The following is a 115,343-nucleotide window of genomic DNA, read 5'->3' on the forward strand; positions in this document are numbered from 1 at the left end:
AGCAGGAAGTCGACGTCGGCCTCGTTGTGCCCGACCTCCTCGGCTGCCGCGGCGATCCGCTCCTCTGAGGCGGGAGTGGGGGAGTCGCCCGGCGCGCCGGGGTCCAGTGCGGGCGGGCCGTCGGACCCGCCGCCGTCCCCGGAGCAGGCAGCCGCCCCCGCGAGTACCACGGCGGCACCCGCCGCCAGTATCCAACTCCGCACGGACGGCTCCATTCTCTCCTCGGTGCCGGGGGCGCGGCCGCCGGCGGTCGTCCTGCCTGTCGGGCGGCCGCAGCCGCCGTCCCGGTGTTTCTACTCGCCCGCGGGGCGATTTGTCCAGTATCTGGACGGTTGGCCACAGGTAACGGCGAAGGGGGTCTTACACCGGTCAAGGGTGGCAAATCGTCCAGACTTCGTAATGCGACACGGCGAGTCTGTACAACATGCCGGAGATGTATGTAGTTTTCTATCGTTTCGGCGTGCATCGGAAGAAGGAGTCCAGATGCCCACATCCCCCACACTGTCCAAGAGAAGACGCGTCGGGCCACGAACCGGACACCGTCTCCTCACCTTCGTCGGCGCCGCGTCCCTGGTCCTGGGCACGGCCGTCGCTCCAGCGGCAGCGGACAGCCCCGCCGACGACGTCGTCACCAGCGACAACGTGACCCACGTGGCCAACGTCCCCAAGCCGTCCCCGGTCACCAACACCAACTCCGACCTCGCGTTCACCGGCGACTACGCGATCTCCGGAAACTACGACGGCTTCGTCATCTACGACATCTCCACCCCCGAATCCCCCCAGATCGTCAGCAAGGTCCTGTGCGAGGGCGGCCAGGGCGATGTCACCGTCAGCGGCGACCTGCTGTACTTCTCGGTCGACTACCCGCGGAGGAGTGAGGAGTGCGGCGCCGCGTCCAGCACGCCGGCGGACCCGACGGCCTTCGAGGGCATCCGCATCTTCGACATCTCCGACAAGACGGCGCCTCGGTACGTCGCGGCCATCCGGACCGACTGCGGATCGCACACCAACACCCTGGTCCCCGGTAAGGACGGCCGGACGGACTACATCTACGTCTCGTCCTACGCTCCCTCCGAACGGTTCCCGAACTGCCAGCCGCCGCACGACAAGATCTCGATCATCGAGGTCGATACGCACGACCCCGCCTCGGCCAAGGTCGTGGCCGAGCCCGTGCTGTTCCCGGACGGCGGCAACCACGACCAGCCCGGTCTGCTGCGTCCGACCGAGGGCTGCCACGACATCACCGCCTACCCGGAGAAGGACATCGCGGCGGGCGCCTGCATGGGCGACGGCATCCTGATGGACATCAGCGACCCGGTCAACCCCGTGGTGACCGAGCAGGTGCGCGACACCAACTTCGCGTTCTGGCACTCGGCGACCTTCAGCAACGACGCCAAGACCGTCCTGTTCACCGACGAACTCGGCGGCGGCGGAGCGGCCACCTGCAACGAGCGGATCGGCCCGGAGCGCGGCGCCAACGCCATCTACACCCTCAAGAACGGAAAGCTCGATTTCGAGGGCTACTACAAGCTGCCCCGGCACCAGTCCGCGACCGAGAACTGCGTGGCGCACAACGGCTCGCTGATCCCGGTGCCCGGCCAGGACTTCTTCGTCCAGGCCTGGTACCAGGGCGGTGTCTCGATCATCGACCTCAACGACCCGGCGAACGCCAGGGAGATCGGCTACTTCGACCGCGGCCCGATCGACGAGAACCGGCTCGTGGGCGGTGGCAGCTGGTCGGCCTACTACTACAACGGCTACATCTACTCCAACGACATGACCCGGGGGTTCGACGTCCTGAAGGTGGACGACCGGCGGCTCAGGCCGGCCGAGAAGGTCACCTATGACGAGTTCAACCCGCAGAGCCAGCCGCGCTACAAGCCCGGCCGGTAGAGGCCGACCTACGGCCCGACGGACGAGCGGCCCGCGCCCGGGCAGGGGCGCGGGCCGCCGCGTGTCCGCGCCTCCCTCAGGCGGTGAACAGCCGTTCCGTCTCCGCGTCGATCACGTCCAGGGCCCGTCCGGTGAAGTACACCGTCCCCAGCACCAGCACGTGCTCGCCCATGCCCGCGATGTCCGCGGGTGCCAGGTCCTCGGCTTCCACCACCCGCCACGCGGCCGGGATCTCGTGTTCGAAGCGCAGGTGCTCGTCGGGCAGGCGTGCGAAGGTCACCGGAATGTCGCCGAGCTCCGCGATCGCGCCGTCGACATCCTTGTGGTCGGGGAAGCAGATCAGCGCGTGGTCGACACGCGGCCAGATCCCCCGGGCGTGCTCCAGCGCCACCCGGATCCCGGCCCGGTTGATCGCCGAGTCGATCAGCACCTCGGTCCCGCCCACCGTGTGCCGCGACAGCCGTGCGGGCAGCCGCAGCGAGGACAGCACCCGGTGCAGCCGCTCGGGGGAGGCGGGCGCGCGGCCCAGTACCGCCAGCATCCGGTGCGCCGCCGCGCACCCCAGCTCCGCCGAAGCCGCGGACAGCCCCGGCGGGAGCACGTCCGGCGACGGCCCCCGCCCCGACCCGGGGTGCACCACCTCGGGTCGGACCCGGTCCGCGGTCACCTCGGCCACGGTGGCGTCGACCACCTCCGCCACCTCGCCGGTCTGTGTCAGCCGGACGAACGCCACCGTACGCTCCCCGGCCACCCGCGCCTTCTCCCGGGCGATCTCGGCCACGGTGTCACCGATCAGGCCGACGTGCTCGGCGAACACCTTGGCCATCGCGACCACGGCCGGCTCCAGCAGCCGCAGCTCATCCCGGTAGCCGCCGATCCCCGCCTCCACCACGCAGACGTCGGCGCCGCGTCGCTCCGCCTCCAGCAGGCCGGCGGTCATGAACAGCGTGTTCGGCGAGAGGTAGCCGTCGTCCGACGGAGGACCGATCCGCTCCCGGGCCTTCTCGATGCGCGCGGCGATCTCCGCCAGCCCCGCCTCGTCGATCGCGACCCCGTTGAACCGGACCCGCTCACGATGGCTCCGGAAACTAGGGCCCGTGACCGTCACCACGTTCAACCCCGCCGCGGCCAGGCACGCCGACGCGTAGGTGGCGGTCGTCCCCTTGCCCTTGGACCCGACGACCCCCAGCACCGGCGGTTCCGCGATGTCCAGCTCCCGCCGCAGGTCCAGGGCGCGGGACAGGCTGCGGCGGTAGCCCGGGCGCTTCAGGCGCCACTCGGCGAAGAAGGTCTCGAAACTCGACATGCCCCCAGTACTACATCACCCGGCGGGTCCGCCCGACCGCAGCGCACCGGCCCCCACCAGCGCCGGGGCCGCGTGGTGCCGGTACCCGACCGGGTCCGCGGATGAGTAGGCTGAAGGACGTGCATACCCCGACCCATCTCCCGTCGTGAGTGACAAGGGCGCCCACGAGCGCTACACCCAGGTCGTCGCCGAGATCACCGCCCGCCGGGTCGAGACCGACATCGACCCGTCGACCGACCGCGTCCGGGCCCTCCTCGACCTCCTCGGCGAGCCCCAGCGCGCCTACCGCTCGATCCACCTGACGGGGACCAACGGCAAGACGTCCACCGCGCGGATGATCGACGCGCTGCTGCGCGAGCGCCAGCTTCGGGTCGGCCGCTACACCAGCCCGCACCTGCGCACGATGCGGGAGCGGATCGTCATCGACGGGGAGCCCGTCTCCGAGGAGCGGTTCGTCGCCGCCTATGACGACATCCGCCCCTACGTCGACATGGTCGACGCGGGCTCCGACGTGCCGCTGTCCTTCTTCGAGGTGCTGACCGCCATGGCCTACGCCGTGTTCGCGGACACCCCGGTGGACGTGGCCGTCGTCGAGGTCGGCATGGGAGGCAGCTGGGACGCCACCAACGTGATCGACGCCGACGTGGCCGTGGTCACCCCCATCGCCATCGACCACACCGAGTATCTTCCCGACAGCGTCGAGGGCATCGCCGAGGAGAAGGCCGGCATCATCAAGCCCGGCTCGGTCGTGGTCCTGGCGCAGCAGCAGCTTCCGGCCGCCGAGGTCCTGCTGCGCCGCGCGGCCGAAACCGGTGCCCAGGTGGCCCGCGAAGGCATGGAGTTCGGCGTCCTGCACCGCGAGATCGCGGTCGGCGGCCAGCAGCTCTCGGTCAAGGGGCTGCGCGGCGGCTACGAGGGCGTGTTCCTGCCGCTGTTCGGCTCCTTCCAGGCGGGGAACGCCGCCACGGCCATCGCGGCCGTCGAGGCGTTCGCCGCGCCCGGCGAGGGCGACGACGGCCTGGATCCGGAACTGGTCGCCACCGCGCTTGCCGGGGTCGACTCCCCGGGGCGCCTGGAGATCGTGCGGACCAGCCCCACCGTGCTGGTGGACGCCGCGCACAACCCCGCGGGGATGGCGGCGTCGGCGGCCACCCTGGAGGAGGCCTTCGGCTTCAGTCGGCTCGTGGGCGTCGTGGCGATCATGGCGGACAAAGACGTCGAAGGCATCCTGGAGCCGCTGGAGCCGCTGCTCGCGGAGGTCGTGGTCACCCGGAACTCCTCGCCGCGCAGCCTGAGCCCCGATCGGCTCCGGGAGATCGCGGAGCCGATCTTCGGTGCGGAGCGGGTGCATGTGGCCCAGCGGCTGGACGACGCCATCGACATGGGGGTCACGCTGGCGGAGGAGACCGGGGAGTTCGGCGGTACCGGTGTCCTGGTCACCGGCTCCGTGGTCACCGCCGGGGACGCCATTCACCTGGTCAAGGGGGGACAGTAGGACATGCGGACGATCTGCTCGGTCGTGCTCGCCTTCGAGGTCATCGTCATCGGCCTGGCCATCCCGGTGGCCATCAACCTCGGCGGGTACCCCCCGGCGCTGGCCGGCGGCGTGTGGGGCGGTCTGGCCGCCGCGGCGCTGGTACTCGCCGCCCTGCAGCGGTTCCGCTGGGGGTTCTACGCGGCCTGCGTGCTCCAGGCGGCCTTCCTCGCCAGCGGTTTCCTCGTTCCGGGGCTCGCCGTTCTGGGCGTCATCTTCGTGGGACTGTGGATCGCAGGCGTGATCCTCGGTAGGAAGACCGACGCGATGGCGTTCGAGCGAGCGGAGGCGCCGATGCCGGTGCCGGAGGCCGAGTAGTTTCGGCGGTGGAGTGAGTGAGGAGCCGGAGCGCGGGTGGGGGTGCCGTCGCGATGGCGTTCGAGCGAGCGGAGGCGCCGATGCCGGTGCCGGAGGCCGAGTAGTTTCGGCGGTGGAGTGAGTGAGGAGCCGGAGCGCGGGTGGGGGTGCCGACGCGATGGCGTTCGAGCGAGCGGAGGCGCCGATGCCGGTGCCGGAGGCCGAGTGGTTTCGGCGGTGGAGTGAGTGAGGAGCCGGAGCGCGGGTGGGGGTGCCGACGCGATGGCGTTCGAGCGAGCGGAGGCGCCGATGCCGGTGCCGGAGGCCGAGTGGTTTCGGCGGTGGAGTGAGTGAGGAGCCGGAGCGCGGGTGGGGGTGCCGTCGCGATGGCGTTCGAGCGAGCGGAGGCGCCGCCACCGCGAACGGGTGGGGATGATCCCATCACCCGGCATGCCGTCGATGTGCTCTCCTCCGAATCCCTGGCACCCTCTGCGGTTCCGCCTCGGATTGGGTTGCTGAGGCGATAGGGTTACGGATGGCCGGGTCGGCGGTCACCGCTGCTCTTCCCCCAGGTTCCGGGCGCGTCGTGTTCCGCCGCCGAACCCCGCCGATCATCAGCTAGCAGTCGAGGAGAGTGGCACCGTGGAGCGCACCCTAGTCCTGATCAAGCCCGATGGTGTGCGTCGCAACATCATCGGCGAGGTCATCAGCCGCATCGAGCGCCGTGGCCTCAGGATCATCGCGATGGACCTGCGCACACTGACGCCCGACATCGCCAAGACGCACTACGAGGAGCACGCGGAGCGCCCCTTCTTCGACTCCCTCGTCGAGTTCATCACCGGCGGCCCGCTCGTCGCCATGGTGGTGGAGGGCGAACGCGCGGTGGAGGCCTTCCGCGCGCTGGCCGGTGCCACCGACCCCGTCGCGGCGGGCCCCGGCACCATCCGCGGCGACTTCGCGCTGGAGGTGCAGCAGAACATCGTGCACGGATCCGACTCCACCTACTCGGCCGAGCGCGAGATCAAGCTGTTCTTCCCCGACCTGGCCGCCTGATCGTTTCCGACGGCGGGGAACCGCGCGCCGGGCGCAGCCCGGCGCTTTTGCCTCTTGCCGGGCTGTGGCCAGGCATTTTCTGTCCTCGACAGCCCCTTGATTTCGGTGTGTTTACGTAACCATCGAAGTGCCGAGCGTTACGATACGGGTACTGAATCCGCTTCCGCGAGGAACGAGACCGTATTGACCGCCCCATGGGTGCAGCACCTGTTTTGGTGCCGCTGAGGACGATTCATGACCAACAATCTCGCCTTTCTCGGCCGTGACATGGCGGTCGACCTCGGGACCGCGAACACCCTGGTGTACGTGCGCGGACGAGGCATCGTGCTGAACGAGCCCTCGGTCGTCGCGCTGAACACCTCGACGGGGAAGATCGTCGCGGTCGGCATCGAGGCGAAACAGATGATCGGCCGGACACCCAGTAACATCACGGCGGTCCGGCCGCTGAAGGACGGCGTCATTGCCGACTTCGAGATCACCGAGCGCATGCTGCGCTATTTCATTCAGAAGATCCACCGCAGACGGCATTTCGCCAAGCCGCGCGTGATTGTGGCCGTGCCGAGCGGGATCACCTCAGTGGAGCACCGGGCCGTCAAGGAGGCCGGTTACCAGGCCGGTGCGCGCCGCGTGTACATCATCGAGGAGCCCATGGCCGCCGCCATCGGCGCGGGGCTACCCGTACACGAGCCGACCGGAAACATGGTGGTCGACATCGGCGGCGGCACCACCGAGGTCGCGGTCATCTCCATGGGCGGCATCGTGACCTCGCAGTCGATCCGCGTCGGCGGCGACGAGCTGGACGAGGCCATCATGACCTTCGTCAAGAAGGAGCACTCCCTGATGATCGGGGAGCGCACGGCCGAGGAGATCAAGCTCGCCATCGGATCGGCCTACCCGACCGGGACCGAGGAGTTGCATGCCGAGGTCCGCGGCCGCGACCTCATCAGCGGGCTGCCCAAGACCGTGGTGCTCTCGGCCGCCGAGATCCGCCAGGCCATCGAGGAGCCGGTGACCTCGATCATCGACGCGGTGCGTACCTCACTCGACAAGTGCCCGCCCGAGCTGTCCGGCGACATCATGGACCGCGGGATCGCCGTGGCCGGGGGCGGTGCACTGCTGCGGGGGCTGGACGACCGTCTGCGGCACGAGACCGGGATGCCCATCCACCTCGCGGAGAACGCCCTCGACTCCGTGGCCATCGGCTCGGGCACCTGCGTGGAGAACTACGAGCGCCTCAACCAGGTGCTCGTTCCGGAACGGCGGCGGTAAGGGTGGGACGCGGCACCTCACGGTCGCGGCTTGCCCTCCTCCTCGCCATCGCCCTCGCCCTGATCATCCTGGACTCCAAGAACAGCGACAATCCCGTCACGGCGGCGGCCCGCGCTGCGGGCGACGCCGCCTTCTCGCCCGTCGCCGCCGGCGTCTCCGCCGTCGCTCGACCGGTCAAGGGGGCCTACGCCGCGCTCACCGCCGCGCCGGGTGCCCGAGAACGGATCGCCGAACTGGAGGCGGAGAACAGGGAGCTGGCGGCCGCACTGGAGGACCGGAGCCGGGACGAGGGCCGCGCCGGGGAACTGGAGCGACTGCTCGGCCTGTCCGGTCTGGGCGGGTACGAGATCGTCCCCGCCCAGGCGGTGACCCGCGTGACGTCGCGCGGCCTGTCCTCCACGGTCACCATCGACGCCGGAACCCGCGACGGCGTCCACGCCGACATGACCGTGCTCAACGGTGACGGGCTGGTCGGCCGGGTCACCCGCGCCGAAGCGGACACCGCGACGGTCCTGCTGATCACCGACGCCTCCTCGGCCGTCGGCGCCCGGTTGGAGGGATCGGAACGGATCGGTGTGGCCGAGGGCGGATCGCGGACCATCGGGGACAGCGTTCCGCTGAGATTCGAGCTGATGGACGCCGACGCGCAGGTCCGGGAGGGGGACAGGATCGTGACCCTGGGCTCGCACGACGGCATGCCGTTCGTCCCGGGTGTGCCCATCGGGACGGTCGCCAAAGTGCGCGACACCCCCGGTGCGCTCAGCCGGGTGGCCGAGGTCGACCCGGCCGCGGACATCGGCGCCTTGGACATCGTCGGGGTGGTGGTCGCCGGCCCGGAGCGGGACCCCCGCGACTCGGTGCTGCCGCCGGCGCCGGAGCAGCGGCGCGTCACCGACGCACGAGCCGGCCGGGCGGCGCGGGTCCCGGGGGCGGTCGGATCGGGGGAGGTGCGATGAAACCGGTGGTGACGACGGTTCTACTGGTGACGGCGGTGCTGGCGCAGGCCGCGGTGGTGAACCGGCTGCCGCTGCCCTGGGGGGTGGGGCCGGACCTGGTGGTACTGACCGTGACCGCGGTCGCGCTCGCCTCCACCCCGATGACCGGCGCGTTCGTCGGGTTCACGGCGGGCCTGGCGATGGACGTGCTGCCACCGGCCGACCACGAGGTGGGCCGCTACGCGCTGGTCCTGTGCCTGGCCGGGTACCTGGCCGGATGGGCGCCGACCTTCGGGATGCGCTCCTACTCGGTGGCCGCACTGGCGGCTTTCGGGGTGGCCACGGGGTTCGCGCTCATCGGGCTCGTGATCGGCGACCCCCGCTTCTCGCTCGGCGGCGCCTCCTGGACCATCCTGCTCAGCGTGGTGGTGACCATGCTGGTGAGCCCGCTGGTGCTCCACCCGGTGGGGAAGATCATGCGCTACCTGTCCCGTGACGACTTCGGCTCCGTGGCGGGCGCACCGTGGGCGGCGGGGAGTCTGCGCCGATGAGACGACGCTGGAAGCCGTGGAAGTGGGAGCCCCCGTCGGGGCTCGGGCACCGGCGCCCGCCCGGCCGGATCCCGCTGCTCCTCGCCCAGCTGCTCGTCTACACCCTGTTCGCGGTGCTGGCCGGGCGGATGTGGTACCTGCAGGTGCCGATGAACGCCCACTACCGCGACCTCGCGGTGGCCAACCACGCCCAGCAGCTCATCGTCCCCGCCACCCGCGGTCAGATCCTGGACGCCGCGGGGCGCTCCCTGGTGCGCAACCGGACCGAGCTCGTCGTCTCCGCCGACTATCACGCCGTGATGGCCCAGGACGACAACGGCGAGGGCGTGCTGCGCAAGGTCGCCCGGGTACTCGGGGTGCCGGAGGACGAGGTGCTGCAGCGCATCCGGCTGTGCGGCCCCGAGGTGAGTCGGCCCTGCTGGCCCGGGTCGCCCTACCAGCCGGTGACGCTGGTCGAGGACGTCGACCCGAAGAAGGCGCTGCAGATCCTGGAGCGCCAGGAGGACTTCCCCGGCATCTCGGCGCAGCAGCACGCCGTCCGCGAGTACCCCAACGGGGAGCGCGCCTCCCAGACGCTCGGCTACCTGCAGCCGGTCACCCAGGAGGAGCTTGAGGCGCGCGAGGAGCTGCGCGTCCAGTTCAGCGGTATCGACCATGTGGGCCGCGACGGCCTGGAGGCGATGTACGACGACCGGCTGCGCGGCACCGCGGGGGTCCGCACGCTCGGCGTCAACAACAAGGGCCAGGTCATCGGTGTGCTGGAGGAGAAGGCGCCCGAGCCCGGCATGCACCTGGTGACGCATCTGGACGAGCGCGTCCAGGCCATCACGGAGAAGGCACTGGAGCGGGGGATGAAGCGCGCTCGCGGCCTCGGCAAAGGCTATGTGGCCGATTCCGCTGCGGCCGTGGTGCTCGACGTCCGCACCGGTGGGGTGATCGCCATGGCGAGCGTGCCCACCTACGACCCCGAGGTGTGGAACGGCGGCATCGACCAGGAGACCTACGACGAGATGCTCAGCAAGGACGCGGGGGAGCCGCTGATCTCGCGGGCGCTGCAGGGGCAGTACCCGCCCGGCTCGACCTTCAAGGTTTCCTCGCTGGCCGCCGCGGTGAAGAACGGGTCGCCGCTGAACGGAACGTATGCCTGCCCGGGCTCCATCAACGTGGGCAACAGGTCCTTCCAGAACTACGAGGGCGCCGGCCACGGCAGCGTCAGCCTGCACAAGGCCATCGTGGTCTCCTGCAACACCGTCTTCTACAAGTTCGGCTACGACATGTGGCGGGAGGACGGAGGCAAGAACCCGTCCAAGAACCCCCAGGAGGTCATGTCGAACATGGCCAAGAGCTTCGGGTTCGGCGCGCCCACCGGGATCGACCTGCCCAACGAGAGCAGCGGCCGCATTCCCGACCGGCAGTGGAAGCGCGAGTTCTGGGAGTCCACCCGGGAGCAGAACTGCAAGCGGGCCGAGAAGGGATACCCGGAGGTCGAGGACGGCTCGCACCGTGCCTACCTGGAGAAGCTCGCCCGGGAGCACTGCGAGACCGGCTTCGAGTGGAACGCGGGCGAGGCGGTGAACTTCTCCATCGGCCAGGGCGACGTGCTGGTCACCCCGCTGCAGCTGGCCAATGCCTATGCCGCCATCGCCAACGGCGGCACCCTGTACGAGCCGCGGGTGGGCAAGGCGTTCGTCTCCGCCGACGGCAAGCAGGTCGAGGAGATCCCGCCGAAGGAGCTGGGCAAGCTCGACTTGGACGACGAGACCCTGGCCTACCTGCAAAAGGCGCTCACCCAGGTGCCCAAGGAGGGCACGGGGCGCGGTGCCTTCGACGGATTCCCGCAGGGCCAGGTGTCCATCGCGGGCAAGACCGGTTCGGCCACCATCGTCGGCAAGAAGACGTCGTCGTGGTTCGCCTCCTATGCGCCTGCCGACGACCCGCGGTTCGCGGTGGCGGTCCTCGTCTCCCAGGGCGGCACCGGCGGCACCACGTCCGCCCCCATCGTCCGGGAGATCTACGAGGGTATCTACGGCTTCGTCCCCTCGGACGACGCCGCGGAACCGGGGGAGGAAGGCGAGGAGGACGTGAAGCCGGTCGACCCCGCGCTGCCCGGCGGCAAACCCCCGTCGGACCTGCCCGAGATCCGTCCCGACGGCACCGTCGTCGCCGCGGGCGAGTAGGCGGCCGGGGAGAGATGGGCGGGCGGCCGCGCAGGGCGGAGGAACCGGAGGGGGAGCGGATGATCGGCGCACGAGCAGGGGTGTCCGCCATCGGCCGGGAGCGGGGTGAGGCGCGATGATGCCCTACACCAGCCCCCACCTGCCCCGCACCACACTGGGCGAACGGGTCGGCGGCCTCATCGCCGCGGGTCGGCCGCGGCGCTTCGACTGGGTCCTGCTGGCGGCCGTGCTGGGGCTGTCCGCGCTCGGCGTGGTCCTGGTCGGCGCGTCGACCTACGACCCGCGCGACCCGTCGGGGGCGTTGGGCTACGTCGAGCGCCAACTCGTCCACCTGGCCGTGGGAACGGTGCTGTGCCTGCTGGTGGCCGCGGTCGACTACCGGGCGCCGCGCGCGTACGCGCCGATCGCCTACGTGTGCTCGCTGATCGGCCTGCTGGTGGTCCTCACCCCGCTGGGCCAGACCATCAACGGTTCCCGGGGGTGGATCGTCGTCGCCGGGGTCCAGGCCCAGCCCAGCGAGCTGGCCAAGGTGGGGCTGATCCTCGCCCTGGCCATGCTGCTCGGCGAGCCCCGCGACGGAGAGCACGCCCCCACCACCCGCGACGTGCTCTTCAGCCTGGTCGCGCTGGCCATTCCCATGGCCCTCATCACGCTCCAGCCCGACCTGGGAACCGGGCTGGTCATGGGGGCCATTTTCCTGGGCATGCTCACGGTGTCGGGGGCACCGCTGCGCTGGGTCGTGGGGATGCTGGGGTGCGGCACGCTGGCCGCGTTCAGCGTGTGGTGGTTCGAGCTGCTCCAGCCCTACCAGCTGGACCGGGTGGCCACCATGATCGATCCCAGCGCCGACCCGCAGGGCGCCGGGTACAACTCCAACCAGGCGATGATCGCCATCGGATCCGGCGGGTTCAACGGCACCGGGCTGTTCCAGGGTGAGCAGACCAGCGGTCGGTTCGTGCCCGAGCAGCACACCGACTTCATCTTCACGGTGGCCGCCGAGGAGCTCGGGTTCATCGGCGGGCTGACGATCATCGGGCTGCTGGCGCTGATCATCCAGCGCATCCTGCGGATCGCCGCAGGGTGCTCCCATCCCTACGGGCGGCTCGTCTGCGTCGGTGTGGCCACCTGGTTCGCCTTCCAGAGCTTCGTCAACATCGGGATGACCCTCGGGGTCGCGCCGGTGACCGGCCTGCCGCTGCCCTTCGTGTCCTACGGCGGTACCGCCACCGTCGCCCACCTCATCGCGATCGGGCTGGTGGTCAGCATCCACGCGCGCAACCGCGGCTTCGACTAGCCGCGGCCCGGTCGGATCTTGGGCCGCGGCCGGGACCGGCACGCCGGTCCCGGCGCCGCGATGCGGTGCGGCCTCGGCTCCTACTTCACGACCGGGACGCCGATCGGGTAGGTGTACCACTCGCCCTTGTTCGCGGCCACGGCCGCCATGATGCCCAGGACGACCGCGGCGATCCACATCGCGAAGAAGGTGAGGACGCCGATGAAGACGAGCGTCAGCACCCACGAGACCACGTAGACGATGAGCACCAGGATCTGGAAGTTGAGTGCCTGGGCCGCGTGGTGCCGGACGAACGGCGATTCGTCCTTCTTCACCAGGTAGAGCACCAGCGGCACGAGGAAGCTGAGGAACAGCCCGCCGAGGTGTGCGAGCAGCGCCATGGTGCGGTCGTCCGGCGTGGAGCCGTAGGGCTGCTGCGGGTAGCCGTAGGGCTGCTGGTAGTGGCCCTGCTGCTGGTAGGCGCCGGGCTGGGGGTACGGCTGCTGGGGGTAGGGCTGCGGGCCCATGCCCGGCGGCATGCCCGGGGCGCTCTGCGGACCGTGGCCGGGGTCGGCACCGGGCGGGGGGGAGTACCCGCCGGGGTGGTTGTAGGGGGTGTTCTGCCCGTCGTGCGGTGGGCCGGGCGGATACGGGTTGCTCATGATCTCCTCGATTTGCTGCCGACCACACCGGTCGATGGAACACGTTCGCTGGTGCCACCGTAGCGGCGTCTCGGACGTGCGGGAACGGGGTGTGGAGGTGCATCGTCGATGAGACGCGGGGGTCGGCGCCGGGGTTCCTCGGCGCCGACCCCCGTGATCGCCACCGCCTACTTCACCATCCGGATGGCGAAGGGGTACCGGTGCAAGGTGCCCTTGTTCGCGCCGAGCGCCCCCATGGCGCCGAGCACGATGGCCACCGCCCAGAAGACCGCGATCAGCACGGAGCCGATCCAGGACGTGTCGGGGGAGAAGACGCCGAGGCCGAGGAAGACGATCCAGGCCAGCGCGTAGGGGATGAGCATCGTCAGCTGGAAGTTGAGCGCCTCACCCGCGTGGTGCCGGACGAACGCCGAGTGGTTCTTCTTCACCTGGAAGACGATCAGCGCCGGGATCCAGCCGAGGCAGGACATGATGAGGCCGGACAGGTGCGCGATCATCGCCCACGTGGTGTCGTCCGCGGCGCCCTGCTGGCCGTACCCCTGCTGCGGGTCGTAGCCCTGCGGTCCGAACGGCTGCTGCTCGTAACCGACACCGGGCTGCTGCGGGTACGGCGGAGCCTGGGGCGGCTGCCCGTAGGCGGCCTGCTGCGGCTGCTGGGGGTATCCGGGCTGGGGCGGCTCGAAGCCCTGGGGCGGTTGCTGTCCGCCGCTCGGCTGGGCGTACCCCGGCTGCTGCTCGTAACCGACACCGGGCTGCTGCGGGTACGGCGGAGCCTGGGGCGGCTGCCCGTAGGCGGCCTGCTGCGGCTGCTGGGGGTATCCGGGCTGGGGCGGCCCGTAGCCCTGGGGCGGTTGCTGTCCGCCGCCCGGCTGGGCGTACCCCGGCTGCTGCTCATAACCCTGCTGCGGGTACGGCGGGGCGAACCCGGGTTGCTGGGGGTGGGGGTGCGGGCCGTACCCGGGCTGCCCACCGGTCCCCGCCTGACCCGGGCCCGGCTGCGCGTCGGGAGGGGTGGGGCCGGGCGCCGGCTGGCCGTCTGCGGGCCGGTCCTGGGGCTGTGGTCCGTTGGGCGGGGTCTCGCTCATCATGTCCCTTGGGTATGCCGCTTGTGGTGGGGGCGATCGTCTCGTCCGACCTCCCGCGAGGGGGTGACCGCGGGGCGTGCCCGCGGTCGGCTCTCGGGCGAGACTAGTCTTCCACCACGTAGGGGGCGGTAACGAAATCGATCAGTTCCTCGACGCGGCCGAGGAGTTCGGGTTCCAGGTCGGCATATGACCGTACCGAGGCCAGGATGCGCCGCCAGGCCTCCCCCGGTTCCTCGCGGCTCCCCAGCGCGCGCAGCACCCCCTCCTTCCACGGGACGCCGCGCGGGACCTCGGGCCAGGCCTCGATACCCAGTGCCGACGGTTTCACCGCCTGCCATACGTCCACGAAGGGGTGGCCGGTCACCAGGACGTGCGGTGAGCGGACCCGTTCGGCGATGCGGCTCTCCTTGGAACCCGGCACGAGGTGGTCCACCAGCACGCCGAGCCGCCGCTGCGGCCCGGGTTCGAAATCGCGCACGATCTCGGGCAGGTGGTCGACGCCCTCCAGGTACTCCACCACGACGCCCTCGACGCGCAGGTCGTGGCCCCACACCCGCTCCACCAGCTCGGCGTCGTGCACACCCTCCACATAGATCCGGCTCTCCTTGGCGATCTGCGAGCGCGCCCCCCGGACCGCGATGGAGCCGGAGGCGCTGCGCAGCGGTCCCCGCGGCGCGGCGGTCGGGCGGACCAGCGTGGCCGGTTCACCGTCGATGAGGAACGCGGCGGGCGTGAGGTCGAACACGCGCCGGGCGCCGTGGCGGTCCTCCAGGGTGACGGTGGTCTTGTCCCAGTCGACGACGGCGCCGCAGAAGCGCCCGTCGGCCGACTCCGCGACCAGGTCCGGTTCGATGGTGACCTCCGGGACCCGCCCCTTCTCGGGGCGGCGCGGGCCGCCCGCCAGAACGTCGCCGCCGTAGCGGTCGGCGTAGCGCCGGTCGCCGGAGCCGGTCCCTCTGCCCTTGCCTGAGTCGCTGTGCACGGCCCTGGATTGTAGTGGCGGACCGGGACGACGGTGTGGTCAGGTCGCCGCCGAGGGGGAGCGGGGGTACGGCGCGCCCCGGGCCGCCGGGCCGCTCCCCCGGGCGACCTTGCGGCGGACATTAGAATTGGCAGTCAAGACCACGGAGTGCCAGGAGGTGAGCGCGTGCTCGACGACCGGAAACTCGCGGTTCTGCGTGCCATCGTCGAGGACTACGTGTCCACGAAGGAGCCCGTGGGATCGAAGGCCCTGGCGGAGCGGCACAGCCTCGGTGTCTCACCGGCGACCATCCGCAACGAAATGGTGGCTCTCGAAGAAGAGGGGTACATCACCCAGCCGCACACCAGCGCCGGCAGGATCCCCACGGACAAGGGCTACCGCCTGTTCGTCGACCGCCTGTCCACGGTCAAGCCCCTGTCCTCGGCGGAGCGCAGGGCGATCGAGACGTTCCTCGGCGGAGCGATCGACCTCGACGAGATCGTCGCCCGCACGGTGCGCCTGCTCGCCCAGCTCACCCGCCAGGTCGCGATCGTGCAGTACCCGTCGCTGACCCGCTCGGCCGTGCAGCACGTGGAACTCGTGCCGCTGGGCCCGAGGCGCGTGATGATGGTGCTGATCACCGACACCGGGCGGGTGGAGCAGCGGGTCATCGACCACCTCGACTGGGTCGACGACAGCAGCGTGGAGAGCCTGCGGACCCTGCTCAACCGGCTGCTGGTGGGCAAGGGGCTGAGCGACGTTCCCCCCGCGGTCGCCGACGTGCCCGCACTGGTGCCCCCGGACGACCGGCGGATGGCCGCCTCGGTGCTGTCGGTCCTTCTGGAGAGTCTCGTGGAGCGCAGCGAGGAGAAGATCGTCCTGGCGGGGACGGCGAATCTCGCGGCGATGGATTTCTCGGCTAGCCTTCGGGAGGTACTCGAAGCGCTCGAAGAGAACGTGGTCCTCATCCGCCTGCTCGGTGAGGCGGGGGACCCCTCCTCGCTCACCGTCCGCATCGGTGAGGAGAACTCCCACGAGGGCCTGAGATCGGCCTCGATCGTCTCCGCTGGTTACGGCATCGGTGATCACTCACTGGCCAAGCTCGGCGTGGTCGGTCCGACACGCATGGATTACCCCGGAACGATGGGAGCGGTACGCGCTGTGGCTCGGTACGTAGGCACGATTTTGGCGGGACAGTAAGTGGCGAACGACTATTACGAGATCCTCGGTGTGCGCCGGGACGCGTCCAAAGACGAGATCAAGAAGGCCTATCGTCGACTCGCCCGCGAGCTGCACCCGGACGTCAACCCCGACCCGGCCACCCAGGAGCGCTTCAAGGAAGTGACGCAGGCCTACGAGGTCCTCTCCGACGACAACAAGCGCCGCATGTTCGACATGGGCGCCGACCCCTTCGCACCCGGCGGCGGCGCCGGCGCCGGCGGTTTCGGGGCGACGGGCTTCCCGTTCGACGACATCATGAACGCCTTCTTCGGCGGCGGCCAGCCGGGCGGCGGTCGGGGACCGCGCGACCGGGTGCGCCGCGGCCGCAGCATCAAGGTGCGCGTGGAGCTGGACCTCGCCGAGGCGGCCTTCGGCGTCACCAAGGACGTCACCTTCCCCACCGCCGTCCTGTGCGACACCTGCCAGGGCGAGGGGACCGCCAAGGGCACCCACCGCCGCACCTGCGACATGTGTCAGGGGCGGGGAGAGGTCTCCCAGGTGGCGCGCTCGTTCTTGGGCCAGGTCATGACCACCCGCCCGTGCCCGCAGTGCTCGGGCCAGGGCAGCGTGATCACCGACCCCTGCGCCGACTGCTCCGGCGAGGGGCGGGTTCGCGAGAAGGTCACCCGCAAGGTGCAGATCCCCGCCGGTGTCGAGGACGGCACCCAGATCCAGCTGGCCGGAGAGGGCGAGGTCGGCCCCAACGGCGGCCCGCGCGGCGACATCTTCCTGGAGATCGTGCAGCGCCCGCACCCGATCTTCGAGCGGCGCGGCGACGACCTGCACTGCACCATCACCGTGCCGATGACGGCGGCGGCGCTGGGTGCGTCGTTCACCTTCGAGACGCTGGACGGTACCGAGGAGATCGACCTGCGGCCCGGCACCAACTCCGGGCACGTCATCACGCTCAACGGGCGCGGCAGCAAGCGCCTCGACGGCGGCGGCCGCGGTGACCTGATGATCCAGGTCAACGTGGAGACACCGGCGAAGCTGGACGAGGAGCAGGAGCACCTGCTGCGCAAGTTCGCCGAACTGCGCGGTGAGGACCAGCCTCCGGGCAGGTTCAGCCCCGGGCACAGCGGGCTGTTCTCCAAGCTGCGCGACGCGTTCGGCGCCAGGTAGCACAAGCCCGGGCGAAAAGGGGACGTGAACCAGTGACACCTCCGGTTTTCCTGGCCGGGGCGGGGGAGCTCGACCAGGACCGCGTGCTGCTGTCCGGACCCGAGGGGCGCCACGCGGCCGTGGTGCGCCGGATCACCGTCGGCGAGACCGTCGATCTCGTCGACGGTGCCGGGACCAGGGCCCGCTGCGTCGTGACCGACGTCGCCAAGGACGCGGTGGTCTGCGAAGTGCGGGAGCGCTGCGTCGATCCGGCGCCCAGCCCGCCCATCACGGTCGTGCAGGCCCTGCCCAAGGGCGACCGCGGCGAGCTGGCCGTCGAGGTGATGACCGAGGCCGGGGTGGACGTGATCGTGCCGTGGGCCGCCGAGCGCTGCGTGACCCGGTGGAAGCCCGAGCGGGCGGCCAAGGCGCTGGGCAAGTGGCGTGCCACCGCCCGTGAGGCGGCCAAGCAGGCCCGGCGCAGCCGCGTCCCCGAGGTCGCCGGGTTGGCGGCGACGCGCGAGGTCGCAGCACTGCTCGCCGGGGCCGGGCTGGGCATCGTGCTGCACGAGGACACCGAGGAGCGGCTCTCGGCGCTGACGCTGCCCGAGGGCGGCGGCACCGACCCCGCGACGGGCATCGTCGTCGTGGTCGGCCCCGAGGGCGGGTTCGCCGACGCGGAGCTGGCGGCCTTCGATGAGGCCGGTGCCGTACGCGCGCTCCTCGGCCCGACGGTGCTGCGGACCTCTACGGCGGGCGTGGCCGCGCTCGCCGTCCTCCAGGCCCGCTGCGGCCGCTGGTAGCCCGCCCCGCGGGCGAACGTCTCCCCGCCCTCTCCGCCGCCAGGTCCCGCGGACGCGGGTGTACACCGGTGGGTGCCGCACCCGTATCCCCCATCCCCGCGACCCGCGGAGAACGGGGCCGCGGGGCGCGGTCAGACCTCGGGGGTGCCGGCCGTGGTCGTCGGTGTCGTCTCCCCGGCCGCGTCGTTCTCGCCCGTCCCGGCTCCCGAACCGGAGTCGGGTGACGGCGAACCGCCGTTGGTGTCGTCGCTCCCGCCGGAGCCGCCCTCGCCGGTCCCGGCCCCGCCGTCGCCGTTCCCGCCGCCGTTCCCGCCGTTGTCGGAGCCACCGCCCCGGTTGTCCCCCGGCTGGTCGGACCCGCCGGCCGGCACGCAGTCGGCCCGGTTCCGCTCCGCCTCCTGCCGGTCGTCGCGGGTGGCGCCGTCGCGGGGTGTGCTGGACGCGGGCGTGCGGCCGGGCGGGCAGGACGTGGTGGCGGCCGACCCGCCACCCGCCGTGCCGTCGTCCTCGCCGTCGCTCCCGGCCTCAGGGCCGGTCGGCGTCGGGTCGCCCGACGGTTCTCGGGAGGACTCCCCGGAGTCCTCCGGCTGGGGCGGTGTGATCCGATCGGCGGCCTGCCCGGGCCCGTTCGGCTCACCGGGCGCGCCGGTGTCGCCCGTCGGCGAGGTCAGCGCCGACGGCAGCAGCTGGTCGCGCACCTGAGGCGTTCCCACCAGTACCGAGCCGGCGATGAGCACCGCGGCCCCCACGGCCAGCACCGGGCGGATCCAGGGCAGACCGAAGGTCCACAGCGCCCTCCGCTGCTCGGTTCGGGCGCGGATCTTCTCCAGCCCTTCGGGTGAGGGCGTCACGGAATCGGCCTCGGCGCGCAGGACCGCGCGCAGGCGCTCTTCGAAGCCCTCGTCGTGTGGATCGGTCATGTCGTCTGCTCCAGAACCGTGCGGAGCGCGGCGATGCCCCGCGCGGTATGGCTCTTCACCGCGCCCCGGCTGATACCCATGGCGTCGGCGATCTGCGCTTCGGACAGATCACCGTAGTACCTCAGCACGATCGCTTCGCGCTGCCGGGTGGGCAGTCGGCGCAGGGCCTCGATCACAGCGGCGCGCTCCAGTTCGCCGAGCGCACCGTGCTCGGCGCTGGGGGCGTCGGGGAGCGCCTTGGGCGCGTGCTTCTCCACCACGGCCCGGTGCCGCAGGACCGAGCGGGCGCGGTTGACCACGGACTGGCGCAGGTAGGACAGCGCCTTGCCCGGGTCCCGCAACCGGCGCCAGGCGCCGTGCATGGCGACGAACGCGTCCTGGACGACTTCCTCGGCGGTCGCGTAATCGCGGACGAGCAGGGCGGCCAGCCGCACCAGGGGCCGGTAGTGCTCGCTGTACAGCTGAGTCACTGCTTGGTCGGCATCCCATCCGACCCTGGTCACCGCTGCGGTGGAGGCTCCCGCGACCATCGTTTCTGTCACGTCCGTTGGACGCGTGCCCTTGTCGCCGGGTTTACGAAAGGGCATGCCGGTTCTTCTCACCTGACTGTGTCGTCCGACCCTGGTGTGTGCCGGGAGGGGTCATCGGTTCCCTTCAGGCGTGGCTGTTCGCTGCGCCGTTACGGTCCGTAAGCGAAGCGACCATAGCAAAACCGGTGCGGCGTGGGCGAAGTCACGCGAAGCAACAGAATAGCCGTCTTCTCGGTGCCCCGGGGGCCGTAGCGGGCACCGCGTCCGGAGCCGCCCGTGCCCGTTCCGGCGGGCGACCCGCGCACACGCGGCCGTATCCCCGCGGAACGCCGGAGGGGAGGGACACGTCGGTCGCCGGAAATCGCTAGAGTTCGGAGTGGAGAAAACGCTCAGCCGTACGGGAGACGCCCAGGGAGGGCCGGTGGCCAGGACCGCATCCGACTGCCTGTTCTGCAAGATCGTCGCGGGCGAGGTGCCCGCCGAGATCGTGCGGAGCACGGAGCGCACGATCGCCATCCGCGACATCAACCCGCAGGCCCCCACCCACGTGCTGATGATCCCCCGCGACCACTACCCCGACGCGGGCGCGGTCGGCCGTGCCGACGCCGGGCTGATGGACGAGATGGCCCGGGAGGCGCACGAGGTCGCCGTCGCCGAGGGCGTCGCCGACACCGGCTACCGCCTGGTGTTCAACACGGGTGCGGGGGCCGGGCAGACCGTCTTCCACGTGCACGGCCACGTGCTGGGCGGGCGCGGCCTGGAGTGGCCGCCCGGGTAGTTCCTCCGCGCGGGTCGGCAGGGGCTCCGTTGATAGACTTCAACCGACGACAGCCTTCGCTGGGGCCTCTGCGATCACGCCACTGCGGCGCACCGGTCGCATCCCGACTCTCAGCCGGGGCACCCAGGCACCATGCAGCCCAACGGACGCGAGAGGTAGGGGCGAGACGGCCGCTAAGGCCACACCATGGTCGAATCAACACAACACAGCACCCAGGTCAAGATCGTGGTGCCCGAAGAGCACACGATGGTCAGCCTGCTGGGGTCGGGCGATGAGGTCCTGCGGGCGGTGGAGCGCTCCATCGACAGCGACGTCCACGTCCGCGGCGACGAGATCACCATCAGCGGGGGCCCCGAGGAGACGGCGGCGGCCGTGCGTCTGATCGAGGAGCTCATCGAGCTCGCCAAGAACGGCGCCCACCTCACCCCCGACGCCGTGGAGCGGACCCTGTCCATGCTCCGCTCCACGAGCGCGGAGCGCCCCGCCGACGTTCTCACGACGAACATCCTGTCCGCGCGCGGGCGCACCATCCGGCCCAAGACGCTCAACCAGAAGCGCTACGTCGACGCCATCGACAAGCACACGATCGTGTTCGGTATCGGCCCGGCCGGTACCGGAAAGACGTACCTGGCCATGGCCAAGGCGGTCAAGGCGCTGCAGAACAAGCAGGTCAACCGGATCATCCTGACCCGGCCCGCGGTCGAGGCGGGGGAGCGGCTGGGCTTCCTGCCCGGTACCCTCTACGACAAGATCGACCCGTACCTGCGTCCTCTCTACGACGCGCTGCACGACATGATCGACCCGGACTCCATCCCCAAGCTGATGGACGCCGGGACGATCGAGGTGGCGCCGCTGGCGTACATGCGCGGCCGGACCCTGAACGACTCCTTCATCATCCTCGACGAGGCGCAGAACACCTCGCCCGAGCAGATGAAGATGTTCTTGACCCGGCTGGGCTTCGGTTCCAAGATCGTGGTCACCGGCGATGTCACCCAGGTCGACCTGCCCAACGGGCAGTCCAGCGGCCTGCGCACCATCGAGCGGATCCTCGATGGCATCAACGACATCGACTTCTGCTGGCTGAACAGCAACGATGTCGTGCGGCACAAGCTCGTCAGCGCGATCGTCGACGCCTACGGGCGGTATGACCATGAACAGCGGAACCAGCAGGGCACGCAGCAGGCCACCACCCACCGCAGGGGCCGCTCCGGCGGCCGCCCGGGCTCCGCGCCCGCGCACGGCCGGTCCGCGGCGGGCGGCACCGACGGCGCCGCCGACGCCGGCTGACGCCGGCTGACGCCGGCGGTCGATCCGCACGAAGAAGAGCACAGATAAGGCGCGCTGAGTAGATGAGTATCGACGTCGCGAACGAATCCGGCGTCCCCGCGGATGAGGCGCGGCTGGCCCGGCTGGCCCGCTACGCCCTCGACGCGATGCGGATCCACCCGCTCGCGGAGCTGTCCGTCGTCCTGGTCGACGAGGAGCCCATGACCGAGCTCCACGTCCGCTGGATGGACGAGCCCGGGCCGACCGACGTGCTGTCGTTTCCCATGGACGAGCTTCGGCCCGGCAGCGGGGAGCGCACCTCCGAGCCGGGGATCCTCGGCGATGTGATCATCTGCCCGCAGGTGGCCGCGAAGCAGGCCGCCAAGGCCGGGCACGCCACCCAGGACGAGATCGACCTGCTGTGCACGCACGGCATCCTGCACCTGCTGGGCTACGACCACGCCGAGCCCGAGGAGCACCGGGAGATGTTCGGCCTGCAGGGGGAGATCCTGGCGGGCTGGCGCGGCCTGCTCGCGGCCGAGGCCGCCGGTACTCCGCCCGAGGAGAAGACGGACAGGGAAGACACGGACCGATGAGCGGAACCGGCTCCGCCGGCTTAGGGGACCTCCTCCTGGCGGTCGCCCCGCAGTCGGCCGGACCGGCGATCGCGGCCCAGGCCGCGATCCCGCCGGTCGGGGCGTTCACGGCCGCCGCCGTGTTCACCGTGCTCGCGGCGTTCTTCGTGAGCGCGGAGGTCGCGGTCACCCGTACCGCCCGGATGGGGGTCGGCCACCTCGTCGAGGCGGGGCGCATCGGCGCCCGGCGCCTGGAGGGCATCGCGGCCGACCCGGTGCGCCACCTCAACCTGGTGCTGCTGCTCCGGGTGGTCTGCGAGGTCCTGGCGGGGCTGGCACTGGCGGTCGGGTTCATCGGCAGGTTCGGCCTGGGCTGGACCGCCGTCGGGCTGACCGCTGTGGTGATGGTGCTGGTCGACTACGTCCTCATCGGGGTCACCCCGCGCATCCTGGGCCGCCAGTTCGCCGATTCCATCGCGCTGGCCAGCGCGGCCCTGGTGGCGCCCGCCGGCGTCCTGGTGGGCCCGCTGGAGCGTGTCCTGGTCCGGGTCGGCCGCGCGCTGACCCCGCGTGGCAAGGGCGACCGCGGGGGGCCGTTCAGCAGCGAGGACGAGCTGCGCCGGATGGTCGACCTGGCCGAGCGGGGGCACGTCATCGACGCCGAGGAGCGGCAGATGATCCACTCGGTGTTCAAGCTCGACGACACGTCGGTCCGCGAGGTCATGGTCCCGCGGACCGACATCCTGTTCGTCGACCGCGACGCCGTGCTGGACGACTGCCTCAGCCTCGCGCTGCGCAGCGGGTTCTCCCGCATCCCGGTGATCGGCGAGGACGAGGACGATGTCGTCGGCATGCTCTACCTGAAGGACGTGGCCGCGCGGATGCGTGAGCTGTGGGCCGACCAGGGTGCCGCCGCTGCGGTCGGGAAGCTCACCGCGGGCGACGTCATGCGCCCCGGCTACTACGTGCCGGACTCCAAGCCCATCGACGGTCTGCTGCGTGAGATGCAGCAGAAGCGCACGCACGTCGCCGTGGTGATCGACGAGTACGGCGGAACGGCCGGGCTGGTCACGATCGAGGACATCGTCGAGGAGATCGTCGGGGAGATCACCGACGAGTACGACGACGAGATCCCGCCGATCGAGCGGCTGGGCGAGGACCGGGCGCGCGTCACCGCGCGGCTGCCCCTGGGCGAGCTGGCCGAGCTGTTCGACGTGGAGCTGGACGCAGCCGATGTCGAGACGGTCGGCGGGCTGCTGGCCTACGCTCTGGGGCGAGTGCCGATCAGCGGTTCCCAGGCGGACTACGCTGGACTGCGGCTGACCGCCGAGGAGGCGGTGGGCCGCCGCAACCGGACCGCGACGGTTCTGGTGGAGAAGATCCCGGAGGAGGCGGCGCGGACGGACCGCGCGGACGGCTCCGTCCCCCACTGACGCCCCGCCAGGGTCCCGACCGCCCGACGGGTCCGCACGCACGACGAACGCCCGTTCCCACCGGTGACCGAAGGAGAAGCCGACCCGTGACCGACACCGCCCCCCCGGCACTCGACCCCGAGGACGAGAAACTGATCACGCTGGCCCGCGCCTCCCGTGCCCGCAGCGGGGCACGCGAGGGTGCGGCGGTGCGCGACGAGACCGGCCGCACGTACGTGGCCACCACCGTCGCCCTGCCCTCCCTGAAGCTGTCGGCGCTGCAGGCGGCCGTCGCGGCGGCGGTCTCCAGCGAGGCCGCGGCGCTGGAGGCGGCCGCCGTGGTCACCGACGCGGCCGAGCTCCCCGAGGCCGACACCGCGGCGGCCGCGGATCTGAAGACGGCGCTGCTGCTGCTGGCCGGCCCGGACGGCGTCCCACGGAGTATCACGCGCTCATGACGCCCGTCCGCCCGGGCGCCGCCCCTCGCCGAGGCGGGCGTGCGGCGCCCCGGGCGCGCCCGCGGTCCGAGCGCACCCCACGACAGGCGACACTGGAACCATGAACGACCTCGACCTTGAGAAGCTGCGCGTCCCGCTGGCCATGCCCGCCCACCCGGAGGGCTTCCGCAGCGGGTTCGCCTGCTTCGTCGGCCGACCCAACGTCGGCAAGTCGACACTGATGAACGCGCTGGTCGGGCAGAAGGTCGCGATCACCAGCAACCGGCCCCAGACCACCCGGCGCACGGTGCGCGGCATCGTGCACCGCGACGACGCGCAGCTGATCATCGTGGACACCCCCGGGCTGCACAAGCCGCGCACGCTGCTGGGCGAGCGGCTGGACAGCCTGGTGCGTTCGACGCTGGTCGAGGTCGACGTAATCGTGTTCTGCATCCCGGCCGACGAGCCGATCGGCCGCGGGGACACCTACATCGCCGGAGAGCTCGCCGCCCAGCGCGACACCCCGGTGGTGGCGGTGGTGACCAAGACCGACCTGGCCGACAGATCGCAGGTCGGCGAGCAGCTGATGGCGGTGGACCGGCTGGGGGAGTGGGCGGACATCGTCCCGGTCTCGGCCGACGGCGGCTTCCAGCTCGACACACTCACCGACGTGCTGTGCGGCCACCTGCCGGAGGGGCCGCCGCTCTACCCGGACGGCGACCTCACCGACGAGCCCGATGAGATGCTGGTCGCCGAGCTCATCCGGGAGGCCTCGCTGGAGGGGGTCCGCGACGAGCTGCCGCACTCGATCGCGGTGGTGGTGGACGAGATGGCGCCCCGCCCCGACACCGCGCCGGGCAGGGAACTCGTCGACATCTACGCCTCGCTGTATGTGGAGCGCCCGAGCCAGAAGGCCATCGTCATCGGAGCCAAGGGCGCACGGCTGCGCGAGGTCGGCACCACGGCGCGCAAGCAGATCGAGGCGCTTCTGGGCAGCAGGGTCTTCTTGGACCTGCGTGTGCGCGTCGCCAAGGACTGGCAGCGCGACCCCAAGCAGCTGCGCAGGCTCGGCTTCGACCAGCAGACCTGACCCCGGGGCGCCGCCGCGCCCGCCACCGTTCTTCCGCCCCACCCGGCCTCGTCGCCGGGTGGGGCGCGGCGCGTCCGCGCCGCCCGGGCGGTTCAGTTCTGGTGGTTGAGGTCGGCGGCCAGCGCACCTGCGGTGCGCTGCACGATCGGCGCGGCCTTCTCGACGAAGTCCCAGCTCACCCGGGATTCGGGGCCGGAGATGGAGACGGCCATCATGGCCGGGCCCCCCTGCACCCCGACGGCCAGGCAGCGTACGCCGATCTCCTGTTCGCCGTCGTCGATGGCGTAGCCGCGTCCGCGGATCTCGGCGAGCTCGGTGGCGAACGCCTCTGGGGTGGTGATGGTGCGGTCGGTGGCGGCCGGCATGCCGGTGCGCCGCACGGTCGCCAGGGCCTCGGCCTCGGGCAGCTGGGCCAGCAGGGCCTTGCCCACCCCGGCGGAGTGCGGCAGCACGCGCCGCCCCACCTCGGTGAACATGCGCATGGCGTGCGGGGAGGGAACCTGGGCCACGTAGACGACTTTGTCGCCGTCGAGCATCGCCAGGTTCGCGGTCTCCCCGAGGTCCTCGACGAGCTGGGAGAGGTGGGGCCGGGCCCAGGTGCCGAGCATGCGGGAGGCGCTCTCGCCCAGGCCGATGAGGCGGGGGCCCAGGGCGTAGCGCCGCGACGGCAGTTGGCGGACGTAACCGTTGCCGACCAGGGTGCGGATGATCCGGTGGATGGTGGGCAGGGGCAGGCCGGAGGCATCGGCGAGCTCGCTCAGCGAGGTCTCCCCGCCCGCGTCGGCCATGATCTCCAGCAGCGCGAAGGCCCGGTCCAGCGACTGGACCCCGCCTGCGCGCGTACGGGGGCCGGACGCCAGGGCGTCCGGGGCGGTGCTGTCGGCGGCCTCGGTGCCGCCGGCCGCGGTCTGTGACGTTGCCAAGGGTCTCCAGCTCCCAACACGTGGCCGCTCCGGCCGGTCGCCGTACCGGGCGGTCACACTCTTCGGAGTTCTCATTCTGCGATACGGAAGCAGTGGAGGGTACCCGTCCGGGGGTCCCCGGAGCCGCACGGAGCCGCACGGTGGTGCCGACGGTGCCGGTGGTGGCCCCGGTACATCACTGTCTCCGCTGCTTGCTCTTGTTCTTCCGAATTGTAGAAGTTAGTGTCCGCTATATAGAAGCACTCGGATCGGGATTCTGTAGGGGCAGCCCGGCCGTGACCAACCGGACTGACCGACGGAAAGGGTCATCAGCAGTGGGTACGCAGGGTTCTCCGCACCGCGGTGCGGACCTGGCCGGTATCGGCCTGGCCGATCTGAACGCCGCCCTTGACAGGCGGCTCGCCGACGCCGACGCGCGGCTGCTCCGGGACTACCCCGGAGACCGGGGGCGGCGCCAGCCGGTCCACACCGTCTACATCCCCGCCGACCGCATCCGCCCCGGAATCGCGCCGACCTGGGGCGAGGCGGCCGCCCAGGTCCTCCGCGAGACCGCCCCCGACGCCGCGGAACTCGCCGCCGCCACCGGCCTGGCCCCGGAGATGGTGGCCGACTGCCTCCCCCGCGTCCTGGACAAGCTGCGCACCGAACCCGTGGAGGACCTCAGGATCGACCTGGAGGACGGCTACGGCACCCGTTCGGACGCCGAGGAGGACCGCCACGTCCGGGAGTCCGCCGCGGCGCTCTGCGCCGACCTGGAGTCGGGCGCGGCCCCGCCCTACGTCGGCATCCGGATGAAGGGCATGGAGGCCGCGGGGCGGCACCGCGGAATGCGCACACTGGCCATGTTCATCGCCGAGGTGCTGGAGCGCGCCGGCGACCTGCCCGACGGCTTCGCCCTCACCCTGCCCAAGATCACCGCGGTCGAGCAGGTCGAGGCGATGGCGTGGGTGGCCGAACAGCTCGAACCGCGGTTCGGCCTCGACGAGGGGCGGCTCCGCTTCGAGCTGCAGATCGAGACGCCGCAGTCGGTCCTCTCCGCGGACGGCGCCGCGGCCGTGGCCCGGATGGTGCACGCGGGCGCCGGGCGCGTCAGCGCCCTGCACTACGGGACCTACGACTACAGCGCCGCGTGCGGGGTGGCCGCCGCCCACCAGAGCATGGCCCACCCGGTGGCCGACCACGCCAAGGCGGTCATGCAGCTGGCCGCCGCCGGAACCGGGGTGTGGCTGTCCGACGGCTCCACCAACGTGCTGCCCGTGGGCGCCCCCGAGGAGATCCGTGCGGCCTGGAAGCTGCACGCCTCGCTGGTCCGCCGCTCCCTGGAGCGCGCCTTCTACCAGGGGTGGGACCTGCACCCGCACCAGCTCCCCACGCGCTACCTGGCCACCTACGCCTTCTACCGGGAGGCCTTCGCCCCGGCCGCCGACCGCCTGCGCGCCTACCTCGGCTCCCAGGGCGGGGGCGTCCTCGACGAACCGGCGACGGCCCAGGCCCTGGCCGGCACCCTGGCCCGCGGGCTGAACTGCGGCGCCCTGGACACCGCCGAGGTGGAGAAGGCCACCGGCGCGAGCGCCGCGGCCCTGCTCTCCCTCGCCCGCCGCCGCGTCGGCTAGCCGACCCCCTGGACTCACCCCCCTCCGTTGATCTCGGAGATATCGGGGCCTTACCGGCGAGTATCACCCCGATATCTCCGAGATCAACGGAGGGCCATGGACTGAGGAGTGGAATCACCGGAGATGACCGGACGACACGACTACGACCTGGTGATCCGCGCGCGGCGCGCGATCACCGAGACCGGCACCGCCACTGACACCGCCACTGACACCGCCGCGGCCGAGCGCCCCGCGGCCGTCGGGGTGCGCGACGGGCGGATCGCCGCCGTCGCGGAGTACGGCGCGGCGATGAGCGCCGAGCACATCGCCGAGCTCGCCGACGACGAGGTACTGCTCCCCGGCCTCGTCGACAGCCACGTGCACGTCAACGAACCCGGTCGGACCGAGTGGGAGGGCTTCGCCACCGCCACGCGTGCCGCCGCGGCCGGGGGCGTGACCACGATCGTGGACATGCCGCTGAACAGCGTCCCGCCCACCACCACGGTCGCGGGCCTGGACGCCAAGCGCGCGGCCGCCGACGGCCAGGTGGCCGTCGACGTCGGATTCTGGGGCGGCGCCGTCCCCGAGAACACCGGCCCGGACACCTCCGCGGAGCTGCGTGCCCTCCACGAACAGGGCGTCTACGGATTCAAGTCCTTCCTGTCGCCCTCCGGCGTGGAGGAGTTCGGCCACCTGAGCCCCGAGGAGTACCGCAGCGCCGTCGCCGCGATCGGCGCGCTCGGGGGGACGATCATCGTGCACGCCGAGGACCCCGGCGTGCTCGACGCCGCCCCGCAGGCCCGGGGCCGGGAGTACGCCTCCTTCCTCGCCTCCCGCCCCGACGAGGCCGAGCACGCGGCGATCCGGCTGGTCATCGACACGGCGCGGGCCACCGGCACCCGCTCGCACATCCTGCACCTGTCCACCGCGACGGCGCTGCCGCTGATCCGGGAGGCCAGGGAGGACGGGGTCCCGCTGACCGTCGAGACCTGCCCGCACTACCTCACCATCGCCGCCGAGGAGGTGCCGGCCGGGGCGACCCAGTTCAAGTGCTGTCCGCCCATCCGCGGCGCCGCCAACCGCGACGCCCTGTGGCGGGCGCTGGCCGACGGCCTGATCGACTGCGTGGTCAGCGACCACTCGCCGAGCACGCCCGACCTCAAGCACCTGGGCACCGGCGACTTCGGCACGGCGTGGGGCGGGGTGTCGGGCCTGCAGGTGGGGTTCGCGGCCGTGTGGACCGAGGCGTCGGCGCGCGGCTTCTCCCTGGCCGACGTGGTGCGGTGGATGGCGCGGAGCCCCGCCGAGATCGCGGGTGTGGCCGGGAAGGGCCGCTTGGCGGTGGGGTACGACGCCGACTTCGCCGTGGTCGCCCCCGAGGAGCTCACCCGCATCGACGCGGCGACCCTGCAGCACCGGAACCCGATCAGCGCCTATGACGGCCGCGAGCTCAAGGGCGTGGTCCGCCGGACGTGGCTGCGCGGCGCACCTGTCGACCCGGACGCGCCGCGCGGGCGGCTGCTGCGCCGTTAGCCGGCGCAGCCGTCGGGCACGGCACACGGCCCCGGACGCTCGCGTCCGGGGCCGCAGAGTGATCATGGGGTTATCGGGTCAGGGTGTCAGCCGCAGTACTCCGCCTCCTTGCCGATGACGCGCTGCGGGCAGTCGGCGTACTCCAGGAACTGCAGGACCGCCTCGCGGTTGCGGGCGGTCTCCCGGGGGATCACCGAGGCCGGCGGGTAGAAGCCGCCCCCGGCCGCGCTGCGCGGGTACATCTCGAAGGTGTAGTTGAAGATCCGCTGCTCACCCCAGAGCCAGTCGTTGATGGTCCCGTCGGTGATGTAGAGGTCGCTGGACTGCTGCGGGGTGTAGCCGTTGGTCCGGGCCATGAGGCGGCCGAGCTCGGCGTGGGTGTCGTACTCGTCCCGGGACATGCCGGGCTCGACCTCGTTGTAGGTGTAGCCGTAGGGCCACAGGATCAGTTCGCCGTAGGTGTGCCAGTCGATGGCGGTCGTGATCCGCTGCTCGCCGTCGACCACCCGGCTGCGCACGAAGTCGGCGACGGCCTTGACCTCGGGCGCCGACTCCGGGGCGGAGCCGCGGTAGACGATGGAGGAGGGCAAGCCCGACGAGCCGCGGCAGCAGCCCCAGTTGTAGTCCCAGTTGCGGTTCATGTCGGTGCCGATGGCGGTGGTGCGCGGGTTGGGCTGGCGGTTCTTGCGCCAGTGCCGGTAGCTGCCCGTGGCGATGTCGTACTCGCTGCCGTCGGGGTTGACGTTGGGCAGGATCCAGATCACCCGGCTGTCGAGGAGCCCGGTGATGCGCGGGTCGCTGCCGTAGCCCTCGGTGAACAGGTCGAGGAGGTAGACCGCCATCTCGACGGTGAGATGCTCCCGGGCGTGCTGGGAGTGGGTGAACAGGACCTCGGGCTTGTCCTCGTCGGCCTTGACGTCGGAGCTGATCCTGACGGCCATGAGGTCGCGGCCGCGGTAGGAGGAGCCGATCACGGACTTCGTCGCGATGTCGGGGTGCTCGGCGACCGTCCGGTCGACGACCTCGGTCAGCTCGGTGAAGTTGTGGTAGTCGGAGTCCTCCGGCGGGAAGTCCTGGAGGCCCGGGGCGTCCGAGGGGCTCGGGTCGGGGAGCTCGACGAGGTCGTAGCCGAGGTCCGAGACGGCGTCGGCCCCGGCCGGGTCGGCGGTGATGTGTACCGAGTCCGCGCCGACCTGGTCGATGGCGACCCCGGTCGCGGCGACCTCGGTGCGCTCCTGCGGGGTCGAGGGGCCGTGGACCGCGTAGCGCTGGGGCGGGCCGTCCGCGGCGGACTCGGCGGCGCCGACGGTGGGAACGGCGGTGCTGATCACGAGGGGGATGAGAGCGGCGGGGATGAACAGTTTGCTCCGTCGCACAGTGCCTCCTGTGGGGGAAGAGGGGGAGGTGAGGCGCTGAACTGCACTGCCCATTGGAGGGAGGCGGGAGGGAATCGTCAATACGTGGACAAGTCGGATGTGCCGGGGGTGGGTGCGGTCACATCCGGCCTTCGGCAGGTAGGACCTGTCACGGCGGGCGACGGCGCGACCACACCGTGGCCACATCCGGCCAGATCGGCGGTGAGGGGTTGCCAACCCGCCCACCGCCGACGCGGTCTCCTGCGGCTATGCCGTCCTGGACGGCTGAGCGGCTGTGCCGTCCCTTGCCTCGTCCCCTGGCGGCCGAGTGGCGCGGCGCCGCCCGCCGATGATGTGGAAGCACAGGTTCAGCACGATCGCGCTGAGTGCGGCGGCGACGATGCCCGAGTGCAGGACCAGCGCGATGGTGGGCGGGAACCCCTCGTAGAAGCCCGGCGCCGCGAGGGGGATGAGCCCGAAGCCCAGCGATGTGGCCACGATGATCAGGTTGAGGCTGTCGGAGTAGTCGACCCGGCCCAGAGCCCGGATCCCGCTGGCCGCCACGGTGCCGAACAGCACCAGCCCGGCGCCGCCCAGCACCGGCATCGGGATGGCCGCCACCACCCGGCCGAGGACCGGGAACAGCCCGAGCGTCAGCAGGATGCCGCCGCCCGCGGCGACGACGTAGCGGCTCCTGATCCCGGTGAGCGCGAGCAGCCCGATGTTCTGCGTGAACGAGCTGCCCGGGGTCGCGTTGAAGATCGGGCCGATCAGCGAGGCGCTGACGTCGGCCCGCAGCCCGGCCGCGATGCGCTTCGCGTCGAGCCTGATGCCGGTGACCTCGCCGGCGGCGATGAGGTCGGAGACGCCCTCGGTGAGCACCACCAGCATGATGACGCACATGGTGAGGATGGCCGCCATCTGGAACTCCGGCGGCCCGAAGTGGAACGGCGACCCCGGCGAGAACACGGTGCCCTCGCCGACCCGGCTGAAGTCCACCCGTCCGAGGGCCGCCGCGACGAGCGTCCCGCCGAGGATACCCAGCAGCACGGCGGTCCGGCCGAAGATGCCCGGCAGCACCCGGGAGAACAGCAGCACCAGGGCGAGCGTCACCGCGGCCAGGGCGAGGTCGCCCATGGCGGGGACGGGCGTCTCCTCCCCGCTGACGATCGCGGTGTTGCCGTCGATGATCCAGCCCACCGCGACGGGCATCAGGGACAGCCCGATGACGGTGATGATGGTGCCGGTCACCACGGGCGGGAAGAACCGGACCAGCTGCCCGAAGAACGGGGTGAGGCAGAGCGCGAAGACGCCCCCGGCCAGCGAGGCGCCGAACACCGCGGGCAGACCCGCGTCGGCGGCGATGCCGGTCATCGCGCCCACCGGAACGAAGGAGGCGGCGACCACGATCGGCATCTGCGCGCCGATGGTCCGGTGGCCCAGCGTCTGGATGAGGGTGGCGATGCCCGCCATGATCAGCGCGCCGCTGACCAGGACGCCCATGCCGACGGTATCGACTCCGGCGGCGCCGCCGAGGATCAGCGCGGGGGCGACCGCTCCCGCGTACATGGTGATGATGTGCTGCAGCCCGTAGACGAGCGTCTGCCGGGCGGGCAGCTTCTCGTCCTCGGGTCGGGGGGGGCGCGGGTCCGTCCGCGGACGGGTGATCGGGTGACCCGGGCTCCGGGTCGTTCGCGGTGGCGATTGTTTCGGCCGAGTCGTCCTTGCCGGACTTCGAGAATCTCATGCCGGTTTCCAGCCCCTTGCGCTCGGTGCTGCCCGGTCCCGATCACCGGTGGGGGACCTCGGCCGGTGGGGGATCGGGCCGTTCGGTTGGTCGGGCACTGCGGGGGCACCGAGGCGGAAGTACCGGTGGGAGCCGGCGCTCGGCGCCCGTCGTCGCGAGCGTGCGAACTCACGGGAGGTGGACGTGCGGGATCGGAGACGCCGGGTGACGTCTGCGGGGGTGGGGGAGAAGGGAGTCGGAGGCGGGTGCGACGGCGGACGGCAGGGGCCGGGGCGAGGCCTGCCCCTGCTGAAGGGGGCCCGGGCCGGGGCCGCCGTCCGCCGCGGCGGCTACACGAAGCCGGGGACCGTTTCCCAGGCGCGGCCGGCGTCGGGGGCGTCGTCGCGCTCGACGGCGGCCTCGATCTTTCCGTAGGGGCGGTCGGCCGCGTAGAACACCTCGTTCGGGTTGTCCAGCCCGAAGGGGGAGAGGTCGACGAGGAAGTGGTGGTTGTTCGGCATCGAGAACCGGATCTCGGCGATCTCCGGGTGTGCCTCCAGCACCGCCTTGCCCATCTCGTACAGCGTCTGCTGCAGGGCGAGGCTGTGCGTGGTCGCGAACGCCTCCAGCAGGATCGCCCGGACCGACGCGTAGGTCGTGTCCCAGTCGACGGCGGTGCCGATGTAGCGCCAGCGGGCGGTGACGTCGGTGGCCAGGATCCGGTCGGTGGTCTCCCGCAGTGTCGTGTACTTCGTCTTGGGGTAGCCGTGGAACTCCGAGCCGGTGGACTTCAGCACGGTCAGGCCGTGCAGGCCGGAGACGACCCACTCCTCGGCGCCGTCCTTGGTGACGACCGTCGTGCGGGTTTCGCCCCCGGAACGGACGAAGGAGTGGTCGTGCGGGCCGTCGGCGGTGTCGATGCGGTCCCAGCCGTACTCCTCGATCTCCTCGCGGGCGCCGCGGACGCAGTCGTGTTCGTCGACGAAGTGCCGGGCGAGCAGGAGGGCGAAGTCCTCGATGGCGCCGACGCCGCCGTTCTCCTTGGCGAAGGCGTAGACGGTGTTCTTCTGCGTGTCGGTGGGCAGGCAGTTGGCGTTGTCGCCCTCGACGTGCACGGCCTCGAAGTCGCCGCGCAGCTGTGAGGTGACGCTGATGTCCTTGACGCGGTGGACGTCGGTGCCGCGGTCGATGTGGACCAGGCGTACCTCGGCCTTGCCGTACTGGTTGTCTCCGAGTCGGATTCCCACGTGGGGTCAGCTCCATTCGGTGTGAGTGAAGTCAGTACCTGGTGCGCCCGAGGGAGGACCGCTGGTCATGCGGAAGGACCTGTCACGCACTCGAAGAGGAAGAGGGCCGGGGCCGTGGGTCGTCTAGCTCCCCCTGTAGGTCGAGAAGGCGAACGGGCTCAGCAGCAGCGGCACGTGGTAGTGCGCGCCGGCGTCGCTGAGGTCGAAGACCACGCTGACCTCGGGGTAGAACCCGCGCTGCCCGGTGCGGTCGAAGTAGTTCGCGGTGTCGAAGGTGACCCGGTAGATCCCGGCGGGCAGCTGCTCGGGGCCGAAGTCGGGGATGCGGCCGTCGTCATCGGTCGCGCCGGTGGCGACGGGTGTCCAGGAGGTGCGCTCCGCGTCGGCGGCCGCCTCCAGCCGTACCGGCACCCCGGCCGCGGGGCGGCCCAGCGCGGCGTCCAGGACGTGTGTGGTCACGTGGCTCATGATCCGTCCACTACCTTTCCGACGCGCACGAGCGCGATCTTGCGGAACTCGTCGGCGACGACGCGGGTCTCGGCGGCCGGGTCGTTGTCCATGCGGCGCTTGAGGTCGTCGAGCAGCTCCTGGCTGGAGCGGCCGCTGGCGCAGACGAGGTAGATGTGGCCGAACCGGGCCTCGTACGCGGCGTTGGCGGCCCGGAACGCGGCCTCGGCGTCGGCGCCGGCCGCGGTGACGGCGGACTGCTCGCCGCGCGACCACCGCGACTCGGTGTCGGTCCCCTGGGCGCGCTCGCCGATGCGGGGGTGCCGGGCGATCGCGGTGCGGACCTCGTCGTCGGTCATGCCCCGGGCGTGGGTGTCGGCGGCGGCGAGCAGCGCCTCGCGCGAGGCGAAGGGGCGCTCGGCCGCCAGGGCGCGAACCCAGCGGTCGACGTCGAGGCAGCGCGCGAACTCGGTGTGGAACTCCGCGGGGGGCAGCGCGTTGACGCGCGCCAGTCCGGGGTCGCTCACCGCCTCTCCGGGGGTGCTGTCAGGCATGTACGTCTCCAGTGGGAGGTGGCGGCGGCCACCTCCGTGTTTCGGTCAGATTTCGTAGTGCAGAAACTTCCTTCTACATGTCGGACTGTAGCTCTGATCACAGTGCTGTTGTCAAGATTCCGCCGCGTCCGATTCCGGCGCCGCCCGCCCGCCGCCGACGGGGAGCCGGGCGGGTGGTTGACAAAGCCCGCGGCGGCGGCGCACACTCAAATCATTCCTTCAAGTGAAAACTAGTTTCCGCATAATGAAATAAACGATCTGGTTCGCATCTGATCCCAGCCCCCGTCAAGGAGACGACACATGAGCCACGCACGGCGCCCCGCACCGGGCGGCGCACCGGGGCACACGCTGCGCTACACCGTGAACTGCTCGCTGCTGTTCACCGAGCTGCCGCTGCTGGAGCGCCCGGCCGCGGCGCGCGCGGCGGGGTTCGACGCCGTCGAGTTCTGGTGGCCGTTCGAGAGCGCGGTGCCCGCGGACAAGGACGTCGAGGCCTTCATCGCGGCCCTCGACGACGCCGGCGTCCACCTCACCGGCCTCAACTTCTTCGCCGGGGCGCTGCCCGGCCCCGACCGCGGGGTCCTCTCCCGACCCGACCGGGTCGGCGAGTTCCGCGACAACATCGACGTCGTCCTCGGCATCGCCGAACGCACCGGAACCCGGGCCTTCAACGCGCTCTACGGCCTGCGCCAGGAGGGCGTCGACCCGGCCGAGCAGGACCGCCTCGCCCTGGAGAGCGTGCTCGCCGCCGCCGCGGCCGTCGCGGCCGTCGACGGGACCGTCCTCATCGAGCCGATCAGCGGCGCACCGGACTACCCGCTCACGACCGCCGCGGACGGGCTGGCCTTCGTGGCCAGGGCACGCGCCGCCGGTGCGCGCAACGTCGCCCTCCTCGCCGACTTCTTCCACCTCGCGGTCAACGGCGACGACGTCGCCTCGGTCGTCCGCGACCACGCCGCGGATTTCGGGCACATCCAGATCGCCGACGCCCCCGGCCGCGGCGAACCCGGTACCGGAGAGCTTCCGATCCACGCCCTCCTGGCCGCGGCCCAGGCCGGCGGCTACGGCGGCCACGTCGGCCTGGAGTACAAGCCGACCGTCCCCAGCTCCGACAGCTTCGGCTGGCTGCGCGCCTGACCGGCCGACCGACCCGCGCCGCACCGGCCACGCCCCCACATCCCCAGCGAAAGGACACCGCACGACATGTCCGCGACACACGACCCGTCCCAGGGCGGCGACGTCCTCGCCCCCGACAGCGGCACCGGCGACCGCATCGCGTTCATCGGCCTGGGCATCATGGGCCTGCCCATGGCGCTCAACCTCGTCAATGCCGGGTACCGCGTCACCGGCTACAACCTCGACCCGGCCAAGACCGAGAAGCTCGCCGGACAGGGCGGCCACGCCGCGCTGTCCATCGCCGAGGCGGTCGCCGACGCCGACACCGTCATCACGATGGTCCCCGACTCCCCGGACGTCGAGTCCGTCCTCCGCGGCGAGGACGGCGTGTTCGCCAACGCGGCGCCCGGGGCCCTCCTCATCGACATGAGCACCATCCGCCCCGACGTCTCCCGCGCGCTGGCGGCCGAGGGCACCGAGCGCGGCTTCCGCGTCCTGGACGCCCCCGTCAGCGGCGGCGAGGCCGGCGCCATCGAGGCCCAGCTCTCCATCATGGTCGGCGGCGCCCAGGCCGACTTCGACGCCGCCCGGCCGGTGTTCGACGTGCTCGGCACCACCCCCGTGCTGGTCGGGCCCTCGGGCGCCGGGCAGACGGTCAAGGCCGCCAACCAGCTCATCGTCGCCGGCAACATCCAGCTCGTGGCCGAGGCCCTGGTCTTCCTGGAGGCACACGGCGTCGACACCGACGCCGGGCTGCGCGTGCTCAACGGCGGACTCGCCGGTAGCACGGTGATGACCCGCAAGGGCGCCCAGATGCGCGACCGCGACTTCGACCCGGGCTTCCGGATCGCCCTGCACGACAAGGACATGAAGATCGTGACGACCGCCGCCCGCGAGGCCGGCGTGGCGATCCCGCTCGGCGCCCTCGTGGCGCAGTTCGTGGGCGCCCTCAAGGCACAGGGGCACGGCGGGCTGGACCACTCCGCCCTGCTCAAGATCGTCGAGCAGCTGTCCGCGCCGACCGAGGCGTGACCGGTCCGTCCGGAGCCGGGTCGGCCCCACGCACGCGGGTGCCGCGGCTGGGACGGACGGCCCGGCCGGGCGACCGGAAAGACGGGCTCCGCCGGCGGTTCTGGCCGTCCGGACTCGCGACTTATATCTGTGCTCCGCGCGAGAACCGGCAGCCGGGGTGTTGGCCGCACCCCAGGGACCGCCGGCGGACCCCCTAAAACCCCCTAGCACGTGAAGGGTTCATGAAGATGGTACAGATGCCCGCGATGAACGCCGTCGTCGAGGTCCTGAAATCCGAAGGCGTCGACACGGCCTTCGGCTGCCCCGGGGCCGCGATCCTCCCCCTGTACAAGGCGCTGGAGGAGGTCGGCGGGATCGAACACCTGGTCGTTCGCCACGAGGAGGGCGCGACCCACATGGCCGACGGCTGGGCCCGGACCAACGGCAAGGTCGGCGTGGCCATCGGCACGTCCGGCCCCGCCGGAACCAACATGATCACCGGCCTCTACACCGCACTCGCGGACTCGATTCCCATCGTGTGCATCACCGGCCAGGCGGTCTCCACCCGACTGCACCAGGAAGCCTTCCAGGCGGTGGAGATCGTCGACATCGCCAAGCCCGTCACCAAGTGGGCGGTGCAGATCAAGGAGGCCGGCCAGGCGCCGTGGATCTTCCGCGAGGCGTTCCGGATCGCCCGCGAGGGGCGGCCCGGCCCCGTTCTCATCGACATTCCGCTCGACATCGCCCAGCAGGTCATCTCCTATGACCCGGAGATCGACGCACCGCTGGCCGTAAGCACCGTGGCCCCGCACCTGCCGCGCGTGGAGCGGGCACTGGACATGCTGCTGGCCGCCGAGCGTCCGCTGATCCTCGCCGGGGGCGGGGTCATCATCGCGGAGGCGGCGGACGAGCTGCGCCGCGTCGCCGAGTACCTGAACATCCCCGTGCAGGTCACCCTCATGGGCAAGGGCGCCGTCGATGAGGACGGCCCGCTGTACGCCGGGATGACCGGTGTGCAGACCTCCCAGCGCTACGGCAACGCCTCCTTCCTGGAGTCCGACCTGGTGCTGGCGGTCGGCGCCCGCTTCGGCGACCGGCACACCGGACAGCTGGACGTCTACCGGGGCGGGCGCAGGTTCATCCACGTCGACATCGAGCCCACTCAGATCGGCAAGGTCTTCGAGCCGGACCTGGGCGTCGTCTCCGACGCACGGCTGTTCCTCCGCGCGCTGCTGGACGCCGCGCGGCGGCGCGGCGCCGCGCGCGATCCGGGGGCCTGGGTGGAGCGGGTCGGCGAGCTCAAGCGCACGCTGCGCCGCCGGGAGGACTTCGACGCCGCACCGATCAAGGCGCCGCGCGTCTACAAGGAGATCAACGACGTCTTCGACGCCGACACCTACTTCGTCACCGCCATCGGCCTCTACCAGATCTGGGGCGGCCAGCACCAGAAGGCCTACAAGCCCCGGCACTACCAGATCTGCGGCCAGGCCGGTCCGCTCGGCTGGGAGATCCCGGCGGCCATCGGCGTCAAGAAGGCGCTGGCGGCCACCGAGCCCGATGCCGAGGTCGTCGGCATCGTCGGCGACTACGGCTTCCAGTACATGGTGGAGGAACTGGCCGTCGGCGCCCAGTACGACGTCCCGTTCGTGCTCATCATGATCAACAACGAGTACCTGGGGCTGATCCGCCAGGCGGAGATCCCCTACGACATGAACTACCAGGTCGACATCCACTACGACGAGTACGGCACGGACAACGTCAAGATCATGGAGGCCTACGGCTGCTCCGGGCGGCGGGTCCTGGAGCCGGGGGAGATCCGCGACTCCCTGGAATGGGCCCGCAAGGAGGCGCGCCGCACCTCCCGGCCGGTGCTGGTGGAGGTCATGATCGAGCGCGAGGCCAACACTCCGCACGGCCCGTCCATCGACGCCGTCAAGGAGTTCGAGCCGGAACCCGCCTGACCGGAACCGGCCGTTCGAACCAGGGCGCCACGGTGGCCACTCGGCCGGGTCACCGCGGCGCCCTTCACCGTCGCCCCTGCCCGGTGGCGCGGCGGTGGGCGGCGGTTCCGTGCGGGGCGTGCCGCCGCTCGCCGTGACCTTTGCGGGGTCTGGTACTGTGATCAGCGTTATGCTGCGCGAGCTGCTCCTCCTTAGCGGCCGCGGCGCGGGTCGGTAGCACGAGGTCGACTCCCACGCCGCGGGGCTTTGCCATGGTCTGGTCGGCCACGACACCGCGAGCACACCTCAGGAGCACCCGAAATGGTTCCGCAGCAGCAACCCAGTGGTATGCCCTTCCAGCGCTACCGCCCCTTTCCCGCGGTCGATCTGCCCGACCGCACCTGGCCCGCGAAAACGATCACCCAGGCCCCCCGCTGGCTCTCCACCGACCTGCGCGACGGCAACCAGGCCCTGATCGAGCCGATGGACCCCGAGCGCAAACGCGAGATCTTCGACCTGCTGGTCCGCATGGGCTACAAGGAGATCGAGGTCGGCTTCCCCGCCGCCAGCCAGACCGACTTCGACTTCGTGCGCTCCCTGATCGAGGGCGGCCGCATCCCTGAGGACGTGCAGATCTCGGTGCTCACCCAGGCCCGCGAAGACCTGATCGAGCGCACCGTGCAGAGCCTGGCCGGCGCCAGACGCTCCACCGTCCACCTGTACAACGCCACCGCGCCGGAGTTCCGCCGGGTGGTCTTCGGCGTGGACCGGCAGGCCTGCAAGGCCATCGCGGTGGAGGGCACCCGCCACGTCATGCGCTTCGCCGAACAGTACCTGGCCGACTCCGCCCTGGCCGAGGGCGGCTACTTCGGCTATGAGTACTCGCCCGAGATCTTCATCGACACCGAGCTGGACTTCGCCCTGGAGGTCTGCGAGGCCGTCATGGACGTCTGGCAGCCCGGACCGGGCCGCGAGATCATCCTCAACCTGCCGGCCACCGTCGAGCGCGCCACCCCCAACGTGTACGCCGACCAGATCGAGTGGATGAGCCGCAACCTGACCCGGCGCGAGCACGTGTGCCTGTCGGTGCACCCGCACAACGACCGCGGCACCGGCATCGCCGCCGCCGAGCTGGGTGTGATGGCCGGGGCCGACCGGGTGGAGGGCTGCCTGTTCGGGCACGGCGAGCGCACCGGCAACGTCGACCTCATCACCCTGGGGCTGAACCTGTTCTCCCAGGGCGTGGACCCGATGATCGACTTCTCGAACATCGACGAGGTCCGCCGCACGGTGGAGTACTGCACCCAGCTGCCGGTGGCCCCCCGCCACCCGTATGGCGGCGACCTGGTCTACACGGCGTTCTCCGGATCCCACCAGGACGCGATCAAGAAGGGCTTCGCCGCGCTGGAGCGCGACGCCGAGCAGGCCGGGGTGCCGGTGGCCGATTACCCCTGGCACGTGCCCTACCTGCCCATCGACCCCAAGGAGGTCGGCCGCGACTACGAGGCCGTCATCCGGGTCAACAGCCAGTCCGGCAAGGGCGGCGTCTCCTACATCCTGCACCGCGACCACGCCCTGGACCTGCCCCGCCGCCTGCAGATCGAGTTCTCGCACATGGTGCAGGAGCACACCGACACCGAGGGCGGCGAGTTCAACGGCGAGCGCATCTGGGAGATCTTCGAGCAGACCTACCTGGCCGAGGACGGCCCCGTGGCGGTGCTGGCGCACCGGTCGGTGCACGGCAGCGGCGACGGCGCCGACTACCGCATCAGCGCCGACGTGCGGGTCAACGGCGAGATCCGGGAGATCACCGGCACCGGGCAGGGCCCGCTGTCGGCGTTCTGCGACGCGCTGGCCGGGATCGACGTCAAGGTGCGGGTGGTCGACTACGTCGAGCACTCGCTGAGCGAGGGCACCGACGCGCGCGCCGCCGCCTACGTCGAGGCCGAGGTCGACGGCCGGGTCGTGTGGGGTGTGGGCATCAACCACAACATCACCACGGCGTCGCTGAAGGCCGTGTGCAGCGCGGTCGGCCAGGCCGCGCGCCGCGGCCTCGACCGGCCATAGGGCGTGTTCGGCGGGTCGTTCCCGGATCGCGGCCACCGGGATGACGCTCGCGGTGCCGCTCCACTCGCCGAGCCGACCTGGATCGACTTCGCGAAGCGGCTTGTGAGCGCCGCCACGCACGGCCGCTCGCTCACCGGAAGGAATCCGCCCTAGAGCGAGAGTGACGGTGGCCGGTGCCCTCGGAGGGCACCGGCCACCGGTGTGCGCGGGGGCGGGCTACTCCCAGCCGAAGTTCTGCGTCCAGCGGCCGTCGGCCTCGCCGACGCCGATCGCCTTGAAGTCGCAGTTGAGGATGTTCGCGCGGTGGCCGTCGCTGTTCATCCAGGCGTCCATCACCTCGTCGGCCGACCGCTGGCCCGCGGCGACGTTCTCGCCGGACCAGGCGTCGTAGCCGGCCTCCGTGGCGCGCTGGGCCGGGGTCGTGCCCTCGGGGGTGTCGTGCGCCATGTAGTCGCGGGCGGCCATGTCCTCGCTGTGCTTCTGGGAGGCGGTGGTGAGCCGCTCGTCGACCCGCAGCGGTTCGCAGCCTGCGGCTGCGCGCTCGGAGTTGGCGAGCGTGACCACATCGGCCGTCCGACCGGATCCGCCGCCGGAGGAGCCGCCGGGCGAGCCCGAGCCCCCTGAGGAGCCCGCGTTCGCCGAGCCGCCTGAGGAACCCGAGCCGCCCGGAGCGGAGGCGTCACCGCCCGCGGAGGAGCCGGAGCCGCCCTCCGGGGACTCGGAGGCCTTCACCTCGCCCTCGGCGGTCGCGGCGGCCTCACGCCGCCCCTCGCCGTCGGCGGAGTCGGACGATCCGCCGTCCGCGTCGCCGGAGTCCGGGAAGAAGTCGTCGTCGGAGACGGCCGGCGGCAGGCCGTCGTCGGGGAATGCGTTGCTCACGTCCGATCCGGCCTGAGCCGGGCCGTGCCCCTGGGGCAGTTGGGCGAGGACGAGGCCGGCGGCCACTCCGAGGCCGACGGGAACGGCGACCAATGCCCCGATAAGCGGCCGTTTCCACCGGTCGCGCGCCGTGGACGACCTGGTGGACGGCTTGGGTCTCTGCCGGGCCCCGGGCGACTCGTCCCGGTTCCTCGACACTCGGCGGCGTCCGCGTGCCATGAAAGCCAGCCCCCGTTCGGTAGGGAATGTCGGTGCTCGCGCGATCGTAGACCACATCAGGCTCTTAAGGGACCTTGGGGACGAATGTGGAGGGAAGCCGCAGGTCTGCGGGCCGAGGCGGGCCGCGCGGTGCGGTGGGCGCCGCTCGTGCGCACGTCCGCCCTGCGCATCCGCGACAATGGAGGTGTGAGCCTTTACCGTGACGAGGGGGTCGTCCTCCGCACCCAGAAGCTGGGGGAGGCCGACCGCATCGTGACGCTGCTGACCCGGCGGACCGGCCTGGTCCGGGCCGTCGGCAAGGGGGTGCGGCGCACCAAGTCGCGCTTCGGCGCCCGGCTGGAGCCGTTCAGCCACATCGACGTGCAGCTGTACACCGGCCGCACGCTCGACGTCATCACCCAGGCCGAATCGGTGCGGGCCTACGGCGAGTCCATCGTGTCCGACTACCCGTGCTACACGGCCGCCACCGCCATGCTGGAGACGGCCGAGAAGATCGTGGCCGTCGAGAAGGACCCGGCCCTGCGCCAGTTCCTGCTGCTCATCGGCGCGCTGCGGACGCTCGGCGAGGGGGCGCACGACCCCCGCCTGGTGCTCGACGCCTACCTACTGCGCTCTCTCGCGGTCGCCGGCTACTCGCCCGCGCTGGAGGAGTGCGCGCGGTGCGGAACGCGCGGGGAGCACCGCGCCTTCGCGGTCCACGCCGGCGGGACGGTGTGCACACCCTGTCGGCCGCACGGCAGCACCCATCCCGCGCCGGAGTCGACCCGCCTGATGTCGGCGCTGCTCAGCGGTGACTGGCCGAAGGCCGACGCCAGCCAGGAGCGGCACCGCAACGAGTGCAGTGGACTCGTCGCCGCCTACCTGCAGTGGCACCTCGAAAACGGAATCCGATCTCTGCGCCTTGTGGAGCGTTCTTGAGCCTGTTCAACTCCTCACCATCGAAGACCCCCGCCCAGGGGTACACGCCGCCCTCCCCGCACCCCAGCGGGGCGCGCCCGCCCGGCCTGCCCAAGGAGCTGGTCCCGCGGCACGTCGCCATCGTCATGGACGGCAACGGCCGGTGGGCCAAGGAGCGGGGCCTGGCCCGCACCGAGGGGCACAAGGCCGGAGAGGGCTCGCTGTTCGACGTCATCGAGGGCGCACTGGAGCTCGGCATCCCCGCCCTGTCCGCCTACGCCTTCTCGACCGAGAACTGGAAGCGATCGCCGGAGGAGGTGCGCTTCCTCATGGGCTTCAACCGGGACGTGATCCGGCGGCGCCGTGACGAGCTGCACGCCATGGGGGTGCGGGTGCGCTGGGCCGGCCGCCGGGGGCGGCTGTGGAAGAGCGTCATCTCCGAGCTGGAGGAAGCAGAGGAGATGACCCGGCACAACACCGCGCTCACCCTGCAGTTCTGCGTGAACTACGGGGGTCGTGCCGAGATCACCGACGCGGCCAAGGCCATCGCACGCGCGGCGGCCGAGGGACGGCTCGACCCGGACAAGATCACCGAGTCCTCCTTCGCCCGCTACCTGGACGAGCCCGACATCCCCGATGTCGACCTGTTCCTCCGCTCCTCGGGCGAGCAGCGCACCTCCAACTTCCTGCTCTGGCAGTCGGCCTACGCCGAGTTCGTCTTCCTCGACACGCTGTGGCCCGACTTCGACCGCCGCCACCTGTGGCACGCCTGCGAGATCTTCGCCAGCCGGGACCGCCGCTACGGCGGCGCGGTGCCCAACCCGGTCCCGGAGGCGCCCGCCGCCGGGCCGTCCGCCTGAGGCCGAGCGCGTGCCAGCGGGGTGGGTGCGGCCTGGTCGGCCTCCACCCCGCCCCGCCGCCCCGTGCGGAGCGCGACCGCGGGCCGGTCCTGCTGATACCGGAAGTGCGGACAGATGGTGAAACCCGTTACAAAGCGCCGCAATTCAGTAACCTACTATCGCGTAACCCTGGTGTCACGAGGCATCATCGATTACTATGCGCGGCTTTGAGTTGGACCCGGACCTGGGTCAGAACGGCATCATCTCCTACGTCGCCCTGGGTGACAGCTTCACCGAGGGACTGGACGACCCCTACCCGGACAGCGGCGACACGCCGAACGGCCGGTACCGGGGCTGGGCCGACCGCCTGGCCGAACACCTCGCCGACAACGTCGCCGAGGTCCGCTACGCCAACCTCGCCGTCCGGGGCAAGCTCATCCGGCAGATCGCGGCCGACCAGGTGCCGCGGGCCATCGAGCTGCGGCCGGACCTGATCACCATCTGCGCCGGCGGCAACGACATCATCCGCCCCGGCACCGACCCCGACGAGATCGCGGAGATCTTCCGCCGCACCATCGCCGCGCTCAGCGAGACCGGCGCGACGATCGTGATCTTCACCGGCATGGATACCGGCTTCCAACCGGTCATGCGCCATCTGCGGGGGAAGGTCGCCACCTACAACATGCACCTGCGCGCCATCGCCGACGAGTACGGCTGCCCGGTCGTGGACCTGTGGAGTATGAAGCCGTTGCAGGACCACCGTGCCTGGAGCTGGGACCGGCTGCACCTGTCCCCGGAGGGCCATCGCCGCCTGGCGCTGCGGGCCTGCGAGGTGCTGGGGCTGCCGGTCGACGCCGACTGGCGCGAGCCGTGGCCGCCGGAGGCCCCCAAGGACTGGCGCATGGCCCGCCAGGACGACCTGCACTGGGCCAGGGAGTTCCTGGTCCCCTGGATCCACCGCCGCCTGACCGGGCGTTCCTCCGGAGACGGCCTGGCCCCCAAGCGGCCCAACCTGGAACGACTGCGCTGACCTCGGCGGACACGGCCGACCCAGGCGGAAAGGCGCGCCCCGGTCCGCGGACCGGGGCGCGCCTTTCCGCGTTCCTCCGTCGATCTCGGAGACGTCGGGGGTGTCACGCGCGATGTTCGCCCGCGATCTCCGAGACCGACGGAGGATGGACAGGCCGCCGGTGAGAGGCCGCTAGTTCTCCGACTGCGCCGCCGCGGTGCACGGCGCGCATGTCCCGAACACCTCGACGGTGTGCGTGACATCGCTGAACCCGTGCTGTGCGCCGATGCTCTCGGCCCATCTCTCCACGGCCGGCCCCTCGACCTCCACGGCCTTGCCGCACTCGCGGCAGACCAGGTGATGGTGGTGGGTGTCGGTGATGCAGGCGCGGTAGACGGCCTCGCCATCGCTGGTGCGCAGCACGTCGACCTCGCCGGAATCACTCAGCGCCTGCAGCGCCCGGTAGACGGTCGTGAGCCCGATCTTCGAGCCCTCGGAGCGAAGGTCCGCATACAGGTCCTGGGCGCTGCGAAAACCGCTGCTCTCGCTCAGTGCCTGCCGGACGGCCTCGCGACGTGTACTCATGTGGATACGCTCCCCCGATCGGTCTGGGGCATCGTACCGACCGTAGCGGCCGCATCCTCCTCACGGGGGGTGTGGGGCACACCACGCCGACCGCGCGTCGCCCGACCGATGACCACTGCCACCGCGAACACCACGAGTGTGAGCAGGACGATCGCCCCGCCCGGTGCCACCTCCACATAGTAGGTCGTGGACAGACCGCCCACGGCGCAGATCACCCCGATGACCACGGCCAGTGCGACGGTCACCCGGAAACTGCGGGTGAGCTGCTGGGCAGCGGCGACGGGGACCACCATCAGAGCGCTCACCAGCAGGACACCCACCACCCGCATGGCCAGCACCACGGTCAGCGCGGCGGTGACCGCGATGACCAGGCTGAGCAGGCGGACCGGCAGTCCGTGCGCGCGGGCGACCTCCTCGTCCTGGCAGAGCACGAACAGCTCGCGGCCGAAGTAGCCGATGACCGCGATCACCACGACGGCCAGTGCGGAGATCACCCAGACGTCCTCCTGGCTGACGCTGCTCACCGAGCCGAACAGGAAGGCGGTCAGCGTCGCGGTGTTGGCCCCCGGGGTCAGGCCGATGAGCAGCAGGCCGCCGGCGATGCCGCCGTAGAAGAGCAGGGCCAGGGCGACGTCGCCGCTCGCGCGGGCGCGCACGCGGATCAGCTCGATGAGGACGGCGGCGCCCCCGGCCACCAGCAGCGCGACGATGACCGGGGAGTTGCCGGTCAGGTATCCCAGGGCGACGCCGGTGAGCGCGACGTGCCCGATGCCGTCGCCGAGCAGGGCGAGGCGGCGCTGCACCAGGAAGGTGCCGATGACCGGCGCGATGAGGCCGACGAGTACGGCGACGATGAGCGCCCGCTGCATGAAGTCGTACTCCAGCAGGTCGAGCAGGGGCAGGTCAGGCACGGCGGGGTACCTCGATGTCGGGCACGGCGGCCGCCGGCGCGGGGGTTTCGCCGACGTGCGGGTGGACGTGGTCGTGGCCCGGGCGTGCACACGCGCCGGTGGGCCGGGGCGGAAGGCCGTCGTGTGCGATCCGTCCCTCGGACAGCACCAGGCTGCGCTCGATGAGCGGTTCCAGCGGGCCGAGCTCGTGCAGCACCACCACGACGGTGGCGCCCCGCTCGGTGACCCGGCGGATGGTGGCGGCAAGTGCCTCCTGGTTGCCGGAGTCGACCCCGGCCATCGGCTCGTCCATGACGAAGGTGTCCGGCCTGCCCGCCAGAGCGCGCGCGATGAGAACGCGCTGCTGCTGGCCACCGGAGAGCTCGTGGACGGAGTCGTCGGCGCGGTCGGCGAGGCCGACGGCGTCCAGGGCGTCGGCGACGGCCGCGTGGTCCTCGGCCGAGGCCCGGCGGAACCGGCGACGCCGCGCGACCTGCCCGGAGGCCACGACCTCGCGAACGGTCGCGGGGACGCCGCCGCCCGCGGTCAGGCGCTGCGGGACGTAGCCGATCCGGCTCCAGTCGCGGAAACGGCCCAGCGGGGCGCCGTGCACATCGATGCGGCCGCCGGTGAGCGGCGCGATGCCCAGCATCGCGCGCATGAGCGTGGACTTGCCCGAGCCGTTGGGGCCGAGGATGGCGAGTGTCTGCCCCACGGGCACGTCGAAGGTGACGCCCCGCAGGACCGGAGTCCGCTCGTAGGCGACGACGGCGTCGGCCACGGAGAACGCGGGCGGTGCTGGGCGCGGGTCCGGCTCGGCCTGGGCAGGCCGTTCACCGGTGCTTTCGACGGACACGTGTCAAGTGTGCCGAAAACGAAAATGGTTGTCAAAACATACTGTTGCCAGGCATTCGCCGCAAGTGGTCAGAATAGTCCGCTTTGCAGTAGTCCGAGCGCCACCAGGGTGACGACCACGACCACCCGCATCACCCGCTCCCCCCGCCGCAGCCCCGGCCAGGCCAGGAATGCCAGCCAGGCGAAGAACCCCGCCAGCAGCGCCAGCAGTACCGTGCCCAGCGGCCCGGCCAGCAGCAGCCCGGCCACGAACACCGCGGCCATCGCCACCGGCAGGATCCACCGAGGCGCGTTGTGCAACCACACCAGCGGCACCGCACTGCGCCGCTCGATCTCATGGCGCAGCGGCCCCGCGTTCGGGGTGTAGAACGAATCCCCCGGCGGCAGCGGCCGGGACGCCGACCGCCCCCGCTGGTCGGGGCGGTTCTCGCGCTTCTTCTTGCGCTTGGGGGACAACACGGCTCCTTGAACTCATCGAACGCCTACGTGGCACCAGGTGGAGCCTACTGAGATATCGATATCGCCAACAGGTGGACCACAGCCGACCTCGGTGCGTAAACCCACCCGTCCCTGCGGTTATGTTGGATTATGCGGTGCGGTGTCGCCTGCGGCGCCCGCCGCGCGGCAGGGGTACGCCGGGTCCTTTACCCGGCACTTATCAGCGTCGGCCTAGCGTGACCGCTTCGCTGAAGCCGGACCCCAGCCCGGTCACGCACCAGTGTGCCCGCCCCCCATTTCCCACACGTGATAACCGGGAGTAGTCGTTCCGTGCCGAAGCTCAGCGTCATCGTGTCGTTCGACGTCACAGAGCCACACCTGCAGCACTGCCTGGACTCGCTCAGCGGGCGGGCGCGCGGTGACGGCGATGTCGAGGTCGTCCTCGCCCCCGTCGCCCGCCCCGGCGGCCGGACCACCGGGCGCCGCGATCCCGCGGACGACGCAACCTCCGACGAGACCGCCGGCGGCGCGGACGACGACGGCGACTCCGACGCCACCTCCGAGGACAGCGACACCGAGACCGAACGGGCCGGCGACGAGGGCGGAGAGGACAGCGAGTCCGCCGACAGCACCGGAGACGACGCCCTTCTTCCCGCCCGAGCCTTCGCCGCCGCACCGCCCCCCGGGTACACCGCCGCCCTGCTCGGCACCCCCGCCCCCTCCCATGCCGCCGCACGCAGGCAGGGCGCCCGCGCGTCCAGCGGCGACTACCTCGTGTTCATCGACGGTGCCGACGCGCTGACCGGCTACGCCCTGGACTACCTCGCCGACGCCCTCGACGCCTCCGGCTCCGACGTGGCCACCGGCAACGTCCACCGCTTCAACGAACTGGGCGTGCGCCCCTCGGCCGCGCACCGCAAGGTCTTCGCCAAGAACCGCACCGGCGTGGACGTCCGCGTCACCACCGCACTGCTGGGCGACCGCCAGTTCGGCAACAAGATGTGGCGCCGCTCCTTCTGGGAGCGCCTTCCCGAGACCGTGGCCGCGTTCGACGACGCCGACGGCGACCTCGCCGTACTGCGTGCGCTGTTCGCCGCCCAGACCGTCGACGTGCTCACCGCCCCCGTCCTGCTGCTGCGCGACCGCGAGACCGGGGAGAACCTCGCCCGGCCCGACACCATGGCCCGCCGCCTCGGTGCCATCGCCGAGCTGGCCGACTCGCTGAGCCCCGCCGACCGCGCCCTGTGGGACGACCGGGCGCTGCGCACGCACGTGCGGGCGGTCCTGCTCCGCATGGACGACGCCGAGCAGGAGACCCGCGAGCGCTTCTACGACCTCGCGGGCGCCTATCTCGCCAAGGCGGGGCCCAAGGTCGTCGACGCGCTGCCCGCCCTGCACCGCCTCAACTACCACCTCGTGCGCGCCCGGCAGGACGCGCGGGTGCTGGAGGCCATCACCTTCCAGAAGAGCGTCGAGCTGAAGAAGGCCCCGGTCGTCCGGCGCGGCCTGCACTACTACATCCGCTACCCGTTCTTCGAGGACGAGGCCGCCCAGATCCCCCGCGGCGTCTACCGCCTCGACTCCGAACTGCGCGTGCGCCAGAAGACCGAGGGCGTGCGGTGGCGGGACGGCAAGCTCGTCGTCAGCGGCCGTGTGGGCATCCTGCACCTGCGGGCCGGGCGCCGCTGGCAGCAGCAGCTGGTGGCGTTCGCGGTCAACTCCGACACCGGGCGGCGCGTGCCCGTCCCGGTCCGGGTGCGGCGCGCCGCCGAGTACCGGCTGCCCGACGTGCCCGAGGCGGCGCGGCACGACTTCGGCGGCTTCGAGGTCACCGTCGACCCGTCCCGGCTGCGGCTGTCCGGCCAGTGGCGGCCCACCGAGTGGAAGATCGAGCTGGTCGTCCTCAACCGCGGCCTGATCCGCCGCCGCATCGTCGGCAACCCGGTCTCCGGCCCGCCGGAGCGCCCCGGCTACGCGCGGGTCCACGGTGACGTCTGGGTCCGACCCTGGTGGAACGCCGACGCGCAGCTGACCATCGCGGTCGACCCGGTGCGCGCCAGGATCGCCGAGTACCGCGTCGACCACTCCGGGGACCGCCCCGAGGTGGAGCTCACCGGAGAATTCGTCTCGGCGCCCGCGGCCGAGGCCCGCGAACTGCGGCTGACCCGCCTGCCCGGCACCGCGCGGCTCCGCTACCCCCTGCGCTCCACGCCGGCCGACGGGGCCCGCTTCACCGTCCGCGTCCCCGCCGCCGACCTGATCGACAACGCCGTGGACGAGGGCGGCGGCGTCATCCGCCAGGAGCAGTGGGGGGCCGAACTGGTCACCTCCGACGGCGCCGCCCTGCCGCTGGTCCTGCCGGACGAGGTCGAGGCGGCCGCGCACCCCGCCGGCGACGGGCACCACGAGGTCGCGGTGCAGCGCACCGCCACCGGCCACCTGCGGCTGCGTGCCGGATGGGCGCGCCCCGCGGTGCACGGGGCCGAGTGGGACGGCCGCGACCTGGTGCTCCGCGGCGAGTACGCCGCCGACGCCCGGATGGAGCTGGTGTTCAAGGCGCGCGGCCGCGACGAGGAGCACACCGTGGCCGTCGAGCGCGACGGCACCGCCTTCCGGGCGGTCTTCACCCCCTCCGCCATCCCGACCCTCTCGGGCGAGCTGCCGCTGCCCGCGGGCACCTACCAGCTGTGGGGCCGCGTCCACCTGGACGACGGCGCGTCCAGCGACGTCGGCGCCGAGTGCGGCGAGGACGTCACCCGCGCGATGCCGCTGGAGCTGGCCACCCCCGAGCGCACCTACACCTTCGCCCACTCCGGCTCCGACATACCGGTGCTCAAGGTCGGCAGCGACCTGCGGCCCGAAGAGCGCGGCACCTTCGCGCAGCGGCGGCTGCGCGAGGAGGTCTACCCCGCCCTGCGCCGGGAGAGCGCCGAGGAGCGGATCCTCTTCGACAGCTACACCGGCCGCCAGTTCTCCGACAGTCCGCACAGCATCTACGCATGCCTGCGGTCCCGGGGCGGGCGGTGGGCCGACTACCCGATGTCGTGGCTGGTCAAGGACGGCCAGGTGAACCTGCCCGGTGACGTGTCGGCGGTGCGCCACAACGGCCGCGACTTCTACGAGGCGCTCGCCCGCTCCAAGTACCTGGTGACCAACTCCCGCCAGCCGGCCTGGTTCGCCCGGCGCCCCGACCAGGTGGTGGTGCAGACCTGGCACGGCTCGATGCTCAAGCGGATCGGCTTCGACATCGAGAACATCCGCGGCAAGTCCCGCGACTACCACGAGAAGCTGGCGTGGGAGACCGAGCAGTGGGACTACCTGGTCTCACCGAGCCCCTGGGCCACGCCCATCCTGCGCCGCGCCTTCCGCTTCGACGGGGAGATCCTGGAGACCGGCTACCCGCGCAACGACATCTTCTTCTCCGCCGAGCGCGACGCCATCGCCGAGCGCACCCGGCGCCGGCTGGGCCTGCCCGCCGACAAGAAGGTGGTGCTCTACGCGCCGACCTGGCGCGACGACAAGTACTACACGCGCGGCAAGCACAAGCTCGACCTCCACCTGGACCTGCGGCGGATGTACGAGAAGCTCGGCGACGACCACGTGCTGCTGGTCCGGCGCCACCCCCGCGTCGTCGACAGCGTGCCCATCGTCGGTGAGGACTTCGTCTACGACGTGTCGCTGTACCCGGAGATCATGGAGCTGTTCCTGATCACCGACGTGCTGGTCACCGACTACTCGTCGATGATGTTCGACTTCGCCAACACCGGTCGCCCGATGCTGTTCTTCACCTACGACATCGAGGGCTACCGCGACAACCTCCGCGGCTTCTACTTCGATTTCGAGGAGACTGCGCCCGGGCCACTGCTGGTGGAGTCCGACGACGTCATCGCCTCGCTGCTGGACATCGACGAGGTCGCCGACGACTACAGCGGCAAGTACCGGGACTTCACCGAGAAGTTCTGCCCGCTGGACGACGGCAACGCCGCCGCCCGCGTGGTGGACCGGGTCTTCGGGGACGCCTGACCCGCCCACCCGGCCTCCCCCGCGTGCGGCGGGGGAGGCCGGGGTGAGAGGATGGGGGCGTGATCGTCATCACCCGTTACACTGTGCCACTGGAGGAAGCCGACGACTTCGTGGCGCGCGCCTCTGCGGCGCTCTCGGCCCTCGGCGGCCGCCCGGGGTTCAAGGACTCCTGGATCGGCCGCGCGGCGGACGAGCCGACGCTGTGGACCGTCGTCACCGAGTGGGAGGGGCCCGGCCACTACCGGCGGGCGCTGTCGGACTACGACGTGCGGATGGCGGCCGTGCCGCTGCTCTCACTCGCCCACGACGAACCCAGTGCCTATGAGGTGGTGTCCGGGCACACGCCGGGGCCGCGGTAACGGCGATTCGATACGGCGCGCGATCGCGCGTATCGTCGTCGGTGCGATCCTCATCGCCCCCGCGGGGGCGGCTGTTTGGTGCGCGCCAGTGCCCGCAGGCCTTTAAGCTGGGCGCTTATCGTCAACATCGAGCATCGCGTCGAGCGATCCGCCGACCGCCAGCCGGATGGAGAGTCTGAGTACTTATGGCCGCTAAGTCAGAGGCAATGGACGCCCTCGTCAACCTCGCCAAGCGGCGGGGTCTGGTGTACCCCTCCAGCGAGATCTACGGGGGTCTGCGCGCCTCTTGGGACTACGGCCCCCTGGGCGTCGAGCTGAAGAGCAACATCAAGCGCCAGTGGTGGCGTTCGATGGTGCAGGAGCGCGACGACATCGTCGGGCTGGACTCCAGCGTCATCCTCGCCCGCGAGGTGTGGGAGGCGTCGGGCCACGTCAAGGCGTTCGTCGACCCGCTCACCGAGTGCATGTCCTGCCACAAGCGCTTCCGCGCCGACCACCTCCTTGAGGCCTACGAGGACAAGCACGGCAAGGAGCCGGAGAACGGCCTGGCCGGCCTGAACTGCGCCAACTGCGGCGCCAAGGGCTCGTTCACCGAACCGCGCACGTTCAGCGGCCTGCTGCGCACCTATCTGGGCCCGGTGCAGGACGAGTCCGGCCTGGCCTACCTGCGCCCGGAGACCGCCCAGGGCATCTTCATCAACTACCTCAACGTGCAGCAGAGCGCGCGGCGCAAGATCCCCTTCGGTATCGGCCAGCTCGGCAAGTCGTTCCGCAACGAGATCACCCCGGGCAACTTCATCTTCCGCACCCGCGAGTTCGAGCAGATGGAGATGGAGTTCTTCGTCAAGCCCGGCACCGACGAGGAATGGCACCAGTACTGGATCGACACCCGCCTGCAGTGGTACGTCGACCTGGGCGTCTCCAAGGACAACCTGCGGCTGTTCGAGCACCCCCAGGACAAGCTGGCGCACTACGCCAAGCGAACCGTGGACGTCGAGTACCGCTTCGGCTTCGTCGGCGGCGAGTGGGGCGAGCTGGAGGGCGTGGCCAACCGCACCGACTACGACCTGCGGACGCACGCCGAGGCCTCGGGCACCGACCTCTCCTTCTTCGACCAGGAGAACAACGAGCGCTACACGCCCTACGTCATCGAGCCGGCGGCCGGTGTCGACCGCGCGATGCTCGCGTTCATGCTCGACGCCTACCGCGAGGACGAGGCCCCCAACGCCAAGGGCAAGATGGAGAAGCGCGCGGTCATGCGTCTCGACCCGCGACTGTCCCCGGTCAAGGCCGCGGTGCTGCCGCTGTCCCGCAACGCCGCTCTCTCGCCCAAGGCCCGCGACCTCGCCGCCGCCCTGCGCAAGCGCTGGAACGTGGAGTTCGACGACGCCGGAGCCATCGGCCGCCGCTACCGTCGCCAGGACGAGATCGGTACCCCGTTCTGCGTCACCGTCGACTTCGACACCCTCGACGACAACGCGGTGACCGTCCGCGAACGCGACACCATGTCGCAGGAGCGCGTCTCCCTCGACCAGGTCGAGATGTACCTGCTGGAGCGCCTGCCCGGCTGCTGACACCTGTCGCTCCGATGATCTCGGGGGTACCGACCTCATTCCGCCCCGGATCCGGTCGGTACCCCCGAGATCGACGCCGGAGGCCGTGCGGGAACGGCCCTCAGCGGGTCAGGCGCCGGTGCCAGGCGCGCGCCGAGGTGTCGGTGAGCGAGGCCACCTGGTCGATGACCACGCGCAGCGCCGCGGCGTCGTCGTCGGCGCGCTCGTAGTCGGCGCGGCAGGACTCGTCGAGCGTTTCCGGGGCGCCGAGGCGGACGGCGGCGACGAGTTCGGCGATCAGCTCGCGCTCACGGGCCTGGTACTCCTGCGCCTCCGTGCGTGCCATCACGTAGTGCGCGGCCACCGCCTTGAGCAGCGCGCACTCCAGCAGCGCGCGCCGCGGGACGATGAGGTCGGCCGTGTAGCGGGTGAGCGGGGCCGGGCCGTAGGCGGCGCGGGTAGCCTGCTCGGCCTCCCTGCAGAAGCGGCCGATGAGCTCGCTGGTCAGGTTCTTCAGCCCGGCGAGCGAGGCCACGTCCCCGGTGAAGTCGCGGGGCCAGAACGGCTCGGCCACCAGATCGCCGAAGACCTCCTCCAGCTCACCGGGGCCGGCGTCGCAGTAGTGCCGGGCCGCGATCGCGGCGACCTCGCGCCGCTCGCCCGGGGAGCGCAGGGCGTCCAGCCGCACCCACCCGGCGTACAGGCCGTCCTCCAGGTCATGCACGGAGTAGGCGACGTCGTCGGCCCAGTCCATCACATCGGCCTCGAAACAGGTCCGGGTACTCGGCGCCGCCGCGCGGATCCACTCGAAGACCGACGTGTCGTCCGGGTAGCAGTTGAACTTGTGCGTGGCGCCGCCGCACCCCCGCTGCCACGGGTACTTCAGCGTGGCATCCAGGGTGGCGCGGGTCAGGTTGAGTCCGGCGCTGCGCCCGCCGTCACCGAGGACCTTGCCCTCCAGACGGGTCAGAAGGCGCAGGCTCTGGGCGTTGCCCTCGAAACCGCCGCAGGCCGCGGCCGCGGCGTCCAGTGCCTTCTCCCCGTTGTGCCCGAAGGGCGGGTGACCCAGATCGTGGGCGAGGCACGCGGCCTCCACGAGGTCGGGGTCGCAGCCCAGGGCGCGGCCGAGCTCGCGCCCGATCTGCGCGCACTCCAGCGAGTGGGTGAGGCGGGTGCGGGGAAAATCGCTGGCTCCGGGCTGCACCACCTGCGTCTTGGCGGCCAGCCGCCGCAGCGCGAAACTGTGCAGCACACGGGCCCGGTCCCGCTCGAACGGCCCGCGCGCCCGGTTCTTCGCGGATTCACCGGCCCACCGCTCCCGGTCATGGGAGCTGTATCCGGCCACGGGTGCTTCGGGAGTCGGCGACATGCATCCGACTCTACGCAGACCTCATGACGGTTCCGCGAACGGGAGGTGGAGTGAACCTCAGTGGTGTGGTTGGGGCTTCGGGTGTCTCGCTTGCTGCGGCGGTGTTGCGGTGGGGGCCTTCGGCCGGTCGGCATCGCCGCCTCCGCGCGCTCGATCACCCTCAGTGGTGTGGTTGGGGCTTCGGGTGTCTCGCTTGCTGCGGCGGTGTTGCGGTGGGGGCCTTCGGCCGGTCGGCATCGCCGCCTCCGCGCGCTCGATCACCCTCAGGCCGCGTCCACACTGATGTCGCTGCTGCTTCCGAAGATCCAGTAGTACCAGAGCGACGCCGTCTCCCGGGTGATGTACCACACCTGGGTGCGGCGTTCGATGACGGCGGGGCCGGAGCGGGCGGGGCTGGTGCTGGCGTCGATGCCGAAGTCCTGGGCCATCTGCCGGGAACGCAGGCTGTGCCAGGGGTCGGTGACGATCACGGCGGTCGCCCACTGTCGTTCGTCGAACACCCGGCCGACCGCCTCGATGCTCTGCAGGGTGTCGTTGCCGGTGTCGACCGCCACCACCTGCTCGGCGGGCACCCCTACCTGGACCAGCCAGTCGCGTCCGCTTCCGGCCTCGGTGAAGTTGTCGCCGGGGAGGTTCCCGCCGACGGTGACGATCACCGGGGCGACGCCATCGCGGTAGAGGTCGGCTGCGTGCCGCAGTCGGGCCTCGAAGATGGGGGAGGGGCGCCCGTTGTACTGGCTGGCGCCGAGCACGATGATGGCGTCGGACTGCGGGCGCTCGTCCTGGCGGGCGGTGTACCAGACCCAGCCCCACGTCCCCGGGGGCAGGGCCAGCGCGGTGACCAGCAGCAGCGCCACGATCCAGCGGATCCGCACGCGGCGGCGCGGACGGTCGGGCGCGGCCGGGCGGGAACGCCGTCCGCGCCGCCCGCGCCGTCCGCGTTCCGGCATGTCGCCGCCGAAGCCGTCCTCCGCCGGATCGGGCCCGCCGCCCGGATCCTCGCGGGTGAACGTACGGGTCCGTTCGACGACGGGTCCCCGGACCGGCTGGGCACCGGGTGCGCCGTAGGGGTCGTCCGCCGTGCCGGAGCCGCCGCGCGTGAAGACGCGGGTGGCCTCCGGGTCCGGGGCGACGTCGCCCCGGCGGTCGTCGCGCGGTTCCCGGCCGCGCTCGTCCCCCACAGACCGCACCTCATCACCCCCAGCTGCGATGTACTTGGATTCGCCTGACGATAGCCGACGCAGCGGCGATGGCGAACGGGACGCCGATCACCGTCGTGTCCGCGACCACGGCCAAGTCGACACGCTACCGGTGGCGGTCCGAGATGTCGGACTGGAGCGGGTATTCCAGCACGATGCCGTCCGCGGACGGTGGTGGGGCGACCCGACGCGCCTCCCACCACCGCAAGCGGCGGCGTCCGTCGCGCTAGCCGCGCGCCGCGGCCCGGCCGGCCTCCAGCCGGGCGACCGGTACTCGGAACGGCGAGCAGGACACGTAGTCCAACCCCAATCGGTGGAAGAAGTGCACGGACGCGGGGTCGCCGCCGTGCTCGCCGCACACGCCGATCTTCATGCCGGGACGTGCCGCGCGGCCCTCCTCCGTGGCGATCCGGACCAGGCGGCCCACGCCGTCGGTGTCCAGCGACTCGAACGGGGAGACGCCGAAGACGCCCTTCTCCAGGTAGGCGGAGAAGAACGACGCCTCCACGTCGTCCCGGGAGAAGCCCCACGTCGTCTGCGTGAGGTCGTTGGTGCCGAAGGAGAAGAACTCCGCGGACTGGGCGATCTGCCCGGCGGTCAGCGCGGCCCGGGGAAGCTCGATCATGGTGCCGATCGGGAAGTCCAGCTCGACGCCCTGCTCCGCGGCGACCTCGTGCACCACCCGGAGGGACTCCTCGCGGATGATCTCCAGCTCCTGCACGGTGCCGACGAGAGGGATCATGACCTCCGGCCGGGGGTCGCCGCCGGCCTTGATCCGCGCCGCGGCCGCCTGCGCGATCGCCCGGACCTGCATGGCGAACAGGCCGGGCACGACCAGGCCGAGGCGTACACCGCGCAGGCCCAGCATCGGGTTCTGCTCGTGCAGCCGCTGCACGGCCTGGAGCAGCCGCAGGTCGTTCTCATCCTGCTCGCCGCGGGCCTCGGCGAGGGCGACGCGGACCGACAGCTCGGTGAGGTCGGGCAGGAACTCGTGCAGCGGCGGGTCGAGCAGCCGGACGGTCACCGGCAGGCCGTCCATCGCCTCGAAGATCCCGGCGAAGTCCTCGCGCTGCAGCGGCAGCAGCGCGGCAAGGGACTTCTCCTGCTCGTCCTCGGTTTCGGAGAGGATGAGCCGTTCGACGAGGAGGCGGCGGTCGCCGAGGAACATGTGCTCGGTGCGGCACAGCCCGATGCCCTGCGCGCCCATGCGGCGGGCGCGGGCGGCGTCCTCGGGGGTGTCGGCGTTGGCGCGCACGCCCAGTCGGCGGTCGGCGTCCACCTGCTCCATGACCCGGTGCACCGCGCGTACCAGGTCGTCGGCCTCGGCGGAGTCGGGGCCGATCTCTCCGTCGAAGTAGCGGACGACGGGGGAGTCGACCACCGGGACCTCGCCGAGGAAGACCTCGCCGGAGCCGCCGTCGATGGAGATGGTGTCGCCTTCCTCGACGACCTCGCCGCCCGGTGCGGTCATCCGCCGGTTCTTGACGTCGATGTCGAGCTCCTCGGCGCCGCAGACGCAGGTGGTGCCCATGCCGCGGGCGACCACGGCGGCGTGCGAGGTCTTGCCGCCGCGGCTGGTGAGGATGCCCTGGGCGTTGAGCATGCCTTCGAGGTCGTCGGGGTTGGTCTCGCGGCGGCACAGGATGACCTTCTCGCCGGCGCGCGCCCGTGCGACGGCGGTGGCGGAGTCGAAGACGGCCTTGCCGACGGCGGCGCCGGGGGAGGCGTTCATGCCCCGGCCGATGCGTCGGCGCTCGGCCGACTCGTCGAAGTGGGGGAACATCAGCTGGGCGAGCTGGTCGCCGTTGACCCGGGAGACGGCCTCGGCGCGGCTGATCATCCCCTGGTCGACGAGCTGGTCGGCGATACGGAACGCCGCGGCGGCGGTGCGCTTGCCCACCCGGGTCTGCAGCATCCACAGCTTCCCGCGCTCGATGGTGAACTCGATGTCGCACAGGTCCCGGTAGTGGTTTTCGAGCTTCTCCATGATCGCCATGAGCTCGTCGTAGCTCGCCTTGTCGAGCTTCTCCAGCTCGCTGAGCGGCACGGTGTTGCGGATCCCGGCGACGACGTCCTCGCCCTGGGCGTTGGCGAGGTAGTCGCCGTAGACGCCCTGTTGCCCGGAGGCGGGGTCGCGGGTGAAGGCGACGCCGGTTCCGGAGTCCATGCCGAGGTTGCCGAAGACCATGGAGCAGATGTTGACGGCGGTGCCGAGGTCGACGGGGATGCGCTCCTGGCGGCGGTAGAGGACGGCGCGGGGGGCGTTCCAGGAGTCGAACACGGCGGCGATGGCGAGGTCCATCTGCTCGCGGGGGTCGGTCGGGAAGGGGCGCCCGGCCTGCGCGGCGACGATGCCCTTGAAGGCGGCGACGAGGCTGCGGATGTCGTCGGCGTCGAGGTGGAGGTCGTCGGTGACGCCCTTGGCGCGCTTGGCGTCCTCGATGGCTTCCTCGAAGAGGTCGCCGTCGATGCCCAGCACGGTCTTTCCGAACATCTGGATGAGGCGGCGGTAGGAGTCCCAGGCGAAGCGCTCGTCCCCCGCCTGGGCTGCGAGCCCTTGGACGGACGTGTCGTTGAGGCCGATGTTGAGGACGGTCTCCATCATGCCCGGCATGGAGAACTTCGCGCCGGAGCGCACACTGACCAGGAGCGGATCGTCGGGTTGGCCGAGTCTCTTGCCCATCGCGGCTTCGAGCGCGGCGAGCTTCGCGTCGATTTCGGCGTCGAGTCCATCAGGGTTGCGGCTGTGTTCGAGGTAGTGCCGGCAGGCCTCGGTGGTGATGGTGAACCCGGGCGGAACCGGCAGGCCGAGGTTGGTCATCTCGGCGAGGTTCGCACCCTTCCCTCCGAGAAGGTCCTTGAGGTCCTTGTTGCCCTCTGTGAACTCGTAGACGTACTTGGGCACGGGATGCTCCTTCTCTTCGGTCGCTCGACCTCGAATTGCGGGGACTGTACCCAGGCCTCCGCCGACTTTTCTTCCACTACGTCCATGTATCGGTGTTTACCCAGTTCATGGCCGTACGACCGGTGTAGACCAATGGTCCAGGAACGGCGCACGGATGGCCTGGGTCACAGTGGTGTCAAAGGGGTCGACCCGTGTGGTGATAGGCCAGGTCAGATGCGCTTGAATGCACCGTAGCAGTCCAGCGGTGTGAAACTTTGATCCAATCCGTCAAAACCGACCGATCCCGGCTGTGCTGAGCGACACATCTTGACCGACGAGTAACCTACGGTCGCGTAGGTAGGGTGAAGGCGGAGAAACCCGGCGCCGCCCCGGCGCGCCCCCTAGGTCGGCCTTCCCCGAGGCCTGACACGACGGAGAAGAGCAGATGGCCGCAGAGCAGTCCGGCGGTGCGGCGGCGCACCGCAGCGCCCGCGCCGACGCAGCCCCGCTGACCGGCCTCAAACCCCGGTTGCGCGGCTGGCTGCACCTCGGCACCGCCCCGGTGGCGGCGCTGGCCGGACTGGTCCTCGTCGCCCTCGCCCCCACACTGCCGGGCCGCCTCTCCGCCGCCGTCTACGCGGCCAGTTCCATGCTGCTGTTCAGCACGTCGGCCGTGTACCACGTGGGCCGGTGGTCCCAGCGCGGGGTCGCGGTGCTGCGCCGGATGGACCACGCCAACATCTACCTGATCATCGCCGGGACCTACACGCCGTTCGTCGTGCTCGTCCTCGACGGCACACTGCGCACCGCCATGCTCGCGCTCATCTGGTGCGGGGCGGTCGCCGGTGTCCTGTTCAAGGTGTTCAAGCCCGACGCCCCGCGCTGGCTGTCCACCGGCCTCTACCTGGCCATCGGCTGGGTGGCGGTGCTCTTCTTCCCCCAGCTCATCGGCGGTACCCACCCCGCCACCTGGATCCTGATCATCGTCGGCGGCCTGCTCTACAGCGTCGGCGCCGTCGTCTACGCCCTCAAGCGGCCGAACCCCGCGCCGCGCTGGTTCGGCTTCCACGAGGTCTTCCACTCGTTCACGATCGCCGCCTACATCTGCCATTACATCGCGGTCTCCTTCGTCGTCTACACCGCGGCCTGAGCCGTGCGGGGCGGGAGTGGCGGCGGGTGGCCGCCGGCCCCGCGATGATCCTCCGTCCCCGGTGACCGGTTCCGGCCCGGGCATCACGATCCGCTTACGCGATCGGACAGCAGGGCGGAAACGGGGCGATCCGTGCGGGGCGCTGTCGGTAGGTTGAGAACCGGTTCTCCCGCCCGCCTTTCGGAGCGGGGGATTCGGATGAGGCGGCCGGAGTCCACAATCCCCCCGGGTCCGGTCGCCTCTTCCGTGCCTCTTCCAGGCCGCTGCCATTTCCATGCCGTCTCCCGCCGGCCGCCGCACCGCGGGGCGCTCACCCCTTCATCGCGCCACCGAGGCCGAACCGGCCGCTCAGCGCCCGCGACACCGCCAGGTACAGGGCCACCACCGGAAGCGTGTACAGCAGCGAGTAGGCAGCCAGCTCTCCGTAGCGCACCCCGCCGTACTGGTCGAAGAACGCGTAGATCTTCACCGCCGCCGGAAGCCGGTCGGCGCTGTTCAGCAGGATGAACGGGACGAAGAAGTTCCCCCAGGTCAGCACCAGGGTGAAAATGCCCACCACGGCCATCCCCGGCACCGCGAGCGGCAGCACCAGCAGCCGCAGTGACTGCCACACCGACGCCCCGTCGACCCAGGCCGCCTCCTCCAGCTCGATCGGAATGCCGTCCAGGACGTTCTTCGAGATCCAGATCCCGTACGGCAGGCTGGCGGTGGCCAGGAACAGCGACGTGGACAGCCGTGAGTCCAACAGCCCGGCCTGTGCGAACAGGCCGTAGACCGGCACCATGATCGCGGTGATCGGCAGCCCGGTCGCGAACAGCACCACGTACATCACCGGCCGCTTGAACCGCAGTGTGTAGCGCGACAGCGGGTAGGCGGCCAGCAGCGAGGCCGCCACCGTGACCAGCGCCGCACCTCCGCAGATCAGCACACTGTTGGCCACCGGGACCAGAACCGTCTCGGGCGTCAGCACCGCGGAGAAGTGATCCAGGGTGAGCGACGCCGGAGGCGCGGCGCGCAGCGACGGCTCGGCGTCGAACGCCGCGACCACCATCCAGACCAGCGGCAGCAGGAACACCGCCGCCAGCACCGCCAGCACCCCGTGCACCAGCACCGACCCCGCCGCGCGCGAGGGCGAGGCGACCGAGCGTCTCACCGCACCTCCTCCGGCCGCAGCGCCCGCACGTACAGCGCGGAGAGCGACCCGGCGATCACCAGCAGCGCCAGTGCCACCGTGGTGCCGTACCCCAACTCGCCGAACCGCAGGGCCTCCCGGTACATCAGCAGCGGAAGCGTCATACTGCGATCACCCGGGCCTCCGGCCGTCATCACGTAGATGAGCGTGAACACCTGCACCGTCTGCAGCGTCACCAGCAGCAGCGTGGTGGCCACGGTCCGCCGCAGCAGCGGCAGCACCACGTGCCACACCACCTGCACCGGCCCGGCGCCGTCCGCCCGCGCCGCCTCCTTCAGATCGGTGGGGATTTCGGCCAGCCCGGCGGAGTAGGACATCATCGAGAACGCGGTGCCCTTCCAGACGTTGGCCAGGACCACCGCCAGCAGAGGCGCCGTGTACAGCCAGTTCTGCGTCGGCGCCCCCACCGCCTCAAGCAGGCCGTTGAGCGTGCCCTCCCGCTCCAGGAACGCCACCCACACGAACCCCGCGACGACCTCGGGGACGACCCAGGCCCCGACCACCACCCCGCCCACCGCCATCCGTACGGCGGCGCCGCGGTTCTGCATGAGCAGCGCCAGCACCAGCCCGAGCACGGTCTGGCCGACGACCCCCGAGGCGACCAGGAAGACCACCGTCAGCAGGGCCGAGTTGAAGAACGCGGGGTCGGCGAGCAGCCGCTGGAAGTTGGCCGTGCCGACGAACTCGGTGTGCGCCGCGGCCGACCCGGTCAGCGCCGCGTTCGTGAGGGACGCCCACACCGTCCACAGGATCGGGCCGGCGAAGAAGGACAGCAGGAGGAGCAGCGCGGGTACGAGGGGTAACAGGCGGCGCGCGGCCGCGCGCCGCGCACCCCGGCGCCGCCCGGCCCCGCCACCCGGCGGCGCCCGCCTCCCCGTCCTGTACGGCGGCTCGGTGAGAGTCGCCGCCGGTACCGTTCCCCCCGGTGCCGCCTCACCCACCGGAGGTGATGTTGTCGGAACCGACGAGGTGTTCGACCCGGTCGTCGTACGCGCGTGCCGCCTGCCCGGGGGTGGCATCGCCCAGCATGACCGCCTCCATGGCCTCCTGGATCGCCAGCGAGATCCGCGGGTACTCGCTGTAGGCGGGACGGAAGTGGGTGACCTCCACCAGCGCCGCCGCCTCCTCGGCGATGGGGTTGACCTGCAGGTACTCCGCGGATTCCGCGACGTCGACGCGGACCGGGATCTGGGCCCCCTCGATCGCGAACTGCGTCGCGTTCTCCTTGCTCAGGGTGTGCTTCATGACCTCCCAGGCGAGGTCGGGGTTGACGCTCTTGGAGCCCAGCGCCAGCGTCCATCCGCCGGACATGCTGGTGGTGCCCGGAGCCTGGCCGTGCTGGGTGGGCATGGGGGCGAACCCCATGGTCCGGGGCCACTCAGGCCACGGCTTACCCGCCGTCGCGATCCAGCTCTGGGTGATCCAGGACCCGTCGAGGCTGATCGCGATCTCCCCGGCGGGGATCCGCTCCTCGTTGTTGATCGTGCCGACGTTCGCGTTGAGCGCGTCCTGGGGGTCCAGGGCCAGGCCCTCGGAGTAGATGGTGTCGATGAACCGCAGGGAGTCCGCGAACCCCGCGGAGCCGACCACCCACCTGCGCGACTCCTCGTCGAAGAGCCCGTCGCCGGTGCCGCTCAGCAGCATCTGGAAGCCCTGCATGGACGCGGCCTCGCCCATGGGCGTTCCGGAGTAGACGTTGAGCGGGGTGACGTCGTCGCCGATCTCGCGCTTGAGCTCCCGGGCGGTGCCCAACACCTCGTCCCAGGATTCCGGCTCCCAGGGCAGCTCGATTCCGGCCTGCTCGAACAGCCGGGTGTTGTACCAGAGCCCGCGCGTGTCGGTCCCGACCATGACCCCGTAGCGCTTGCCGTCAAGGGCGATCACCGCCGCGTCGGCCTGCTCCTGGTAGTACTTCGCCTCATCCCACTCCTCCCAGTAGTGGTCGATCGGGGCCAGGTACCCGGCGTCGACGTTCTGGTTGATGGTGAAGCTGTCCTCGTAGATGATGTCCGGGGCCTCGTCGTCCGACTGGTTCATCAGGTTGACCTGCGCCTGGTAGTCCTCGGGCGGGGCCTCGATCGGCCGCAGCTCGACGGTGACGCCCCGGTTCTCCGCCTCGAACTCCTCCTTGACCTTGCGCATCAGGGTGTCGGCCGCGCGGAAGGTGCCGTAGTGGGAGTAGACGACGGTGACCGTGTCGGGGTCGTGACCGGGCCGCAGGCTGCACCCCGTCGCGGTCGGCCCCAGCAGGGCCGCGGCCGCGGCGACGGCGGCGACGCGGAGCGGCGCCCGGGTCATCGGCCATCTGTTCATCTCATCGGCTCTCCATCGGACATGGGAGTGATGCTCACCACCTGACTCTCGCATGCGGGCCGTCCGTAATCCACTTTCCCGCACAGGTGAGAGAAGCACGGTGAAACTGGGGGCGGGGGGACATACGCTCTAGTCTGTGGCCGGCCGAATCAGAGACGAAGACATCGCGCTCGTGCGCGAGCGCTCCCCCATCGCCGACGTCATCGGCGAGTACCTTCAGCTCCGCAACGCCGGAGGCGGCTCGCTGAAGGGCCTGTGCCCCTTCCACGACGAGAAGTCGCCCTCCTTCAACGTCACGCCCGCCCGCGGCCTCTACCACTGCTTCGGCTGCGGCGAGGGCGGCGACGTCATCCGCTTCATCCAGGAGATCGAACAGCTCAGCTTCGTCGACGCCGTCGAGCACCTCGCCCAGCAGGCCGGGGTCCAGCTGCGCTACGAGCACGGCGGCAGGTCCGCTCGGGCCGATCAGGGCCAGCGGCAGCGGCTCATCGAGGCGCACCGGGAGGCCGCGGCGTTCTACGTCGAGCAGCTGCTGAGCCCGGGGGCGCAGGAGGGGCGACGGTTCCTGAGCGAGCGCGGGTTCACCCGCGCCGACGCCGAGAAGTTCGGCATCGGATTCGCCCCGCCCGGCTGGGAGACCCTCACCACCCACCTGCGCAAGAAGGGGTTCTCCGACCGGGAGATCATCACCGCCGGACTGGCCAGCCAGGGGCGGCGCGGCGCCTACGACAAGTTCCGCAACCGGCTCGTGTGGCCGGTCCGCGAGGTCACCGGCGATGTCGTCGGCTTCGGCGCGCGCAAGCTCGACCCCGAGGACGACGGCCCCAAGTACCTCAATACCCCCGAGACCCCGATCTTCAAGAAGGGACACCTCCTCTACGGGCTCGACCTCGCCAAGCGGGAGATCGCCCGGCAGCGCCAGGCCGTCATCGTCGAGGGTTACACCGACGTCATGGCCTGCCACCTCGCCGGGGTCCCCACCGCCGTGGCCACGTGCGGCACCTCCTTCGGCGAGGAGCACGCCAAGATCCTGCGGCGGATGCTGCTCGGCCGCTCCAACCAGGGCGGCGAGGTGATCTTCACCTTCGACGGCGACGCCGCGGGGCAGAAGGCGGCGCTGCGCGCCTTCGACGAGAGCCACGGTTTCAGCTCCGACAGCTTCGTTGCCGTCCAATCCGACGGGCTGGACCCCTGCGACCTGCGTATCCAGCGGGGGGACGGGGCACTGCGCGACCTGGTCGCCGGCCGCAAACCCCTCGTCGAGTTCGTCATCCGCAGCCGCATCGTGGAGCACAACCTCGACACCAACGAGGGCCGCCTCGCCGCCATCGACGCCGCGGCGCCCATCATCGCCACCATCCGCGACGCCGGGCTCCGCAAGGAGTACGCCAAGGACCTGGACAAGTGGACCGGGTTCATGGACGAGCGCCAGGTGCTGCGCCGGGTCGCCCAGCACATGGGCCGCCCCGAGGGCGAACGCCGCCCGGGTCGCGGCCGCCCCGCCCCTGCGCCCCCGCCCGGTGCGGCCGAGACCGCCCCCTACGACCTGCGCGACCCCTCGCTGCAGCGCGAGCGCCAGGCGCTGAAGATCGCGGTGCAGTACCCGGCCCTGGCCGCGGAGTTCGACACGCTGGACGCGGAGACGTTCACGGTGCCCCAGCACCGCGCCATGGCGGAGCTCATCCGGGGCAACGGGGGAGTGGCCGCGGTGGGCGACCCCGCACAGTGGGCCACGCGGCTGCGCGACTCCGCGCCCAACGAGGCGCAGCGCACCTTCGTCACCCAGCTGGCGGTGGAACCGATCGAGGTCTATGGAGAACTCGACGAACATTACGCCAAGGAAATCCTCGGCACGATCAGGATTCATTCCATCAATCGCCAGGTGGCAAACCTGAAGTCGCGGCTCGGACGGCTGGACCCGACTGCCGATGCCGAGGAATACCAACGCGTTTTCACCGAACTCATGGGCGTTGAGCAGCAGAGACGCTTGATACGCGAGCGGGGTTCCGGGGCCACGTAGCAGCGTGGTGACAAAAATAGTTCTCTCTATGCCGGGGCGGAACCGGGCACACTGTAAGCGTGGCTCTATCGGTGCTGCCCAGCGAAATGCCGCCGATCCGGCAGGTGGCGCAACTCGTCGCGGATTCACGATCCGGGGAGGCGGTGACCGTCGCCGACGTCGCCTCCGCCCTGGACCGGTTGGACGCCCCACCCGAGTCTCTGGACCCGGTGGTGCGCGGTCTCGCCCAGCGGGGGGTCGACGTCGTCGACCCGGTCGCGGACGAACCGCCGCCGTCGGTCTCCGACTTCGGGCGGCGCACCTCCACCAGCGACCTGGTGCGCATCTACCTGCGCGAGATCGGCCGTGTTCCGCTGCTCACGGCAGAAGAAGAAGTGGAACTCGCCAAATCGATCGAGGTCGGACTCTACGCCGGGCAGAAACTTCGGGACGGCCGCCGCTCCGCCGTCCCCGGACAGATCTCCCGCCAGGACGTCGACGACCTCGAACATCTCGTCCAGGAAGGTGAGCGCGCCAAGCGCCGCCTGATCGAGTCGAACCTCCGACTGGTCGTGTCCATCGCCAAGCGCTACATCGGCCGCGGCCTGCTCTTCCTGGACCTGATCCAGGAGGGCAACCTGGGGCTGATCCGGGCGGTGGAGAAGTTCGACTACGCCAAGGGGTTCAAGTTCTCCACCTACGCGACCTGGTGGATCCGTCAGGCCATCACCCGGGCCATCGCCGACCAGGCGCGCACCATCCGCATCCCGGTGCACATGGTGGAGACCATCAACAAGCTGATGCGGGTGCAGCGCCAACTGCACCAGGAACTCGGCCGCGAGCCGACCCCCGCCGAGATCTCCCGCGAACTGGGTTTCGGCGACGACCGTGTGCAGGAGATCCAGCGCATCGCCCAGGAACCGGTGTCCCTGCATGCGCCCATCGGTGAGGAGGACTCCGACTTCGGGGACTTCATCGAGGACTCCGACGCCGTCGTCCCCGTCGAGGCGGCGGCGTTCATCATGCTGCAGGACCAGCTGCTGGTCATGCTCAGCGGGCTGTCCGAGCGCGAGCAGCGCATCATCCAGCTGCGCTTCGGCCTGGCCGACGGACACCCCCGCACGCTGGAGGAGGTGGGACGGGAGTTCGGGGTGACGCGGGAGCGCATCCGCCAGATCGAGTCCAAGACCCTGGCGAAGCTGCGCCACCCGTCACGTGCCCAGATGCTCCGCGACTTCCTGGACTGACCGCGGCACGACCACGGGCGTGACCGCGGCCCGGAGGCGGCCCGGGCACGGAGTGGCCTGCGGCCTCGGCGCCGTGTGGTGCGCGGTCGTGGACCGGTGCGCCGACCACCCGACCTCGACCTGGGCATATCCAACGGGCGGAGCGACACCCGAGTTCCCCGGGCGCGCGCAACGGCCTGATGTGGCCGATCGGACGCGACTCCTGTACGCAGCAGGGGCGGCAAAGGCTACCGTCAAGTGTGATGTCGGCTCAAAAACCGCCCTCGAAAGCACGGCGAAGGACCGCCCTGATCGGAGTCATCACGGCGGTGGCCCTCGGCGCCCTGTTCTTCAGCGCGTTCAGCGTGATCACCGACGCCGGCCGCGGGGACGGCCCCGCGCGGCTGGAACGCATGGCCTACTTCGCCGAATGGAACACGGCCAACCGCGACTACCTGCTCAAGGATGTCGCCGACAGCGGGGCGGCCGAGCGGCTCACCCGCATCATCTGGGCGTTCGGCGACGTCGACTCCGACGGCCGGTGCTCGATCCCCGAGGACTCCGACCAGCCGTGGGAGCTGTACCAGCGCCGCTACGACGCCGACGAGAGCGTCGACGGGCAGGCCGACAGCTACGAGCAGCCGATCGCCGGCAGCCTCCACCAGCTCCTCCTGCTCCGCGAGGAGTACCCCGACCTGCGCGTGGGCCTGAGCCTGGGCGGGTGGAACTGGTCCACCTACTTCTCCGACGCGGTGAAGGACGAGGAGTCCCGGCGCGAGTTCGTGTCCTCGTGCATCGACCTGTGGCTGCGCGGCGACCTGCCCCGCCTCGGCGACGAACCCCAGGGCGGCGAAGGCGTCGCCGAGGGGGCCTTCGACGGCATCGACATCGACTGGGAGTGGCCGGTGTCCGGCGGCAAGGAGGGCAACGTCGAGCGGCCGGAGGACCGCCGCAACCTCACCCTCGTCGTGGAGGAGTTCCGCCGCCAGATGGACGAGCTGGGGGCGGAGACGGGCGAGCGCTACGACCTGTCGGTCTCGGTGGCCAACGGCGAGGAGCAGATCCCGGCCAGCTACGAGCCGGAGATGTTCGCCAAGGTCGACTTCGTCACCGTCCAGGGCTACGACTTCACGGGTGCCTGGAGCGACGTCACCGACCACCATTCCCAGCTGTACGCGCCCCCGGGGGCGCCCGACGACGCCAGCACCGACCGAACGGTGCGCCAGTACCTCGACTACGGCCTTCCGGCCGACAAGCTGGTCCTGGGCTTTCCCGCCTTCGGCCGAGGCTGGACCGGGGTGGGGCCGGACGACTTCGGCCGCTACAGCCAGGCGGAGGCGGGTGCGGAGGGCTCCTACGGCGAGTCCACGGACCCGTACGGCGAACTCAAGTACCGCAGCGGCCAGCGCTTCTTCGACCCGGTCAACGGCGCCTACTGGCTGTACGACGGCAACGAGTGGTGGACGTACGACACCCCCGAGATCGTCCGCATGAAGGGCGCCTACGTCCGCGAACTGAACCTCGGCGGCCTGATGATGTGGAACCTCGACATGGACCCCGAGGGCGACCTGGTCACCGCGATGGACGAGTCCCTGCGCAGGGACGGGTAGGGCGGGGCCGTCGGGCGCCCGGGGCGGTCTGAGGTGCGGGCAGGAGCTCTCCCGCGGGGCCATTTCGGGAACAGATCATCGGGGGAGGGGTGGGAAAGCGTTGTCCGGTGGCTTTTCGGGTGCGGTGGATGGTTGGGGCGGGCGGATCGGCGGCTTCGGCCCGGCCGGAATCCGGGGTTTCCGCTTCGCGTGCAGCGGTTTCCGCGATCCGGGAGCCCCGGGCCCTCCTCGAAGATGATCATGGGCTCGCATCTCATCGCGCCCGTTTCGCCGGATTTTTTCCCATGCTCATCGCGGAAACCCATTCCGGCCACCCTTCACCCGCACACACCCGGCCGTCGCCCAGGGATAGCGTTTTCCCTCCCTCTCGTCCGTTGGTCTCGGGGATATTGGGGTGAAAAATGGCCGGTGAGACCCCGATATCTCCGAGATCAACGGAGGCAGGGGCGTGGGGCGACCGGCCGCCCCACGCCCCCACCCTCCCTCGTCGCTGCTGCTCGTCTCCACCGCAAGGCTCTGCGGGAGATCGCGGGCAAGGCCCCCGGCAAGCCCGATTCCCCCCACTGCCCCACCGGATCAGGCCCGGCTGAGCTCCTTCACCGCGTGGCCGGGCCGCCACAGGCGGATGGCCAGGCGGTCGTTCTCCACCGCGGTCAGCACCGCATCCGTCAGATCCAGCCGGAACAAGTGGAACGGCCCGGGCGGAACGCCCCGTTCGCGGAACGCCTCGATCTCCTCCGGGTCGGTGACCTCGACCGCGACACCGGCGATCTTGGCGTCGCCGCCGTCCATCGACCCGTCGCCGGGGTTGGCGTGGAGCGCGAAACGGCCGTCGCGCTGCAGGTCGCGGGCCTTGACCGAGCCGGGCATCGAGCCGAGGACGATGTCGGGGCCGTGGAAGGCCACCTCCGTCCCGCTGACCCGGGGCGATCCGTCCGCCCGCAGGGTGGCCAGGACATGGTGCTCGGTGGCCTCGAACCGGGCCCGCATGGCTGCTGCCAGCTCGGGTGCCTCATCGCTGAACGTCTGCCAGGTCGTCGTCATCGTCGTCGTCATGACGTCCAGTATCGGCACCGAGACTGACAACCGGTGTCAGGAAGTGGCAGGGGTTCCGGTGGACACCCGGTGGCGGCGGCCACACGCGATCCGCGGCGCGGGCGTGTCGGGTGCGGGTGTATCGCGTGCGGTCGTGACGGGCGCGGTGGTGTTGTCAGCGGCCGCCCGGCGGCGCCAGGGTGGGAGGCGTGGACAACACAGCCGAATCCCGCGCCACCGCAGCCCACTCCGCCACAGCCCGTGCCGCCGCGGCACCGGCCGCGGCACAGCACGACATCGATGTGGAGGGGTTCCGGCGTGCGCTGAGCGCCGACCTGTCCGGCACGGTGTCCTTCGGGGCGGGTGCCCGCGCCCTCTACACCGCCGACGCCTCCAACTACCGTCACGTCCCGCTCGCCGTCGCCGTCCCCAGGACCACCGACGACATCATCGCCGCCGTGGCCGCCTGCCGAACCTACGGGGTCCCGATCACCCCGCGGGGTGGAGGCACCAGCATCGCCGGCAACTCCATCGGCCCCGGGCTCGTCATCGACGCCTCGCGGCACCTGACCGGGATCGACCACCTCGACCCCGCCGCTCGCACCGCCCGCGTGCAGCCCGGCGTCATACTCGACGACCTGCGGGCCGCCGCTGCGCCCCACGGGCTGACCTTCGGTCCCGACCCCTCCACCCACAGCCGCTGCACCCTCGGCGGGATGATCGGCAACAACGCCTGCGGGGCGCACTCCGTGGCGTGGGGGACCACTGCGGACAACGTGGAATCCCTCGACGTCCTGCTGTACGACGGCACCCGCATGACCGTCGGCGCCACCTCCGCCGAGGAGTTCGACCGCCTCGCAGCCCTGCCCACCCCCGAGGGGCGGATCCACGCGGCGCTGCGCGACCTCACCGCCACCTACATGGCCGACCTGCGCACCGGCATGCCCGACTTCTCCCGCCGGGTCTCCGGGTACGCGCTCGACCGGCTCCTCCCGGAGCACGGCGGGCACATCGCCCGAGCCCTCACCGGGACCGAGGGCAGCTGCGTCACCGTGCTGGGAGCCACCGTGCGCCTCGTCGACGCCCCGCCCGCCCGCGCCCTGGTGGTGCTCGGCTACCCCGATGCCCCGCAGGCCGCCGACGCCGTGCCCGAACTCCTCGGCCACGGCCCTCTCACCGTCGAGGGCCTCAACGACCGGCTCGTCGCGGCCCTCGACCGCCCCGGGGCGCGCTCCGGAGTCGCCCTGCCGCAGGGCGACGCCTGGCTGATGGTGGAGATGGGCGGCGCCGACCCAGAGGAGGCGGCCGCGGCCGGCCGCACCCTGCTACGTGGGCTGAGCGGTGCCGCCCGGCCGTTGGAGGCCGCCGTCGTCACCGACCCCGCGCACATGCGGGCGCTGTGGCGCATCCGCGAGGAGGGGGCCGGGCTGACCTCGCGCACCCCCGCCGGCACCGAGGCCTGGTCGGGGTTCGAGGACGCGGCGGTCCCGCCCGACCGCCTCGGAGCCTACCTGCGCGAGTTCGACGCGCTGATGCGGCGGCACGGCCGGGACGGCGTGGCCTACGGGCACTTCGGCGAGGGCTGCATCCACATCCGCATCGACTTCGAGTTCGGCGACCCGGCCGGGCGCCGCGGCTTCCGCGCCTTCATGGAGGAGGCCGCCGACCTCGTCGCCGCGCACGGCGGCTCCGTCTCCGGCGAGCACGGCGACGGGCAGGCCCGCTCCGAGCTGCTGCCGCGCATGTACGGCGAGCGGCTGTGCCGCGCGTTCGGCGAGTTCAAGGCGATCTGGGACCCGGAGAACCGGATGAACCCGGGAACCATCGTCGACCCCCGGCCGCTCGACGCCGACCTGCGCGTCCCCGCCGCCCTCAGCGCACCGCTCACAGTGCTCGCCTACCCGGAGGACCGCGGCGACTTCGCCCGCGCACTGCGCCGCTGCTCCGGTGTGGGCAAGTGCCGCCGGAGCGAAGGCCCGGGCGTGATGTGCCCCAGCTACATGGTCACCCGCGAGGAGAAGGACTCCACGCGCGGGCGGGCGCGGATGCTCTTCGAGATGGTCAACGGTGAGGTGATCACCGACGGCTGGCGCTCCGAAGAGGTCCGCGACAGCCTCGACCTGTGCCTGTCGTGCAAGGGGTGCCGCAGCGACTGCCCGGTCAACGTGGACATGGCCGCCTACAAGGCCGAGTTCCTGCACCACCACTACAGGGGGCGGATCCGCCCGGCCTCGCACTACTCGATGGGGTGGCTGCCGCTGTGGGCGCGGCTGGCCGCGCTGGCGCCCGCCGAGGCCAACCGGCTCGGCGGGGCACGGTACCTCGGCGACGCGCTGAAGCGGCTCGGCGGGGTCGCGCCGCAGCGCGCCATCCCGGAGTTCTCCCGGACCACCTTCACCCGCTGGTTCCGGCGCCGTGCCCGGGCCTCGCCGGGGAACACCGTTCCCGGACTCGCACCGGTCGGCACGGACGGGGTGCGCCGAGGGGCCGTCGTCCTGTGGCCGGATACCTTCGGCGACCACCTTACGCCGGAGGTACCGGTGGCCGCGGTGCGGGTGCTGGAGGCGGCGGGGTTCCGCGTCGTGCTGCCGCGCGGGCCGGTGTGCTGCGGACTCACGTGGGTGTCCACCGGCCAGCTGGGGGTGGCGCGGACCGTCATGCGCCGCACACTGCGTGCCCTCGCCTCCGCCGTCGCCGCGGGGGTGCCCGTCGTCGGGCTGGAACCGAGCTGTACGGCGGCGCTCCGCACCGACCTGGTGGAGCTGGTGCCCGGCGAGCAGAGCGAACGGGTCGCGGCGTCGGTGCACACCCTGGCCGGGTTCCTGCGGGCCTACGCCCCCGACTGGGAGCCGCCGCACGTCGAGGCGGCGGCGATCGGCCAGGTCCACTGCCACCAGCACGCGGTCATCGGCTTCGACGCCGACCGCGAGCTGATGCGGCGCGCGGGCATCGACGGCGAGGTGCTGGACTCCGGCTGCTGCGGCCTGGCGGGCAACTTCGGTTTCGAGGCCGAGCACTACGACGTCTCCACGGCGGTCGGCGAACGCGTCCTGCTCCCTGCGGTGCGCGCCGCGGCCCCGGACACGCTCGTGCTCGCCGACGGATTCAGCTGCCGCACCCAGATCGAGCACCACACCGGCCGTCCGACACTGCACCTGGCCCAGGTCCTGGCCGGGGGGTTGGATCGGAAAAGGGAGGGGCGGCCTCGGCCTTAGACCCCGGTCCGTGCCCGGAGCACGGCCAGCGCCTGTGGGACGAGGTCGGTGAGCCGTGGGTCGTCGGGGTGGACGCCCTCGTCGAGGTGGACCTGCCAGGCGATGTCGGACCCGCCCGGGGGCCTGCGCGCGACGAGGGTGAAGCCGAGCCCGTCGGGGTCACCGGTGACGGAGTAGTGGTGGCTGACCAGGATGGTGGCGGTGACCCGCTCGTGCACGGTCTCGGCCAGCCGTCCCGGCCGGTCGAGCGTGTAGGTGCGCTCGCCCGCGCCCTCCTCGGTGAAGCGGAGGCCGTTCTCGTCCCAGCGGGCGCGGTCGATGACCTCCCAGCGCGCGGCATGGCCGTCGGGCAGGTGCAGCGCACGTGTCGTCGCCACGAGCGTGCCCTCGGCCGCCTCGGCATGCGCGAGGATGCGTTCGCCCCGGGCGAGGTCCAGCCGGGCACGGACCTCGCGGGGCAGACCATGCGGGCGCAGTGGGTTCATGCCTCCAACCTATGCCCCTGAGGGATGCGGCCCGCAGCCACTACAGAACACCGTAGCTCCGTGCCGGGAACCGGCTCTCGCGCTTCGGGGCCAGGAAGTCGGATGGCCCGTGGCAGCGCGTGTCCTCGTGCAGGATGACTCCCCTCCGGCTCTCATTGCGGAACAGGACGGTGGCAGCGGAGTTCTGGCCGGCGATCGTGTAGCAGCCGGACGCCGGGTCGGCGTGGACGTGCCACTTTTCCTGGTCGAAGGTCCAGGTGAGATTACCTGACGTGGCCGCGGCCGGAAGGGCGGTGGCGGCGATGAGGAGGGCTGCCGCAATGACCGGAAAGCTCCGCATCAGCAGTTCCTATCGTGCGTGGTGACGGACCGTTTCTCATCTTGTCCGGCCACGACGTCGCGAAACGCGCTCCGCCTGCACGAATTCCGCGCGTGGTGGGGGAGGGCCGCGTCCGATCCGCCCCAGGCCCGAAGTTTTGCCCGCGCCTGACGGGCGCCGACCCGGAAGCGAACGCTACTGCCGCGATTTCGGTCGCCCATAACAGCCGCGGCAGCCTGTCCTGCGGCAGCCCCGGCGCTCGTAACGCAGACCGGGATCCCCCTTCGGCCGCGCCCTCTCCGGCGAGCACCGCCATGATCCCGCGCGCCACCGGCCAGGACCCGCACGACGCGGAGGCCGACGCCGACGACTACTGCCACGCCCGCCTGCACCTGTGCCGCCCCGCGTCGGCCGTGGCCGCCCGGCCGCCGCCGGCGCTTCTCGGGACACCGTGACCACCAGGCTCGCCGTCGGCCCCGCGGATGCGATGGTCAGCGCGCGGCTTCGTCGGGGGCCGAGCCGTTGAGGTTGCCGGTGTGCAGCTCGGAGTTCTCCTCGTCGGTGGGGCGGGCGAGGAAGTCCTTGACCGACTCCACCGGGAACTTCTCGTTGACCTTCGCGTACACGGCCTTGCCGGCGTTACCGACCTGGGCGCCCACGAGCCCTGCGGTCTCCTGGACGGCGGGGCTCTCCGCGATGCGGCGGGCTGTGCGCGCGATCTGGTCGTAGCGCTCCTTGCCTGCCTTTGCCCCAAGGACGTACCCGATGGCCAGGCCTGCGACGAACGTGATCCGGTAGCGCATGGGTCCCTCTCGGCGTCACTCGTGCTGCTTCGACGGTGCTGATGCCTACGACGTTACCGCGCATGTCGGCGCATACCGGGGATGCCACCGCCCGGGACGCCCCCGGTGTGAGGCGGAACGTGCGGGGCGGAGCCGGTCGGCCGACGCTCGCCCCCGGCCGACGCCACATGAGGGCGGGGTCCCCGGCCCCGCGGGCGGTGCCGGGCGGAAAGCCTGTCACGAGCACGCCGGGAAGTGCGCTAACCTATTCCATGTCGTTCGGCGGAAGCGCAGGCTTCCGAGGGCGGCAGGGAGAACGATCCCGCGTAGCTCAATTGGCAGAGCAGCCGGCTGTTAACCGGCAGGTTACTGGTTCGAGTCCAGTCGCGGGAGCCACACATGAAGCCAGGCCCGAGGCCTGGCTTTCGCCGTTCCCGGGCCATCGTCCGCTCGGACGGCCCCGCCGCGGCCGGGCGGTGCCCCGGTGGAGGACGACGCTTCGGTGGCGGAACGCACGCTACGGGGGATGCGCCTGCCCGTCCGGGAGCCGGGCAGGGAGCCGAAAGGGAGCCGAAAACGTGTCACGAGCACGGCTGAAGGTGCGTTAGTGTATTCCATGTCGTTCGGCGGAAGCGCAGGCTTCCGGGGGCGGCAGGGAGAACGATCCCGCGTAGCTCAATTGGCAGAGCAGCCGGCTGTTAACCGGCAGGTTACTGGTTCGAGTCCAGTCGCGGGAGCTTCCATGAACAGTGGCCCACCGTCATCGACGGTGGGCCACTGTCGTCACCGGGCCGCCCGTCTCCAGACCCGCTGTCGCGCGCCGGTCGTGCGGGGGCGCCGGGTCCTCATCGGGGTGGTGGCGGCGGGGCCGCAGCCCCGGTGTGGGTACCTCAGTTATTCCACACGACCACGTCGAACGTGATCGAGTCGGCCGCAGGGTCGCGGCTCGTGAAGGTGATGCGGCCGAACCTGCCCTCACTCGTCTTGACGCACATCACCGTGTCGCTCGGTAGGTCGCTCTGCATGATGCTGCTCGAATACCCGGTCCCGAGGCACGATTCGGGGTCGGGAGCCGAGGGGACGATTTTGTGTTCCACGGAGACGACACCGACGACCCAGCGAAAGTCGTGGTCGAAGGTTCCGGCACCATAGCGCCAGTCGTGGGAGTCCTCCTCGGAGGCGTCGAGGTCGATGCCGTAGCCGTGAAACACGGTGACCCCTTCCTCGCTGCGCCGGATCGTGCCCGTTTCCGGCGGCGAAGGGGCGGCCGACTCACTGGGCGAAGGGTCAGCGGAGGGCGACGGCGTCATGCCCGTCGGCGAGGGTGATGTCTCGGCGCCGCCGTTCCCGCCCTGTGCGTTCTCCGGCGCCCCCTGAATCCGCGACAGCATGTCGGGAATCGAGACGATTCCCGTGGTGAACACGAATATCGCGATGATCGACGCGAGGACGGAGACGATGATGAAGCCCCGTTTCCTGGGCCAGTCCCGTATACCCATTGCCTCTCCTCTGCGGGGAGGGGGCCACCGTCCTGAATCGCGCGGTGAGCCGCCCGGACGCGGTTCACCGCCTGTCCGCTGCCACCCTCGTCGCTGAACAGTGGGTTACAGCTTGGCCGATCCGAGGGGGGTTCGCGGCAGAATGGCCGAATTCGGTCTGACTCTGGCGCAGCCTGTCGGGGAGGGCACGGAGTGTGTCCAGCACAGGGGCGGTGGATGACGGCGGAGCCCGTCCCGAACACGGCCTCCAGGCGACACGATTAGCCGACTGCCGACTGCCGACTGCCGACTGCCGCCGCTGCCGACGCCTGATGGGGCCCGTGCCCGGAGACCGGGTCAGGGCTTCTTGGCCACGCCGCCGAAGATGAGCAGGCGGGTGGTCGGCGACATCCGGTACGTGCCCGCGACCCGGGCGGCGTCCGGCAGCGGCCGCCAGTCTTGGAGCGGCACCATTCCCGGTTCGACCGGCTTCCAGCCGCAGAAGTAGGCCAGGATCTCCTCGGGCGTGCGCCACCGCCCCGTGCCCAGCTTCTTCAGGAAGGCCGCCTCCAGGTTCAGGGCGCGGTCGTGTTCCTCGGGGTGGCTCCGGTGGTCGGGCCGCGCGAAGTGGCTGATGGCCAGGAAGCTGCCCGGCGCGAGGGCGTCGGCGAGTTCCCGGGTGAGGCGCTCCGGGTCGTCCTCGTCGGCCAGGTGGTGCAGGATTCCGCCGAGGATCAGCCCCACGGGCTGGTTGAAATCGAGCAGGTCGCGGGTTTCGGGCGCTGTGAGGATCTCCTGGGGCCGCCGCAGGTCGGCGTTGATGACGCCGGTCCTCGCGTCGCCGGCGAGCAGCGCGCGGGCGTGCGCGAGCACGATGGGGTCGTTGTCGACGTACAGGACGCGGGCGTCGTCGGTGGCCTCGTGGGCGACCTCGTGCACGTTGGCCTCGGTCGGCAGTCCCGAGCCGACGTCCAGGAACTGCCGGACCCCCCGCTCCATGGCGAGGTAGCGGACCGCGCGCTGGATGAATGCGCGGTTGCCCATCGCGAGCTCATTGACGCCGGGAACGATCTCGGCGGCGTAGTTCGCCATCTCCCGGTCGACCTCGAAATGGTCCTTTCCCCCCAGGTAATAGGAGTAGACCCGGGCGATGTTGGGCTTGTTCATGTCGACCTGTTCGGGCGGGGTGTACGTGGTGCCCAGGTTTTTCAGGAAACGGGGGGTCTCGTAGCGGGGCATGGCCGTCCTCGACGGGGAGGTAGGGGAGTCGGCGTTGACTCTCCGGATTGTATTCCTCACCCCCGATTCGGGTCACCGTTTTCGGGTCCTTCGTCCAAGAAAATACGGGACTGAATCCCCTTACCCCATCCTGACGTGCATGATAATAGGCGACTTCGCCGGAAAAGGGGGATTCGGTCGGAGTCGGGCGGCCCGTGAACCGGCCCGGGCCGCTCCGCACCGCCACCCGGCGATCGGCGACGCGGAGCGACCCGGGGCCCATGGTGCGTCAGATGCGCGGAATGCCGGTGTAGTTCTCGGCGAGGTGGGTGGCCGCGGCCGGCGAGGCCGCGATGTGCTCCAGGTGGGACAGGCGCAGCCGCTGGTCGAACGCGTCGTCCTCCGGCAGGGTGTGCAGCAGGGTGGTCATCCAGAAGGAGAAGTGCATGGCCCGCCAGATGCGGCGCAGCGCCGTGTCCGAGTAGGCGTCCAGCAGTTCGGTGGTGCCCCGGCGGTCCTCGGCGACCAGTGCCTCGGCCAGCAGCATGACGTCGTTCATCGCCAGGTTGAGGCCCTTGGCTCCGGTGGGCGGGACGATGTGCGCGGAGTCCCCGGCCAAGAAGAGCCGCCCGTGCCGCATCGGCTCGGTGACGAAACTGCGCATCGGCGTCACGCTCTTGTCGGTGATCGGGCCGCGCTTGAGCTCCCAGCCACCGCTCCGCAGCGCGAACCGGGCCGACAGCTCGTCCCAGATCTGCTCGTCGGACCAGTCGGCCGCGTCCGTCCCGTTGGGGACCTGCAGGTAGAGGCGGCTGACCGACTCCGAGCGCATGCTGTGCAGTGCGAAACCGCGCGGGTGGTGCGCGTAGATCAGCTCGTCGCACGACGGCGGCACGTCGGCCAGGATGCCCAGCCACCCGAAGGGGTAGACCTTCTCGAAGGTGCGGACCACGTCGGAGGGCAGCGACGCCCGGCCGATGCCGTGGAAGCCGTCGCAGGCCACCACGTAGTCGCACTCCAGCACCTGCTCCGTGCCGTCGTGCGTGAAGTGGATGCGCGGACGGTCGGTCTCGGCGCCCTCGATCGCACTCGCCTCGGCTTCGAAGAGCAGCCGACCGTCGTCGGCGATCCGCCGCGCGATGAGGTCGCGCACGATTTCGGTCTGCGGGTAGAGGCGTACGCTGCGGCCGGTGAGGGCCGTGAAGTCGATGCGGCGGGCCTGCCCGCCGAAGCGCAGCTCGATGCCCTCGTGCCGGAACCCCTCGCGCTCCATGCGCGTGCCCACACCGGCCGCGATCAGCGCCTCGGCGACGCCGTGCTCGACGATCCCCGCGCGCTGCCGCCGCTCGCAGTAGTCGCGGTCGCGGCGCTCCAGCACCACGGACTCGATGCCGGAGCGGTGCAGCAGGTGGGAGAGGTAGAGGCCGGCAGGTCCGGCCCCGATGATGCCGACGCGGGTGCGCATGGGAGTCCTCGGTCTTTCTGAATTCATCCGGAGGTGGGGTGTATTCGCATCGATCATCCCGGATGATCGACACGGGGAACGGTGGGGGTGGGCGGCCGTCAGCGTCAGCCGTCGACCTCGGCGAGCACCCGCTGCGCGATCCCGAACGCCTTGTTCGCCGCGGGGACACCGCAGTAGATCGCGGCCTGCAGGAACACCTCGCCGATCTCGTCCGCGGTCAGCCCGTTGCGCACGGCGGCGCGCACGTGCATCGCCAGCTCGTCCCAGTGCCCCTTGGCGACGAGCGCCGTCAGCACCATGCAGCTGCGCGTCCTGCGGTCCAGACCCGGCCGCGTCCAGATCTCGCCCCACGCGTAGCGGGTGATCATGTCCTGGAACTGCGCGGTGAACTCCGTCTTCCTCGCCTCGGCACGGTCGACGTGGTCATCGCCGAGCACGGCGCGGCGCACCGCCATACCGGCGGCGTGCCGCCCGGCATCGTCTTGAGGGGTGGTGTCCCGCAGGACACCGTTCTGTGCGTCGTCGCTGTTCATCGGGTCGGTCTCCAGCTCGGTCGCGCATGGCTCAGGTGGTCGGTCGGGCATCGGCCGCCGGGTCGGCGCCGACGGGAGCGAAGTGGCCGAGCAGCAGCCCGTTCACCTCGTCGGCCTGCTCCCAACTGGCCAGGTGGGCGGCGTCGGCCAGCACGCGCAGCCGCGCACCGGTGATCCCGGCGGCGATGCGCTCGGCGTGCTCCGGAGGCGTCGCGGGGTCGTCGGCGCCGGCCACCACCAGGGTCGGCGCGGTGATCGCGGCCAGGTCGGCGCGCAGGTCCATCCGCCCGATGGCCGTGCAGCAGCCCGCGTAGCCCTCGGCCGGGGTCGACGCCACCATGGCACGCATCCGCTCCGCGACACCGGGCTCCCGCCGCGCGAAGCCGGGGGTGAACCACCGCCCGACCACCGCCTCGGCCACCGCCCCCGCGCCCCGCTCCCGCACGGTCGCCGCCCGCTGCGCCCAGGAGTCCGCCGGGCCGAGCAGCGCCGATGTGCACAGCACGGCGAGCCGGTCGACCCGCTCGGGCGCGTGCGCGGCGAGCCACAGCCCGGTCATCCCGCCGATCGACAGCCCCGCGAAGCAGGCCCGGTCCGCCCCGAGGCGGTCCAGCAGCCGCAGCACGTCGCCGCCGAGGTCGGCCATGGAGTAGGGCCCGTCGGGAACCGGCGAGCGGCCGTGCCCCCGGATGTCGTACCGGACCACTCGGAAACGCTCCGCCAACGCCGCGACCTGCGGCTCCCACATTTCCAGGGTGCTGCCCAGCGACCCCGACAGCACCACCACGGGCGCGTCGGCCGGGCCGTCGGCGGTCGCATGCACATCGACACTCATCGGCGTTCCTCCGTTACCGTTCTCGCTCGGGACCGGTGGGCGGACAGCGCCCGGTCGACGAAGGCGTCCGCGGCGCCGAGGTACCCCGCCGGATCGAGGAGCGCCGCGAGCTGCGCGGCGGTCCGGCGCCCCGCAAGGCGCTCGGCCAGTACGTCGACCAGTCGGCGCCCGGAGTCCACGGACTCCGCACACGCCGCCTTCACCAGGTCGTGGGCGGCCAGGCGGCCCAGTTCCGGGGCGAGGTCGGTGGTGACGCGCTCGGCCAGCGGCAGCCCGCCGGTCAGGCCGAGGTTGGCGCGCATGCGCTCGGGACGCGCCTCCAGCCGCTCCACCGACGCGCGCAGCCAGGCCACCGCCGACCCGGTGACGCGCAGCAGCTGCGTCAGCGGGACCCATTCCGACTGCCACGCCCCGGCCGCGCGCTGGTGCTCCTGTACCTGGGCGGCGAACAGCGTCGCGGCGAGCCCCGGCGCCTGCGCGGCACCGGCCCGCGCGGACACCGCGGCCACCGGGTTGCGTTTGTGCGGCAGCGTGGACGAGCCGCCGACACCGGAGCCGCCCGCCTCGACGACTTCGCCGACCTCCGTCTGCGCCAGCAGCACGATGTCACCGGCTGCCTTGCCCACGGCCCCGCACAGCCGCGCCAGGGCGCCGGCGAGCTCGGCGACGCGACCGCGGTCGGTGTGCCAGGGCAGCGCGGGCTCGGCCAGCCCGAGCTCGTCGGCGAACGCCGCGGCCACGCGCGGCCCGGCCTCGCCGAGGGACGCCAGTGTCCCGGCGGCCCCGCCGAGCTGGGCGGGGAGCTCCGCCGACGCGCCCAGGCGCGCCGAGGCGCCACCCACCGCCTCCAGCCAGCCCGCCGCCACCAGCCCGAAGGTGGTCGGCAGCGCCTGCTGGAGCAGGGTGCGGCCGGGCATGAGAGTGGACCGGTGCCGCTCGGTGAGCACGGCCAGAACCTCGCACAGGGCGTCGGCGTCGGAGCGGATCACCGCGGCGGCGCGCCGACTCACCAGAACGGCCGCGGTGTCCATGATGTCCTGGCTGGTGGCGCCGTAGTGCACGTGCCGCGCGGCGTCGCCGCCCACGGCCCGGGTCAGCTCCCGTACCAGGGGGACCACCGGGTTGCCCGACGCGGCCGCGGCCCTGCCGATCGCACCGGCGTCGAAGCGCTCCGGAACGCAGACCGCCGCGATCGCCTCGGCGTCGGCCGCGCCCATCACCCCGCCCCGTGCGCAGGCCCGTGCGAGCGCGGCCTCGGCGTCGAGCAGCGCCCGCAGCCACGCCTCGTCGCCGACCTGGTCCTCGACGCGGCCGTGCGCGAACATGCCGCCGAACAGCCCGCCGCCCGGACCACCGGGCGCGTCGTCGGGCGCCTCCGCCACCCCCGTCACCTCACTCCTCGCGTTGTGCGTCTGCTGCTTCTCTGTATTCAACGGACCGATTCCACGATCCCGCGGTGCCCTGTCTCCGTTGATCTCGGAGATATCGGGGTAAAAATCGCCGCTGAGGCCCCACTATCTCCGAGATCAACGGAGGAGGGGGTGGGTAAGCGCTTTCCGGGCCGACCCGACCCCACCCATCCTCCACCTAGATGTCGAAGAACACGGTCTCGTCCTCCCCCTGCAGCCGGATGTCGAAGCGGTAGCCGCCGCTATCAGGGTCCGGTCGGGCGATGAGGGTGGCGCGGGCGGCCGGGTCGTCGATGCCGCCGAGCACCGGGTCGGCCGCGTTGGCCTGTGCCTCGTCGGGGAAGTAGATGCGGGTCACCGTGCGGTGCAGCATGCCGCGCGCGAACACCGACACGTCGATGTGCGGGGCCTGCGGGCCGTCCGGCCCCGGCACCGGGCCGGGCTTGAGGGTGAAGATGCCGTACTCCCCGCCGCCGTCGGTCGGGCACCGGCCGAAGCCGCGGAAGCCCGGGCGGGACACCGCCCCGCGTGGGTCGTCCGGGTGGTCGAAGCGGCCGTCGGGATCGGCCTGCCAGGTCTCGACGAGCCCGTCGGTGATGGGCTGCCCGGCGCCGTCGTACAGCGTCCCGCGGATCCAGACCCCCTCCGGAGTCCCCTCCTCGACCGCGAACGGGCCGTCCGGCCAGGGCAGGCCGATGTGCAGGTAGGGGCCGACCGTCTGGGAGGGGGTGGTGCCGATGTCGGTGCCGGTGGCGGGTGTGCTCTGCTTCGTCACTCGTCGTCCTCCTCCGACTCGAAGACGGTGGCCTCGCGGCCGCGCAGGACGATGTCCCACTCGTAGGCCAGCGCCCACTCCGGCACGGTGTCGGCGTAGTCGAACCGCGCCACCAGCCGCTCGCGCGCCTTCTCGTCCGGGATCGAGTTCCACATCGGGTCCTGGAAGAACAGCGGGTCGCCCGGGAAGTACATCTGCGTGACCAGGCGCTGGGTGAACGCCTGGCCGAACAGCGAGAAGTGGATGTGCGCGGGGCGCCAGGCGTTGTCGTGGTTCTTCCACGGGTAGGCGCCCGGCTGGATGGTGACGAAGCGGTAGCGGCCCTCGGCGTCGGTCAGCGTGCGGCCGACCCCGGTGAAGTTCGGGTCGAGCGGGCAGGGCCAGTTGTCCATCACGTGCCGGTACCGGCCGCCGGCGTTGGCCTGCCAGATCTCGACCAGGGTGTGCGGTACCGGACGGCCGTCGCTGTCGCGCACCTGCCCGTGCACGACGATCCGCTGGCCCTGAGGCTCGCCGTCGTGCTGGCGGGTCAGGTCGTGGTCGAGCTCGCCGATCCGGTCCTCGCCCAGGACAGGCCCGGTCACCTCGGTCAGCAGGTGCGGCAGGAGCTTCAGGGCGCGGCCGGGGTGCCGCAGCGCGGTGCTCCGGTAGCCGGGGTAGTCCATCGGAGGATGGACGTCGTGGTCGCGGACGTAGCCCGGGACCTCCAGACGGCCTGTCTTCGCCGAGCCCGACGTCGCCGAGTCCGGCTCAGCCCGGCCCGCGCCGCCCGACTCGGCCGCCGCCTCCGGGCGGTCGCCGGAGGATGCGGCTGCGTGGGATGTCATCCTCTTCTCTCCTTACTCTGCGTGCAGCACGACGGCGAGCCCCTGCCCGACGCCGATGCAGATCGCGGCGAGCCCCCAGCCGCCGCCCCGCCGGCGCAGCTCGTGGGCGAGTGTGCCCAGGATGCGCGCGCCGGAGGCACCCAGCGGGTGGCCGATGGCGATCGCGCCGCCGTTGGGGTTGACGATCGCGGGGTCCAGCTCGGGCCAGAGCTTCAGGCAGGCCAGCGCCTGGGCGGCGAACGCCTCGTTGAGTTCCACGGCCGAAAGGTCGCCCCACCCGATCCCGGCGCGGCGCAGCGCGGTCTCGGCGGCCTCCACCGGGCCGATCCCGAACCGGTTCGGGTCGACCCCGGCCACGCCCCGGGAGACGATGCGCGCCAGCGGCGTGATGCCGGTGGCCTCGGCCGCGGCCGCGTCCCCGATCAGCAGTGCGGCCGCGCCGTCGTTCAGGGGTGAGGCGTTGCCCGCGGTGATGGTGCCGTCGGGCCGGAAGGCCGGCTTGAGCCCGGCGAGCTTCTCCTCCGAGGTCTCCCGGATGCTCTCGTCGCGGGCGAGCTCCACCCCGGGCACCGGCACCACCTCGGCGTCGAAGACGCCCTTGGCCCAGGCCTCCGCCGCCGCGGTGTGGCTGCGCAGCGCGAACGCGTCCTGTTCCGCGCGGCCGATGCCGTGCTCCGCGGCGACCTGCTCGGTGCACTCGCCGAGCGAGGCCGTCCACTCCCCGGGCATGCGCGGGTTGACCATCCGCCAGCCCAGGGTGGTCGAGTGCAGCGTCTCGTGACCTGCCGGGAAGCCCTTGGCGGGTTTGGGCAGCACCCACGGGGCACGGCTCATCGACTCCACGCCACCGGCGATGACCAGCGACGCGTCGCCGACGGCCACCGCGCGGTTGGCGGCGATGACGGCCTCCAGCCCGGACCCGCACAGCCGGTTCAGGGTCGCGCCCGGTACCGAGGTGGGGAGCCCGGCGAGCAGCGCGGCCATACGCGCCACGTTCCGGTTGTCCTCCCCGGCGCCGTTGGCGTCGCCGAAGTAGACGTCCTCGACGGCGGCCGAGTCCAGGGCGGGCGCACGCCGCAGCAGCCCGGTGACGGCGTGGGCGGCCAGGTCGTCGGGTCGGGTCGTGGCGAGGGCACCGCCGTACCTGCCGAACGGGGTGCGCACCGCGTCGAGGACGAACGCGTCGGTCATCAGGTCTCCATCCTCCGCGAGGGGTGAGGTGTGGGCCGGTTCGGGGCGGGTGGGGCGGGAGTGATCCGCCTCACCCGTTCTCTAGGATCGCGTGAGGTCGCGCAGGGCCGCCAGTTCCGCAGGCCGGGGCTCGGGTGTGACGGTGAGGTCGGGGGCGGTGGCGAGGTCCCAGCCGGTGGCGGCGCGCACGTCGTCGAGCGTGACGCCGGGGTGGACACTGGCCAGGGTGAGCTCGCGGCTGTCCGGGGCGGGTTCGAGGACGCCCAGGTCGGTGATGACGCGGGTGGGTCCGGCGCCGCGCAGGCCGAGGCGGTCCCGGTCGCCGGGGCCGCGGCCGTGACCGACGGAGGTGACGAAGTCGACGGATTCGACGAAGGTGCGCCTGCTCTGCCGCACGATCACCACGACTTCACGGCAGGACGCCGCGATCTCAGGGGCGCCTCCGGCGCCCGGCAGCCGGACCTTGGGGTCGTCGTAGGCGCCGATGACGGTGGTGTTGATGTTGCCGTGGCGGTCGATCTGCGCGGCGCCGAGGAAGCCGACGTCGATGCGTCCGGGCTGCAACCAGTAGTTGAAGATCTCCGGGACGGACACGACGCTGTCGGCGGTCTCGGCGAGGATGCCGTCGCCGATGGACAGCGGGAGCGTGTCCGGTTCGGCGCCGAGCGTGCCGGACTCGTAGATCATCCACAGGCCGGGCGCGTGCGTGCGCCGGGCGAGGTTGGCGGCGGTGCTCGGCAGGCCGATGCCGACGAAGCAGGCCATGGCGGACGTCAGGGCGCGTGCCGCGGTCACCGTCATGATCTCGTCGGCGGTGTAGGCGGGGGACGCCGCTGCCGGCGGAGCGGTCGGCCGCTGGTCGCGGGTCACGGTCTCACCTGTTCCTCGCTGTCGGCCGCGCCGACGGGCGCGATCTGGGTGTCGAGCCACTGGGCGAAGCGGTCGCGGTCCCGGCTGACGTCGTCCCATGCCTGGTAGGCGGCGTTGTCGCGGGCGTAGTAGCCGTGGGCGTAGGAGGGGGCGGCCCCGCCGGGGACCTCGGCGACGGCGGTGACCACGCGCGCGGGGAGCAGCACCTGTCCGGGGACCGGGGCCAGCTCGTCGACGACCTCCTCCACGGTGACCAGCGAGCGCCGGGCGGCGAGCACGGCCTCCTTCTGCACCCCGGTGATGCCCCACAGCTGGACGTTGCCCGCCCGGTCGGCGCGCTGGGCGTGCACCACGGTGACGTCGGGGTTGAGCGCGGGGACGGCGGTGAGGAGTTCGCCGGTGAAGGGGCACTCGACGGTGGCGATCCCGTCGGTCCGGCCGACCAGGTCGGTGCCGTTGTAGCCGCGCAGCACGGCGAAGGGCAGGCCGGAGGCTCCGGCCACGTAGCGGTTGGCCATACCGGCGTGGCTGTGCTCCTCGATCTCCAGCGGGACCGGCCACCCGTTCTGCACGGCGTCGCGGAACCGGTGCAGGGAGCCGACGCCGGGGTTGCCGCCCCAGGAGAACACCAGCTTGCGCGCGCACCCGGCGCCGATCATCCGGTCGTAGACGATGTCGGGGGTCATCCGCACGAGCGTGAGGTCGCGTCGGCCCTGGCGGATGATCTCGTGGCCGGCCGCGACCGGGATCAGGTGGGTGAAGCCCTCCAGAGCGACGGTGTCCCCGTCGTGGACGAGTTCACCGACCGCCTCCTCCAGCGGGAGGATCATGTGCCGCCCCACCTCCTGTTCGTATCGCGTATGGATGTTCATAGTGCGAACACCGTTGGGCAGACGTTAGCGCCGCGTGCACGCCCGGTCAACCGAGCGTGCGGGTGCCCGGGCGCGGAAACCGGGGTCGGCGCGGCGACGGCCGGATGGGAGGTGAGGGTGAAGGGGGGAGGGCGCGGGGGCGTGCCGGGGTCATCCCCGGGAGGCGATCTCCAGGTCCGCCTCGATGCGGGAGGCCGTGGCCAGCAGCGGCGGCAGCAGGTCGCGCCGCACGTCCTCGGCCGACCGGCGGCTGGCGTGCGCCGAGATGTTGGTGGCCGCGATCACGTTGCCCTGGTGGTCGCGGATGGGCACGGCCACCGCGCGCAGCCCTTCCTCCAGCTCCTGGTCGACCACGGCCCAGCCCTGGTTGCGGATCTTCTCCAGCTCGGCGCGCAGCCGCTCGACGGAGGCGATCGTGTGCGAGGTGAGCGGGTCCAGCCGCACCCGCTCCAGGTAGGCGTCGAGCTGCGCGGGCGGGCGCCCGGCCAGAAGGACGCGCCCCATGGAGGTGGCGTAGGCGGGGAAGCGGGTGCCGACGTTGATCGACACGGTCATGATCCGCGTGGTGGCGGCCCGCGCGATGTAGACCACGTCGTCGCCGTCGAGGATCGACAGCGAGGACGACTCGTTGACCTCGGAGGCCAGCCGCTCCAGGTGCGGCTGGGCCACCTCGGGGAGGTCGGCCGAGGAGAGGTAGGCGTAGCCGAGCTCCAGCACCCGCGGGGTCAGCCGGAACATCCGGCCGTCGGTGCGGATGTAGCCGAGGTCGGACAGCGTGAGCAGGAAGCGGCGGGCCGCGGCCCGCGTCAGTCCGGTGGTCCGGGCGACTTCACTCAGCGTCATCGCCGGGGTCTGCTCGGAGAACGCCCGGATGACGGCCAGGCCCCGATCCAGCGACTGCACGAAGTGCGCGCCGCGGGCCTTCGGCTCTTCCGGGGTCGCTCCGGTGGTCATGGTCAGACTGCTCCTGGTTCAGGGGTGATCGGCGTGCGGCAGCGTTTACGGCACAGGGTGTTCAGCGATGTTCTCATAACGAACAGGGTGTCCGCGCGGGTTCGCTGTGCGTGGCACGGTGCGCCACCCGCAGGTCGGACAACGGCCGGCGGGAGCGGCGAGGCGGCCGTCACAGTGTTGGCCACGTCTCATCGGATCGCGGTCGATTTCGCCTCCCGGGGGCGGTGGCCACCCCCGCGGATGTGCGACGATCGGGGAGGTCGCGCCGGTCAGAGCCGTCGTGGCGGGCGGGTCATCCTGCCATCCCATACGCCGGCCCCCGGGGCGCGGCGGATTCGCGGCAGTGCCGGGTGCGCGTTCTCAACCCCAAGTGTTGGGTTGACGACAGAATGGCAGTGCCGTACGTTCGCGACAAGCACGCTAGTTCGCAAGGCGCACATGACCTCCGTCTCCGGGTCCTCGGACCTCCGGATGCTGCGAACGCTTCGGTCCAGGCCCACCGGGAGCCGGACCGAGGGGCGAAGTCCCGCCGATCGTCTCGATCCCGGCCCATCCCCACGTTCCCTTATCTCAGGAGACCCCCGATGCGTCGAAAGATCCTCGCGTTGACCGGAGTCGTGGCGCTGCTCACGACCGCGGCCTGCGGAGGCGGTGATGCCGCGGAGAAGGACGGGCTCACCACACTGAAGATCGGCTCCATGCCGGTCGTCGACACCGCCGCCCTCCACCTCGGGGTGGACCAGGGATACTTCGAGGACCTCGGGATCGAGCTGGACATCACCAACGTCCAGGGCGGCGCCGAGGCGATCCCGGGCGTCGTCAGCGGCGACTTCGACATCGCCTTCAGCAACGTGACGTCCCTGATCGTCGCCAGGGAGAAGGACCTCCCGCTGAAGATCATCAACAACGCCGTGGCCAGCACCGGCAAAGAGGGCAAGGACTTCGGCGGCGTCGTCGTCCCCGAAGGCAGCTCCATCACCGGCGCCAAGGACCTCGCCGGCAAGAAGGTCGCGGTGAACACGCTGCAGAACATCGGCGACACCACCGTGCGCAACTCGGTCCGCAAGGCCGGCGGCGACCCCGAGGACATCGAGTTCGTCGAGATGGCGTTCCCCGACATGCCGGCCGCCGTCGAGAAGAAGCAGGTCGACGCCGCCTGGGTGGTCGAGCCGTTCCTCACCATGGCGCTCAACGACGGGGCCACCGAGGTCGCCTCCAACTTCGTCGACACCCACGAGTCGCTCTCCGTCGCCGTCTACTTCACCTCGGAGAAGTTCCTCGCCGAGAACCCCGAGCTGGCCAAGTCCTTCACCACCGCGATGTCGGAGTCGCAGGCCTACGCCCAGAGCCACCCCGAAGAGGTGCGCCGCATCCTCACCACCTACACCAAGATGGACGAGAACCTCATCGAGCAGATCCGCCTGCCCAACTACCCCTCCCAGAAGGACACCGAGTCCGCCCAGGTGCTCGGTGAGCTGATGAAGGAGGACGGCCTGATCGACTCCGAGCCGAACCTGGACGAGCTCTACCAGTGACCCGAACCGCGAACACCTCACCCGACGCCGCCGTCGGCGCGGGCGCGAACCGGGCCCTGCTGGGCGCGGCCGGTGTCGCCGGACTGCTGGTGCTGTGGGAGGCGCTGCCCCGCATCGGGGCGGCCGACCCGCGGTACCTGCCGCCGGCCTCGGAGGTCGCGATCACGCTGGGCGGCCGGCTCGGCGGCGCGACCTTCTGGGCCGCGGTCGGCGACACCGTCGCGGCCTGGGCGCTGGGGCTGGCGATCGCCTTCGCGGCCGCCGTCGTCCTGGGCTTCCTCATCGGGTCCGCACCGCGCGTCCGCGCCTTCACCACCTCCACGGTGGAGTTCCTCCGCCCGATCCCGTCCGTGGCGCTGATCCCGCTGGCGATCCTGCTGTACGGCACGGACATCCGCTCGACCCTGCTGCTCGTGGTCTACGCCGCGTTCTGGCAGATCTACATCCAGGTGCTCTACGGTGTCGCCGACGTCGACCCGGTCGCCGACCAGACCGCCCGCTGCTACGGGCTGGGCCGCATGGCGCGGATCCGCTATGTCGTGTGGCCCTCCGCGCTGCCCTACCTGATGACCGGGCTGCGGCTCGGCGCCGCCGTCGCGCTGGTCCTCACGGTGACCGCGCAGCTGGTCATCGGCAGCCCCGGCCTGGGACAGGAGATCGCCGTGGCGCGCTCCAGCGGGGCCTTGGACGAGGTCTACGCGCTGATCGTCGCCACCGGTGCGCTCGGCGTCCTCGTCAACACGGGCATCCGCGCCTTGGAGCGGCGCGCCCTGCGCTGGCACTCGTCCGTCCGGGGGGAGGCCCTGTGACCGCCATGAGAACAACGGCCGCACGCCCCCGCGGCGTGCTGACGCGCCTGCTGGAGCTGTTCCTGCTGCCGGTGCTGCTCATCGCCCTGTGGTGGGCGGGCAGCGCCTCCTCCGGCAACTACTACATGCCTACGCCCGACGTCATCGCCGAGAAGTTCCGCGAGGTCTGGATCTCCGAGCGCTTCTTCGTCGACGTGCTGCCCAGTGTCGGCCTGCTGCTCAGCGGGTTCGCGCTGGCGGCGGTGGTGGGTGTGGCCCTGGGGGTGGCCCTGGGTCTGTCGCCCCGCGCCCGCGCGGTCGGCGAGCCGGTGCTGGAGTTCTTCCGCGCCGTCCCGCCGCCCGTGCTGGTCCCGCTGCTGATGCTGCTGGTCGGCGTGAACACGCCGATGAAGCTCGCGGTCATCGTCTCCGGGTGCGTGTGGCCGATCCTGCTCAACACCATCGAGGGCGTGCGCGCGGTCGACCCGGTGCTGGCGGACACCTGCCGCTGCTACGGCATCCGCGGTCGGCGCTGGCTGACCACGCTGGTGCTGCGCTCGGCCAGCCCGCAGATCATGGCGGGACTCCGCCAGGGGCTGTCCATCGCGATCATCCTCATGGTCATCAGCGAGATGTTCGCCAGCTCCAGTGGCCTGGGCTTCAGCATCGTGCAGTTCCAGCGCAGCTTCGCCATCCCCGAGATGTGGAGCGGCATCGTCCTGCTGGGCCTGATCGGGTTCCTCCTGTCGGTGCTGTTCGGCGTGGCGGAGCGCTACGTCCTGGGCTGGTACCGCGGCGTGCGCGCCGCGAGCCGCGGGGAGTGACGGCCATGCGCACCCCACCGAATCCCCGCACCCCCAACCCCAACGGCTTTGTCAAGGAGAGGTCGCAATGCTTGAGGTGACCCGGCTGCAGAAGATCTACCGGGGGGAGGGCCGCGAGGTCGAGGCCGTCCGCGACCTCACCTTCCGGCTCGGCGAGGGCGAGCTGGCCTGCCTCGTCGGCCCCTCGGGCTGCGGCAAGACCACCCTGCTCAAGTGCATCTCGGGGCTGATGGCCCCGACCTCGGGCAGCGTCGAGCTGGCCGGGAACCGGGTCACCGGCCCGCCTCGGGACATGGCCGTGGTCTTCCAGGAGTACGGCCGCAGCCTGTTCCCGTGGATGAGCGTGCGCGACAACGTCGAGCTGCCGCTCAAGGAGAAGAAGCTGTCGGCGTCGCGGCGGCGCAAGCTGGTCCGCGAGTCGCTGGAGGCGGTGGGACTGGCCGACTTCGCGGCGTCCTACCCCTGGCAGCTGTCCGGGGGCATGCAGCAGCGCGTCGCCATCGCCCGCGCCATCGCCTATGAGCCGCGGGTGCTGCTCATGGACGAGCCGTTCGCGGCCGTGGACGCCCAGACCCGGGCCGACCTGGAGGACCTGATCCGCGAGCTGTGGCGGAAGTTCTCCATCACCGTCCTGTTCGTCACCCACGACATCGACGAGGCGGTCTACCTCGGCCAGCGCGTGCTGGTCCTGTCGTCCTCGCCGACGGTCGTCCAGGACGACGTGGCGATCGACCTGCCCGACCGGCGCGACCAGCTCACGACACGCGCCCTGCCGCGTTTCGCCGAGCTGCGGGCGCGGGTCTACAACCAGATCCAGAACGCCAAGCGCGGGTCGGCCGACGGCCACCGCTCCGCGCCGAGCGCGGCCGCGGCCGACGCCTGAGGCGTCGGCCGCGGCCGTCCCACCGGTCGGCGCCCCTTTTCACCTGGCACGGGCGCCGACCGGTCCCCTCGTTGGTCTCGGCGAAGCGCACCGAATCCCGGCGACTTTTCGGTGCGCTTCGCCGAGACCAACGGAGGAGGAGGCAGGTTCAGCCCTTCTCCGCGCCGGCGGTGAGTCCCGAGACCAGCAGGCGCTGGGCGAGCAGGAAGCCCGCCACCACCGGGACGGTGATCGCGATCGACCCGGCCATGAGCACGGGCGCGGGCACGGCGAAGTCGGCGAGCCGCGCGATGCCCAGCGACACCGTCCACCGCTGCCGGTCGTCGACCAGGAAGAGCAGCGCGAACAGGAACTCGTTCCAGGCGATCATGAACACGTACAGCCCTGTCGCGGCGACCCCGGGCAGCGCCATCGGCAGCACCACCCGGGTGATCACCTGCACCCGGTTGCAGCCGTCGACCTCCGCCGCCTCCTCCACACCGGCCGGGACCGCCTGGAAGTAGCCGCGCAGCATGTACAGCGACACCGGGATCGTCTGGGCCATGTAGATGATGACCAGGCCCACCAGCGAACCCGTCAGGCCGATCCGGCTGAACAGCACGAACAGCGGTACCGCGAGCACGATCCCGGGGAACAGGTACACCGCCAGGAAGAATCCGTTGACGGTGTCGCGGCCGAAGAAGCGCAGCCGCACCGCCGCGTAGGCCCCCAGCACGCTGCACGCCACCGCCAGCACCGTGGTCCACACCGCCACCGTGACCGACGTCCGCATGAACCGGGCCAGCCCGAACCCGCCCGCCGCCTCGTCGGCCATCGCCCTGGCATAGGCGCTCAGATCCACCTCGCCGAGAGCGGGCAGTGCCAGCGGGTCGGCGACGACATCACCGAAGGGGCGCACCGACAGGACCGCGCCGTACAGCAGCGGCCCGGCCGACGCGGCGACGGCCGCGGCGATCACGGCGATCCGCAGCACCCCCAGAATCCCGACCTCAAGCGTGTGCCGGTCCAGCGGCCGACGCCGCGTCCCGCTCCGGTGCCCGCGGCGCCCCGCGCTCGCGTCGAGTTCCCCGGGCCGCCCGCGGGCCCCGGCCGCCGCGTGCCGGTCGGCCATCACACCCGCCCCTTTCGGACCATCCGCAGGTAGAGCACGAGCAGCCCGGCCAGCGCGAGCGTCATCAGCACGCCCAGCGCCGAGGCCGTGCCGATGTTCGCCCGGGTCACCAGCTCCTCGTACACCCGGACCGCCACCACCTCGGTTCCGCCGGCACCGCCGGTCAGGAGCCAGATATCGGTGAAGTTCTGAAAGGACCAGATGAACCGGAGCAGCGCCAGCAGTGCGAGAACGCCCGCGAGCTGCGGCAGCAGAACGTGGCGGAACACCTGGGTGGGGGAGGCGCCGTCCACCACCGCGGCCTCCTCCAGGTCGCGCGGCACCGCCTGCAACCGCGCGGTGATGAACAGGAACGCCAGCGGGAACGACTTCCAGATCTCGAAGAGGATGACGACGCTGAGCGCGACGGGCACCGGGATCCCGGCGATGTCGATGCCGTGCGTGGTGAGGAAGTTGATCGGCGCGCTCCAGCCGAGGAAGCGTTGCCCGATCTCGTTGACCGCCCCGTACTGGGGGTTGAGCAGGGTCGACCAGATCGTCGTGGCCGCCACCACCGGCAGCACGTAGGGCACCAGCAGCAGCCCGCGCACCGCGCCGCGGCCCGCGAACGGGCGGCGCAGCGCCAGCGCGAGGACGAGCCCGGCCAGCAGCGATCCCACCGTCGTCACCGCGGCGTAGACGAGGGTGGTGCGTGCGGCCGCCCAGAACCCGGCGCTGGAGAGCACCCGGGCGAAGTTGTCGAGGGTGACCTCCAGGTCGGCGGGGGAGAAGCCGCGGATGTCGATGAGCCGCATGTCCTGCAGCGACAGCACGAACACCGCCAGGAACGGGAACAGCACCACCGCCCCGACCACCACCAGGGTCGGCGCCACCAGCAGCCGCCCGTGCAGCTCCTCCCGCTCCCGCCGGGTACGGACGCGGCGGGAGCGGGGCAGCGTCGGGGCACTCGCCGTCCCGCGGCCGCTCATTCGACGTCGGCCCGGACGTCGCGGGCGGCCCGGGCCATCCGATCGGCCACGTCGGCGGGGTCGGCGCCGTCGAACAGCGGGCCGATCTCCCGGGCGAGGGTGTTCTGTGCGGCCAGCGCACCCGCGAACCGAGCGTGCTCGGTGCCGTACCCCCAACGCTGGAAGCTCTGCGCGCCCTCGACGATGCCCTGGACGGTGGCTTCGTCGTAGAAGTCGGACAGCGGGCGGCGCGCCTCCGGGTCCTCACCGGTGGGCAGGTCGGCCCAGGCGTCGGCGAACACCCCGGGCTCCTCGGCCGTGCCCGACCGCACGGGGATGCGTCCCTCCGGGGAGACGGCCAGAGAGTCGGTGTAGCCGTCGCCGAGCAGGAACTCGATGAACCGCCGGGCCGACTCGGTGTCGGCGCCGCGCGGGACCCCCAGGTTCAGGGTGAGGCCGAACTGCCGCGCGTCGGCGGGGTCGTCGGACGCGCCGGCGCCGGGCAGCCGCAGGGCGGTGACCACCCCGCTGTTGGCGGCCAGGAACGCCGGATCGTCCCGGCACTCCGGGCACGTGGCCGGGAAGTCGGGGGCCAGCCCGGCGAGCTCGTCGAAGATGTGCGACCCCCAGAAGAGCATGGCGCTGCGGCCGGAGAGGTAGGCGGCGCGGGTGGTCTCCACGTCCTGGTCGCCGCCGACCGACGCGTCGGCCATCCGGGCGTAGGCGTCCAGGGCCCGGGCGCAGGCCGGCTCGTCGAGTGCGACCCGGCCTTCCGCGTCCACCAGCTCGCAGCCCCCGGCCAGCAGCAGCGCCTCCAGGGTCTGGGTGGTGAACGGGTCGCCGGGCCTGGTGCCGAGCACGATCCCGGCGACGCCCTCGGAGTCGAGCCGCTCCGCGGCCCGGGCGACCTCCTCGACGGTGCGCGGCGGCCGCACGCCCGCCCGCTCCAGCAGGTCGGCGCGGTAGACGAGGACCTGGCCCCAGCCGTCGCTGGGCACGGCGACGGGCTCGCCGCCGATGGTCACCATGTCCAGTGCGTGCTCGCTGAACGTCGCGCGGTCCAGCGCGTCGAGGACGTCGGCGGCCACGTCGGTGTCGAGCAGCCCCTGCCCGCTCCAGGCCGCCGCCTGGTCGGGGGCCAGCAGGATCACGTCGGGAACGTCGCCGGAGGCCGCGCCGGTGACCAGGGCCTGGTTCTGGTCGGCCGCGGCCATCGCCACGACGTCGACGTCGATCCCGGTCCGGTCGGTGAAGCGCGCGGCCGTGGCCTCCTGCTGGGCCAGCCGGTCGGGTGTGACGTGCGGGGTCCAGAAGGTGAGGGCTCCGTCGGCGCGGCCCCGGTCGGGTGCGCAGGCGGAGCCGAGCAGCAGGAGGAGCGCGGCACCTCCGGCCGCAAGGGCGCGGTGGCGGCGCGGGCGCTTGCCCGTGGACGCGAACACGGTCACCTCCGGTGCGACCCCCGGAGCACGACGGCCCCGGAGATCGGGGTTCAGGTCGGTGGAACGGCAGCGGGAACAGGGACAGGTCGGCCGTCCAGCGCGTGCAGCGCGATGAGGGCGCTCGCCCCGGTCAGGGCCAGGGGGGCGACGGCGGCCGGGCGGCCGTCGGCGGTCACCTTCTCCGGCAGCGCGCCCAGCCGGGTACGGTGCGCGTCGAGCCAGTCGAGCAGCCGCGCCGCCGGCCCGAGCTCACCGAGGCAGGCGGCGGTCATGGCGAACAGCGACAGCTGCGGCGTCCAGGCGGTCGCGGTGTCCGGCCACTCCTCACCGGGGCGCACACCCCCGTTGGACAGCCTCAACGCCGCCAGGGTCCGATGCCAGGCGGCGCGCGGGCGGGGCGCGGCCGGGGCGAAGGGCGGAAGCAGGAAGGCGACGGAGGCGTCCCGGCCGCCGCCGCGGCGCCGGGGGTACCCCTCCCCGGCGAAGTGCCGCTCGATGCCCGGTCCCAGCCGGGCCTCGACGGACGCGCACCGGCGGGCCGCGTCGCGGGCGCCGAGGCCGTGCAGCACCCGCGCTCCCGCACGTGCACCGAGGAGAAGGGGCGCGGCCGTGCCCAGTGTGACGTCGGCGGTGGCCTTCTCCCAGTAGTCCGGGGAAGGGCGGGGGAGACCGCTGGCCGGGTCGACGGCCGCGTCGAGCGCCGCGGCGGCTCCGGTCAGAGCGGGCACCACGGGAGCCAGCTCCCGGGCCGGTTCGGTGTGCCACAGCAGCCAGGCGGCCCACAGCGTCCAGCCGATGCCGTCCAACTGGGTGCCGCGGTCGTCGGGGACCCGCCGGGACCCGTCGGGCAGGTAGCGCGCCTGCCAGGTGCCGTCGGGCTCCTGCATGGCGGCCACATAGCGCAGCACCCGCAGCGCGGCGTCCCCCAGCCCGCACAAAGCGAGCGCGACGACGCAGAAGGCGGCGTCGCGCGGCCACACGTACCGCCAGAACGGACTGGCCGCGGCGACCATCGCCCCGTCGGGGTGCAGCAGGGTGCGGATGTCGATGAGGGCGGTGCGCGCCATGTCCTCCCACGGTGAACCGGCGGCCGGGACGTCGGCCGACCCGAGCCACTCCCGCTCGCGCCGGACGGCCGCGTCCGTGGCCTCCGCGGCCCCGGACAGGTGCCCGCCGGGGGCGAGCAGCCCCGTTGCCGGGACGCGTTCCAGGGCCGAGTGCGGCGGGACGATGACCGGGGTGCCGTCGGCGCCGATCACCACACCGTCGGAGTACAGCCGGGTCTCCGGCCGCCACGCAGTCCCCCGTGTGCCGAGCACCGGCGCGGCGGCGCCGTCCGACCCGGCTTCCGGCATCGCCGTCACCTCGCTACCGCCGTCCGTCATCCGGCCTGCCTCCTACATGCCCGCCGCACCCGAACCGGACTCCTGCTCTCATGCCACTCCGCCCTTGCCCCGTTCTCCCGGGATCAACGGGGGATCGGGGGGACGCCGATTGGGGGAACGGGCGGTGGGTCATTAGGCTGGCCTGCATGGAGCGCCCCTACACCATCCTGAGCTGCGCGATGTCCGTGGACGGGTATATCGACGACGCCACGCCGGAGCGGTTGCGACTCTCCAGCGAGGCGGACTTCGACGAGGTCGACGAGCTGCGTGCCGGATGCGACGCGATCCTCGTCGGGGCCGGGACCGTGCGGCGGGACGACCCGCGGCTGCTGGTGCGCTCCCCGGAGCGGCGTCGGCGGCGGGAGGCCGGCGGCCGTCCGGGCCACCTGCTCAAAGTGGTCCTCACCGAGAACGGCGACCTGGACCCGGAAGCGCGCTTCTTCACCACCGGGGATGCCGGGAAGATCGTGTACGCGAACAGCGCGGCCCACGCGTCCTGCACGGAGCGGTTCCGCGGCGCCGCCGACGTCGCAGTGATCGACGCCGGCGCCCCCGCCGACCCCGCCGCGATCCTCGCCGACCTCGCCGAGCGAGGGGTGCGCCGCCTGCTCGTCGAGGGCGGGAGCCGGGTCCACACGCTCTTCTTGACCTCCGGGCTGGCCGACGAGATCCGACTGGCCGTGGCCCCGTTCTTCGTCGGCGACGGCGATGCGCCCCGCTTCGTCGACCCCGGCGCGTTCGCCAACGGCCCGCACGACCCCATGCGGCTCGCCGAGGCCCGCACCATCGGTGACATCGTGGTGCTGCGCTACCTGCCCGGGGCCCCGGCATGACGGCCGACCGGCCCGCGGGGTCGACCGCGGCCACGGCGGCCGACCGGCGGTGGCTGCGCGCCGCCATCGACCTGTCGCGGTCCTGCCCGCCTTCGGCGACGGCCTTCTCGGTCGGCGCGGTCGTGCTGGGCGCCGACGGCCGGGTGCTCGCCGACGGCTTTTCGCGTCGCGACGACCCCCGCGACCACGCCGAGGAGGTCGCGCTGCGGGCGCTCTCCTGCGACGACCCCCGCCTGCGCTCGGCGACGCTGTACAGCTCTCTGGAGCCGTGCAGCGCGCGGGCCTCCCGCCCGCACCCCTGCACCGCGCTGATCCTGGCCACCCCGATCCCGCGCGTCGTGTTCGCCTGGCGGGAACCGGCGCTCTTCGTCGACTGCGACGGGGCTCGGCGGCTGCGCGCCGCCGGGCGCACGGTCGTGGAGGTGCCCGACCTCGCCCCCGAGGTCCGCGCGGTCAACGCCCACCTGCCGGTGGGCGGGCCGGGGTGACGTCTCGACCGGGGTCGCCCTCAGCCCGCGATGCGCCGCTTCAGTGCCTCGGTGAGGACCCGGCCCTCGGCGTCGGCCGGCGGATCCACCCCCAGCAGGCGGCTGATGGTGGGGGCGACGTCGATCGTCCGCGGCTCATGTGGCGTCGCCCCCGGCACCACACCCGCCCCGGCCAGCACCAGCGGCGCCGTCGCCTCCCTGAGGCTCGCGTGGCCGCCGCGCTCGCGACCGTCCACCTCCTCGGGGTCGAAGAAGGCGTAGGGCGGCCGCGCGTCCACGGCGAAGTCACCCTCGGTCGCGGCCGCACCCATCGCGTCGAGCTCGGCGCGGTTGTACACGGCCTCCAGTTCGGGTAGTCGGCGCAGTACGTGCTCGACGCGGGCCCGTTGCCGGTCGGAGTCGGCCCTGCCGCGCAGGTACACGTTGGCCGCGCGCGGGGTGGCGGTCAGCACGACGTCGGTGAGCGGCGCCGGTGCCTGCCGCGAGTACAGTCGCTCCGGGGCGAAACCGGCCCACGTGAGCGCTCCCAGTACCTGCGGCTCCAGGGACTCGGTGTATCCGGTCATGCCGTGGTCGGAGACGAACACGAAGGTCGCGTCGGCGCTCAGGCCCGCATCGTCGACGGCGTCGACGATGCGGCCCAGACCGGTGTCGAGCTGGGCCAGCCGCTGCGGGAGGAGGGGGCTGTCGGGCCCCTCACGGTGCCCGATGTCGTCGATGTCGGCGGCGTAGGCGGCGATGAGGTCGGGGATCCGCGGCAGTCGTACCGGGGTCCCGCCGGAGTCCACCGGTTCGCCGCGCAGGGCGCGCACCACCGTGTCGACGTTCTGCTCCCACACGGTCCCCTGGGTGTAGAGGCCTTCGGGATCGCCGTAGGAGACACCGCGGTCCTGGACGATGTACCAGCCCGCCGACAGCACGTTGCGGCCTTGGCGGCGCAGGCTCTCCGCGATCGTCTCGGCGGCGATGTCGCGGGTCTGCCCGACCGCGCGGCCGGTGCCGGGGTCGAGGAAGAACGCGACGTTGCCGTGCACGGCGGGTCGGGCGCCGGTCGCGATCCCGGCGCGGCTGGGGTTGGAGACCGGCTTGTAGGTGCACGCCGCGGTGGACAGCGAGCCGCGCGCGACCAGGGCGCGCAGGCGGGGCAGCCGGGTATCGAGGTGGGCGTCGAGGTAGGACGGGTCGATCCCGTCCCAGTCGATGAGGATCACCGGCCCGGCGGCGGGCGGCCCCGGGGTGGGGCGCGCCGCGGCGGGGCGCGCGGTGAGGATCGGGGAAAGCGCGGCAAGGGACGTGACGCCGAGCGCCGATGCCGCCGTTCTGCCGAGAAAGGAGCGCCGTCGCATCCGAGGCCTTCCCGTCGGGGGTTTCGGAGTCCCGAGGCCGAATATAACGCGGCCTCCCACCGGCGTCGGTTTCCGTGATTCATGCCACCCGTGCATTGACCGTGACTTTGCCGATTGCCGACGGTTCCACTGGATTCGGCCCCTTACCGTTACACGGCGGACCTCCGCGCGTCATGCGGAGGCCACGATGCGGATGCGCGGTGCCGGGGATCCGGCTGTGACCGGGGAGGACCCTCGATGGAGTTGAGCTTGCTGGGCCGTTTCGCGAGGCTGGTGAACGACATCGGCTTCGACCTGACGAGCAAGAAGTTCATGCTCCTGCTGGCCCTGCTCGCCGTCGCCTCCTTCATCCTCCTCGTCCGGGTCTGGCCCCGGCTGAGCCAGGGTGGAGGCAAGAGCGTGCTCGGCCGTGTCGGGCTGCTCGCCCTGGCGACGGTCACCGCCCTCGCCGCGGTCTCCAGCGTCGTCAACTGGGACATCAAGGTCTACCCCAAGTGGAGCGACCTGCTGGGCACCGGCGACGGCACGCAGGACATCGTCGCGGCCGCCGACCACAGCGGCCGCAAGGACGGCGGGCTCGCGGTCACCGCCAGCACCGTCCCCGGCGGCGGCGACCGCGCCACCTCCGGGCAGCTGGACACCGTCGAGTTCGGCGGCCCCTCCTCCGGTCTGACGAGCACCGGCTACGTGCTGCTGCCGCCCGAGTACTTCGCCGGGGACGGCAAGGACGCGCGCTTCCCCGTCGTCCTGATCGCCGCCGGTCCCGACCAGCGGCCCGAGGACGTGCTCAAGGGCCTGGACCCGGCGAACGCCGGTGGGCCGCCCGCCATCTGGGCCGTCGTCGGGCTCTCCGGAACCGACGCCAAGGCGTGCGTCGACGTTCCCGGCGGGCCGCAGGGGCAGACATTCGTCGGCCAGGACGCCCCGGCACAGCTCGCCGACACCTACCGCACCGCGCCGACCCGGCAGGGCTGGGCGATCGCGGGGGTCGGCGACGGCGGCGGCTGCGCACTGATGGCCGGGCTGGTGCACTCCGCGAACTTCTCGGCGGTGGCCTCGCTCGGCGGCGGTGTCACCGCGCCGGACGAGCCGAGCGGCACCGACCTGTACGACGGCAGCGAGGCCGTGCGCCACAGCACCGACCCGCTGTGGCGGGCGGAGAACCTGCCCGGCCCGCCGTTGCAGATCCTGCTCGGCCAGGGCAAGGGGCAGGACGCCGCCGGACTCGACGACTTCGAGCAGGCGGTCAAGGACCCCATGCAGGTCAGTCGGCTGCCGAAGAGCGGTGGTGAGGACGCCGCGTCCTGGAAGCCGCGGATGCGCGAGGTCGCCTCGTGGCTGGGCGACCGCCTGAGCGCGGACCCGCCCTCGGCCTGACGCACCCCGCCCCGCACGGGTACGCACATCCCCCACCCTGACCCCACCCCCCACCCTGACCCCACCCCCCACCCCGCTCCGGCAGCACACCCGATCATCGCCGAAAGGAACGTTTCGCGGTGGAATTGACCAGTCCCGCTCTGCTCTGGACGGTGAGCGCCTGCACCGCCGCGGCGTTCGTCGCCGTGATCGTGTTCTGGCGGCATGCCGCCCGCTCCGGCATCCTCGGTGTGGTGTCGCGTGGGCTGATGATCGGGGTGGTCCAGCTGTGCGCGCTCGCCACCCTCGGGCTCGTCGCCAACCTGCACTTCTCCTTCTACGGGACGTGGGACGACCTGCTCGGCAAGGACGCGCCGTCCGCCGCCCCGAGTGACAGCGGGGGCGACGACGGCGGCTCCGTCGCCGAACCGCTGCCCGACGACGACGTGACCTCCCAGGTGCCCGAGAAGATGGGCAAGCTGGAGAAGGTGCAGTTCAAGGGGGCGCGCAGTGGGCTGTCGGACACGGCCTACGTGCTGCTGCCGCCCGAGTACTTCGCCAAGTCGCACGCCGAGGAGCGGTTCCCGGTCGGCGTCCTGCTGACCGGCTTCCCGGGTGAGGCCCGCAACCTGGTGGAACGGATGAAGCTGCCGGAGGTCGTCTCCGACCTGCGCAAGCAGGGCAAGGTGCAGCCGATGATCTGGGTGATGGCGCGGCCGTCCACGGACCCGCCGCACGACACCGAGTGCGTCGACGTCCCCGGCGGCCCGCAGGCCGGCACCTACTACGCCCAGGACCTGCCCGAGGCGATGTCGGCCCGCTACCGCACCGCGCCCACCAAGGACGGCTGGGCGATCATGGGCAACAGCGCCGGCGGCAGCTGCGCCATGCGCCTGGCGATGATGCACCCCAACTCCTACACCGCTGCCGTGTCCCTGGCCGGCGACTTCCGCGCGATCCAGGACGAGCAGACGGGCGACCTCTACGGGGGCAGCGCGAAGTTCCGGCAGGAGAACGACCTGTTCTGGCGGCTGGAGAACCGCCCGATGCCGCCCGTCGACATCCTCGTCACCCGCATCCTGGACGGCGGCGACGGCGACCCGGCCGAACCCAAGCGCTTCGCCGACCTCGCCGAGCCCCCGCTCCAGATCGACCTGTTGGAGCGCAAGAGCGGCGGGCACAACTTCGTCACCTGGAACGCCGAACTCTACGACGCGGTGCCGTGGGTCAGCGACCGCATGAAGGCCGACGACGGCACGGGCGGCGACGCCAAGGACAAGCTCTAGCCGCCCGGCCGCCCCTCCCCGCTCGCGCCCCTCTTCCTCCGTTGATCTCGGAGATAGTGGGGTATCAGCGCCGATTTTCACCCCGATATCCCCGAGATCAACGACAGGGGCGGGGCGTATGCCGCGTGGCCGCCGTTACATGCGGTCGACGTCGACCACGCGGACCACGGCGCGGCCCTCCTCGTCGGAGGCGGCGAGGTCGATCTCGGCGCTGATGCCCCAGTCCCGGTCGCCCGCCGGGTCGTCGAAGACCTGCCGGACCTGCCAGGTCCCGCTTCCCTCCTCGATGAGGAGCATCTTGGGGCCGCGGGCGTCGGGGCCGATGCCGAGCTCGTCGTGCTCGTCGAAGTAGGCCTCCATCGCCTCCTCCCACTCCTCGGCGTCCCAGCCCTCGTCGCCGTCGAGCGCGCCCAGCTCCGCATAGCGGCGGCGCGCCGCCAACTCGACCCGGCGGAACAGCTCGTTGCGGACCAGCACGCGGAAGGCGCGCGGGTTCGCGGAGACCGGCTTCGGGCGCTCCTCGATCTCCGCCTCGGCGCCCTCCTCCGCGGGGTTGGTGAGCTGCTCCCACTCGTCCAGCAGGCTGGAGTCGACCTGGCGCACCAGCTCGCCCAGCCACTCGATGAGGTCCAGCAGCTCCTCGGTCTTGGCGTCCTCGGGCACGGTCTGGCTGAGGGCCTTGTAGGCGCCGGCGAGGTAGCGCAGCACCAGGCCCTCGGAGCGCGCCAGCTCGTAGAAGCCCACGTAGTCGGTGAACGTCATCGCCCGCTCGAACAGGTCCCGGGCCACCGACTTGGGCTGCAGCGGGTGGTCGCCCACCCAGGGGTGGCCGCGCCGGTAGACGTCGTATGCGTGGTCGAGGAGTTCCTCCAGCGGCTTGGGGTACTCGACCTCCTCCAGCCGCTCCATCCGCTCCTCGTACTCGACACCGTCGGCCTTCATCCGGGCGATGGCCTCGCCCCGCGCCCTGTTCAGCTGTGCGCCGAGGATCTGACGCGGGTCGTCCAGTGTCGACTCCACGATGGTCAGCACGTCCAGCGCATAGCTCGGCGACGCCGTGTCGAGCAGATCGAAGGCGGCCAGCGCGAACGTCGACAGCGGCTGGTTCAGCGCGAAGTCGGGCTGCAGGTCCACGGTGAGGCGCGCGGTGCGGCCCCGGTCGTCCGGCTCCGGCAGCTTCTCCACGATGCCGCCGTCCAGCAGCGACCGGTACATCGCGATGGCCTCGCGGATGTGCCGCCGCTGCGTGGGGCGGTCGTCGTGGTTGTCGGTGAGCAGGTGCCGCATCGCCGCGAAGCAGTCGCCGGGGCGGGCGATGACGCTGAGCAGCATCGCGTTGCTGACCCGGAACCGCGACTTCAGCGGTTCGGGCTCGGCGGCGATCAGCTTCTCGAAGGTGCCCTGGTCCCAGCCGACGAAACCGTCCGGGGCCTTCTTGCGCACCACCTTGCGCCGCTTCTTGGCATCGTCGCCCGCCTTGGCCAGCGCCTTCTCGTTCTCGATGACGTGCTCAGGGGCCTGGGCCACCACGTTGCCCACCGTGTCGAACCCGGCGCGGCCGGCGCGCCCGGCGATCTGGTGGAACTCCCGCGCGCTCAGCCGGCGCACCCGCGTGCCGTCGTACTTGCTCAGCGCGGTGAACAGCACCGTGCGGATCGGCACGTTGACGCCGACGCCCAGGGTGTCGGTGCCGCAGATGACCTTGAGCAGCCCGGCCTGGGCCAGCCGCTCCACCAGGCGCCGGTACTTGGGCAGCATCCCGGCGTGGTGCACGCCGATGCCGTGCCGCACGTAGCGGGAGAGGTTCCGGCCGAACTTCGTGGTGAAACGGAAGTTGCCGATCTCCTTGGCGATCTCGTCCTTCTCCGCCCGAGTGCACATGTTGATGCTGGTGAGCGACTGGGCGCGCTCCACCGCCTGCGCCTGGGTGAAATGGACGATGTAGACGGGCGCCTCGCGGGTCTGGAGCAGCTCCTCCAGCGTCTCGTGCAGCGGCGTGGTCCGGTAGGAGTAGTAGAGGGGGACCGGGCGCTCGGCCGAGCTGACCACGGTCGTCTCCCGGCCGGTGCGCCGGGTCAGGTCCTCCTCGAACCGGCTGACGTCGCCGAGCGTCGCCGACATCAGCAGGAACTGCGCCTGCGGCAGCTCCAGCAGCGGCACCTGCCAGGCCCAGCCGCGGTCGGGCTCGGCGTAGAAGTGGAACTCGTCCATGACGACCAGGCCGATGTCGGCGTCGGCACCGTCGCGCAGCGCGATGTTGGCGAGGACCTCGGCGGTGCAGCAGATGATGGGGGCGTCGGCGTTGACGCTGGCGTCGCCGGTCATCATCCCGACGTTCTCGGTGCCGAAGACCGCGCACAGCTCGAAGAACTTCTCCGAGACCAGCGCCTTGATCGGGGCGGTGTAGAAGGCGCACTCGTCGCGGGCGATCGCGGCGAACAGCGACCCGGCGGCGACCAGGCTCTTGCCGGAGCCGGTGGGGGTGTTGAGGATGACGTTGGAGCCCGACACCGTCTCGATGAGGGCTTCTTCCTGGTGCGGGTAGAGCGTGAGCCCCCGTTCTCCGGCCCACGACGCGAACGCTTCGAAGAGGGCATCGGGTTCAGGGGCCGGCGGGAGTTGATCGATGAGACTCACGCCTTCCATACTGCCCGCTCCGCGCCACTGCCCCGGACATGGAGAAGGGCGCGCCCTACCCGGGGGAAGGGACGCGCCCGGCCGCCGGGCGCGCTCTGGCGCACCCGGCGAAACGCCCTGGCCGACCTAGATGAGGCCCAGCTTCCGGACGGCGTCGCGCTCCTCGACCAGCTCGCCGACGGAGGCGTCGATGCGCGAGCGGGAGAACTCGTCGATGTCCAGGCCCTGGACGATCTCCCAGCGGCCGTCGCGCGAGACGACCGGGAAGGAGGAGATCAGACCCTCGGGGACGCCGTAGGAACCGTCGGACGGGATGGCCGCCGACGTCCAGTCGCCCTCGGGGGTGCCGTTGACCCAGTCGTAGACGTGGTCGATGGCCGCGTTGGCGGCGGAGGCGGCCGAGGAAGCGCCGCGCGCCTCGATGATGGCCGCACCGCGCTTGGCGACGGTCGGGATGAAGTCGTTCTCCAGCCAGGCCTGGTCTCCCACCGCCTTGGCCCCGGTGGTGCCGTTGACCTCGGCGTGGAAGATGTCCGGGTACTGGGTGGCGGAGTGGTTGCCCCAGATGGTCAGCTTCTTGATCTCGTTGACCGAGACGCCGAGCTTCTTGGCGAGCTGGGTGAGTGCGCGGTTGTGGTCCAGGCGCGTCATGGCGGTGAACCGCTCCGACGGCACGTCCGGGGCGTGGGCCTGGGCGATCAGCGCGTTGGTGTTGGCGGGGTTGCCGACGACCAGGACGCGGATGTCGTCGGCGGCGCCGGCGTTGATGGCCTCGCCCTGCGGCTTGAAGATCCCGCCGTTGGCCTCCAGGAGGTCGCCGCGCTCCATCCCCTTGGTGCGGGGGCGGGCGCCGACGAGCAGGGCGACGTTGGCGCCCTGGAAGGCCTGACCCGGGTTGTCGAAGATGTCGATGCCCTGGAGCAGCGGGAACGCGCAGTCGTCGAGCTCCATCGCGGTGCCCTCGGCGGCCTTGACGGCCTGCGGGATCTCCAGCAGGCGGAGCTTGACGGGCGTGTCGGCGCCCAGCAGCTGGCCGGAGGCGATGCGGAAGAGCAGCGCGTAGCCGATCTGTCCAGCCGCGCCGGTGACGGTGACGTTGACGGGTACTTGGGCCATGACCTTCTTCTCCTGATGACGTATGTGCGACCCGCGATGCTGTCTCGCGGCCCACGTCGCGCACGCGGCCCACCCCGGCCGCGCACGCCGCGCGCCCGCCGATTACCCGGCGGTACGGGTAACCACCCTAGTAGTCATGGGTTCACACCCCACGCCGCGGCCCACCATGAGCACCCCGGCCCCGCTGTCCGAGGCCGTGCGCCGCGGGTCGCCCGGCCGAACCGGCGACAGGCCCGCAGCGCCCCGGAGCCCCCGGTTTCCGGCCGGAACCATAGGTGTGCATCCTGTTAAGATGGCGGCGATCCCGGTCACCGAGACCCTGGGGTCCGATGCGCGGACGAACCCCTCGATTCCCCGCGCGCGGGGCGGTAGCTCAGCTGGTCAGAGCAGGGGACTCATAATCCCTGGGTCGCGGGTTCGAGCCCCGCCCGCCCCACGGGCGTTCACCGCCGAGCCCCGGGCCGCCGGCTGCTTCGCCACGGCTCGGGGCTGCGTGCCGTCAGTGCCGGTGAAGCCCGCGCCGACTCCGTGGTCCCGGTGCGGGCCACGCAGCTGCGTGGCCCGCACCGGCGGGTCAACGGGCGGCCCTGCGGCTTTCGTGCCATTCGGTGGCGAGCATCGCGTAGTGGAGCTCGCCGCCCCACTCGCCCTTGAAGATCTCCGACTCGATGAAGTGGGCTTCCTTGCGCATGCCGAGCCGCTCCATGAGGCGGGCCGACCCGGTGTTGCGGGGGTCGCAGCGGCCGATGATGCGGTGCAGCTTGAGCTGCTCGAAGCCGAGGCGGAGCATCTCGACCGCAGCCTCGGAGGCGTAGCCCTTGCCGTGGTACCCGGGGTGGAGCACGTAGCCGAACTCGCCCTGCCGGTTCGCCTCGCTGAGCCAGATCAGCAGGGTGTACCCGATGACCTTGTCGTCGAGCACGATCGCGAGCATGAGCGTGTCGCCCTCGGCGCGAAGGGCGGTCTGCTTCTGCCGTACGGCCAGTTCCTCGGCGTTGTTCTCTCGGGTGCGCGGCTCGTTGAACAGGTAGCGGGCCACGTCGGGGAGCGACTCGAACTCGAACATGTCATCTTCGTCATGTTCGGTGAACGGCCGAAGAACCAAGCGCTCGGTCGTGATCGGGGAGGTCATCTCTACCATCTAGTTTCCTTTCTGACTGCGGCAGCAGCCGTGTGAGCGGAGGGCGGGCAGGGCCGCCCCCTGCGGGGTGTGCAGGTCCTCGAAGGGAGCCAGGAGCTCCGGTATCCCATAGGACTTCCCGTCCACGAGGACCCGCTCGATCCGTGCGGCATCGTTGATGTCCTTGAGCGGATCGCCGTCGATGACGAGCAGGTCCGCCCGGGCACCCGGACGGACGACGCCCAGGTCGGGCGCGCCCAGGCAGCGGGCCGCGTTCACGGTGGCCGTCTGCAGGGCCTCGCGGGGGCTGAATCCGTATTTCACCATCGCGCGAAGATTCTGGTGGATACCGATCCCGACATCGTCGAGGGGGGCGTCGGTTCCCGCCACGACGGTGCCGCCCGCCTTGTGGACGCGGAGCAGAAGGTCCACGTCGCCCTCGGTCCAGGCCTTGTTGATCTCGTTGTCCGGCGCCTCGCGGACCTTCTGCAGCAGACGCTCGTAGTCCCACCACGGGAAGAGGACCTTCGTACGCCGGTCCTCGACGAGGTCCGGGGTCTCCAGGAACATCTCGTGCGCGAAGAGCAGGGTGGACGAGACCCACATGTGCGATCCGCTGAGGAGGCGGATGGTGTCCTCGGCGGTCCGGCCCGCGCCGGCGCTGAGGGTCCGGGAGTAGCCGAGCCTGTTGCCGCCGCCCGTGTGCTCCATACCGTTGAGGCCGGTCGCCATGGCGGGGTACAGGTAGTGCGAGACCACCGGGATGCCCTCCCGGCGCATCCGGCGGACGAGCGCGCGCTCCAGCTTGACCGGGAGCCGCTGGTAGGACTTCACCACGTTGTAGTCGAGCCCGATGATCCGCTCGATCTCGCGCCGGAGCTGCTTCTCGGACGTCACGCAGCGCATGAACGCGTAGTAGCAGCGGGTACCGTCCAGGGGCTCGCCCGAGCCCAGGAAGCGGGGTCCCACACGGGCCCCGGCATGGATCGCCTCGCGCGTCTCCAGCATCTGGTACGCGGGATCGCCGGTGGACCGGCTGGTGGTGACGCCGTAGGCGAGCCAGAGCGGCCCCTGGCGGCTGCCCCACTGGCGACCTCGGAAGTGCCAGTGGTTGTGGACGTCGATGAGTCCGGGGATGACGGTCCCGGCCTCCACCGCGGGGGTGAGCTCCGGACGCGCGTCCTCGACGGAGGTGATGACACCGTTGTCGACGGTGATGTCGACGTTCCTCCGGTACCCGTCGGAGCGGCCGTCCCACAGTGCCTCCGCCCGGATCACCTGCTTCGGAGGCGGGGCCGGCTGCTTGCAGGTCAGGGGCGGGACGTACTCCCGGCCCCCGACGAGGACCAGCTTGCCGAGGGACAGGAAGAGGACGTCCCCCGCGGCGGACACCGAGACAGAGTCGGCGACCAGGGGCGACAGGGCGACGGGGGCTCCGGTCACGGTTCCGTCGGCGGCGACGGGCACACGGTGCACGAGGCTCTCGATGACCACGATGAGCGACTTCCCGTCCGGCGACCACACCGGGCCGTCGTCGCCGCGGGTGGCGATGGACCGATGCGGGGCGACGGCCTGGGTGGTGGTGTCCCCCGTGGTCGTGTCCACGACCATGATGTGGTTGTGCCCGGCGGCGTCCCGTTCGGAGGCCGCCGAGACGACCGCCATGGCCACGCGCCGGCCGTCCGGCGACCAGGAGGGCTTTCCCGGGTGGTCCGTCGCCGCGGCGATCTTCCGGGTCCTCCCGGTGGCGATGTCGAGCACCCAGGTGGCACCCGACTCGTCCTGGAAGGCGATCCGTTCACCCTTCGGGCAGACACTCGGAACCAGCGCCCCGTCGGGAAGGTCGGTGAGCCGTTCCTCGTCGCCCCCCAGGGTGTGCCGCCACAGGTTGGGCACACCCTCGCGGTCGCTGGAATAGGCGATCGAACGCCCGTCGGGGAACCACGCGGGGTCGGAGGCGAAGTACCCGTCGTCGACGATCTTCTCCGCCTTCCCGCCGAGCCGTAGGAGCCACAGGGCACCCAGCGCGCGGAAGCTCGCGCAGGAGCCGTCCGGGGAGAGTACCGGGCCCGCGATGCCCCGCACGGCCGACTCCTCGGGGAGGGAGACGGGGCGCCGGACCCGCGGTGGGCGGCCCGGCGGGGCGAGCGAGACGGCGAACGGGATCGCCCGGGGCCGGGAACCGCCGACGGCGCGCCGCCGGATCTCGCCGTCGGCGCCGTAGACCAGTTCGGTCCGCGACATCCAGGAGGGCGGGAGCGGCGCCGGTTCCTCGCCCTGCCCGGTCAGAGCCTCCCCGTCGACGTGGAGGGTGGCACGGGGGCCGTCGGCCAGGATGTAGGCGAGTTCGCCCCCGGGCCCGTAGGAGGTACCGCGGAACCACTGGCCCTCCGGTGCGGTGTGCAGGACCTCCCGCCGCCCGCTCGGCAGGTGCAGGGTCTCGATGGTGCTCTCCCCGGCGACGTAGGCGATCCTGTCGCCGCCGGGGTGCCAGGTGGGCGCGTGGTAGGAGCGGTCGTCATCGGCGCCGATGACCGATTCCGCGCGACCGCGGCGCAGGTCGAGCATCCGGATGGCGCTGCGGCCGCCGGTGTCCGAGACGTGGGCCAGGCGCCGGCCGTCGGGGGACACGCTCGGGTCGAGGTCGTACTGGGGTCCGCGGGTGAGCCGCTCGACTTCGCCGGACGACAGGTCGACGGCGCAGATGTCGTACGTTCCGTCGCGGAACGACTGGAAGGCGACCCGCCGGCCGTCGGAGAAGAACGACGGCCAGGTCGCGTCCTCCACGTCGTCGGTGAGCCGCCGTGCCGGACCGCCGGCGACCGGTATCAGCCACAGGCTGTTCACCGCGTCGAACACGATGCGTCCGGTGCCGCCGTGATGGGACAGGGCGATGTTGGTGGCCTGGCGGACGACCATTCCGGAGCCGTCCGCCCAGGCGAGCGGCGGGTCGCACGGGTGCAGTGCGACCGCGCCGCCGAGCACAACGCCGCCCCTGAGGAGGGTGCGTCGCGACAGTGCCATGGTGCCCTCAGGCTTCCGCGATCACGTAGCGGGGGAACCCGTCGTGGTCGGTGTGGCTGGTCAGCGATGTGAACCCGGCCGACCACAGGATGTCCATGACCTCGTCGGCGACCGCATCGTAGTGCTCGATCGCCAGCACGCCGCCCTTGCGCAGCAGCCGGATGGCGGTGTCGGCCACCGCGCGGGTGAGGTCCAGTCCGTCCCAGCCCGAGTAGATCGCCTCCCTGGGCTGGTGGACCGCCCACTCCGGCGGGATCTGCAGGCTGTGCGGAACGTAGGGCGGGTTGGCCGTGACGAGGTCGGCGCCGCCGTGCAGGTCGCCGAGCAGCGCCGGGTCGGACGCGTCGCCCTCCACGAACTCGACCTCGCCGGAGATGCGGGCGCCCAGCCGTTCGGCGTTGCGCTTGGCGCACTGGACGGCCGCGGCGGAGAGGTCGACGCCGGTGACGGTCGCCCCCTGCCGCAGGTGCGCGATGGCCAGGGCGATGGCGCCGGACCCGGTGCACAGGTCGACCACGCGCGGGCGCTCGGTGGAGCAGCGCGCCAGCACGTCGCGGACCATCGCCTCGGAGTGGACACGGGGGATGAAGACGCCCTCGCCGACCTCGAACTCCAGGTCGAACACCCGGGCGCGGCCGGTGAGGTACTCCAGCGGTACCCGGTCGGCGCGCCGGCGTACCAGGGACCGGAACGTCTCGGCCGCGTCGTCCGGCATGGCCGCGTTCAGATCGAGGTCCCCCACGTTCTGGCCGGTCGCGTGCGCGGCCAGGGCCAGCGCGTCGTCACGGGGCGTCCACACCAGGGCGGCGGTGAGGGTCTCCGCCGCCTCGTCGACCCGGTCGCCCAGCGTCGGGCCCGCGCTGGATCCCGGCGCCCCGAACCGCTCCCGGCAGTTGTCGTAGTAGGAGCGCATCCACTCGACCATGGTCGGGTGCAGCCGGGAGGAGGCGAGCAGCTCCGGGGGCGGGGTGAACTCGGTGTCGATCTCGTCGGCCCACTGCCGGTAGATGGGCTTGAGGTCGGCGGCCAGGTACTCCTGCCAGTCGGTCGGGATGTTCCAGTGGTGCTCGTAGCCGGTCGCCAGCATGTGCTCGACCGTGGTCTCGATGACGTCCTCGCGGGACACGCCCGCCAGCGGCGCGCGCTCGGGCGCGAACGCGTCCAGGACCAGTTCGGGCTCCTCGCCCGACAGCCGCCGGGCGAACTCCCGCGCCAGCAGGGGCGAGAGGAACAGGCCGTCGCGGTAGGTGCCGGTCATCATCCACAGGCCGTTCAGCGGCGTCTCGCCCAGCAGCGGGAAGCCGTCGAGCGACACCGGCCGGTTGCCCACGTTGATCTTGGCGATGTCGCTGGACCACAGGTTCCGGCGGATCTGGCGGTGCGCACAGCCGATCAGGAACTCCAGGTCGCGCAGGACGGGGTTGGCCAGCGGGCGCGGGTTGATGATGTTGGTCGCGCCGACGTACACGCGCGCCATACCGCGCGGCACGACGTGCAGACCGCAGGCGAACGCGCGGTTGGGGGTGCGGATCACCGACTCGGGCTGGGTGCCGTCGTGGGTGCTCATCTCGACCGACACGCCGTACCCGGCGACGAGCCGGGGGATGTGGTCGCCGAGACCGGGTACCGAGTCCACGAGTTCCTGCGCGCCGACGCCCGCCGCCAGCACGACCTGCCCGGCGCCGAGTGTCGTACCGTCGTCCAGCACGACACCGCTCGCGCGGTCGCCGTCGGTGACGACCGCCGTCGCCTGGGCGTCGACGATGTGCACGCCGCGGTCGCGTGCGGTGCGCTCCAGCCGCCGCAGCAGCCGACCGGAGTCGACCGCGTGCTCGCCCGGGATGTGCAGGGCCTCCAGGGGCCGGGAGTTGGGGTCAGGGTCGAGCCAGGCGATGTCGCCGGGGTCGACCTTCTCGTAGGGCTCGTCGTGCTTGTCGAGCATGGCGCGGATCGCCGCGAAGTTGCGCGTGTCGATGTGGTCGGTGCCGACCGTGTTGAGCAGCACGGTCGTTCCGGAGGCGGTGAGGATGTCGCGCCCGTCCGAGACACCGCCGGAGATGGCCTCCAGCCATTCCGGCCAGATGTCCTTGGCCTTGAGGTCGAGGTCGAACTTGGCCTGGCCGTAGGCGTTGTCCAGCAGGGCCGTGGTGACCTCGCCGAAGCAGCCGAGCATGGCACCGGCGGCGGAGGACGCGGCGTAGGGGCGGTGGGCGCGGCCGACCAGCGCGACCGACGCGTGGCGGCCGGCCAGCTCGACGGCGAGCGACGAGCCGAGGGCGCCGTTGCCCACGACGATCACGTCAAAGCCCGACAAGGGTGCTGGGGAGTTCATGGGGGGCTCCTGATCTCGGTCAGACGGTGGTGAGGTGGCGGGCGATCGACTCGATCTGCTCGGGGGTGTGCTTCGCGGAGATCGCGAACCGCAGCAGACCGGTGCCCTTGGCGACGACGGGGTAGAAGACCGGAAAGCACAGGACGCCGACCTCGCGCAGGCGCACGGCGCTGGCGAACGCGGCTTCCTCGCTGGGCATCGGCAGTCCGCGGATCGGGGACCGCACGCCGGCGTTGACCAGCTCCCGGCGGTGGGCGTGGTCGAAGAGCTCGACGTTGGCCCACAGCGCCTCCTGCAGCGTGGCCACGGTCCCGTCCAGGTGCATGCGCGCCGACTCGGCGTTGGCGACCACGTGGGTGATCATGTTCGAGTGGCCGAACACCATGGGGTTGGCCTCGCGCCGCAGGATGGTCGCGTCCTCGGGGGAGTGGGTGAGGATGAAACCGCCGGAGCCGCCGAACGCCTTCGACAGCGAACCGACCAGCAGGACTTCGGGGGGGACCCGGCCGCCCAGCGCCTCGAACGCGTATCCGGCGCCGTGCCTCCCGCTGATCGAGATGCCGTGGGCGTCGTCGATGTAGAGGTAGCCGCGGTGCTCGGCGACGGAGTCCCGCAGTCCGCCGACGTCGATCAGCCCGCCCATGGAGCCGATCCCGTCGGCGAGCACGATGGGTGTGCGGCGCTCCGCGGCGGCCCGGTTCAGCGCTTCGGTGAGCGTTTCGGGCTCCTCGCTGCGGAACCGCGCCACCGGGCCGACCTGTTCGAGGACGCCCCGGATCGCCTGCATGGACGCGTGCGCGGTCCGGTCGACGATGAACAGCGGGCCGTCGGCGGACACCGGGTAGCCCGGGAGGATGCCCGCACCGAGGAGCGGCAGCACGCCCAGGTGCGCGCTGCTGACCGAGTTGAACACCACGCCGGTCATCCCCGGGTAGATCTCGCCGAGCAGCTCTTCCAGTTCGTCGGTCTCGGTCGGCTGCATGCTGTTGCGGGAGGAGGAGAAGTGCGTCCCGTACTTGTCGAGTGCGGTCCGCACCGCCTGCACCAGCCGCGGGTGATCCTCCAACCCCAGGTAGGAGCAGGAGACGAACTCGACGCATTCGCTGCCGTCGGACAGGCGCACCGTCTTGCCGGACCGTTGCGTGATGGTATGCCCGGTCAGGCCGGCCGTCACGGCCCTGTCGTACATGTCCGTGGTCGCAGCCGATCTGCGTGCGATTCTGCTGGTCGGCAGCACATTGTTCATGCCGGTCACGTGGCTCCTCGGTTCGGTGCGGGGGTGGACGGTCGGGGGGTCGCGGCGCGCCGGGACACCAGGGCGCCGAGGATGTGCGCGGCGTCGTCGGCGAACCCGTCGAGCTCGTCGCCGAACCACGCGCGCAGGCGGGCGAACTCGTCGCCGAAGCCCGCGTCGTCGCCCGCCCCGACCTGGTGGTCGAGGTCCTCGATGCCGGTGAGCAGCGCCCGGCGGGCCGTGTCGCCGGGTTCGCCCGAGCTCTGGATGTCCCAGTAGGTCTCGGATTCGGCCGTGAGCACGCGGGCGGCCACGGCCAGCAGCGCCCGGGTCGGCGGCGGCGCGCAGGCGATCACGTCGGCCGGGGGGAGCCCCAGGCGGGGCAGCGCGCGGGCGAAGCCGAGGACGGCGGCGTGCGTGACGGCCTGGACGGACGTGACGAACCGGTCGTGGTCGGCGGGGTCCAGCAGGTGCACCCGGGCGCCGGTCGTCCGGATCAGGTCGAGCAGCTGGGCGGTGACTTCACCGCCGCGGTCCACCGAGGCGGTCACGGTGTTGCCCGCCCAGCCGAGGGACGGGTGGAACAGCGGGTTGAGGCTCACGAGCGGCCGCGGGGCCAGACGTTCGCTGGCCGCCTGGCGGAACCGATGCTTGTGGGAGAGCGTCTCGACGACGGGGGTCGCCGCGCCGACGCAGGCGTCGAGTGTGTCGACGGCCGCCAACGCGGCCCGCTCCGGCACCGCGACGATGACCATGTCGGCGTCGGCCAGGCATGTGCGCAGCTCGGCGGTGGGCGCGCCGATGTCGGCGCGGATGGCACCGGTCGCGTGGGGTGCGCCGTGCTCCGCGGAGACGTTCGGGTCGACCGCGGTGATCTGCCATCCCGCGTCGGCGAGCAGGCCGCCGAACAGCCGGCCCACGTTTCCGTAGCCGACCACGGCCGCCCGGCCGGGCGCGTGTCGGCGCCGCCGGGACATCAGTCCTCCTCGACGGATGCGTTGAGGGCCGACACCATGGCCCGGGACTTCACGAGCGTCTCCGCGAACTCCTCCTCCGGGTCCGACAGCGCGACGATCGCGCCGCCCACGCCGAAGGTGCAGGAGCGCTCGCCGTTGACCACGGTTCGGATCACGATGCTCAGGTCGGCCGCGCCGGACAGGGAGAGCCAGCCGATGGCGCCGGAGTAGTAGCCGCGCGCCCGCCGCTCCAGGTCGTCGATGATCTCCATGGTGCGGATCTTGGGCGCACCGGTCATCGACCCCCCGGGGAAGGCCGAGCGAATGCAGTCGACGGCGGTGAGGCCGGGGGCGAGGCGGCCCTCGATCGTGCTGACGAGCTGGTGCACGTGCGAGTACGTCTCGACGTCGAACAGCTTGGGCACGTTCACGGTCCCGACCGCACACACCCGGTTGAGGTCGTTGCGGAGCAGGTCGACGATCATGAGGTTCTCGGCCCGGTCCTTGGGGTTGGCGGCCAGCTCGCGCACGAGTGCGGCGTCGGCCTCCGGTGTGTCACCTCGGGGCCGGGTCCCCTTGATCGGCTTGGCCTGGATCCGGCCGTCCCTGCGGACCTCCAGGAAGCGCTCCGGGGAGGCGCTGAGGACCGTTGTCGACCCCGCCCGCAGGTAGGCGCCGAACGGGACGGGGCTCGTCGAGCGCAGCCGCAGGTAGGCGTCGAGCGGCGCGTCGAGGGAGGCGGCCTCGGCGGTGTTGGTCAGGCAGATCTCGTAGGACTCGCCGTCGGTGATCGCTTCCAGGCACGAGGCGATGCTGTCGAGATAGTCCGCGCGCGGCTGGTCGAACCGGAACCGCGGCGGCTCGGCGGACACCGGCCCGCGCGCCTCCGCGGGCACCGCCTCGGTCGCGGACTCCCGGGCGGCGGCGTGCCGCTGGACCACCCGGACCGTGCGGTCCAGCCACTCCGCGCCGGTGCGGACGGTGTCGGGCGCTTGTGTATCGGTCAGCACCAGCAGGTAGGCGCACCGCTCGTGGTGGTCGACCGCGATGGCCCGGTCGGCGAAGAGCAGCCGCCCGTCGGGGAGCGGGGAGACATGCCGGGCCCGCCCCCCGGTCTCGGCCTTCAGCTCGTAGCCGAGGGCGCCGACGTACCCGAGGTTGAAGTCGAACGGCAGCTCGGGGGGATGCTGGACGCGGCGGAGTGCCAGTTGCTCGTTGAGGTAGTCGAAGAACCCGGCCTCGACGCGCGTGGTCCTCTCGCCGCGCGTGATGCTCCAGGCCTGATCGGTGACCGAGTAGGCGAGGCTTTCGGCCAGTGGCCCCGAGTCGTCTCCCATGAAGCTGAACCGGCTGAAGGCGGTGTCGGTCCGGGAGCTGTCCAGCCAGAAGGCGTGCTCCGCATCGGCGTGGAGGTCGGCGAAGAGCGACGCGGTGTCGGGGTAGGCGTCGATCCGCCGGCAGTCGATCCGGTACCGGGGGCGAGCGCGGTCGGGGGCCGGCGCCGCCGTTCGGGGGGATCCTTGGGCCTCCACAAGGGCGCGGAAGTTGTCGAGCAGTTCGGTGCCGTTCTCCGTCAGGATCGACTCGGGGTGGAACTGGACGCCCCACTGCGGCGCACGCAGGCTGCGGACCGCCATCACCACGCCGTCCGCGGTCCACGCCAGCGGCTCCAGGTCGGTGGGCAGGTCGGTGACCGCCAGGGAGTGGTAGCGCACGGTCTTGAAGGGGGAGGGCAGTCCGCGGAACAGGTCGCGTCCGGCATGGTGCACGTCGCACACACGCCCGTGCATGGGCTCGGGAGCGTGACCCACGCGCCCGCCGTGCATGTGGCCGATCCCCTGGTGGCCCAGGCAGATGCCGAGCACGGGAACGGCGGTCTGCTTCAGCGCCAGCGCCGACACACCCAGGTCGCGCTCCCGCTGGGGGCGGCCGGGGCCGGGGGAGACGACGACGCAGTCGTAGGCGTCGAGGTCGATGTCGGACCAGGGGGTGTCGTTCGTGACCACGTGCGGGGCCCGCCCGTTCACCCGATGGATGAGGTCACTGAGGTTGTAGGTGAAGGAATCGAAGTTGTCGATGAGCAGCGTTCGCAGCATGGGAATGCTCCACATTTCTGGGGCGGGGGCGACCACGCAGCGGTGTGGTCACCGCGCCGAAGTGTTTCCCATCACAAGGTCTTCCACCCGGCAGGTTTCGCCGATGATGAGGTCGTAGAGTCGGCGGAGGAAATCCGGGTCGACGCCGTTCTCATCACCGTACTTCGCTGCTCGTTCCTGGACGACCCCGATTCGGTGGGGCTGCATCATAGGAAT

At 71.6% G+C, this 115,343-nt stretch carries 98 protein-coding genes and 3 tRNA genes (2 of these 101 running past the window's edge); 47 read left to right on the forward strand and 54 right to left on the reverse strand.

Annotation, left to right across the window (positions count from 1 at the left end; translation table 11 throughout):
* On the reverse strand, positions 1-203 hold the 5' end (the start) of the coding sequence (locus tag HNR23_RS04570; protein ID WP_184073801.1) for a DUF305 domain-containing protein. The gene continues 520 nt to the left of window position 1, outside the view; only the first 203 of its 723 coding nucleotides appear in the window; the start codon lies at positions 201-203; its stop codon lies off the left edge, out of view.
* A 280-nt stretch (positions 204-483) separates the two neighbouring features.
* On the opposite strand from HNR23_RS04570, the gene HNR23_RS04575 reads away from it, so the two are divergent.
* On the forward strand, positions 484-1,893 hold the full coding sequence (locus HNR23_RS04575) for an LVIVD repeat-containing protein (protein ID WP_184073803.1): 1,410 nt from the start codon (positions 484-486) through the stop codon (positions 1,891-1,893).
* 76 nt (positions 1,894-1,969) lie between these two features.
* Here HNR23_RS04575 and HNR23_RS04580 read toward each other — a convergent pair whose 3' ends face one another.
* Positions 1,970-3,199: a folylpolyglutamate synthase/dihydrofolate synthase family protein gene (locus HNR23_RS04580; protein WP_184073805.1), complete on the reverse strand. Its 1,230-nt coding sequence runs from the start codon at positions 3,197-3,199 to the stop codon at positions 1,970-1,972.
* Between the two features lie 145 nt (positions 3,200-3,344).
* Here HNR23_RS04580 and HNR23_RS04585 point away from each other — a divergent pair, with 145 nt between their 5' ends.
* The 8 genes from HNR23_RS04585 (at position 3,345) to rodA (ending at position 12,309) form a co-directional block, all read left to right on the forward strand.
* On the forward strand, positions 3,345-4,694 hold the full coding sequence (locus tag HNR23_RS04585; protein WP_184073807.1) for a glutamate ligase domain-containing protein: 1,350 nt from the start codon (positions 3,345-3,347) through the stop codon (positions 4,692-4,694).
* A 3-nt stretch (positions 4,695-4,697) separates the two neighbouring features.
* Positions 4,698-5,051 (forward strand): DUF4233 domain-containing protein, encoded by a 354-nt coding sequence (locus HNR23_RS04590; protein WP_184073809.1) that lies wholly within the window; start codon positions 4,698-4,700, stop codon positions 5,049-5,051.
* A 621-nt stretch (positions 5,052-5,672) separates the two neighbouring features.
* Positions 5,673-6,083, forward strand: a complete 411-nt coding sequence (ndk, locus tag HNR23_RS04595) for a nucleoside-diphosphate kinase (RefSeq protein ID WP_184073811.1) — start codon at positions 5,673-5,675, stop codon at positions 6,081-6,083.
* 234 nt (positions 6,084-6,317) lie between these two features.
* A complete protein-coding gene (locus HNR23_RS04600) occupies positions 6,318-7,352 on the forward strand; it encodes a rod shape-determining protein (protein ID WP_184073813.1) in 1,035 nt (344 codons plus the stop codon).
* Between the two features lie 2 nt (positions 7,353-7,354).
* The gene (gene mreC, locus HNR23_RS04605; RefSeq protein WP_184073815.1) at positions 7,355-8,308 is read left to right on the forward strand and encodes a rod shape-determining protein MreC; all 954 of its coding nucleotides are present in this window, start codon (positions 7,355-7,357) and stop codon (positions 8,306-8,308) included.
* Positions 8,309-8,316: 8 nt separating this feature from the next.
* Positions 8,317-8,838: a rod shape-determining protein MreD gene (gene mreD, locus HNR23_RS04610; protein ID WP_343070420.1), complete on the forward strand. Its 522-nt coding sequence runs from the start codon at positions 8,317-8,319 to the stop codon at positions 8,836-8,838.
* Complete coding sequence (gene mrdA, locus HNR23_RS04615) at positions 8,835-11,015, forward strand: penicillin-binding protein 2 (RefSeq protein ID WP_184073819.1); 2,181 nt, start codon at positions 8,835-8,837, stop codon at positions 11,013-11,015. Before mreD ends, mrdA begins: the two co-directional genes overlap by 4 nt.
* Positions 11,016-11,130: 115 nt before the next feature.
* Positions 11,131-12,309, forward strand: a complete 1,179-nt coding sequence (gene rodA, locus HNR23_RS04620) for a rod shape-determining protein RodA (protein ID WP_184073821.1) — start codon at positions 11,131-11,133, stop codon at positions 12,307-12,309.
* Positions 12,310-12,389: 80 nt separating this feature from the next.
* Here rodA and HNR23_RS04625 read toward each other — a convergent pair whose 3' ends face one another.
* From HNR23_RS04625 to HNR23_RS04635, 3 genes are all read right to left on the reverse strand, one after another.
* Complete coding sequence (locus HNR23_RS04625; protein ID WP_184073823.1) at positions 12,390-12,950, reverse strand: DUF4870 domain-containing protein; 561 nt, start codon at positions 12,948-12,950, stop codon at positions 12,390-12,392.
* A gap of 167 nt (positions 12,951-13,117) precedes the next feature.
* Entirely contained in the window at positions 13,118-14,038 is a 921-nt protein-coding gene (locus HNR23_RS26570) for a DUF4870 domain-containing protein (RefSeq protein WP_246421585.1), read from the reverse strand.
* A gap of 100 nt (positions 14,039-14,138) precedes the next feature.
* Positions 14,139-14,939 carry a DUF3097 domain-containing protein gene (locus tag HNR23_RS04635; protein WP_221308387.1) on the reverse strand — a complete coding sequence of 267 codons (801 nt, stop codon included), beginning with the start codon at positions 14,937-14,939 and terminating at the stop codon, positions 14,139-14,141.
* Between the two features lie 243 nt (positions 14,940-15,182).
* Between HNR23_RS04635 and hrcA the strand changes: the two genes are divergently transcribed.
* From hrcA to HNR23_RS04650, 3 genes are read left to right on the forward strand one after another with little or no spacing between them, the layout of a single operon-like run.
* Positions 15,183-16,196, forward strand: coding sequence for a heat-inducible transcriptional repressor HrcA (gene hrcA, locus HNR23_RS04640; protein WP_184073828.1), 1,014 nt, complete (start codon positions 15,183-15,185; stop codon positions 16,194-16,196).
* Positions 16,197-17,339: a molecular chaperone DnaJ gene (gene dnaJ / locus HNR23_RS04645; RefSeq protein WP_184073830.1), complete on the forward strand. Its 1,143-nt coding sequence runs from the start codon at positions 16,197-16,199 to the stop codon at positions 17,337-17,339.
* A 32-nt stretch (positions 17,340-17,371) separates the two neighbouring features.
* Positions 17,372-18,121: a 16S rRNA (uracil(1498)-N(3))-methyltransferase gene (locus HNR23_RS04650; protein WP_184073832.1), complete on the forward strand. Its 750-nt coding sequence runs from the start codon at positions 17,372-17,374 to the stop codon at positions 18,119-18,121.
* 131 nt (positions 18,122-18,252) lie between these two features.
* Here the strand turns inward: HNR23_RS04650 and HNR23_RS04655 are convergent, their stop codons facing one another.
* Both HNR23_RS04655 and HNR23_RS04660 read right to left on the reverse strand, forming a co-directional pair.
* Positions 18,253-19,041 (reverse strand): hypothetical protein, encoded by a 789-nt coding sequence (locus HNR23_RS04655; protein WP_184073834.1) that lies wholly within the window; start codon positions 19,039-19,041, stop codon positions 18,253-18,255.
* Positions 19,038-19,571, reverse strand: coding sequence for a SigE family RNA polymerase sigma factor (locus tag HNR23_RS04660; protein WP_184079885.1), 534 nt, complete (start codon positions 19,569-19,571; stop codon positions 19,038-19,040). Before HNR23_RS04660 ends, HNR23_RS04655 begins: the two co-directional genes overlap by 4 nt.
* Before the next feature lie 421 nt (positions 19,572-19,992).
* Between HNR23_RS04660 and HNR23_RS04665 the strand changes: the two genes are divergently transcribed.
* From HNR23_RS04665 to era, 6 genes are all read left to right on the forward strand, one after another.
* Complete coding sequence (locus HNR23_RS04665; RefSeq protein ID WP_184073836.1) at positions 19,993-20,349, forward strand: HIT domain-containing protein; 357 nt, start codon at positions 19,993-19,995, stop codon at positions 20,347-20,349.
* Between the two features lie 186 nt (positions 20,350-20,535).
* Entirely contained in the window at positions 20,536-21,636 is a 1,101-nt protein-coding gene (locus HNR23_RS04670) for a PhoH family protein (RefSeq protein ID WP_184073838.1), read from the forward strand.
* 62 nt (positions 21,637-21,698) lie between these two features.
* Entirely contained in the window at positions 21,699-22,211 is a 513-nt protein-coding gene (ybeY, locus tag HNR23_RS04675; RefSeq protein ID WP_184073840.1) for an rRNA maturation RNase YbeY, read from the forward strand.
* Complete coding sequence (locus HNR23_RS04680; protein ID WP_184073842.1) at positions 22,208-23,623, forward strand: hemolysin family protein; 1,416 nt, start codon at positions 22,208-22,210, stop codon at positions 23,621-23,623. Before ybeY ends, HNR23_RS04680 begins: the two co-directional genes overlap by 4 nt.
* A gap of 86 nt (positions 23,624-23,709) precedes the next feature.
* Positions 23,710-24,060 carry a cytidine deaminase gene (locus HNR23_RS04685; protein ID WP_184073844.1) on the forward strand — a complete coding sequence of 117 codons (351 nt, stop codon included), beginning with the start codon at positions 23,710-23,712 and terminating at the stop codon, positions 24,058-24,060.
* Positions 24,061-24,160: 100 nt separating this feature from the next.
* Positions 24,161-25,129, forward strand: coding sequence for a GTPase Era (gene era / locus HNR23_RS04690; RefSeq protein ID WP_184073846.1), 969 nt, complete (start codon positions 24,161-24,163; stop codon positions 25,127-25,129).
* A 92-nt stretch (positions 25,130-25,221) separates the two neighbouring features.
* Here the strand turns inward: era and HNR23_RS04695 are convergent, their stop codons facing one another.
* Complete coding sequence (locus HNR23_RS04695) at positions 25,222-26,052, reverse strand: IclR family transcriptional regulator (protein WP_394353744.1); 831 nt, start codon at positions 26,050-26,052, stop codon at positions 25,222-25,224.
* A gap of 314 nt (positions 26,053-26,366) precedes the next feature.
* Between HNR23_RS04695 and HNR23_RS04700 the strand changes: the two genes are divergently transcribed.
* On the forward strand, positions 26,367-27,665 hold the full coding sequence (locus HNR23_RS04700; RefSeq protein WP_343070421.1) for a DUF6986 family protein: 1,299 nt from the start codon (positions 26,367-26,369) through the stop codon (positions 27,663-27,665).
* Positions 27,666-27,788: 123 nt separating this feature from the next.
* Entirely contained in the window at positions 27,789-29,177 is a 1,389-nt protein-coding gene (gene allB / locus HNR23_RS04705; RefSeq protein WP_184073848.1) for an allantoinase AllB, read from the forward strand.
* An 86-nt stretch (positions 29,178-29,263) separates the two neighbouring features.
* Here allB and HNR23_RS04710 read toward each other — a convergent pair whose 3' ends face one another.
* From HNR23_RS04710 to uraD, 5 genes are all read right to left on the reverse strand, one after another.
* Positions 29,264-30,553: a M14 family metallopeptidase gene (locus HNR23_RS04710; protein ID WP_343070422.1), complete on the reverse strand. Its 1,290-nt coding sequence runs from the start codon at positions 30,551-30,553 to the stop codon at positions 29,264-29,266.
* A 246-nt stretch (positions 30,554-30,799) separates the two neighbouring features.
* Positions 30,800-32,101, reverse strand: a complete 1,302-nt coding sequence (locus HNR23_RS04715; RefSeq protein WP_246421586.1) for a nucleobase:cation symporter-2 family protein — start codon at positions 32,099-32,101, stop codon at positions 30,800-30,802.
* Positions 32,102-32,608: 507 nt separating this feature from the next.
* Complete coding sequence (pucL, locus tag HNR23_RS04720; RefSeq protein WP_184073852.1) at positions 32,609-33,505, reverse strand: factor-independent urate hydroxylase; 897 nt, start codon at positions 33,503-33,505, stop codon at positions 32,609-32,611.
* Between the two features lie 123 nt (positions 33,506-33,628).
* Positions 33,629-33,973 (reverse strand): hydroxyisourate hydrolase, encoded by a 345-nt coding sequence (uraH, locus tag HNR23_RS04725; RefSeq protein ID WP_184073862.1) that lies wholly within the window; start codon positions 33,971-33,973, stop codon positions 33,629-33,631.
* On the reverse strand, positions 33,970-34,506 hold the full coding sequence (uraD, locus tag HNR23_RS04730; protein ID WP_184073865.1) for a 2-oxo-4-hydroxy-4-carboxy-5-ureidoimidazoline decarboxylase: 537 nt from the start codon (positions 34,504-34,506) through the stop codon (positions 33,970-33,972). The genes uraH and uraD overlap by 4 nt, the downstream gene beginning before the upstream one ends.
* Before the next feature lie 300 nt (positions 34,507-34,806).
* On the opposite strand from uraD, the gene HNR23_RS04735 reads away from it, so the two are divergent.
* The 4 genes from HNR23_RS04735 (at position 34,807) to leuA (ending at position 40,640) form a co-directional block, all read left to right on the forward strand.
* Positions 34,807-35,643, forward strand: coding sequence for a hydroxypyruvate isomerase family protein (locus HNR23_RS04735; RefSeq protein WP_184073867.1), 837 nt, complete (start codon positions 34,807-34,809; stop codon positions 35,641-35,643).
* A gap of 66 nt (positions 35,644-35,709) precedes the next feature.
* A complete protein-coding gene (locus HNR23_RS04740) occupies positions 35,710-36,654 on the forward strand; it encodes a 2-hydroxy-3-oxopropionate reductase (protein WP_184073869.1) in 945 nt (314 codons plus the stop codon).
* A gap of 227 nt (positions 36,655-36,881) precedes the next feature.
* Positions 36,882-38,594, forward strand: a complete 1,713-nt coding sequence (gene gcl, locus HNR23_RS04745; RefSeq protein WP_184079893.1) for a glyoxylate carboligase — start codon at positions 36,882-36,884, stop codon at positions 38,592-38,594.
* A 300-nt stretch (positions 38,595-38,894) separates the two neighbouring features.
* The gene (gene leuA, locus HNR23_RS04750; protein ID WP_184073872.1) at positions 38,895-40,640 is read left to right on the forward strand and encodes a 2-isopropylmalate synthase; all 1,746 of its coding nucleotides are present in this window, start codon (positions 38,895-38,897) and stop codon (positions 40,638-40,640) included.
* 216 nt (positions 40,641-40,856) lie between these two features.
* Here the strand turns inward: leuA and HNR23_RS04755 are convergent, their stop codons facing one another.
* The gene (locus tag HNR23_RS04755; RefSeq protein WP_343070423.1) at positions 40,857-41,519 is read right to left on the reverse strand and encodes a CAP domain-containing protein; all 663 of its coding nucleotides are present in this window, start codon (positions 41,517-41,519) and stop codon (positions 40,857-40,859) included.
* A 405-nt stretch (positions 41,520-41,924) separates the two neighbouring features.
* Here HNR23_RS04755 and recO point away from each other — a divergent pair, with 405 nt between their 5' ends.
* The 3 genes from recO to HNR23_RS04770 all read left to right on the forward strand — a co-directional run bounded on the left by recO (position 41,925) and on the right by HNR23_RS04770 (position 44,504).
* The gene (gene recO, locus HNR23_RS04760; protein WP_184073875.1) at positions 41,925-42,656 is read left to right on the forward strand and encodes a DNA repair protein RecO; all 732 of its coding nucleotides are present in this window, start codon (positions 41,925-41,927) and stop codon (positions 42,654-42,656) included.
* On the forward strand, positions 42,653-43,495 hold the full coding sequence (locus tag HNR23_RS04765; protein WP_184073877.1) for an isoprenyl transferase: 843 nt from the start codon (positions 42,653-42,655) through the stop codon (positions 43,493-43,495). The genes recO and HNR23_RS04765 overlap by 4 nt, the downstream gene beginning before the upstream one ends.
* Positions 43,496-43,691: 196 nt before the next feature.
* Positions 43,692-44,504, forward strand: a complete 813-nt coding sequence (locus tag HNR23_RS04770; protein WP_184073879.1) for an SGNH/GDSL hydrolase family protein — start codon at positions 43,692-43,694, stop codon at positions 44,502-44,504.
* A 171-nt stretch (positions 44,505-44,675) separates the two neighbouring features.
* On the opposite strand, the gene HNR23_RS04775 is transcribed toward HNR23_RS04770, so the two are convergent.
* From HNR23_RS04775 to HNR23_RS04790, 4 genes are all read right to left on the reverse strand, one after another.
* Positions 44,676-45,068: a Fur family transcriptional regulator gene (locus HNR23_RS04775; RefSeq protein WP_184073881.1), complete on the reverse strand. Its 393-nt coding sequence runs from the start codon at positions 45,066-45,068 to the stop codon at positions 44,676-44,678.
* On the reverse strand, positions 45,065-45,964 hold the full coding sequence (locus HNR23_RS04780; RefSeq protein WP_184079895.1) for a metal ABC transporter permease: 900 nt from the start codon (positions 45,962-45,964) through the stop codon (positions 45,065-45,067). The genes HNR23_RS04775 and HNR23_RS04780 overlap by 4 nt, the downstream gene beginning before the upstream one ends.
* 7 nt (positions 45,965-45,971) lie before the next feature.
* A complete protein-coding gene (locus HNR23_RS04785) occupies positions 45,972-46,814 on the reverse strand; it encodes an ATP-binding cassette domain-containing protein (RefSeq protein WP_184073883.1) in 843 nt (280 codons plus the stop codon).
* 68 nt (positions 46,815-46,882) lie between these two features.
* Complete coding sequence (locus HNR23_RS04790) at positions 46,883-47,269, reverse strand: DUF6703 family protein (RefSeq protein WP_184073885.1); 387 nt, start codon at positions 47,267-47,269, stop codon at positions 46,883-46,885.
* 312 nt (positions 47,270-47,581) lie between these two features.
* Between HNR23_RS04790 and HNR23_RS04795 the strand changes: the two genes are divergently transcribed.
* The 3 genes from HNR23_RS04795 to HNR23_RS04805 all read left to right on the forward strand — a co-directional run bounded on the left by HNR23_RS04795 (position 47,582) and on the right by HNR23_RS04805 (position 53,207).
* Positions 47,582-51,274 carry a CDP-glycerol glycerophosphotransferase family protein gene (locus tag HNR23_RS04795; protein WP_184073887.1) on the forward strand — a complete coding sequence of 1,231 codons (3,693 nt, stop codon included), beginning with the start codon at positions 47,582-47,584 and terminating at the stop codon, positions 51,272-51,274.
* Between the two features lie 59 nt (positions 51,275-51,333).
* A complete protein-coding gene (locus HNR23_RS04800) occupies positions 51,334-51,633 on the forward strand; it encodes an antibiotic biosynthesis monooxygenase (protein WP_184073889.1) in 300 nt (99 codons plus the stop codon).
* Positions 51,634-51,818: 185 nt separating this feature from the next.
* Positions 51,819-53,207, forward strand: coding sequence for a glycine--tRNA ligase (locus HNR23_RS04805; protein WP_184073891.1), 1,389 nt, complete (start codon positions 51,819-51,821; stop codon positions 53,205-53,207).
* Between the two features lie 100 nt (positions 53,208-53,307).
* On the opposite strand, the gene HNR23_RS04810 is transcribed toward HNR23_RS04805, so the two are convergent.
* The 3 genes from HNR23_RS04810 to ppdK all read right to left on the reverse strand — a co-directional run bounded on the left by HNR23_RS04810 (position 53,308) and on the right by ppdK (position 58,659).
* Positions 53,308-54,555, reverse strand: a complete 1,248-nt coding sequence (locus tag HNR23_RS04810) for a deoxyguanosinetriphosphate triphosphohydrolase (protein ID WP_184073893.1) — start codon at positions 54,553-54,555, stop codon at positions 53,308-53,310.
* A gap of 263 nt (positions 54,556-54,818) precedes the next feature.
* Positions 54,819-55,745 (reverse strand): ElyC/SanA/YdcF family protein, encoded by a 927-nt coding sequence (locus HNR23_RS04815; RefSeq protein ID WP_184073895.1) that lies wholly within the window; start codon positions 55,743-55,745, stop codon positions 54,819-54,821.
* A 235-nt stretch (positions 55,746-55,980) separates the two neighbouring features.
* Positions 55,981-58,659: a pyruvate, phosphate dikinase gene (gene ppdK, locus HNR23_RS04820; RefSeq protein WP_184073897.1), complete on the reverse strand. Its 2,679-nt coding sequence runs from the start codon at positions 58,657-58,659 to the stop codon at positions 55,981-55,983.
* A gap of 424 nt (positions 58,660-59,083) precedes the next feature.
* Between ppdK and trhA the strand changes: the two genes are divergently transcribed.
* Positions 59,084-59,788, forward strand: a complete 705-nt coding sequence (gene trhA, locus HNR23_RS04825) for a PAQR family membrane homeostasis protein TrhA (protein WP_184073899.1) — start codon at positions 59,084-59,086, stop codon at positions 59,786-59,788.
* A 310-nt stretch (positions 59,789-60,098) separates the two neighbouring features.
* Here the strand turns inward: trhA and HNR23_RS04830 are convergent, their stop codons facing one another.
* The 3 genes from HNR23_RS04830 to HNR23_RS04840 form a co-directional block, all read right to left on the reverse strand.
* Positions 60,099-60,941 (reverse strand): ABC transporter permease subunit, encoded by an 843-nt coding sequence (locus HNR23_RS04830; protein WP_184073901.1) that lies wholly within the window; start codon positions 60,939-60,941, stop codon positions 60,099-60,101.
* Entirely contained in the window at positions 60,938-61,786 is an 849-nt protein-coding gene (locus HNR23_RS04835) for a carbohydrate ABC transporter permease (RefSeq protein ID WP_184079897.1), read from the reverse strand. The genes HNR23_RS04830 and HNR23_RS04835 overlap by 4 nt, the downstream gene beginning before the upstream one ends.
* Positions 61,787-61,913: 127 nt before the next feature.
* The gene (locus HNR23_RS04840) at positions 61,914-63,278 is read right to left on the reverse strand and encodes an extracellular solute-binding protein (RefSeq protein WP_184079899.1); all 1,365 of its coding nucleotides are present in this window, start codon (positions 63,276-63,278) and stop codon (positions 61,914-61,916) included.
* A gap of 151 nt (positions 63,279-63,429) precedes the next feature.
* Between HNR23_RS04840 and dnaG the strand changes: the two genes are divergently transcribed.
* The 3 genes from dnaG to HNR23_RS04855 all read left to right on the forward strand — a co-directional run bounded on the left by dnaG (position 63,430) and on the right by HNR23_RS04855 (position 68,128).
* Positions 63,430-65,313: a DNA primase gene (gene dnaG / locus HNR23_RS04845; RefSeq protein ID WP_184073904.1), complete on the forward strand. Its 1,884-nt coding sequence runs from the start codon at positions 63,430-63,432 to the stop codon at positions 65,311-65,313.
* A gap of 86 nt (positions 65,314-65,399) precedes the next feature.
* Positions 65,400-66,539 (forward strand): RNA polymerase sigma factor RpoD, encoded by a 1,140-nt coding sequence (rpoD, locus tag HNR23_RS04850; protein WP_184079901.1) that lies wholly within the window; start codon positions 65,400-65,402, stop codon positions 66,537-66,539.
* Positions 66,540-66,781: 242 nt separating this feature from the next.
* Complete coding sequence (locus HNR23_RS04855; protein ID WP_184073906.1) at positions 66,782-68,128, forward strand: glycoside hydrolase family 18 protein; 1,347 nt, start codon at positions 66,782-66,784, stop codon at positions 68,126-68,128.
* A gap of 576 nt (positions 68,129-68,704) precedes the next feature.
* On the opposite strand, the gene HNR23_RS04860 is transcribed toward HNR23_RS04855, so the two are convergent.
* Complete coding sequence (locus HNR23_RS04860; RefSeq protein ID WP_246421588.1) at positions 68,705-69,184, reverse strand: pyridoxamine 5'-phosphate oxidase family protein; 480 nt, start codon at positions 69,182-69,184, stop codon at positions 68,705-68,707.
* A gap of 275 nt (positions 69,185-69,459) precedes the next feature.
* Here HNR23_RS04860 and HNR23_RS04865 point away from each other — a divergent pair, with 275 nt between their 5' ends.
* Positions 69,460-72,378 (forward strand): FAD-binding and (Fe-S)-binding domain-containing protein, encoded by a 2,919-nt coding sequence (locus HNR23_RS04865; RefSeq protein WP_184079905.1) that lies wholly within the window; start codon positions 69,460-69,462, stop codon positions 72,376-72,378.
* Here HNR23_RS04865 and HNR23_RS04870 read toward each other — a convergent pair.
* Both HNR23_RS04870 and HNR23_RS04875 read right to left on the reverse strand, forming a co-directional pair.
* A complete protein-coding gene (locus tag HNR23_RS04870) occupies positions 72,375-72,863 on the reverse strand; it encodes a hypothetical protein (RefSeq protein ID WP_184073908.1) in 489 nt (162 codons plus the stop codon). The two genes, HNR23_RS04865 and HNR23_RS04870, sit on opposite strands and share 4 nt — an antisense overlap.
* 40 nt (positions 72,864-72,903) lie before the next feature.
* A complete protein-coding gene (locus HNR23_RS04875) occupies positions 72,904-73,203 on the reverse strand; it encodes a hypothetical protein (RefSeq protein WP_184073910.1) in 300 nt (99 codons plus the stop codon).
* Between the two features lie 293 nt (positions 73,204-73,496).
* Between HNR23_RS04875 and HNR23_RS04880 the strand changes: the two genes are divergently transcribed.
* Positions 73,497-73,637: a hypothetical protein gene (locus HNR23_RS04880; protein WP_184073912.1), complete on the forward strand. Its 141-nt coding sequence runs from the start codon at positions 73,497-73,499 to the stop codon at positions 73,635-73,637.
* 36 nt (positions 73,638-73,673) lie between these two features.
* On the opposite strand, the gene HNR23_RS04885 is transcribed toward HNR23_RS04880, so the two are convergent.
* Positions 73,674-73,985 (reverse strand): hypothetical protein, encoded by a 312-nt coding sequence (locus tag HNR23_RS04885; RefSeq protein WP_184073914.1) that lies wholly within the window; start codon positions 73,983-73,985, stop codon positions 73,674-73,676.
* 299 nt (positions 73,986-74,284) lie between these two features.
* Between HNR23_RS04885 and HNR23_RS04890 the strand changes: the two genes are divergently transcribed.
* Together HNR23_RS04890 and HNR23_RS04895 are read left to right on the forward strand one after the other, a co-directional pair.
* Positions 74,285-74,360 (forward strand) — tRNA-Asn (locus HNR23_RS04890).
* A gap of 268 nt (positions 74,361-74,628) precedes the next feature.
* Positions 74,629-74,701 (forward strand) — tRNA-Asn (locus tag HNR23_RS04895).
* A gap of 153 nt (positions 74,702-74,854) precedes the next feature.
* Here HNR23_RS04895 and HNR23_RS04900 read toward each other — a convergent pair.
* From HNR23_RS04900 to HNR23_RS04955, 12 genes are all read right to left on the reverse strand, one after another.
* A complete protein-coding gene (locus tag HNR23_RS04900) occupies positions 74,855-75,463 on the reverse strand; it encodes a hypothetical protein (RefSeq protein WP_184073916.1) in 609 nt (202 codons plus the stop codon).
* A gap of 336 nt (positions 75,464-75,799) precedes the next feature.
* Entirely contained in the window at positions 75,800-76,681 is an 882-nt protein-coding gene (locus HNR23_RS04905; protein WP_184073918.1) for an SAM-dependent methyltransferase, read from the reverse strand.
* A 268-nt stretch (positions 76,682-76,949) separates the two neighbouring features.
* Positions 76,950-78,125, reverse strand: coding sequence for a 4-hydroxybenzoate 3-monooxygenase (locus HNR23_RS04910; RefSeq protein WP_184073920.1), 1,176 nt, complete (start codon positions 78,123-78,125; stop codon positions 76,950-76,952).
* A 104-nt stretch (positions 78,126-78,229) separates the two neighbouring features.
* Positions 78,230-78,709 carry a 4-carboxymuconolactone decarboxylase gene (gene pcaC / locus HNR23_RS04915; RefSeq protein ID WP_246421589.1) on the reverse strand — a complete coding sequence of 160 codons (480 nt, stop codon included), beginning with the start codon at positions 78,707-78,709 and terminating at the stop codon, positions 78,230-78,232.
* On the reverse strand, positions 78,690-79,493 hold the full coding sequence (gene pcaD, locus HNR23_RS04920) for a 3-oxoadipate enol-lactonase (RefSeq protein ID WP_184073922.1): 804 nt from the start codon (positions 79,491-79,493) through the stop codon (positions 78,690-78,692). The genes pcaC and pcaD overlap by 20 nt, the downstream gene beginning before the upstream one ends.
* Positions 79,490-80,818, reverse strand: a complete 1,329-nt coding sequence (gene pcaB / locus HNR23_RS04925) for a 3-carboxy-cis,cis-muconate cycloisomerase (RefSeq protein WP_184079909.1) — start codon at positions 80,816-80,818, stop codon at positions 79,490-79,492. The genes pcaD and pcaB overlap by 4 nt, the downstream gene beginning before the upstream one ends.
* 262 nt (positions 80,819-81,080) lie before the next feature.
* Positions 81,081-81,677, reverse strand: a complete 597-nt coding sequence (gene pcaG / locus HNR23_RS04930) for a protocatechuate 3,4-dioxygenase subunit alpha (protein ID WP_343070425.1) — start codon at positions 81,675-81,677, stop codon at positions 81,081-81,083.
* Positions 81,674-82,504, reverse strand: coding sequence for a protocatechuate 3,4-dioxygenase subunit beta (gene pcaH, locus HNR23_RS04935; protein ID WP_394353745.1), 831 nt, complete (start codon positions 82,502-82,504; stop codon positions 81,674-81,676). The genes pcaG and pcaH overlap by 4 nt, the downstream gene beginning before the upstream one ends.
* Before the next feature lie 12 nt (positions 82,505-82,516).
* Positions 82,517-83,695: a thiolase family protein gene (locus tag HNR23_RS04940; RefSeq protein WP_184073924.1), complete on the reverse strand. Its 1,179-nt coding sequence runs from the start codon at positions 83,693-83,695 to the stop codon at positions 82,517-82,519.
* Positions 83,696-83,776: 81 nt separating this feature from the next.
* The gene (locus tag HNR23_RS04945; protein ID WP_184079915.1) at positions 83,777-84,496 is read right to left on the reverse strand and encodes a CoA-transferase subunit beta; all 720 of its coding nucleotides are present in this window, start codon (positions 84,494-84,496) and stop codon (positions 83,777-83,779) included.
* A 65-nt stretch (positions 84,497-84,561) separates the two neighbouring features.
* Positions 84,562-85,395, reverse strand: coding sequence for a CoA transferase subunit A (locus tag HNR23_RS04950; RefSeq protein WP_184073926.1), 834 nt, complete (start codon positions 85,393-85,395; stop codon positions 84,562-84,564).
* Positions 85,396-85,587: 192 nt separating this feature from the next.
* Positions 85,588-86,391 carry an IclR family transcriptional regulator gene (locus HNR23_RS04955; protein ID WP_184073928.1) on the reverse strand — a complete coding sequence of 268 codons (804 nt, stop codon included), beginning with the start codon at positions 86,389-86,391 and terminating at the stop codon, positions 85,588-85,590.
* Positions 86,392-86,975: 584 nt separating this feature from the next.
* On the opposite strand from HNR23_RS04955, the gene HNR23_RS04960 reads away from it, so the two are divergent.
* The 4 genes from HNR23_RS04960 to HNR23_RS04975 all read left to right on the forward strand — a co-directional run bounded on the left by HNR23_RS04960 (position 86,976) and on the right by HNR23_RS04975 (position 90,421).
* Positions 86,976-87,926 (forward strand): ABC transporter substrate-binding protein, encoded by a 951-nt coding sequence (locus HNR23_RS04960; protein WP_184073931.1) that lies wholly within the window; start codon positions 86,976-86,978, stop codon positions 87,924-87,926.
* Positions 87,923-88,735 carry an ABC transporter permease subunit gene (locus tag HNR23_RS04965; protein ID WP_184073933.1) on the forward strand — a complete coding sequence of 271 codons (813 nt, stop codon included), beginning with the start codon at positions 87,923-87,925 and terminating at the stop codon, positions 88,733-88,735. The genes HNR23_RS04960 and HNR23_RS04965 overlap by 4 nt, the downstream gene beginning before the upstream one ends.
* A gap of 5 nt (positions 88,736-88,740) precedes the next feature.
* The gene (locus tag HNR23_RS04970; protein ID WP_184079917.1) at positions 88,741-89,538 is read left to right on the forward strand and encodes an ABC transporter permease; all 798 of its coding nucleotides are present in this window, start codon (positions 88,741-88,743) and stop codon (positions 89,536-89,538) included.
* 67 nt (positions 89,539-89,605) lie between these two features.
* Positions 89,606-90,421 carry an ABC transporter ATP-binding protein gene (locus HNR23_RS04975; RefSeq protein ID WP_184073936.1) on the forward strand — a complete coding sequence of 272 codons (816 nt, stop codon included), beginning with the start codon at positions 89,606-89,608 and terminating at the stop codon, positions 90,419-90,421.
* A 148-nt stretch (positions 90,422-90,569) separates the two neighbouring features.
* On the opposite strand, the gene HNR23_RS04980 is transcribed toward HNR23_RS04975, so the two are convergent.
* The 4 genes from HNR23_RS04980 to HNR23_RS04995 are packed head-to-tail and all read right to left on the reverse strand — an operon-like array spanning position 90,570 to position 95,303.
* Positions 90,570-91,532, reverse strand: a complete 963-nt coding sequence (locus HNR23_RS04980) for a carbohydrate ABC transporter permease (protein WP_184073938.1) — start codon at positions 91,530-91,532, stop codon at positions 90,570-90,572.
* Positions 91,532-92,500, reverse strand: coding sequence for a carbohydrate ABC transporter permease (locus HNR23_RS04985; protein ID WP_184073940.1), 969 nt, complete (start codon positions 92,498-92,500; stop codon positions 91,532-91,534). The genes HNR23_RS04980 and HNR23_RS04985 overlap by 1 nt, the downstream gene beginning before the upstream one ends.
* The gene (locus HNR23_RS04990) at positions 92,497-93,918 is read right to left on the reverse strand and encodes an ABC transporter substrate-binding protein (protein WP_343070426.1); all 1,422 of its coding nucleotides are present in this window, start codon (positions 93,916-93,918) and stop codon (positions 92,497-92,499) included. Before HNR23_RS04990 ends, HNR23_RS04985 begins: the two co-directional genes overlap by 4 nt.
* Before the next feature lie 50 nt (positions 93,919-93,968).
* Positions 93,969-95,303, reverse strand: a complete 1,335-nt coding sequence (locus HNR23_RS04995) for a glycoside hydrolase family 15 protein (protein ID WP_246421591.1) — start codon at positions 95,301-95,303, stop codon at positions 93,969-93,971.
* Positions 95,304-95,449: 146 nt separating this feature from the next.
* Here HNR23_RS04995 and HNR23_RS05000 point away from each other — a divergent pair, with 146 nt between their 5' ends.
* The gene (locus HNR23_RS05000; RefSeq protein ID WP_184073942.1) at positions 95,450-96,136 is read left to right on the forward strand and encodes a RibD family protein; all 687 of its coding nucleotides are present in this window, start codon (positions 95,450-95,452) and stop codon (positions 96,134-96,136) included.
* Positions 96,133-96,624 carry a cytidine/deoxycytidylate deaminase family protein gene (locus tag HNR23_RS05005; protein ID WP_184073944.1) on the forward strand — a complete coding sequence of 164 codons (492 nt, stop codon included), beginning with the start codon at positions 96,133-96,135 and terminating at the stop codon, positions 96,622-96,624. The genes HNR23_RS05000 and HNR23_RS05005 overlap by 4 nt, the downstream gene beginning before the upstream one ends.
* Positions 96,625-96,644: 20 nt before the next feature.
* Here the strand turns inward: HNR23_RS05005 and HNR23_RS05010 are convergent, their stop codons facing one another.
* Positions 96,645-97,970 (reverse strand): alkaline phosphatase family protein, encoded by a 1,326-nt coding sequence (locus HNR23_RS05010; protein WP_184073955.1) that lies wholly within the window; start codon positions 97,968-97,970, stop codon positions 96,645-96,647.
* Positions 97,971-98,207: 237 nt separating this feature from the next.
* Here HNR23_RS05010 and HNR23_RS05015 point away from each other — a divergent pair, with 237 nt between their 5' ends.
* Both HNR23_RS05015 and HNR23_RS05020 read left to right on the forward strand, forming a co-directional pair.
* On the forward strand, positions 98,208-99,347 hold the full coding sequence (locus HNR23_RS05015; RefSeq protein WP_184073957.1) for an alpha/beta hydrolase: 1,140 nt from the start codon (positions 98,208-98,210) through the stop codon (positions 99,345-99,347).
* 119 nt (positions 99,348-99,466) lie between these two features.
* On the forward strand, positions 99,467-100,612 hold the full coding sequence (locus HNR23_RS05020; protein ID WP_184073959.1) for an alpha/beta hydrolase-fold protein: 1,146 nt from the start codon (positions 99,467-99,469) through the stop codon (positions 100,610-100,612).
* 135 nt (positions 100,613-100,747) lie between these two features.
* Here HNR23_RS05020 and HNR23_RS05025 read toward each other — a convergent pair whose 3' ends face one another.
* Together HNR23_RS05025 and HNR23_RS05030 are read right to left on the reverse strand one after the other, a co-directional pair.
* Positions 100,748-103,258: a DEAD/DEAH box helicase gene (locus HNR23_RS05025; protein WP_184073961.1), complete on the reverse strand. Its 2,511-nt coding sequence runs from the start codon at positions 103,256-103,258 to the stop codon at positions 100,748-100,750.
* A 117-nt stretch (positions 103,259-103,375) separates the two neighbouring features.
* Entirely contained in the window at positions 103,376-104,365 is a 990-nt protein-coding gene (locus HNR23_RS05030) for a malate dehydrogenase (RefSeq protein WP_184073963.1), read from the reverse strand.
* Between the two features lie 362 nt (positions 104,366-104,727).
* Between HNR23_RS05030 and HNR23_RS05035 the strand changes: the two genes are divergently transcribed.
* Positions 104,728-104,801, forward strand: a tRNA-Ile gene (locus tag HNR23_RS05035).
* A gap of 138 nt (positions 104,802-104,939) precedes the next feature.
* Here HNR23_RS05035 and HNR23_RS05040 read toward each other — a convergent pair.
* The 7 genes in view from HNR23_RS05040 to HNR23_RS05070 are tightly spaced (at most 48 nt apart) and all read right to left on the reverse strand, a layout consistent with a single transcriptional unit that may run on beyond the window.
* Positions 104,940-105,506, reverse strand: a complete 567-nt coding sequence (locus HNR23_RS05040) for a GNAT family N-acetyltransferase (RefSeq protein ID WP_184073965.1) — start codon at positions 105,504-105,506, stop codon at positions 104,940-104,942.
* Complete coding sequence (locus HNR23_RS05045; RefSeq protein ID WP_184073967.1) at positions 105,507-108,509, reverse strand: amidohydrolase family protein; 3,003 nt, start codon at positions 108,507-108,509, stop codon at positions 105,507-105,509.
* A 7-nt stretch (positions 108,510-108,516) separates the two neighbouring features.
* The gene (prmC, locus tag HNR23_RS05050) at positions 108,517-110,841 is read right to left on the reverse strand and encodes a peptide chain release factor N(5)-glutamine methyltransferase (protein ID WP_184073969.1); all 2,325 of its coding nucleotides are present in this window, start codon (positions 110,839-110,841) and stop codon (positions 108,517-108,519) included.
* 19 nt (positions 110,842-110,860) lie between these two features.
* Positions 110,861-112,087: an aminotransferase class I/II-fold pyridoxal phosphate-dependent enzyme gene (locus HNR23_RS05055; RefSeq protein ID WP_184079923.1), complete on the reverse strand. Its 1,227-nt coding sequence runs from the start codon at positions 112,085-112,087 to the stop codon at positions 110,861-110,863.
* A 5-nt stretch (positions 112,088-112,092) separates the two neighbouring features.
* Entirely contained in the window at positions 112,093-113,052 is a 960-nt protein-coding gene (locus HNR23_RS05060; protein WP_184073971.1) for a 2-dehydropantoate 2-reductase N-terminal domain-containing protein, read from the reverse strand.
* Positions 113,052-115,127 carry an aminodeoxychorismate synthase component I gene (gene pabB / locus HNR23_RS05065; protein ID WP_221308032.1) on the reverse strand — a complete coding sequence of 692 codons (2,076 nt, stop codon included), beginning with the start codon at positions 115,125-115,127 and terminating at the stop codon, positions 113,052-113,054. The genes HNR23_RS05060 and pabB overlap by 1 nt, the downstream gene beginning before the upstream one ends.
* A gap of 48 nt (positions 115,128-115,175) precedes the next feature.
* Positions 115,176-115,343 carry the 3' portion of a chorismate mutase family protein gene (locus HNR23_RS05070; protein ID WP_184073973.1) on the reverse strand. Its footprint extends 141 nt past the window's final position, so 168 of the gene's 309 nt are visible here — the last part of the coding sequence; its start codon lies off the right edge, out of view; its stop codon occupies positions 115,176-115,178.

Source organism: Nocardiopsis mwathae (assembly GCF_014201195.1).
Taxonomy (GTDB): Bacteria; Actinomycetota; Actinomycetes; order Streptosporangiales; family Streptosporangiaceae; genus Nocardiopsis_C; species Nocardiopsis_C mwathae.

Excerpts from the sequence above, each read along its gene's own strand:
- HNR23_RS04575 (WP_184073803.1), top strand. The coding sequence starts at position 484 with ATGCCCACATCCCCCACACTGTCCAAGAGAAGACGCGTCGGGCCACGA.
- HNR23_RS04580 (WP_184073805.1), bottom strand. The coding sequence starts at position 3,199 with ATGTCGAGTTTCGAGACCTTCTTCGCCGAGTGGCGCCTGAAGCGCCCG.
- HNR23_RS04590 (WP_184073809.1), top strand. The coding sequence starts at position 4,698 with ATGCGGACGATCTGCTCGGTCGTGCTCGCCTTCGAGGTCATCGTCATC.
- HNR23_RS04600 (WP_184073813.1), top strand. The coding sequence starts at position 6,318 with ATGACCAACAATCTCGCCTTTCTCGGCCGTGACATGGCGGTCGACCTC.
- mrdA (WP_184073819.1), top strand. The coding sequence starts at position 8,835 with ATGAGACGACGCTGGAAGCCGTGGAAGTGGGAGCCCCCGTCGGGGCTC.
- rodA (WP_184073821.1), top strand. The coding sequence starts at position 11,131 with ATGATGCCCTACACCAGCCCCCACCTGCCCCGCACCACACTGGGCGAA.
- HNR23_RS04625 (WP_184073823.1), bottom strand. The coding sequence starts at position 12,950 with ATGAGCAACCCGTATCCGCCCGGCCCACCGCACGACGGGCAGAACACC.
- HNR23_RS26570 (WP_246421585.1), bottom strand. The coding sequence starts at position 14,038 with ATGATGAGCGAGACCCCGCCCAACGGACCACAGCCCCAGGACCGGCCC.
- HNR23_RS04655 (WP_184073834.1), bottom strand. The coding sequence starts at position 19,041 with ATGACCGATCCACACGACGAGGGCTTCGAAGAGCGCCTGCGCGCGGTC.
- HNR23_RS04660 (WP_184079885.1), bottom strand. The coding sequence starts at position 19,571 with ATGGTCGCGGGAGCCTCCACCGCAGCGGTGACCAGGGTCGGATGGGAT.
- HNR23_RS04670 (WP_184073838.1), top strand. The coding sequence starts at position 20,536 with ATGGTCGAATCAACACAACACAGCACCCAGGTCAAGATCGTGGTGCCC.
- ybeY (WP_184073840.1), top strand. The coding sequence starts at position 21,699 with ATGAGTATCGACGTCGCGAACGAATCCGGCGTCCCCGCGGATGAGGCG.
- HNR23_RS04680 (WP_184073842.1), top strand. The coding sequence starts at position 22,208 with ATGAGCGGAACCGGCTCCGCCGGCTTAGGGGACCTCCTCCTGGCGGTC.
- era (WP_184073846.1), top strand. The coding sequence starts at position 24,161 with ATGAACGACCTCGACCTTGAGAAGCTGCGCGTCCCGCTGGCCATGCCC.
- allB (WP_184073848.1), top strand. The coding sequence starts at position 27,789 with ATGACCGGACGACACGACTACGACCTGGTGATCCGCGCGCGGCGCGCG.
- HNR23_RS04715 (WP_246421586.1), bottom strand. The coding sequence starts at position 32,101 with ATGTACGCGGGAGCGGTCGCCCCCGCGCTGATCCTCGGCGGCGCCGCC.
- uraH (WP_184073862.1), bottom strand. The coding sequence starts at position 33,973 with ATGAGCCACGTGACCACACACGTCCTGGACGCCGCGCTGGGCCGCCCC.
- uraD (WP_184073865.1), bottom strand. The coding sequence starts at position 34,506 with ATGCCTGACAGCACCCCCGGAGAGGCGGTGAGCGACCCCGGACTGGCG.
- HNR23_RS04735 (WP_184073867.1), top strand. The coding sequence starts at position 34,807 with ATGAGCCACGCACGGCGCCCCGCACCGGGCGGCGCACCGGGGCACACG.
- HNR23_RS04740 (WP_184073869.1), top strand. The coding sequence starts at position 35,710 with ATGTCCGCGACACACGACCCGTCCCAGGGCGGCGACGTCCTCGCCCCC.
- gcl (WP_184079893.1), top strand. The coding sequence starts at position 36,882 with ATGGTACAGATGCCCGCGATGAACGCCGTCGTCGAGGTCCTGAAATCC.
- leuA (WP_184073872.1), top strand. The coding sequence starts at position 38,895 with ATGGTTCCGCAGCAGCAACCCAGTGGTATGCCCTTCCAGCGCTACCGC.
- HNR23_RS04770 (WP_184073879.1), top strand. The coding sequence starts at position 43,692 with ATGCGCGGCTTTGAGTTGGACCCGGACCTGGGTCAGAACGGCATCATC.
- HNR23_RS04775 (WP_184073881.1), bottom strand. The coding sequence starts at position 45,068 with ATGAGTACACGTCGCGAGGCCGTCCGGCAGGCACTGAGCGAGAGCAGC.
- HNR23_RS04805 (WP_184073891.1), top strand. The coding sequence starts at position 51,819 with ATGGCCGCTAAGTCAGAGGCAATGGACGCCCTCGTCAACCTCGCCAAG.
- HNR23_RS04810 (WP_184073893.1), bottom strand. The coding sequence starts at position 54,555 with ATGTCGCCGACTCCCGAAGCACCCGTGGCCGGATACAGCTCCCATGAC.
- trhA (WP_184073899.1), top strand. The coding sequence starts at position 59,084 with ATGGCCGCAGAGCAGTCCGGCGGTGCGGCGGCGCACCGCAGCGCCCGC.
- HNR23_RS04840 (WP_184079899.1), bottom strand. The coding sequence starts at position 63,278 with ATGACCCGGGCGCCGCTCCGCGTCGCCGCCGTCGCCGCGGCCGCGGCC.
- rpoD (WP_184079901.1), top strand. The coding sequence starts at position 65,400 with ATGCCGCCGATCCGGCAGGTGGCGCAACTCGTCGCGGATTCACGATCC.
- HNR23_RS04855 (WP_184073906.1), top strand. The coding sequence starts at position 66,782 with ATGTCGGCTCAAAAACCGCCCTCGAAAGCACGGCGAAGGACCGCCCTG.
- HNR23_RS04860 (WP_246421588.1), bottom strand. The coding sequence starts at position 69,184 with ATGACGACGACGATGACGACGACCTGGCAGACGTTCAGCGATGAGGCA.
- HNR23_RS04870 (WP_184073908.1), bottom strand. The coding sequence starts at position 72,863 with ATGAACCCACTGCGCCCGCATGGTCTGCCCCGCGAGGTCCGTGCCCGG.
- HNR23_RS04875 (WP_184073910.1), bottom strand. The coding sequence starts at position 73,203 with ATGCGGAGCTTTCCGGTCATTGCGGCAGCCCTCCTCATCGCCGCCACC.
- HNR23_RS04880 (WP_184073912.1), top strand. The coding sequence starts at position 73,497 with ATGATCCCGCGCGCCACCGGCCAGGACCCGCACGACGCGGAGGCCGAC.
- HNR23_RS04885 (WP_184073914.1), bottom strand. The coding sequence starts at position 73,985 with ATGCGCTACCGGATCACGTTCGTCGCAGGCCTGGCCATCGGGTACGTC.
- HNR23_RS04900 (WP_184073916.1), bottom strand. The coding sequence starts at position 75,463 with ATGGGTATACGGGACTGGCCCAGGAAACGGGGCTTCATCATCGTCTCC.
- HNR23_RS04905 (WP_184073918.1), bottom strand. The coding sequence starts at position 76,681 with ATGCCCCGCTACGAGACCCCCCGTTTCCTGAAAAACCTGGGCACCACG.
- HNR23_RS04910 (WP_184073920.1), bottom strand. The coding sequence starts at position 78,125 with ATGCGCACCCGCGTCGGCATCATCGGGGCCGGACCTGCCGGCCTCTAC.
- pcaC (WP_246421589.1), bottom strand. The coding sequence starts at position 78,709 with ATGCCCGACCGACCACCTGAGCCATGCGCGACCGAGCTGGAGACCGAC.
- pcaD (WP_184073922.1), bottom strand. The coding sequence starts at position 79,493 with ATGAGTGTCGATGTGCATGCGACCGCCGACGGCCCGGCCGACGCGCCC.
- pcaB (WP_184079909.1), bottom strand. The coding sequence starts at position 80,818 with ATGTTCGCGCACGGCCGCGTCGAGGACCAGGTCGGCGACGAGGCGTGG.
- pcaH (WP_394353745.1), bottom strand. The coding sequence starts at position 82,504 with ATGACATCCCACGCAGCCGCATCCTCCGGCGACCGCCCGGAGGCGGCG.
- HNR23_RS04940 (WP_184073924.1), bottom strand. The coding sequence starts at position 83,695 with ATGACCGACGCGTTCGTCCTCGACGCGGTGCGCACCCCGTTCGGCAGG.
- HNR23_RS04945 (WP_184079915.1), bottom strand. The coding sequence starts at position 84,496 with ATGACGGTGACCGCGGCACGCGCCCTGACGTCCGCCATGGCCTGCTTC.
- HNR23_RS04950 (WP_184073926.1), bottom strand. The coding sequence starts at position 85,395 with ATGATCCTCCCGCTGGAGGAGGCGGTCGGTGAACTCGTCCACGACGGG.
- HNR23_RS04955 (WP_184073928.1), bottom strand. The coding sequence starts at position 86,391 with ATGACCACCGGAGCGACCCCGGAAGAGCCGAAGGCCCGCGGCGCGCAC.
- HNR23_RS04960 (WP_184073931.1), top strand. The coding sequence starts at position 86,976 with ATGCGTCGAAAGATCCTCGCGTTGACCGGAGTCGTGGCGCTGCTCACG.
- HNR23_RS04970 (WP_184079917.1), top strand. The coding sequence starts at position 88,741 with ATGAGAACAACGGCCGCACGCCCCCGCGGCGTGCTGACGCGCCTGCTG.
- HNR23_RS04975 (WP_184073936.1), top strand. The coding sequence starts at position 89,606 with ATGCTTGAGGTGACCCGGCTGCAGAAGATCTACCGGGGGGAGGGCCGC.
- HNR23_RS04980 (WP_184073938.1), bottom strand. The coding sequence starts at position 91,532 with ATGGCCGACCGGCACGCGGCGGCCGGGGCCCGCGGGCGGCCCGGGGAA.
- HNR23_RS04985 (WP_184073940.1), bottom strand. The coding sequence starts at position 92,500 with ATGAGCGGCCGCGGGACGGCGAGTGCCCCGACGCTGCCCCGCTCCCGC.
- HNR23_RS04995 (WP_246421591.1), bottom strand. The coding sequence starts at position 95,303 with ATGACGGACGGCGGTAGCGAGGTGACGGCGATGCCGGAAGCCGGGTCG.
- HNR23_RS05000 (WP_184073942.1), top strand. The coding sequence starts at position 95,450 with ATGGAGCGCCCCTACACCATCCTGAGCTGCGCGATGTCCGTGGACGGG.
- HNR23_RS05005 (WP_184073944.1), top strand. The coding sequence starts at position 96,133 with ATGACGGCCGACCGGCCCGCGGGGTCGACCGCGGCCACGGCGGCCGAC.
- HNR23_RS05010 (WP_184073955.1), bottom strand. The coding sequence starts at position 97,970 with ATGCGACGGCGCTCCTTTCTCGGCAGAACGGCGGCATCGGCGCTCGGC.
- HNR23_RS05015 (WP_184073957.1), top strand. The coding sequence starts at position 98,208 with ATGGAGTTGAGCTTGCTGGGCCGTTTCGCGAGGCTGGTGAACGACATC.
- HNR23_RS05025 (WP_184073961.1), bottom strand. The coding sequence starts at position 103,258 with ATGGAAGGCGTGAGTCTCATCGATCAACTCCCGCCGGCCCCTGAACCC.
- HNR23_RS05030 (WP_184073963.1), bottom strand. The coding sequence starts at position 104,365 with ATGGCCCAAGTACCCGTCAACGTCACCGTCACCGGCGCGGCTGGACAG.
- HNR23_RS05040 (WP_184073965.1), bottom strand. The coding sequence starts at position 105,506 with ATGGTAGAGATGACCTCCCCGATCACGACCGAGCGCTTGGTTCTTCGG.
- HNR23_RS05045 (WP_184073967.1), bottom strand. The coding sequence starts at position 108,509 with ATGGCACTGTCGCGACGCACCCTCCTCAGGGGCGGCGTTGTGCTCGGC.
- prmC (WP_184073969.1), bottom strand. The coding sequence starts at position 110,841 with ATGAACTCCCCAGCACCCTTGTCGGGCTTTGACGTGATCGTCGTGGGC.
- HNR23_RS05055 (WP_184079923.1), bottom strand. The coding sequence starts at position 112,087 with ATGAACAATGTGCTGCCGACCAGCAGAATCGCACGCAGATCGGCTGCG.
- HNR23_RS05060 (WP_184073971.1), bottom strand. The coding sequence starts at position 113,052 with ATGTCCCGGCGGCGCCGACACGCGCCCGGCCGGGCGGCCGTGGTCGGC.
- pabB (WP_221308032.1), bottom strand. The coding sequence starts at position 115,127 with ATGCTGCGAACGCTGCTCATCGACAACTTCGATTCCTTCACCTACAAC.